The organism is Sphingomonas telluris, assembly GCF_022568775.1.
Lineage (GTDB): Bacteria > Pseudomonadota > Alphaproteobacteria > Sphingomonadales > Sphingomonadaceae > Sphingomicrobium > Sphingomicrobium telluris.
In genome coordinates this window covers 1,906,812-2,016,848 of record NZ_JAKZHW010000001.1, presented here as the reverse complement: position 1 = coordinate 2,016,848, position 110,037 = coordinate 1,906,812, and the positions used below count along the sequence as shown (strand labels likewise).

General features: G+C 65.2%; 113 protein-coding genes and 2 tRNA genes (2 of these 115 running past the window's edge). 52 read left to right on the top strand and 63 right to left on the bottom strand.

Annotated features, from left to right (window positions below; genetic code table 11):
• Window positions 1–1,107: the 5' end (the start) of a ligase-associated DNA damage response DEXH box helicase gene (locus tag LZ016_RS10195; protein WP_277622757.1), read on the bottom strand. 1,311 nt of this gene lie to the left of the window's left edge; 1,107 of the gene's 2,418 nt are visible here — the first part of the coding sequence; it begins with the start codon at window positions 1,105–1,107; the stop codon falls past the left edge of the window.
• On the bottom strand, window positions 1,104–1,292 hold the full coding sequence (locus tag LZ016_RS10190; RefSeq protein WP_241447266.1) for a hypothetical protein: 189 nt from the start codon (window positions 1,290–1,292) through the stop codon (window positions 1,104–1,106). The genes LZ016_RS10195 and LZ016_RS10190 overlap by 4 nt, the downstream gene beginning before the upstream one ends.
• A gap of 52 nt (window positions 1,293–1,344) precedes the next feature.
• Here LZ016_RS10190 and LZ016_RS10185 point away from each other — a divergent pair, with 52 nt between their 5' ends.
• On the top strand, window positions 1,345–2,343 hold the full coding sequence (locus LZ016_RS10185; protein WP_241447265.1) for a ligase-associated DNA damage response exonuclease: 999 nt from the start codon (window positions 1,345–1,347) through the stop codon (window positions 2,341–2,343).
• Window positions 2,344–2,346: 3 nt separating this feature from the next.
• Here LZ016_RS10185 and LZ016_RS10180 read toward each other — a convergent pair whose 3' ends face one another.
• Genes LZ016_RS10180 through LZ016_RS10170 form a run of 3 tightly spaced genes read right to left on the bottom strand, consistent with a single transcriptional unit; the run spans window position 2,347 to window position 3,789 of the window.
• Window positions 2,347–2,553, bottom strand: coding sequence for a hypothetical protein (locus LZ016_RS10180; RefSeq protein WP_241447264.1), 207 nt, complete (start codon window positions 2,551–2,553; stop codon window positions 2,347–2,349).
• A complete protein-coding gene (locus LZ016_RS10175) occupies window positions 2,522–3,319 on the bottom strand; it encodes a cation diffusion facilitator family transporter (protein ID WP_241447263.1) in 798 nt (265 codons plus the stop codon). The genes LZ016_RS10180 and LZ016_RS10175 overlap by 32 nt, the downstream gene beginning before the upstream one ends.
• A complete protein-coding gene (locus LZ016_RS10170; RefSeq protein WP_241447262.1) occupies window positions 3,316–3,789 on the bottom strand; it encodes a transporter substrate-binding domain-containing protein in 474 nt (157 codons plus the stop codon). Before LZ016_RS10170 ends, LZ016_RS10175 begins: the two co-directional genes overlap by 4 nt.
• A 109-nt stretch (window positions 3,790–3,898) precedes the next feature.
• On the opposite strand from LZ016_RS10170, the gene LZ016_RS10165 reads away from it, so the two are divergent.
• Window positions 3,899–4,954, top strand: coding sequence for a winged helix-turn-helix domain-containing protein (locus LZ016_RS10165; RefSeq protein ID WP_241447261.1), 1,056 nt, complete (start codon window positions 3,899–3,901; stop codon window positions 4,952–4,954).
• Between the two features lie 7 nt (window positions 4,955–4,961).
• Here LZ016_RS10165 and pgmG read toward each other — a convergent pair whose 3' ends face one another.
• Both pgmG and LZ016_RS10155 read right to left on the bottom strand, forming a co-directional pair.
• On the bottom strand, window positions 4,962–6,344 hold the full coding sequence (gene pgmG, locus LZ016_RS10160; RefSeq protein ID WP_241447260.1) for a phosphoglucomutase/phosphomannomutase PgmG: 1,383 nt from the start codon (window positions 6,342–6,344) through the stop codon (window positions 4,962–4,964).
• 29 nt (window positions 6,345–6,373) lie between these two features.
• Window positions 6,374–7,168 (bottom strand): division plane positioning ATPase MipZ, encoded by a 795-nt coding sequence (locus tag LZ016_RS10155; protein WP_241447259.1) that lies wholly within the window; start codon window positions 7,166–7,168, stop codon window positions 6,374–6,376.
• Window positions 7,169–7,249: 81 nt separating this feature from the next.
• Between LZ016_RS10155 and panC the strand changes: the two genes are divergently transcribed.
• Together panC and LZ016_RS10145 are read left to right on the top strand one after the other, a co-directional pair.
• Complete coding sequence (gene panC / locus LZ016_RS10150) at window positions 7,250–8,092, top strand: pantoate--beta-alanine ligase (RefSeq protein WP_241447258.1); 843 nt, start codon at window positions 7,250–7,252, stop codon at window positions 8,090–8,092.
• An 82-nt stretch (window positions 8,093–8,174) separates the two neighbouring features.
• The gene (locus LZ016_RS10145) at window positions 8,175–8,474 is read left to right on the top strand and encodes an SEL1-like repeat protein (RefSeq protein ID WP_241447257.1); all 300 of its coding nucleotides are present in this window, start codon (window positions 8,175–8,177) and stop codon (window positions 8,472–8,474) included.
• Here LZ016_RS10145 and LZ016_RS10140 read toward each other — a convergent pair.
• From LZ016_RS10140 to LZ016_RS10130, 3 genes are read right to left on the bottom strand one after another with little or no spacing between them, the layout of a single operon-like run.
• Entirely contained in the window at window positions 8,471–9,052 is a 582-nt protein-coding gene (locus LZ016_RS10140; protein ID WP_241447256.1) for an OmpA family protein, read from the bottom strand. The two genes, LZ016_RS10145 and LZ016_RS10140, sit on opposite strands and share 4 nt — an antisense overlap.
• Window positions 9,049–10,350 (bottom strand): Tol-Pal system beta propeller repeat protein TolB, encoded by a 1,302-nt coding sequence (gene tolB / locus LZ016_RS10135; RefSeq protein ID WP_241447255.1) that lies wholly within the window; start codon window positions 10,348–10,350, stop codon window positions 9,049–9,051. The genes LZ016_RS10140 and tolB overlap by 4 nt, the downstream gene beginning before the upstream one ends.
• Window positions 10,350–10,796, bottom strand: coding sequence for a YbgC/FadM family acyl-CoA thioesterase (locus tag LZ016_RS10130; protein ID WP_241447254.1), 447 nt, complete (start codon window positions 10,794–10,796; stop codon window positions 10,350–10,352). The genes tolB and LZ016_RS10130 overlap by 1 nt, the downstream gene beginning before the upstream one ends.
• A 174-nt stretch (window positions 10,797–10,970) precedes the next feature.
• Here LZ016_RS10130 and LZ016_RS10125 point away from each other — a divergent pair, with 174 nt between their 5' ends.
• On the top strand, window positions 10,971–11,360 hold the full coding sequence (locus LZ016_RS10125; protein ID WP_241447253.1) for a hypothetical protein: 390 nt from the start codon (window positions 10,971–10,973) through the stop codon (window positions 11,358–11,360).
• Complete coding sequence (locus tag LZ016_RS10120; protein WP_241447252.1) at window positions 11,353–11,559, top strand: helix-turn-helix transcriptional regulator; 207 nt, start codon at window positions 11,353–11,355, stop codon at window positions 11,557–11,559. The genes LZ016_RS10125 and LZ016_RS10120 overlap by 8 nt, the downstream gene beginning before the upstream one ends.
• Here LZ016_RS10120 and LZ016_RS10115 read toward each other — a convergent pair.
• Window positions 11,519–12,688: a DUF3089 domain-containing protein gene (locus LZ016_RS10115; protein ID WP_241447251.1), complete on the bottom strand. Its 1,170-nt coding sequence runs from the start codon at window positions 12,686–12,688 to the stop codon at window positions 11,519–11,521. The two genes, LZ016_RS10120 and LZ016_RS10115, sit on opposite strands and share 41 nt — an antisense overlap.
• On the bottom strand, window positions 12,685–13,728 hold the full coding sequence (gene ruvB, locus LZ016_RS10110; protein ID WP_241447250.1) for a Holliday junction branch migration DNA helicase RuvB: 1,044 nt from the start codon (window positions 13,726–13,728) through the stop codon (window positions 12,685–12,687). The genes LZ016_RS10115 and ruvB overlap by 4 nt, the downstream gene beginning before the upstream one ends.
• 86 nt (window positions 13,729–13,814) lie before the next feature.
• Between ruvB and LZ016_RS10105 the strand changes: the two genes are divergently transcribed.
• Window positions 13,815–14,936 carry a dipeptidase gene (locus LZ016_RS10105; RefSeq protein WP_241447249.1) on the top strand — a complete coding sequence of 374 codons (1,122 nt, stop codon included), beginning with the start codon at window positions 13,815–13,817 and terminating at the stop codon, window positions 14,934–14,936.
• Window positions 14,937–14,939: 3 nt separating this feature from the next.
• Here LZ016_RS10105 and LZ016_RS10100 read toward each other — a convergent pair whose 3' ends face one another.
• Genes LZ016_RS10100 through LZ016_RS10075 form a run of 6 tightly spaced genes read right to left on the bottom strand, consistent with a single transcriptional unit; the run spans window position 14,940 to window position 17,774 of the window.
• A complete protein-coding gene (locus tag LZ016_RS10100; RefSeq protein WP_241447248.1) occupies window positions 14,940–15,338 on the bottom strand; it encodes a GFA family protein in 399 nt (132 codons plus the stop codon).
• Entirely contained in the window at window positions 15,335–15,928 is a 594-nt protein-coding gene (ruvA, locus tag LZ016_RS10095; RefSeq protein WP_241447247.1) for a Holliday junction branch migration protein RuvA, read from the bottom strand. Before ruvA ends, LZ016_RS10100 begins: the two co-directional genes overlap by 4 nt.
• Before the next feature lie 12 nt (window positions 15,929–15,940).
• Window positions 15,941–16,429, bottom strand: coding sequence for a crossover junction endodeoxyribonuclease RuvC (gene ruvC, locus LZ016_RS10090; protein ID WP_241447246.1), 489 nt, complete (start codon window positions 16,427–16,429; stop codon window positions 15,941–15,943).
• On the bottom strand, window positions 16,426–16,776 hold the full coding sequence (locus tag LZ016_RS10085; protein WP_241447245.1) for a DUF3147 family protein: 351 nt from the start codon (window positions 16,774–16,776) through the stop codon (window positions 16,426–16,428). The genes ruvC and LZ016_RS10085 overlap by 4 nt, the downstream gene beginning before the upstream one ends.
• A 2-nt stretch (window positions 16,777–16,778) precedes the next feature.
• Window positions 16,779–17,522 (bottom strand): YebC/PmpR family DNA-binding transcriptional regulator, encoded by a 744-nt coding sequence (locus LZ016_RS10080; RefSeq protein ID WP_241447244.1) that lies wholly within the window; start codon window positions 17,520–17,522, stop codon window positions 16,779–16,781.
• Between the two features lie 9 nt (window positions 17,523–17,531).
• On the bottom strand, window positions 17,532–17,774 hold the full coding sequence (locus LZ016_RS10075) for a DUF2312 domain-containing protein (protein ID WP_241447243.1): 243 nt from the start codon (window positions 17,772–17,774) through the stop codon (window positions 17,532–17,534).
• Between the two features lie 114 nt (window positions 17,775–17,888).
• Between LZ016_RS10075 and pyk the strand changes: the two genes are divergently transcribed.
• Entirely contained in the window at window positions 17,889–19,358 is a 1,470-nt protein-coding gene (gene pyk, locus LZ016_RS10070; RefSeq protein WP_241447242.1) for a pyruvate kinase, read from the top strand.
• Window position 19,359: 1 nt separating this feature from the next.
• Here the strand turns inward: pyk and LZ016_RS10065 are convergent, their stop codons facing one another.
• Together LZ016_RS10065 and LZ016_RS10060 are read right to left on the bottom strand one after the other, a co-directional pair.
• Window positions 19,360–20,229 (bottom strand): NAD(P)H-hydrate dehydratase, encoded by an 870-nt coding sequence (locus LZ016_RS10065; protein WP_241447241.1) that lies wholly within the window; start codon window positions 20,227–20,229, stop codon window positions 19,360–19,362.
• The gene (locus LZ016_RS10060) at window positions 20,226–20,987 is read right to left on the bottom strand and encodes a histidine phosphatase family protein (RefSeq protein WP_241447240.1); all 762 of its coding nucleotides are present in this window, start codon (window positions 20,985–20,987) and stop codon (window positions 20,226–20,228) included. Before LZ016_RS10060 ends, LZ016_RS10065 begins: the two co-directional genes overlap by 4 nt.
• 105 nt (window positions 20,988–21,092) lie before the next feature.
• Here LZ016_RS10060 and recJ point away from each other — a divergent pair, with 105 nt between their 5' ends.
• Window positions 21,093–22,844 (top strand): single-stranded-DNA-specific exonuclease RecJ, encoded by a 1,752-nt coding sequence (gene recJ / locus LZ016_RS10055; protein WP_241447239.1) that lies wholly within the window; start codon window positions 21,093–21,095, stop codon window positions 22,842–22,844.
• Between the two features lie 44 nt (window positions 22,845–22,888).
• A tRNA-Glu gene (locus LZ016_RS10050) sits at window positions 22,889–22,964 on the top strand.
• Between the two features lie 8 nt (window positions 22,965–22,972).
• Here the strand turns inward: LZ016_RS10050 and LZ016_RS10045 are convergent.
• Genes LZ016_RS10045 through LZ016_RS10035 form a run of 3 tightly spaced genes read right to left on the bottom strand, consistent with a single transcriptional unit; the run spans window position 22,973 to window position 26,313 of the window.
• Complete coding sequence (locus LZ016_RS10045; protein WP_241447238.1) at window positions 22,973–23,470, bottom strand: hypothetical protein; 498 nt, start codon at window positions 23,468–23,470, stop codon at window positions 22,973–22,975.
• On the bottom strand, window positions 23,471–24,640 hold the full coding sequence (locus tag LZ016_RS10040) for an HlyD family secretion protein (protein WP_241447237.1): 1,170 nt from the start codon (window positions 24,638–24,640) through the stop codon (window positions 23,471–23,473).
• Window positions 24,637–26,313 carry an MFS transporter gene (locus LZ016_RS10035; protein ID WP_241447236.1) on the bottom strand — a complete coding sequence of 559 codons (1,677 nt, stop codon included), beginning with the start codon at window positions 26,311–26,313 and terminating at the stop codon, window positions 24,637–24,639. Before LZ016_RS10035 ends, LZ016_RS10040 begins: the two co-directional genes overlap by 4 nt.
• 148 nt (window positions 26,314–26,461) lie before the next feature.
• Here LZ016_RS10035 and LZ016_RS10030 point away from each other — a divergent pair, with 148 nt between their 5' ends.
• Window positions 26,462–28,336, top strand: coding sequence for a hypothetical protein (locus LZ016_RS10030; protein ID WP_241447235.1), 1,875 nt, complete (start codon window positions 26,462–26,464; stop codon window positions 28,334–28,336).
• Between the two features lies 1 nt (window position 28,337).
• Here LZ016_RS10030 and LZ016_RS10025 read toward each other — a convergent pair whose 3' ends face one another.
• Window positions 28,338–29,354: an AraC family transcriptional regulator gene (locus tag LZ016_RS10025; protein ID WP_241447234.1), complete on the bottom strand. Its 1,017-nt coding sequence runs from the start codon at window positions 29,352–29,354 to the stop codon at window positions 28,338–28,340.
• Between the two features lie 107 nt (window positions 29,355–29,461).
• Here LZ016_RS10025 and LZ016_RS10020 point away from each other — a divergent pair, with 107 nt between their 5' ends.
• Genes LZ016_RS10020 through LZ016_RS10000 form a run of 5 tightly spaced genes read left to right on the top strand, consistent with a single transcriptional unit; the run spans window position 29,462 to window position 34,601 of the window.
• Window positions 29,462–30,442, top strand: coding sequence for a quinone oxidoreductase family protein (locus LZ016_RS10020; protein ID WP_241447233.1), 981 nt, complete (start codon window positions 29,462–29,464; stop codon window positions 30,440–30,442).
• Window positions 30,439–31,287, top strand: a complete 849-nt coding sequence (locus LZ016_RS10015; RefSeq protein ID WP_241447232.1) for a TauD/TfdA dioxygenase family protein — start codon at window positions 30,439–30,441, stop codon at window positions 31,285–31,287. The genes LZ016_RS10020 and LZ016_RS10015 overlap by 4 nt, the downstream gene beginning before the upstream one ends.
• Before the next feature lie 14 nt (window positions 31,288–31,301).
• On the top strand, window positions 31,302–32,354 hold the full coding sequence (locus tag LZ016_RS10010) for a beta-keto acid cleavage family enzyme (RefSeq protein ID WP_241447231.1): 1,053 nt from the start codon (window positions 31,302–31,304) through the stop codon (window positions 32,352–32,354).
• Window position 32,355: 1 nt separating this feature from the next.
• Window positions 32,356–33,597: an MFS transporter gene (locus LZ016_RS10005; RefSeq protein ID WP_241447230.1), complete on the top strand. Its 1,242-nt coding sequence runs from the start codon at window positions 32,356–32,358 to the stop codon at window positions 33,595–33,597.
• Window positions 33,594–34,601: a YeiH family protein gene (locus tag LZ016_RS10000; RefSeq protein ID WP_241447229.1), complete on the top strand. Its 1,008-nt coding sequence runs from the start codon at window positions 33,594–33,596 to the stop codon at window positions 34,599–34,601. The genes LZ016_RS10005 and LZ016_RS10000 overlap by 4 nt, the downstream gene beginning before the upstream one ends.
• A 137-nt stretch (window positions 34,602–34,738) precedes the next feature.
• On the opposite strand, the gene LZ016_RS09995 is transcribed toward LZ016_RS10000, so the two are convergent.
• Window positions 34,739–37,264, bottom strand: a complete 2,526-nt coding sequence (locus tag LZ016_RS09995) for a TonB-dependent receptor (RefSeq protein ID WP_241447228.1) — start codon at window positions 37,262–37,264, stop codon at window positions 34,739–34,741.
• A 227-nt stretch (window positions 37,265–37,491) separates the two neighbouring features.
• On the opposite strand from LZ016_RS09995, the gene LZ016_RS09990 reads away from it, so the two are divergent.
• The 6 genes from LZ016_RS09990 to LZ016_RS09965 all read left to right on the top strand — a co-directional run bounded on the left by LZ016_RS09990 (window position 37,492) and on the right by LZ016_RS09965 (window position 41,774).
• Complete coding sequence (locus LZ016_RS09990; RefSeq protein WP_241447227.1) at window positions 37,492–38,058, top strand: glycoside hydrolase family 108 protein; 567 nt, start codon at window positions 37,492–37,494, stop codon at window positions 38,056–38,058.
• Between the two features lie 61 nt (window positions 38,059–38,119).
• Window positions 38,120–38,533: a holin family protein gene (locus LZ016_RS09985; protein ID WP_241447226.1), complete on the top strand. Its 414-nt coding sequence runs from the start codon at window positions 38,120–38,122 to the stop codon at window positions 38,531–38,533.
• Between the two features lie 14 nt (window positions 38,534–38,547).
• On the top strand, window positions 38,548–39,114 hold the full coding sequence (locus LZ016_RS09980) for a TMEM175 family protein (RefSeq protein WP_241447225.1): 567 nt from the start codon (window positions 38,548–38,550) through the stop codon (window positions 39,112–39,114).
• A 35-nt stretch (window positions 39,115–39,149) separates the two neighbouring features.
• Entirely contained in the window at window positions 39,150–39,686 is a 537-nt protein-coding gene (gene hslV, locus LZ016_RS09975; protein ID WP_241447224.1) for an ATP-dependent protease subunit HslV, read from the top strand.
• 92 nt (window positions 39,687–39,778) lie between these two features.
• Window positions 39,779–41,080 carry an ATP-dependent protease ATPase subunit HslU gene (gene hslU, locus LZ016_RS09970; RefSeq protein ID WP_277622753.1) on the top strand — a complete coding sequence of 434 codons (1,302 nt, stop codon included), beginning with the start codon at window positions 39,779–39,781 and terminating at the stop codon, window positions 41,078–41,080.
• A 112-nt stretch (window positions 41,081–41,192) separates the two neighbouring features.
• A complete protein-coding gene (locus tag LZ016_RS09965) occupies window positions 41,193–41,774 on the top strand; it encodes a hypothetical protein (RefSeq protein WP_241447222.1) in 582 nt (193 codons plus the stop codon).
• On the opposite strand, the gene LZ016_RS09960 is transcribed toward LZ016_RS09965, so the two are convergent.
• Complete coding sequence (locus LZ016_RS09960; RefSeq protein ID WP_241447221.1) at window positions 41,771–42,409, bottom strand: TIGR02117 family protein; 639 nt, start codon at window positions 42,407–42,409, stop codon at window positions 41,771–41,773. The two genes, LZ016_RS09965 and LZ016_RS09960, sit on opposite strands and share 4 nt — an antisense overlap.
• 108 nt (window positions 42,410–42,517) lie before the next feature.
• On the opposite strand from LZ016_RS09960, the gene LZ016_RS09955 reads away from it, so the two are divergent.
• From LZ016_RS09955 to ligA, 9 genes are all read left to right on the top strand, one after another.
• A tRNA-Pro gene (locus LZ016_RS09955) sits at window positions 42,518–42,594 on the top strand.
• 81 nt (window positions 42,595–42,675) lie between these two features.
• Window positions 42,676–43,014 (top strand): preprotein translocase subunit YajC, encoded by a 339-nt coding sequence (yajC, locus tag LZ016_RS09950; protein ID WP_241447220.1) that lies wholly within the window; start codon window positions 42,676–42,678, stop codon window positions 43,012–43,014.
• Between the two features lie 12 nt (window positions 43,015–43,026).
• Window positions 43,027–44,619: a protein translocase subunit SecD gene (secD, locus tag LZ016_RS09945; protein WP_241447219.1), complete on the top strand. Its 1,593-nt coding sequence runs from the start codon at window positions 43,027–43,029 to the stop codon at window positions 44,617–44,619.
• A gap of 10 nt (window positions 44,620–44,629) precedes the next feature.
• Window positions 44,630–45,580, top strand: a complete 951-nt coding sequence (gene secF, locus LZ016_RS09940; protein WP_241447218.1) for a protein translocase subunit SecF — start codon at window positions 44,630–44,632, stop codon at window positions 45,578–45,580.
• Window positions 45,581–45,658: 78 nt separating this feature from the next.
• Window positions 45,659–46,453 carry an outer membrane protein assembly factor BamD gene (locus LZ016_RS09935; RefSeq protein ID WP_241447217.1) on the top strand — a complete coding sequence of 265 codons (795 nt, stop codon included), beginning with the start codon at window positions 45,659–45,661 and terminating at the stop codon, window positions 46,451–46,453.
• A gap of 13 nt (window positions 46,454–46,466) precedes the next feature.
• Window positions 46,467–48,119: a DNA repair protein RecN gene (gene recN, locus LZ016_RS09930; RefSeq protein WP_241447216.1), complete on the top strand. Its 1,653-nt coding sequence runs from the start codon at window positions 46,467–46,469 to the stop codon at window positions 48,117–48,119.
• Window positions 48,116–48,628 (top strand): DUF1697 domain-containing protein, encoded by a 513-nt coding sequence (locus LZ016_RS09925; RefSeq protein WP_241447215.1) that lies wholly within the window; start codon window positions 48,116–48,118, stop codon window positions 48,626–48,628. Before recN ends, LZ016_RS09925 begins: the two co-directional genes overlap by 4 nt.
• Window positions 48,625–49,347: a dienelactone hydrolase family protein gene (locus LZ016_RS09920; protein WP_241447214.1), complete on the top strand. Its 723-nt coding sequence runs from the start codon at window positions 48,625–48,627 to the stop codon at window positions 49,345–49,347. Before LZ016_RS09925 ends, LZ016_RS09920 begins: the two co-directional genes overlap by 4 nt.
• On the top strand, window positions 49,340–51,376 hold the full coding sequence (ligA, locus tag LZ016_RS09915; protein WP_241447213.1) for an NAD-dependent DNA ligase LigA: 2,037 nt from the start codon (window positions 49,340–49,342) through the stop codon (window positions 51,374–51,376). Before LZ016_RS09920 ends, ligA begins: the two co-directional genes overlap by 8 nt.
• On the opposite strand, the gene LZ016_RS09910 is transcribed toward ligA, so the two are convergent.
• The 6 genes from LZ016_RS09910 to LZ016_RS09885 form a co-directional block, all read right to left on the bottom strand.
• Window positions 51,373–51,741, bottom strand: coding sequence for a DUF423 domain-containing protein (locus LZ016_RS09910; protein ID WP_241447212.1), 369 nt, complete (start codon window positions 51,739–51,741; stop codon window positions 51,373–51,375). The genes ligA and LZ016_RS09910 overlap by 4 nt on opposite strands.
• 1 nt (window position 51,742) lies before the next feature.
• Window positions 51,743–53,398, bottom strand: a complete 1,656-nt coding sequence (locus LZ016_RS09905) for a S10 family peptidase (RefSeq protein ID WP_241447211.1) — start codon at window positions 53,396–53,398, stop codon at window positions 51,743–51,745.
• Between the two features lie 71 nt (window positions 53,399–53,469).
• Complete coding sequence (locus LZ016_RS09900; RefSeq protein WP_241447210.1) at window positions 53,470–54,357, bottom strand: 50S ribosomal protein L11 methyltransferase; 888 nt, start codon at window positions 54,355–54,357, stop codon at window positions 53,470–53,472.
• Window positions 54,354–55,274: a subclass B3 metallo-beta-lactamase gene (bla, locus tag LZ016_RS09895; protein ID WP_241447209.1), complete on the bottom strand. Its 921-nt coding sequence runs from the start codon at window positions 55,272–55,274 to the stop codon at window positions 54,354–54,356. Before bla ends, LZ016_RS09900 begins: the two co-directional genes overlap by 4 nt.
• On the bottom strand, window positions 55,264–55,965 hold the full coding sequence (locus LZ016_RS09890; RefSeq protein WP_241447208.1) for an SDR family NAD(P)-dependent oxidoreductase: 702 nt from the start codon (window positions 55,963–55,965) through the stop codon (window positions 55,264–55,266). The genes bla and LZ016_RS09890 overlap by 11 nt, the downstream gene beginning before the upstream one ends.
• Before the next feature lie 36 nt (window positions 55,966–56,001).
• Complete coding sequence (locus LZ016_RS09885) at window positions 56,002–57,291, bottom strand: methyl-accepting chemotaxis protein (protein WP_241447207.1); 1,290 nt, start codon at window positions 57,289–57,291, stop codon at window positions 56,002–56,004.
• 154 nt (window positions 57,292–57,445) lie between these two features.
• Here LZ016_RS09885 and sdhC point away from each other — a divergent pair, with 154 nt between their 5' ends.
• The 8 genes from sdhC (at window position 57,446) to LZ016_RS09845 (ending at window position 64,567) form a co-directional block, all read left to right on the top strand.
• Window positions 57,446–57,841: a succinate dehydrogenase, cytochrome b556 subunit gene (sdhC, locus tag LZ016_RS09880; RefSeq protein WP_241447206.1), complete on the top strand. Its 396-nt coding sequence runs from the start codon at window positions 57,446–57,448 to the stop codon at window positions 57,839–57,841.
• Entirely contained in the window at window positions 57,838–58,233 is a 396-nt protein-coding gene (sdhD, locus tag LZ016_RS09875) for a succinate dehydrogenase, hydrophobic membrane anchor protein (protein WP_241447205.1), read from the top strand. Before sdhC ends, sdhD begins: the two co-directional genes overlap by 4 nt.
• Window positions 58,230–60,029, top strand: coding sequence for a succinate dehydrogenase flavoprotein subunit (gene sdhA / locus LZ016_RS09870; protein WP_241447204.1), 1,800 nt, complete (start codon window positions 58,230–58,232; stop codon window positions 60,027–60,029). The genes sdhD and sdhA overlap by 4 nt, the downstream gene beginning before the upstream one ends.
• Before the next feature lie 56 nt (window positions 60,030–60,085).
• The gene (locus LZ016_RS09865; RefSeq protein ID WP_241447203.1) at window positions 60,086–61,003 is read left to right on the top strand and encodes a DUF2269 family protein; all 918 of its coding nucleotides are present in this window, start codon (window positions 60,086–60,088) and stop codon (window positions 61,001–61,003) included.
• Between the two features lie 33 nt (window positions 61,004–61,036).
• Window positions 61,037–61,600 (top strand): hypothetical protein, encoded by a 564-nt coding sequence (locus tag LZ016_RS09860; RefSeq protein ID WP_241447202.1) that lies wholly within the window; start codon window positions 61,037–61,039, stop codon window positions 61,598–61,600.
• Window positions 61,601–61,636: 36 nt separating this feature from the next.
• The gene (locus LZ016_RS09855; RefSeq protein ID WP_241447201.1) at window positions 61,637–62,095 is read left to right on the top strand and encodes a thiol-disulfide oxidoreductase DCC family protein; all 459 of its coding nucleotides are present in this window, start codon (window positions 61,637–61,639) and stop codon (window positions 62,093–62,095) included.
• Between the two features lie 139 nt (window positions 62,096–62,234).
• Window positions 62,235–63,629, top strand: a complete 1,395-nt coding sequence (gene creD / locus LZ016_RS09850) for a cell envelope integrity protein CreD (RefSeq protein WP_241447200.1) — start codon at window positions 62,235–62,237, stop codon at window positions 63,627–63,629.
• Window positions 63,630–63,670: 41 nt separating this feature from the next.
• Window positions 63,671–64,567, top strand: a complete 897-nt coding sequence (locus LZ016_RS09845; RefSeq protein WP_241447199.1) for an LOG family protein — start codon at window positions 63,671–63,673, stop codon at window positions 64,565–64,567.
• Between the two features lie 9 nt (window positions 64,568–64,576).
• Here LZ016_RS09845 and LZ016_RS09840 read toward each other — a convergent pair whose 3' ends face one another.
• The 3 genes from LZ016_RS09840 to LZ016_RS09830 form a co-directional block, all read right to left on the bottom strand.
• Window positions 64,577–65,260, bottom strand: coding sequence for a c-type cytochrome (locus LZ016_RS09840; protein ID WP_241447198.1), 684 nt, complete (start codon window positions 65,258–65,260; stop codon window positions 64,577–64,579).
• A gap of 76 nt (window positions 65,261–65,336) precedes the next feature.
• Window positions 65,337–66,182: an NAD(+) diphosphatase gene (nudC, locus tag LZ016_RS09835; protein ID WP_241447197.1), complete on the bottom strand. Its 846-nt coding sequence runs from the start codon at window positions 66,180–66,182 to the stop codon at window positions 65,337–65,339.
• Entirely contained in the window at window positions 66,172–67,107 is a 936-nt protein-coding gene (locus LZ016_RS09830; RefSeq protein ID WP_241447196.1) for an A/G-specific adenine glycosylase, read from the bottom strand. The genes nudC and LZ016_RS09830 overlap by 11 nt, the downstream gene beginning before the upstream one ends.
• A gap of 91 nt (window positions 67,108–67,198) precedes the next feature.
• On the opposite strand from LZ016_RS09830, the gene LZ016_RS09825 reads away from it, so the two are divergent.
• From LZ016_RS09825 to LZ016_RS09800, 6 genes are all read left to right on the top strand, one after another.
• A complete protein-coding gene (locus LZ016_RS09825; RefSeq protein WP_241447195.1) occupies window positions 67,199–67,762 on the top strand; it encodes a DUF721 domain-containing protein in 564 nt (187 codons plus the stop codon).
• A gap of 4 nt (window positions 67,763–67,766) precedes the next feature.
• Window positions 67,767–68,516 (top strand): thioredoxin domain-containing protein, encoded by a 750-nt coding sequence (locus LZ016_RS09820; protein WP_241447194.1) that lies wholly within the window; start codon window positions 67,767–67,769, stop codon window positions 68,514–68,516.
• A 27-nt stretch (window positions 68,517–68,543) separates the two neighbouring features.
• Window positions 68,544–71,963: a chromosome segregation SMC family protein gene (locus LZ016_RS09815; RefSeq protein ID WP_241447193.1), complete on the top strand. Its 3,420-nt coding sequence runs from the start codon at window positions 68,544–68,546 to the stop codon at window positions 71,961–71,963.
• Window positions 71,964–71,967: 4 nt separating this feature from the next.
• Window positions 71,968–72,660 (top strand): DJ-1/PfpI family protein, encoded by a 693-nt coding sequence (locus LZ016_RS09810; RefSeq protein WP_241447192.1) that lies wholly within the window; start codon window positions 71,968–71,970, stop codon window positions 72,658–72,660.
• Window positions 72,661–72,758: 98 nt separating this feature from the next.
• Window positions 72,759–74,999 carry a TonB-dependent receptor gene (locus LZ016_RS09805; protein WP_241447191.1) on the top strand — a complete coding sequence of 747 codons (2,241 nt, stop codon included), beginning with the start codon at window positions 72,759–72,761 and terminating at the stop codon, window positions 74,997–74,999.
• Window positions 75,000–75,008: 9 nt separating this feature from the next.
• Window positions 75,009–75,698, top strand: a complete 690-nt coding sequence (locus LZ016_RS09800; RefSeq protein ID WP_241447190.1) for a Fe2+-dependent dioxygenase — start codon at window positions 75,009–75,011, stop codon at window positions 75,696–75,698.
• Here LZ016_RS09800 and LZ016_RS09795 read toward each other — a convergent pair.
• Together LZ016_RS09795 and LZ016_RS09790 are read right to left on the bottom strand one after the other, a co-directional pair.
• On the bottom strand, window positions 75,695–77,140 hold the full coding sequence (locus tag LZ016_RS09795; RefSeq protein ID WP_241447189.1) for a UdgX family uracil-DNA binding protein: 1,446 nt from the start codon (window positions 77,138–77,140) through the stop codon (window positions 75,695–75,697). The genes LZ016_RS09800 and LZ016_RS09795 overlap by 4 nt on opposite strands.
• 2 nt (window positions 77,141–77,142) lie before the next feature.
• Window positions 77,143–78,387 carry a putative DNA modification/repair radical SAM protein gene (locus LZ016_RS09790; RefSeq protein WP_241447188.1) on the bottom strand — a complete coding sequence of 415 codons (1,245 nt, stop codon included), beginning with the start codon at window positions 78,385–78,387 and terminating at the stop codon, window positions 77,143–77,145.
• Window positions 78,388–78,478: 91 nt separating this feature from the next.
• Here LZ016_RS09790 and LZ016_RS09785 point away from each other — a divergent pair, with 91 nt between their 5' ends.
• Window positions 78,479–80,389: a CocE/NonD family hydrolase gene (locus LZ016_RS09785; protein WP_241447508.1), complete on the top strand. Its 1,911-nt coding sequence runs from the start codon at window positions 78,479–78,481 to the stop codon at window positions 80,387–80,389.
• Here the strand turns inward: LZ016_RS09785 and LZ016_RS09780 are convergent.
• The 11 genes from LZ016_RS09780 to LZ016_RS09730 all read right to left on the bottom strand — a co-directional run bounded on the left by LZ016_RS09780 (window position 80,386) and on the right by LZ016_RS09730 (window position 89,273).
• Window positions 80,386–81,213: a DUF1206 domain-containing protein gene (locus LZ016_RS09780; protein WP_241447187.1), complete on the bottom strand. Its 828-nt coding sequence runs from the start codon at window positions 81,211–81,213 to the stop codon at window positions 80,386–80,388. The genes LZ016_RS09785 and LZ016_RS09780 overlap by 4 nt on opposite strands.
• Window positions 81,210–82,748 carry a peptide MFS transporter gene (locus tag LZ016_RS09775; RefSeq protein ID WP_241447186.1) on the bottom strand — a complete coding sequence of 513 codons (1,539 nt, stop codon included), beginning with the start codon at window positions 82,746–82,748 and terminating at the stop codon, window positions 81,210–81,212. The genes LZ016_RS09780 and LZ016_RS09775 overlap by 4 nt, the downstream gene beginning before the upstream one ends.
• 95 nt (window positions 82,749–82,843) lie before the next feature.
• The gene (locus LZ016_RS09770) at window positions 82,844–83,272 is read right to left on the bottom strand and encodes a hypothetical protein (protein ID WP_241447185.1); all 429 of its coding nucleotides are present in this window, start codon (window positions 83,270–83,272) and stop codon (window positions 82,844–82,846) included.
• A 49-nt stretch (window positions 83,273–83,321) separates the two neighbouring features.
• Window positions 83,322–83,813 carry a demethoxyubiquinone hydroxylase family protein gene (locus tag LZ016_RS09765; RefSeq protein ID WP_241447507.1) on the bottom strand — a complete coding sequence of 164 codons (492 nt, stop codon included), beginning with the start codon at window positions 83,811–83,813 and terminating at the stop codon, window positions 83,322–83,324.
• A 41-nt stretch (window positions 83,814–83,854) separates the two neighbouring features.
• On the bottom strand, window positions 83,855–84,364 hold the full coding sequence (locus LZ016_RS09760; RefSeq protein WP_241447184.1) for a disulfide bond formation protein B: 510 nt from the start codon (window positions 84,362–84,364) through the stop codon (window positions 83,855–83,857).
• Between the two features lies 1 nt (window position 84,365).
• Window positions 84,366–85,712, bottom strand: a complete 1,347-nt coding sequence (locus LZ016_RS09755) for a S41 family peptidase (protein ID WP_241447506.1) — start codon at window positions 85,710–85,712, stop codon at window positions 84,366–84,368.
• Window positions 85,713–85,744: 32 nt separating this feature from the next.
• Window positions 85,745–86,920, bottom strand: a complete 1,176-nt coding sequence (locus LZ016_RS09750; protein WP_241447183.1) for a murein hydrolase activator EnvC family protein — start codon at window positions 86,918–86,920, stop codon at window positions 85,745–85,747.
• A 4-nt stretch (window positions 86,921–86,924) separates the two neighbouring features.
• Window positions 86,925–87,344, bottom strand: a complete 420-nt coding sequence (locus LZ016_RS09745; protein ID WP_241447182.1) for a 23S rRNA (pseudouridine(1915)-N(3))-methyltransferase RlmH — start codon at window positions 87,342–87,344, stop codon at window positions 86,925–86,927.
• 8 nt (window positions 87,345–87,352) lie between these two features.
• Entirely contained in the window at window positions 87,353–88,222 is an 870-nt protein-coding gene (locus LZ016_RS09740) for a serine hydrolase (protein ID WP_241447181.1), read from the bottom strand.
• Between the two features lie 6 nt (window positions 88,223–88,228).
• Window positions 88,229–88,630, bottom strand: a complete 402-nt coding sequence (gene rsfS, locus LZ016_RS09735; protein WP_241447180.1) for a ribosome silencing factor — start codon at window positions 88,628–88,630, stop codon at window positions 88,229–88,231.
• Window positions 88,611–89,273, bottom strand: a complete 663-nt coding sequence (locus LZ016_RS09730) for a nicotinate-nucleotide adenylyltransferase (RefSeq protein WP_241447179.1) — start codon at window positions 89,271–89,273, stop codon at window positions 88,611–88,613. The genes rsfS and LZ016_RS09730 overlap by 20 nt, the downstream gene beginning before the upstream one ends.
• 58 nt (window positions 89,274–89,331) lie before the next feature.
• Here LZ016_RS09730 and LZ016_RS09725 point away from each other — a divergent pair, with 58 nt between their 5' ends.
• Complete coding sequence (locus LZ016_RS09725) at window positions 89,332–90,360, top strand: DUF3667 domain-containing protein (RefSeq protein ID WP_241447178.1); 1,029 nt, start codon at window positions 89,332–89,334, stop codon at window positions 90,358–90,360.
• Here LZ016_RS09725 and LZ016_RS09720 read toward each other — a convergent pair.
• The 3 genes from LZ016_RS09720 to LZ016_RS09710 form a co-directional block, all read right to left on the bottom strand.
• Window positions 90,357–90,734 carry a hypothetical protein gene (locus LZ016_RS09720; protein WP_241447177.1) on the bottom strand — a complete coding sequence of 126 codons (378 nt, stop codon included), beginning with the start codon at window positions 90,732–90,734 and terminating at the stop codon, window positions 90,357–90,359. The genes LZ016_RS09725 and LZ016_RS09720 overlap by 4 nt on opposite strands.
• On the bottom strand, window positions 90,731–92,677 hold the full coding sequence (gene ftsH / locus LZ016_RS09715) for an ATP-dependent zinc metalloprotease FtsH (RefSeq protein ID WP_241447176.1): 1,947 nt from the start codon (window positions 92,675–92,677) through the stop codon (window positions 90,731–90,733). The genes LZ016_RS09720 and ftsH overlap by 4 nt, the downstream gene beginning before the upstream one ends.
• Before the next feature lie 142 nt (window positions 92,678–92,819).
• Entirely contained in the window at window positions 92,820–93,347 is a 528-nt protein-coding gene (locus LZ016_RS09710; protein ID WP_241447175.1) for a hypothetical protein, read from the bottom strand.
• 275 nt (window positions 93,348–93,622) lie between these two features.
• Between LZ016_RS09710 and LZ016_RS09705 the strand changes: the two genes are divergently transcribed.
• Window positions 93,623–93,934, top strand: coding sequence for a YMGG-like glycine zipper-containing protein (locus tag LZ016_RS09705; RefSeq protein WP_241447174.1), 312 nt, complete (start codon window positions 93,623–93,625; stop codon window positions 93,932–93,934).
• 21 nt (window positions 93,935–93,955) lie between these two features.
• On the opposite strand, the gene tilS is transcribed toward LZ016_RS09705, so the two are convergent.
• The 4 genes from tilS to ptsP form a co-directional block, all read right to left on the bottom strand.
• Complete coding sequence (gene tilS / locus LZ016_RS09700) at window positions 93,956–94,924, bottom strand: tRNA lysidine(34) synthetase TilS (RefSeq protein ID WP_241447173.1); 969 nt, start codon at window positions 94,922–94,924, stop codon at window positions 93,956–93,958.
• A 19-nt stretch (window positions 94,925–94,943) separates the two neighbouring features.
• Window positions 94,944–95,765, bottom strand: a complete 822-nt coding sequence (locus tag LZ016_RS09695; RefSeq protein WP_241447172.1) for a tol-pal system YbgF family protein — start codon at window positions 95,763–95,765, stop codon at window positions 94,944–94,946.
• A gap of 69 nt (window positions 95,766–95,834) precedes the next feature.
• Window positions 95,835–96,686, bottom strand: a complete 852-nt coding sequence (locus LZ016_RS09690) for a helix-turn-helix domain-containing protein (RefSeq protein WP_241447171.1) — start codon at window positions 96,684–96,686, stop codon at window positions 95,835–95,837.
• 73 nt (window positions 96,687–96,759) lie between these two features.
• Entirely contained in the window at window positions 96,760–99,027 is a 2,268-nt protein-coding gene (ptsP, locus tag LZ016_RS09685) for a phosphoenolpyruvate--protein phosphotransferase (RefSeq protein WP_241447170.1), read from the bottom strand.
• 92 nt (window positions 99,028–99,119) lie between these two features.
• Between ptsP and glpD the strand changes: the two genes are divergently transcribed.
• Complete coding sequence (glpD, locus tag LZ016_RS09680; RefSeq protein WP_241447169.1) at window positions 99,120–100,595, top strand: glycerol-3-phosphate dehydrogenase; 1,476 nt, start codon at window positions 99,120–99,122, stop codon at window positions 100,593–100,595.
• A gap of 3 nt (window positions 100,596–100,598) precedes the next feature.
• Here the strand turns inward: glpD and LZ016_RS09675 are convergent, their stop codons facing one another.
• Together LZ016_RS09675 and LZ016_RS09670 are read right to left on the bottom strand one after the other, a co-directional pair.
• On the bottom strand, window positions 100,599–101,657 hold the full coding sequence (locus tag LZ016_RS09675) for an NAD(P)H-dependent flavin oxidoreductase (RefSeq protein WP_241447168.1): 1,059 nt from the start codon (window positions 101,655–101,657) through the stop codon (window positions 100,599–100,601).
• Entirely contained in the window at window positions 101,654–102,922 is a 1,269-nt protein-coding gene (locus tag LZ016_RS09670; RefSeq protein ID WP_241447167.1) for an aspartate kinase, read from the bottom strand. The genes LZ016_RS09675 and LZ016_RS09670 overlap by 4 nt, the downstream gene beginning before the upstream one ends.
• A gap of 43 nt (window positions 102,923–102,965) precedes the next feature.
• Here LZ016_RS09670 and ubiG point away from each other — a divergent pair, with 43 nt between their 5' ends.
• Entirely contained in the window at window positions 102,966–103,715 is a 750-nt protein-coding gene (gene ubiG, locus LZ016_RS09665) for a bifunctional 2-polyprenyl-6-hydroxyphenol methylase/3-demethylubiquinol 3-O-methyltransferase UbiG (protein ID WP_241447166.1), read from the top strand.
• Here ubiG and LZ016_RS09660 read toward each other — a convergent pair.
• The 6 genes from LZ016_RS09660 to LZ016_RS09635 all read right to left on the bottom strand — a co-directional run bounded on the left by LZ016_RS09660 (window position 103,669) and on the right by LZ016_RS09635 (window position 109,409).
• Window positions 103,669–105,030 carry a M20/M25/M40 family metallo-hydrolase gene (locus tag LZ016_RS09660; RefSeq protein ID WP_241447165.1) on the bottom strand — a complete coding sequence of 454 codons (1,362 nt, stop codon included), beginning with the start codon at window positions 105,028–105,030 and terminating at the stop codon, window positions 103,669–103,671. The genes ubiG and LZ016_RS09660 overlap by 47 nt on opposite strands.
• Window positions 105,031–105,146: 116 nt before the next feature.
• On the bottom strand, window positions 105,147–105,818 hold the full coding sequence (locus tag LZ016_RS09655) for a glutathione S-transferase family protein (protein WP_241447164.1): 672 nt from the start codon (window positions 105,816–105,818) through the stop codon (window positions 105,147–105,149).
• 47 nt (window positions 105,819–105,865) lie between these two features.
• Window positions 105,866–106,303, bottom strand: a complete 438-nt coding sequence (locus LZ016_RS09650; RefSeq protein ID WP_241447163.1) for a hypothetical protein — start codon at window positions 106,301–106,303, stop codon at window positions 105,866–105,868.
• Window positions 106,304–106,378: 75 nt separating this feature from the next.
• Window positions 106,379–107,191: an undecaprenyl-diphosphate phosphatase gene (locus LZ016_RS09645; protein ID WP_241447162.1), complete on the bottom strand. Its 813-nt coding sequence runs from the start codon at window positions 107,189–107,191 to the stop codon at window positions 106,379–106,381.
• 3 nt (window positions 107,192–107,194) lie between these two features.
• Complete coding sequence (locus LZ016_RS09640) at window positions 107,195–108,145, bottom strand: complex I NDUFA9 subunit family protein (protein ID WP_241447161.1); 951 nt, start codon at window positions 108,143–108,145, stop codon at window positions 107,195–107,197.
• Between the two features lie 70 nt (window positions 108,146–108,215).
• On the bottom strand, window positions 108,216–109,409 hold the full coding sequence (locus LZ016_RS09635; protein ID WP_241447160.1) for an aspartyl protease family protein: 1,194 nt from the start codon (window positions 109,407–109,409) through the stop codon (window positions 108,216–108,218).
• 67 nt (window positions 109,410–109,476) lie between these two features.
• On the opposite strand from LZ016_RS09635, the gene LZ016_RS09630 reads away from it, so the two are divergent.
• A complete protein-coding gene (locus tag LZ016_RS09630; RefSeq protein WP_241447159.1) occupies window positions 109,477–109,974 on the top strand; it encodes a DUF2975 domain-containing protein in 498 nt (165 codons plus the stop codon).
• On the top strand, window positions 109,974–110,037 hold the start of the coding sequence (locus tag LZ016_RS09625; RefSeq protein ID WP_241447158.1) for a helix-turn-helix domain-containing protein. 149 nt of this gene lie beyond the right edge of the window; the window shows 64 of its 213 coding nt (coding positions 1–64); it begins with the start codon at window positions 109,974–109,976; the stop codon falls past the right edge of the window. Before LZ016_RS09630 ends, LZ016_RS09625 begins: the two co-directional genes overlap by 1 nt.

Sequence of the window (110,037 nt, the reverse complement as noted above, 5' to 3'; positions counted from 1 at the left end):
CGCTTCAAGATATTCGAAGCGGTTGCCGGGCACGATCGTGCCTTCGCTCGGCTCGTCGAGCCGATGGTTGGCGCGCCCGATTCGCTGGAGCAGGCGTGAGCTGCCCTTCGGCGCGCCCATCTGGACAACGAGGTCGACGTCGCCCCAGTCGATGCCCAGATCAAGGCTCGCCGTCGCGACGAGACCGCGGAGCTTGCCCGCCGCCATCGCCGCCTCGACCTTGCGCCGCGCTTCCTGCGCAAGGCTGCCGTGATGAATGCCGATCGGCAGCGCCTTGTCGTTCACAGCCCACAGGTCCTGGAAGATCAGCTCGGCGAGGCTGCGCGTGTTGCAGAAGACGAGCGTGGTCTTGTGCCGCTCTATGAGGTCCATGACCTCGCGCGCTGCGTGGCGGCCTGAGTGGCCGCCCCAGGGAATGCGGCCCTCCGGGATCAGGATCGACAGGTCGGGCTCTGCGCCGGGGTCGCCGATGACCAGCTCGACCTCGTCCATGTCCGCGTCCGGAGCGAGCCAGCTGCGGTAGGCCTCGGGATCGCTGATCGTTGCAGACAGTCCGACCCGCCGCAGGTCCGGCGCAATCTTCTGGAGCCGCGCCATAGACAGCGACAACAGGTCCCCCCGTTTCTCCTTCGCGAATCCATGAAGCTCGTCGACTACGATGGTCCGCAGGTTCTCGAACAAGGTGAAGCTGTCGGGATAACTGAGCAGGAGACTGAGCGACTCCGGTGTGGTCAGCAGCACCTGCGGCGGTCTGATCCGCTGCCGCGCCTTGCGGTCCGACGGCGTGTCGCCCGTCCGCGTTTCGACGCGGATCGGCAGACCCATCTCCTCGATCGGGCCGAGCAGGTTGCGTTGAACGTCGACGGCCAAAGCCTTGAGCGGCGAGATGTAGAGGGTGTGCAGCCCTTCGCTCGGGTTCTCGGCAAGCTCGCAGATGGTCGGCAGGAAACCCGCGAGCGTCTTGCCCGACCCGGTCGCAGCGACCAGCAGCGCGTTCTTCCCTGCGCGCGCGGCTTCCAGCATTTCGAGCTGATGGCGACGCGGAGCCCATCCGCGTTCGGCGAACCAGCTGTTTACGACATCAGGGAGATCGCGGCCTTCGCTCAGCGGTCGTCAAGTCCCTCGCGCCGCAGCTCTTCCTCTGCCCGGTAGGCGTCGCGCGTCGCCTGCTCGGTGACGCTCTGCGGCGGTTCGTCACGGCGCCTGCGGCTCCGCACGACGACCCAGACTAACAGCACCAGCAGGATCAGCGGGCCGACAATTTCCATTAGTCCCACCAACGTCTCGTCCATGAAGCTTTCCTCCTCGCGGGAACTCTACGGTTTCTCGCCTATATAGCTCCCGATGGCGCGCCTCGGTTCCTGGATAGAGCCTTTTCCGGAGGGCATCTACGTTCGCCCGGCGGACGCGTGGATCGATCCTTCGCAGCGCAAGGAGCGCGCGCTCGTCACTCACGGACATGCGGATCACGCGCGCGGCGGACACTCGCGCGTCTGGGCGACGCCGGAGACCTTGGCGATCATGGGCGTGCGCTATGGCGACCAGAACGGCGTGCCGATGGCCTATGGCGAAAGCGTGCGCATCGGCGAGGTCGACGTGACCTTCGTTCCGGCCGGTCACGTGCTCGGGTCTGCGCAGATCGTGCTCGACCATGCGGGGGAGCGGATCGTCGTATCAGGCGACTACAAGCGCCGCGAGGACCCGACCTGCGCGCCGTTCGAGCCGGTGCCGTGCGACATCTTCATCACCGAGGCGACCTTCGGGCTGCCGGTGTTCCGCCACCCAGACACCGGCAGCGAGATCGACAGGCTCCTTCACCGCCTGCATTCCGATCCATCGCGGTCGGTGCTGGTCGGAGCCTATGCGCTCGGAAAGGCGCAGCGGGTCATCACCGAGCTTCGGCGGCGTGGGCACGAGCAGCCGATCTATTATCACGGCGCCGTCGAGCGCCTGTGCCGGCTCTATGAGGAACTGGGCGTGTCGCTGGGCGAGATGCGCCATTGCGCGGGCGTTCCGAAGCAAGAGATGGCGGGCCACATCGTCATCGCTCCGCCGTCCGCCCTCAACGACCGCTGGTCGCGGCGCCTGCCGGACCCCGTGACGGCGATGGCATCCGGCTGGATGCGCATCCGCCAGCGTGCTCGGCAGTCGAACATCGAGCTGCCCCTCGTGATCTCTGACCATGCCGACTGGGACGAGCTGACCTGCACCATCCGAGAGCTCCAGCCGCGCGAGGTGTGGATCACGCACGGTCGCGAGGAAGCGCTGAAGCACTGGTGCATGCTCCACCAGATCAAGGCGCGGGAGCTGAACCTCGTCGGCTACGAAGACGAGGACGATTGACCGCTACGCCGGTGCCCGCCGCCGCGCTTTCTCGATGTCCTTGGGGAATTCCTGCACCGGTGCGATGGTGAGTTCCGCAAGCCGCGGATCGATTCCCCTCGGATTTGCGCTCGCCTCCCTGATGTGGTCGAGCAGTCCGTCTTCGCCAACAGGAATGACATGCGCCTCCGCGGTGAATTCACGGCCACGTTCGCGAACTCGGACGACCACGTCTTTCACCCATTTCCGCCGGCGCAGCGATTGCGCGAGCATGTCGGGCAGGGGTTCTTCGTCCTTCGACAGTTAGGGCGAGAGGCCTGCGGTCGGCGATGTCGCCGAGCGACGTCCTCAATTCGGACCAGCCGCTGCGGATGATCTCGAGCGAAATCAGCACGGCTGCGACGGAGTCCGTCCACCAATAGCCCAGACCGACACCGGTGATCCCGATCATGGCCGCGGTGGCGCTCTGCCAGTCTGCAGTGTTGATCTCGGCGTCCGCAGCGAGGGTCTTGTCGTGGAGTGTCTCGGCTGCCCGCCGCTTGGCCCGGCCTAGGAAGAACGCGGGGATCGCGCTCCATAGGAGGACTCCGTAGGCGAGCCAACCGGTCCAAATGACGTGGCCGAATATAGGGAAGCCTCCGATGGTTGGATGCTCCTGCATCACCAGCTTCATCGCGCCGTCCACGAGCAGGTATGCCCCGACGCCGAGCAAAGCGACAGCCGAGCCCACGTAGCCTGCACTGACGGCGCGCTCGTATCCGAAGGGATATCGCTCGTTGGGCTCGCGGCGGCTGATCCTGTCGCCGACGAGAAAAAGCACCGGCGGAATGAAGCTGAGCAGCTCCCCGGTTAGCTCCGTCTTGAGGGCTTGCGAGCCGCCCATCACCACGAAGAGCATCGCAATGGCTGTGCAATTGTAGAGTAGCGTCAGCCAGGCGAGGCGGTGCGCCTTTTTCAGCTCCGCTTCCGCTTCGGGATGGGCCGGAAGGCTTTTCAAGACGCGCCTCCCGAATCGCGCTGGCGCTCGGTCAGGAAGCGATCGAGATTGAGGATGAAGCCGTTCTCTCCAGGCGCCGCGAGGAAGACATGTTTCTTCCCATCGGCGTCCTTCGCAAAAGGTTGCGTGATCCCGGCCTGCGAGCTCCATTGGGTTCGCTTCTCGAAGCCGCCGATCACCACATCGAGCTCATGCCGCTTCAAAGCCTCTACGAGCACGCTCTCGCTGCCGGTGGTCCACAGAACATCGGCATGGACGCTCTTGGCAAACTTTCGCACGAGCTCCGCCTCGATCCCGCCAGGTTCACCGTGAGTGGCGCTGACCCACGGCGGATTGTCCGTGACGCCGACGCGAAGCTCATGAGTCGAGGCGATGCGCTCGCTCGTGCCTTCAGGGTCCTTCGGGATGCTGCACGCCGCCGACACGAAAGAGAGCAGCGCGGTCGCAATTGTACGCTCGTCCAGGAACATCCGGAGCTAACTCGGGCGTTGGCGCGACGTTCCTACGGTTGATCACGCATCGCCGAAGGGACAGCATTCCCTTGCCTCCGCGCGTGGATGCGGCTTCACATGCGGCACGATGAGTTCCGGCAGTTTCCGCTTCGAAGCCTTCTCGCTCGACCCGCAGGATCGCCAGCTCAGGCGCGGTAGCGAGACGGTCGAGCTGAACGGTCGCTACCTGGATGCCCTCGCATTGCTGGTGAGCGAGCAGGGCAGGCTGGTGCCGAAGACGCGCTTCATGGACGAGATCTGGCGCGGCGTGCCGGTGACGGACGAGGCGCTGACCCAGTGCATCCGGACTCTGCGCAAGCAGCTTGGCGACGACGCGGGCAATCCGCGCTTCATCGAAACGGTGCCGAAGCATGGGTACAGGTTCATCGCGCCCGTGGAGCGCGTTGAGGGTCAGGGCAGCCGTCCAATTGCAGTCGCTGATGCATCGTCGGAAGAGTTCGTCCGGTTGGGACTGGCTGGCACGACGGGCGGCCTAATCGCCGGAGCGGTCGGCGGTCTGTTTTACGGCTTGGCGGGCAATTCCGAGGGCATGGGCACGCTATCCGTACTGCTGGTGCTCCTGACGATTACGACCACAGTCGCGACAATTGGAGCGACGGGCGTCTCATTCGGGATCGCCGCCGCGCGCCGGGTGACGCGTCGGCCATGGCAGTGGGCGATCATTGGCGGCGCCTTCGGCGGCCTTGTCGTCGGCGGCATCGTGAAGCTGCTGGGCAGCGACGCATCCAATCTCTTCCTTGGCCAAGCGCCCGGCGACATCACCGGACCGGCGGAAGGCGGGGTGCTCGGCGCCGCTGTCGGTCTCGCGGCCTGGCTGACGATCTGGAGAGCGGGAAGGCCGCGGCTGCGCAGGGGCGCGGGCATCGGTGCCGTCACAGGCGGCTTCGCCGGCCTCGTCATCGCGCTCCTCGGGCGGCCGATGATGGGCGGAAGCCTGGAGCGGCTCGCTCAAAGTTTTCCGCACTCGCGACTCCGCATCGATCAGGTCGGCCACCTGTTCGGCGAAAGCGGCTTCGGCCCAGTCACTCAGACGGTGACCAGCATGCTCGAAGGCGCGCTGTTCGGCGCCTGCGTGGTCGGGGCGATGATCGTGGCTGAACGGGGCTCGAAGAGAGCTCGCTAGCTGCGGCCTAGTGGCCGACGCTCGCGGTGCGCTCCACGCCCGACTGGGCGAGCTGGTCGTCGATCTGCTTCATCAGGCGCTCGAGACCCGCTTCGTCACGCGCCTCGGCACGAGCGACTAGCACGTCCTGCGTGTTCGAAGCGCGCAGCAGCCACCAGCCGTCGTCGGTCATCACGCGGGCGCCGTCGGTGGCGTCGACGCGCGCGCCGTTGCCTGACAAGCGCTCCAGCACCTCCCCGATGACGTCGAATTTGCGGCTCTCGTCGACCGGGAAACGCATTTCAGGCGTCGCGGTGGATTTCGGCATCTCGTCCATGATCTCGGTCAGCGACTTGCCCGACTGGTCGACCGCTTCGATCAGGCGGACGCCCGCGTAGAGCGCGTCGTCGAAGCCGTACCAGCGGTGCTTGAAGAAGATGTGGCCGCTCATCTCGCCCGCGAGCGGAGCGTTGGTGTCCTTCATCTTCGACTTGATGAGGCTGTGGCCGGTCTTCCACATCAGGGGCGTCCCGCCGAGCTCGGCAATCCGGTCGAACAGGATCTGGCTGGCCTTCACGTCGGCGATGATGGTCGCGCCCGGTCTTTCCTTCAGGACCGGCTCGGCAAGGATCATCACCAGCTGGTCGCCCCAGACCACGCGGCCCTTGGCGTCTACCGCGCCGATGCGGTCCGCGTCGCCGTCGAAGGCGATGCCGAAGTCGAGGTTCTTTTCGGCCACGAGCGCCTTCAGATCGGCGAGGTTCGCTTCGACCGTCGGGTCGGGATGGTGGTTCGGGAAGGTGCCGTCCACCTCGGTGTGGATGGCAAAATGCTCGCCCGGCAGCTTCTTAATCAGCTTCTCGACGGCCGGTCCGGCGGCGCCGTTCCCGACGTCCCAGCCGACGCGATACGTGCCGCCCTGAAAGTCCTCGACCAGCCGGTCGACGTAGGCGTCGACGATGTCGGTCTCTTCGACCTTGCCTTCGCCCGTCGACCATTCGCCGGCGGAAGCGGCGCGGCCGAGCCGCTGGATTTCCTCGCCGAACACCGAGCGGCCGTTCAGCAGCATCTTGAAGCCGTTATATTCGGGAGGATTGTGGCTTCCGGTGACCTGGATGCCGCCCTGCACGTCGAGCGTGGCGACCGCGAAATAGAGCATTGGGCTCGGGCCGACGCCGGTGCGGATCACGTCGATGCCGCCCTCGGTCAGGCCACGGACGAGGGCGGCCTCCAGCTGGGGCGAGTGGGTGCGGCCGTCGCGGCCCACGGCCAGCTTCTTCGCGCCTTCGCCCTTGGCGAGCGCGGCGAAGCTGCGGCCGAGCGCATACGCGTCGCTCTCGTTCAGCGTTTTTCCGACAACTCCGCGGACGTCATACTCGCGGAGGATGGTTCGATCGAATGTATGCGACATGGCGCCGCCGATAGCGGCGGGCTTTGGCTTTAGCCAGTGGCCGCGAGCTTATGTTCCTCTTCTGCCCCGGGAATTCCGAGACCCGCGATCATCTCGCGCAATTCCTGCCGCGCCGTGATGTGGCCGAGGCCCACGTCGCCGATCTGCTTCATGTCGAGCAGGGTCAGACCCTTGGGGAACAGCTCACGGTAGATCACGCGTTCGCCAAGGCCCGGGATGACGCGGAAGCCGACGCGGCGGGCGAGCTCGTCGAGCGCGGCGCCGACGCGCTTCAAATTGTGGCTCTCGATATGCTGCAGGCGGTTCCGCAGCACGACCCAGTCGACGCTCTTGCCGGTGTTCTTCGCGCGCTGGGTGCGGCTGTTCCAGATCAGCTCGGCATAGAAGCTCGGCCGCGTGATCTTGTAATTCTCCGGGTGGACCTGCCCGATCAGGTCGAGGTCGACGAAGCTGTCGTTCATCGGCGTGACGAGCGTGTCGGCCTTGAGGATCGCAGCGCGGGCGAGCGGATCGTCGCGGCCGGGCGTGTCGATGACGATAACGTCGACCTCTTCGCTGAGCTCGGTGAGCGCGAGCTCCAACCCCTCAAGGCTGTCGCCTTCGAACACGCGATACTTCGCCTGGGGCAGGCGGTCGTTCAGCCGCCGCATGGTCGCATCGCGGTTCTCGAGATAGCGCGTCATGGTCCGCTGGCGGCTGTCGAGATCGAGCGCTCCGACGCGGTGGCCGGTAGCGGCGAGGGCGATGGCGGTGTGGACGGCAGTCGTCGACTTGCCGGTTCCGCCCTTCTCATTGGCGAAGACGATGAAATGTGGCTGGGACATATCCCCACCCCCCTTGCACTTTTCCCACGCGGCTCCAAGAACCGCGCCCCGGGTTAACGGTTTACCGAAGGGGTTGAATCCTTGCAATCAATCCGTGAGGCCGATCAGCTTCCCGCCGCACTTATCGCGTTGCGCGCAGGGGGAAAAAGCCTGGCGCTGGTCCCGACCATGGGGGCACTTCACCCCGGCCACATGGCATTGATCGAAGAGGCGAAGCGGCGAGCTGATCGGGTTGCTGCGACGATCTTCGTCAATCCCCTTCAGTTTGGCGCAAACGAGGACCTCGACCGCTATCCGCGGCAGGAGGAGCAGGACGCGCGCATGCTGGAGGAGGCAGGGTGCGACCTTCTGTGGTTGCCACGAGGCGAGGACATCTATCCCCCGGGCTTCGCGACGACCGTCAGCGTGAAGGGGCTCAGCGACCGCTGGGAGGGCGAAGCAAGGCCCGGACATTTCGATGGTGTCGCGACGGTCGTGGCGAAGCTGCTGTGCGCCGTCCGGCCCGACATCGCACTGTTCGGCGAAAAGGATTTTCAGCAGCTCGCGGTGATCCGGCGGATGACGCAGGACCTTCAGCTCGGCGTGGAGATCCTCGGGGTGCCGACAGTGCGGGATGCTGCCGGCCTCGCGCTCTCGTCCCGAAATGCCTACCTCTCGGCGGATGAGCGCGAGCGCGCCCTTGCCCTGCCCAGGGCGCTAAACGAGGCGGCGACACATATCCGCGAAGGCGTTCCGGTTGCCGATGCGCTCAGTTCCGCCAAGGACAGTCTCGGCGCTGCCGGCTTCTCGACCATCGATTACGTCGCGCTCGTCAACGCGCTGACTCTCGAACCGCTGGAAGCGCCGGTAGGCCCGATGCGGCTGATCGCCGCTGCAAAAATCGGCACCACGCGGCTCATCGACAATATCGCCGTCGAGGTGTGATCTTGGCGTCACGACGCCGTTAACCATTTATTTGCCATCCGCCGACGATGTTCGTCCCGTGACCAGGGGGGAGTAAGTTCAAGTGGGTGCAATCAGTCAGAAAAGCGCGGAGTTCTTTCTTCGCAGCCGCCTCGCCGATGCCGAGGCCGGCGATGTCGATGCTTTGTTCGAGCTCGGCGTGACCTATTCGACCGGACGCAGCGGCGTGACGGTCGATCTCATCGAAGCGCACAAGTGGTTCAATCTCGCCGCTCTCAATGGCTGCACGCGTGGACAGCAGTGCCGTGCCGAGATCGCGATCGAGATGACCGCCCGCGAGATTGCCGAAGCGCAGCGCCAGGCTCGGTCCTGGCTCGGTTCGCACCAGCGCTACGCCGCTTAACGATAGATCGGTGGCTGCTGCTGCGGTTGCTGCGGCGGCCACTGCTGACCGGGCTGCTGCGGTGACCAGAACTGCGGCATCGGCGGCTGCTTCAAGACGGTGACCGCGCGGCTGTTCTGCAGCCAGGTCGCATCGTGCGCGGCAGCAACCGCCGGCCGCTCCTTGCCCCAGCTGACGATTTCGATTTGCTGCGGCATCACGCCTGAGGCGATCAGGAAATTGCGAACTGCGGCTGCGCGCCGCTCGCCGAGCGCCAGCGCATAGTCGCGCGTCTGGCGGCCGTCGGCATGACCTTCGATCGTCACGCTCACGTAGGGATTGGCGAGCAGCCATTGCGCCTGGGCCGTCAGCACCGTTTGCGACTGCGGCGTCAGCACATAGGAATCCCGCCCGAAGCGCACCGTGTCCGACCCCGCCTTGGCAACGAAGTCCGCCTTGAGAGCGGGCAGGGACAGCATCGGCGGCAAGCCCGGATACGGCCCTTGCTGCTGCGGATAAGGCGGCTGCGGATAAGGCATTGGCTGCGCCGACAGCGGAGCCGCTACGAACATGGCGATAAGAAGCAAAGCGCGGTTCATTCGGAAGCTCCCGACCAGTCGGGGTCGGAACCCGGTTGCGGGATGGCGAGGTGCGTCGGCGGGCTACCGACCAGGTCGACCGTGTAGACGCCGGCCGTGCCGCTGCCCTGCTGCGAGCGCTCGAAGACCAGGAACTCGCCGTCGGGCGCCCAACTCGGCCCCTCGTCCTGCCAGCCGTCTGTGACCAGTTTCTCGCCGCTGCCGTTGACGTTCATGACGCCGATCCGCAGCGCCGAGCCTGTCCACTTGGAGAAGGCAATCAGGTCGCCGCGCGGGCTCCACGTCGGTGAGCCGTATCCGCCGCTGCCGAAGCTTAGCCGACGCTGGCCCGAACCGTCGGCGTCCATGATGTACAGCTGCTGCGCGCCGCCGCGATCGCTTTCGAAGACGATCTGCTTGCCGTCGGGCGAGAAGCTAGGGGCCGTGTCGATACCGGGCGTCGTGGTAAGGCGCTGTGGCCGACCGCCGTTTGAGTTCACGACATAGATGTCGGTATTGCCGTCCGCCGCGAGCGAGAAGGCAATGCGTCCGCCGTCCGGCGAGAAGGCCGGTGCGAAGCTCATCGCGCCCTGCTGAAGCAGCGGACGGTCGTTGCCGCCGTCGAGATCCATGATGCGGATATGCGGCGTGCCGTCCTTGAAGCTGATGTAGGTGATGCGCTGACCGTCCGGGGACAGGCGCGGACTCAGCACGGTGACCTCGCCTTGGGTCAGGTAATTATGGTTCGTTCCGTCCCAGTTGATGATCGCCAGCCGCTTCACCGGGGAGGTCCGGCTGCCAGTCTCCGCGACATAGACAATGCGGCTGTCGAAATGGCCCGGCAGGCCGGTGATGCTCTTGTGGAAGGCATCGGCGCAGCGATGGGCGGCGCGGCGCCAGTCTTCGGCTGCGACCGCGAAGCCCTTGCGCGCCATCTCGCGGCGCTGCTTCAGGTCGTAGAGGTAACAGGCGACCGTGATGCGGCCGTCGTCGCGGGCCTGGACGTAGCCCTGGACCAGCGCGCCTGCGCCGGCGCTCATCCAGTTCTGATAGATCGGAGCACCCGCTTCGGTCGGCGTGTAGACGCGAAGCTCGTCCGGATTGATCGCGACGATGTTGCCGCTTGCGCGCAGGTCGGACGCAATCTGCTGTGCGATCTGGATGCCGAGGACGCCAGTTTCGCCGCCGTCGGTCTTTACATTCTTCGGCGTCGGCAGCGACGGTACGGCGACCACGAGCTGCGGCGACTGCGCTTGTGCCGCCGCAGCCAGCATGAAGGCCGACGCTGCAATCATCGATCTGGCGGAAAAGAAACGCATTACACTCCGGTCGCTATTGCCTTGAAACGCTCGACCCATTCCTTCGGCTGGCGTTGAGGCCGTCCGTAATCGTCAAGGAATGCCGCGGTCACCCTCGCATCGGTGAGTTGTTCTTCGCCTCGCATGACTCGCTGATGAATTACGACCGAAACGCCGCGAACCGCCTCGACGGTGCTGATCACCTGCAGGTCGTCGCCGAGCCGCGCGGGCCGCAGATAGCGGATGTTCACGTCGGCCACATAATAAGCGCCGCCCCCGCCGTTCATCACCTCGCGCTGGTCGATGCCGACCACCCGCAGCATGTCGGAACGGGCGCGCTCCATGAAGCGCAGATAATTGGCGTAATAGACGACCCCGGCGGTGTCGGTATCCTCGAAGTAGACCGTCAGCGCAAAGTGGTGCTCGCGCCCGACGAAGCCGCCGCGATAGGGAGTGCCGAGGTCCATTGGACTGGCTTACCTTCCGCGGAGCGCGGCGCAAGTTCGCCCCGTTGACTCTGTAACCTACACGTTACATGTAACCTATGCGTTACAAGTGCGGAGTCACGGGTATGAAGTTATCGTGAGAAGTCGGATTTCGATCGGCCAACGGCTGAAAGCGTCGAGGAACAGCGGCGGACGATGATCTGGGTCATTCCTCTGGTGGTCATGCAGCAGGGGATGGCGATCTTTCGTCACGATGCCGACAAGTCCAGCCAGCTGATCTCGACGGTCGCCTGGGCCGCCGTCACGCTCGCCATTCTGTGGCTGCTGCTGGGATTACCGCTGCGTTGGCTGTCCGAAAGGGATCGCGCGATCCTCAACGACGAGTGGGCTCGGGAAGTCAGCGGGGATGCCGCGCGCTGGGGCATCGCCGCGCTGGCCGTCATCGGCTGCGGGCTGATGATCGCTCGGGTCTGGTGGACTCTTGATGCAGGCATTTCCGTCTACGGACTGGTGAACGGCGCGCTGCTAGTCGCCGTGCTCCGATACGCCTGGCTCAACCGCGCCGAGCCCGCCGAGGATGAATGATCGCCTAGCTAACCGGCTGAAGGATCGAAGGACCGAGCTTGGGCTGACCCAGGGTCAGCTGGCGGATCTTTGCCTGGTGTCGCGCAAGACCATCAACACGGTCGAGAACGGCGTCTTCGTCCCCTCGACCCTGCTCGCATTGAAGCTGGCGGAAGCGCTCAGCGTGCCTGTCGAACAGTTGTTCTGGATCGAGCGCTGATCCCCTCGACCTGGCGGATCATGTCGCCCTGCGCCTCGGCCACGTCGGCAAGGTGCATGCCCCAGCCGGGGATAAACATGCCGAGCATTCCGACTTCGCCGTAGACGCGATCCGTGCGCTTGTCGTTCGGCACCCGGTTGGTGCGGATCGAGAGGTAGCCGCGCTGGCCGTCGCTGACGCAGCGAGCGGAGACCAGTCCCTCCGTGCGGATGAACGGGGTCGAGGGCGCGCCTTCGGTCGACCATTGGATCGGCCCGCCCGGCACGGGCAGCGACCAGCGTGCGTTCCAGTAGCTGTCGAGCGGCTCCCATGCGGTCGAACCCGGACGAGCGGGGTTCGTGCAGGCGACGGTCATGCCGGGCGTGGGGGCAATGCCGAACATCGCGCCAGTGGGGGGCACGTTCTTCTCGCGGAAGCTGACCCAGGTCATCACGCAGCCCGTCTCGTTCGGAGAGCCGCACACCGGCGTGAACTTGAACGTCCCGCCGACGCGCTTCCCCTGCGGCACGTAGGTGTTGAAGCCCGGCAGGATGGCGAGCCGCATTTGCCGCGCGATCATCTTGCCCTCGATCTCATTCTTGATGAGTTCCTGGAGCATCAGGGAGCCCTGACTGTGCCCGATGAGGACGAACGGGCGGCCCTGATTGTATTTCGCAAGGTAGGTCCGCCACGCGTTTGCAACGTCCCTGTAGGCGAGGGTCGCCGGCCCCTTGATGTCCGCACCCGTGGCTGCGGCCGCGACTGCGCCCAGCGTCATCTGGCGATAGACCGGCGCATAGGTTCGGCACACGCTCGCGAACCGCGCGAACTGGACCAGAGCCGCGCCACGCTCGGCATTGTCGACGTTGAGGTCGCTATTGATGCCCTGGTCGCTCGAGACTGTCGGGTAGACGTAGAAGCAATCGAGCGGCGGGTCCTTCGCAAGGACGCTCTGCCCCACCGAGCCGTAGCCGTTGGGATTGAGCGCCGTCGTTCCCAGCGGCGTCGAACAGGTGTCCGACCGGCCTGGCAGGCAGAGCCAGTTGGTACCCTTCGAGTAATCGACAGGCGCGGGACGGGCAGGCGCCTGGGCCGAAGCCGGCGCGGCCGCGGCGAGCGCGGCGAAGGTCAGCAATGTCGTGCGGATCACTTGGATGCGGCTCCTGAATCGAACAGGCCAGCCTGGGCGCCGGCGGGTGGAGTGAGGCCAAGATGGGTCCAGCCGCGGCCGTTCAGGCAGCGTCCTCGTGCCGTGCGGGCGATGAGGCCAAGCTGAATGAGGTAGGGCTCGATCACGTCCTCGATCGTGTCGCGCGGTTCGCTGAGTCCGGCCGCGAGCGTCTCCACGCCGACGGGTCCGCCGCCGTACAGATCGGCGATCATGTTGAGATAGCGCCGGTCCATCGCGTCGAGGCCGAGATTATCGATCTCCAGCCGGGACAGCGCCTTGTCCGCCGCCGCCGCATCGATGGGATCGGCGCCGACGGCATGGGCGAAGTCGCGCACGCGGCGGAGGAGACGGCCCGCAATGCGCGGCGTGCCTCGGGAGCGGCGAGCGATCTCGGCCGTGCCGTCGTCCGTGATCTGAAGGCCAAGCAGCCGCGCCGCACGGCCGACCACCAACTGCAGTTCCTGCACCGTGTAGAAGTTGAGCCGGACCGGAATTCCGAAGCGGTCGCGCAGCGGCGTCGTCAGCAGGCCCTGCCGGGTGGTCGCTCCGACCAAGGTAAAGCGGGGAAGGTCGATGCGCACCGAGCGCGCCGACGGACCTTCGCCAATCATCAGGTCGAGCGCTCGGTCTTCCATTGCCGGATAGAGCACCTCCTCGACCGCAGGATTGAGCCGGTGGATCTCGTCGATGAACAGGACGTCGCCGTCCTCCAGGTTCGTCAGCAGCGCGGCGAGGTCGCCGGACTTGGCAATCACCGGGCCGGACGTTGCCCGGAATCCCACGCCCATTTCGCGGGCGAGGATCCCGGCGAGCGTCGTCTTTCCCAGACCAGGCGGCCCGTGGAACAGCACATGGTCGAGCGCCTCGCCGCGGCTCTTCGCGGCATTGACGAAGATGCGCAGGTTCTCGCGCGCCGCCTGCTGCCCGACGAACTCGTCCAGGCTCTTCGGGCGAAGCGCCGCGTCGGCATCTTCGGTCGTGCGCTCGGGCGTCGTGATTCGGGCGGGATCGGTGGCCATCGCTTCGGTTTGATTCGCAGATGCCACGGCTGGCGACAAGGGCGGGCGGCTGTTAGCGTCAGCGCTGTTTGCAAAGGGGGCCCAGCATGCAAGTCGATCGGCGTACGATGATGGCGGGCGCTGCTGCCGCGATGGTGGCGGGACCGGCGCTGGCGCAGAAGCGCGCAGGCATGGGCTGGTACGACCGGGCGATCATCATCGACGGGCTCGGCGGCATTGGCGACCCCTACTCGCCGGAAGAGCAGCTTCGCATCGGCGACCGCGCCTGGAAGGAAATGGTCGAGACGGGCGTCACGGTCGTGCGCGACACGGTCATGCCGGTGGGCAACCTCGCCGACACGTGGGGCGAGTATCAGAAGGACATCGCCAACAAGCAGAACATCCTCAACGCCAACCCCGATCACCTGCTGCTGATCCGCAGCGCTGCCGATATCCTGAAGGCGAAACGCGAGAAGAAGTTTGGAGTCCTCGTTGGCACGCAGGATACGTCGATGATCGGGCCGGAGCTCGATCGCCTCGCGCAGATGAAGAAGGACGGCGTGATGACCGTCCAGCTCACCTACAACAACCGCAACCTGTCGGGTGATGGCTCGCTGGAGCCGGCAAATGCCGGGCTGTCGAAGCTCGGCAAGGCGACGATCGAGCGGATCGAGGCGGAAAAGCTACTGCTCGACCTTAGCCACGGCGGCGCGAAGACGATGGCCGAGGCCGCGGCCTATGCGAAGCGGCCGCTGGTCATCAGCCATACCGGTGCGCGTGCGCTCGCCGACCATCCCCGCAACACTGCGGACGAGACCATCAAGGCGGTCGCCGACAAAGGCGGCGTCGTCGGCGTCTATTTCATGCCGTTCCTGACGCTCGATAGCCATCCAAAGGGCGAGGACCTGCTGCGCCATGTCGAACATATCGCCAACATCGCGGGCGAGGATCATGTCGGCGTCGGCACCGACAACGGCCCGCTGCCGCAGCGTCTCGATGCGGAGGCGAAGGAGAAGCTCAGGAAGTGGGCGCTTGATCGGATCAAGGCCGGCATTGCTGCGCCGGGCGAGGGCGTAGACGTCTATCCGATGGTCGAAGATTACAACTCGGTCGACCGTTATCGCCGGTTCGCCGCCGACCTGCAAAAGCGCGGCTGGAGCGAGGCCCGCCTCGAAAAGCTGATGGGCGGAAATTTCCTGCGCGTCTATCGCGACGCCTGGGGCGCCTGACCCTCAGTCGTGCTCGATGTCGTCGCCGATGATCTCGAGCCAGTCGTGCTTGCGCGGTTCCCACACGGAGAATCGCGGGGAGGCGAAGTAGGGGTCGTCGAACGCTCCGAGCGGGATTGCGACCTGTCCGTCGAACTTGCCGTTGATCTCGTAATAGACGTCTGACCCGCACTCAGGACAGAAATGGAAGGTCGCGCGGTTGCCGCTATCCGATACGAGCACGTGCGTCTTCGAGGTTCCCTCGATCGTCACGTTCTCGTCCGGCCAGCGCGCCTGCACGGCAAAGGCGCTGCCGGAGCGCTTCTTGCAGTTGAGGCAGTGACACACAGAGACGCGGACGGGTTCCCCGGTAACGCTCGCCTTGAGCTGGCCGCAGCGGCAGGAGGCGGTGCGGGTGGTCATTTCCCAGCCTTTCGAAGTGCGAGCCGAACGAGGGCATCGAGCCCGGCATCGGCGCCCAGTTCATCCTGAGCGGCATTGACTGCGGCGCTCGCTTCGGCCGGCTTGAAGCCGAGGTTGGCGAGGGCTGACAGAGCATCCGCAGCGGCTCCAGCGCGCGGCGCGGGAGCGAGCGATGCGCCCAAGCCGGCGACACCCAGCTTGCCCTGAAGCTCGTTGGCGATGCGCGCGGCGAGCTTTGGTCCGACCCCGTTGGCGCGTCCAATCATGGCCTTGTCGCCCTGGCTGACGGCGCGGGCGAGTTCGTCCGGGGACAGGACGGAAAGGATCGCCAGCGCCAGGCGGCCGCCGACGCCCTGGACGCTTGTCAGGGAGCGGAAGGCGTCGCGCTCCGCGGGCGAGCCGAAGCCGAACAGGGTCCAGGCGTCCTCGCGAACCTGGAGCTCGGTCAGGATCTGCACTTCGCCGCCGATCGGGCCGAGCGCTTCCAGCGTCCGTCCGCTCGCGTGCACCAGGTAGCCGACGCCACCGACATCGACGATCGCGGTGTCGGCGCTGGTTTCGGCGAGGATTCCGGAGAGGCGGGCGATCATGTCCGCTTAGGCTTAAGCGATGCGGCGGGCGCTCGCCAAGTGATGCGCGTGCGTGATGGCCACCGCCAGCGCATCGGCGGCGTCCGGACCGGCGATCTTCGCGCCAGGAAGAAGGCGCGAGACCATAGCGTGGACCTGCGCCTTTTCCGCTCCGCCGGTGCCGACGACCGCCTTCTTCACCAAGGTCGGCGCATATTCGCCGACACCCATACCGGCGCGCGCTGCGCACATCAGCGCGACGCCGCGCGCATGGCTTAGCTTGAGCGTCGACTGGGGGTTCTTGTTGACGAATACTTCCTCGACAGCCGCCGCTTCTGGCCGGTGCTTGGCAATCAACGCCTCGAGCTGGCTGCACAGGTCGGCGAGCCGCTCGGGCAGAGGCGCGGCCGCGTTGGTCTTCAACTGCCCGTTGGCGATGTGGGAGAGGCGGTTGCCGTCGGCCTCGATCAAGCCCCAGCCGGTCGTCCCAAGCCCGGGATCGAGGCCGAGGACGCGGCTCAAAGCCGGATGCCGAGTCGCGGGGCGAGGGCGATCATCCCCAGGTACAAAGCGATCGTCAGCAGGCAGCCGAGCGCAAGCGCGACGTAGAAGTTGACGCCGGCCCGAAGCATCGCGGGAATGGCCAGAAACATCGGCAGCGACGGAAGCACGAACCAGAACGTCCCTTCAGCATGCGCCGCCATGTTCGCTGCGTCCGGCTTGTCCTTCCACAGCCACAGCATGCCGAGGACCGACACGAGCGGCAGTGAAGCAATGAGGCCGCCGAAGCCTGGGTAGCGTTTCGAGATTTCTGAGACCGCGGCCACGATAATGCCGGAGATCAGCGCCTTGATCGCCAGCCACACCATGGTCAGGCCAGCTTCTCCAGCTCCTCGTCCGGGACGTCGTAATTGCCCCAGACGTTCTGGACGTCGTCGTCCTCCTCAAGCGCGTCGATCAGCTTCATCAGCGATCCCGCGTCGTCGCCGCGAACCTCGACTTCCGTGCCGGGCTTCCAGCCGAGCTTCACCGAGTCAGCTTCGCCGAGCGAGGCCTCGAGCGCCTTCGCGACCTCGTGGAGGGTATCCACGGACGTCCAGATCTCGTGACCCTCTTCGTCCGACTGGACGTCCTCCGCGCCGGCCTCGATTGCCGCTTCCAGCACCTTATCGGCATCGCCGGCGCTCGCGCCATATTCGATCAGGCCCATGCGCTCGAAGCCATGGCTGACCGAGCCCGACGCGCCAAGGTTGCCGCCGTTCTTCGAGAAGGCGGTGCGGACGTTGGTCGCCGTCCGGTTGCGGTTGTCGCTGAGCGCCTCGACGATGATCGCGACGCCGCCTGGGCCGAAGCCCTCGTAGCGGATTTCCTCGTAATTCTCGTCATCGCCCTTCGACGCCTTGTCGATCGACCGCTGGATATTATCCTTCGGCATCGACTGCGCCTTGGCCGCGAGGACGGCGGCGCGCAGGCGCGGGTTCATGTCAGGGTCGGGCAGGCCCATCTTCGCCGCGACGGTGATTTCGCGGCTCAGCTTCGAGAACATCGCGGAGCGCTTTTTGTCCTGCGCGCCCTTGCGATGCATGATGTTCTTGAATTTGGAATGGCCTGCCATTGCTGTTCCTTACGCGAGGCCGAGCGCGTTGCGATAGGTCTCCAGCAAAGCGTCCGCTTCCTGGCGGGCGTGCGACTCCATTCTGCGCAGGCGAACGATCGCGCGCATCGTCTTGGTGTCGTATCCGTTTGACTTCGCCTCGGCGTAGACGTCCTTCACGTCGTCCGCGATGCCCTTCTTCTCTTCCTCAAGCCGTTCAATTCGCTCGATGAATAGCCGCAGCTGATCGGCCGCGACGTTACCTTCCGCCATCTGTCACAAACTCCATGCAGGGATTCGGCGGCGGCTGTAAGCGAGCGAAAGCGCACGCTCAAGCCGGTTGAACGCAGGGCGCAACGCGTTATTGCGCCTTCGCGACATGAGAGGATGCAAGTGACCGAACCGCTGAGACCGCGTTCCAGAAAAGTGAAGATCCTGGCGACGCTGGGGCCGGCGTCGAGCAAGCCGGAGATGATCCGGAAGCTGATGTTCGCGGGTGCGGACGCGTTCCGGATCAACATGAGTCACGGCGACCAGAAGTCGAAGGCGAAGCTCGTCGAGGCCATCCGCGCGCTCGAGAAGGAGCTGAAGCGGCCGACGACCATCGTGTTCGATCTTCAGGGTCCGAAGCTCCGCGTCGGCAGCTTCGAAGGCGGGTCCGCGCAACTTGAAAAGGGCCGGAAGGTCATCCTCGACCAGGAAGATGCGCCCGGCAATGCACACCGGATGGAACTTCCGCACCCCGAGCTGTTCGCGGCCATCGGCCCGGGCGACCGCCTGCTGATCGACGATGGCAAGGTGCGCCTCAAGGTGCTGGAATCCGGCGAGACCAGCATCAAGGCCGAAGTCATGGTGGGCGGCACGGTTTCGAACAGCAAGGGCGTCAACGTTCCGGACGTCGTCGTGCCGATCCCCGCGCTGACGGAGAAGGACCGCTCCGACCTGGAATTCGCGCTGGAGCAGGGCGCGGACTGGATCGCACTGTCGTTCGTGCAGCGTCCGGAGGACGTCGCCGAGGCGCGCTCGCTGATCGGCGAGAAGGCGGCGCTGATGGCGAAAATCGAGAAGCCTGCGGCTATCGATCGCCTCAACGACATTATCGCTCTCGCGGACGGCGTCATGGTCGCTCGAGGCGACCTGGGCGTTGAGCTTCCGCCCGAAGACGTGCCGCCGCTGCAGAACCGCATCGTCGCCTGCGCGCGCCAGTTCGGTAAGCCGGTCGTCGTTGCGACGCAGATGCTGGAATCGATGATTACGTCGCCGACGCCGACGCGCGCCGAGGTCAGCGATGTCGCCACCGCCATTTACGACGGCGCCGACGCGGTCATGCTCTCGGCGGAAAGCGCCGCGGGCAAGTATCCGATCGAAGCGGTCTCGATGATGGACAGCATCGCCAACAGCGTCGAGCGCGATCCGGTCTATTCGTCCCGCATCCACTTCACCGAGACGCGGCTTGAGCCGACGATCGCGGACGCCCTTTCAGGTTCGTCGCGTCAGATCGCCAACACCGTGAACGCCAAGGCGATGGTCGTGTTCAGCAAGTCCGGATCGACCGCGCGCCGTATCGCCCGCGAGCGTCCGCCGGTGCCGATCCTTGCGATGAGCCCCTCGCAGACCACGTCGCGTCGCATGGGCCTCTATTGGGGCGTCCACTCCGTGCACTCGAGGGACGTGTCCGCGTTCGAGGAAATGGTCGGCAAGGCCAAGCGCATGGTGCTGCGCCATCACCTCGCGGCCGGCGGCGATCGCATCGTGATCATGGCCGGCATTCCGTTCGGCACAGCAGGATCGACCAACGTGCTCCACGTCGTCCGCCTTGTCGGCGACGAGCTCGAACGGCACACGACGCCGGAATAATTCAGCGCGGCAGCAGCGCCCGAATCTCGTCCGGGATCTCGCGGGCGAGGAAGCCGATCGGTCCGACCTTCTTTGCGAGCGCCTCGCCCGCTTCGCCGTGCAGCAGGACGGCCCACAGCAGCGCCGTGAGCGAGTCCGCTCCGCGCGCCAGCAATCCCCCGACGATACCGGCTAGCGTGTCTCCGCTGCCGGACACGCCGAGGCCCGGCGCGCCGCCGCGGTAAGTCCAGACGCGGCCGTCCGGCGTGACGACATGGCTGATCACGCCTTTGACCAGCACGTTGGCGCCATAGCGCTCCGCTGCGCGAAGTCCGCAGCCGATGGGATCGCTGTCGATCTCGCGTTCGTCGCAGTCGAGCAGGGATGCCAACTCACCCGCATGGGGCAGCAGGATGGGCGGCTGGTCGCTGCCGCGCTTGCCCGGATTGAGCGGCTTTAGGCTGTGCAGCAGCGCTGCGTCGAGAACGATCGCGGCCGGGCTCTGCAGCAGGGCTTCGGCCAAGGGTGCGCATGTCTGCGCCTCCGCCATGCCCGGACCTGCCACGACGACGTCGACGTGCTCCGCTTGCTCGCGCAGGTCGCGGACGGCGCCGCGCGTGAAGCCGCCGTCCTTGGCTTCCTCCAGCCCGAGCACCATCGCTTCGGGCATCGCGAGAGCCGTCGCCACGGCAACGCTCTCCACCGCCGCCATGCGCAACTTTCCAGCGCCAGCACGCATCGCGGCGGTGGCCGTTAGCAACGCCGCACCGGCGACCTGCCGGCTTCCCGCAACGATGAGGATGCGGCCTTTCGTCTCCTTGTCGCCGTCGACGACCGGCGGCAGCGGAAAGCTCTTCAGCGCAGCCCTCGTGAGCGCCTTTGCAGCCTTCATCGGGCCCCGGTCATCATGTCCGGCTCGGTGGTCTTGGGTGCGCCTTCGGCCTCCATCGGCGCGCCATGGTTCCAGACTTCCAGCTTCGGAATGCAGAGGCCGTCCGCGTCCTCCTCGAAATCGTAGCGGACAATCCCGCAGTTCAGGATCTCCGCCTGCTTGTCGATCTTGAGGATGTCCGGCTCCGTCAGCTCCTCCAGGATGTAGCGCATGCAGAGGACCACGACCTGGTGGCAGACGATCAGCACGCGCCGGTCGCAATAGTGGAGGTTGATCGTGTTCAGCGCCGACCGCAGCCGCAGGATGACGTCGGCCCAGCTCTCGCCGCCCGGCGGGCGATGGTAGAACTTCCCGAGCATCGCGCGGTGCGCGGCCTCCTCCGGATATTTGTTGCGGATGCCGACCGTCGTCAGCCGGTCGAAGATTCCGAACTCGCGTTCGCGAAGGCGCTCGTCGATGACCAGCTTCACCGGTCCCGACATGCCGCCGGCCTTGCAAATGGCCTCTGCCGTCTGCCGCGCGCGGAGGTACGGCGACGACAGGATGACCTCCGGCCGCTCGCCTTCGGGCAAGGCTGCAAACCAGCGTCCGGTCGCCTCGGCCTGCTCGTGGCCAAGCTCCGAGAGCGGCACGTCGACGTCGCGGACCTTGATGTCGATCTCATTGAGCCCGGCCTCGTCAGCGGCGTCGCGCGCGACATTGCCCTGGCTCTGTCCATGCCGCACCAGCCACAGCTTCTCCGGCCAGTTCTGCCGCATCCGCGCCTCCTTCCCTGCAACAAGCATGGAGCGCCCATCCGGTTCCTGCGACGAACAGTGCAGAAAGGCCGCGCGAGGCTCGATCCAAGCTGCTATCCATAGCGCATGACGTTCGCGCTGGGGGTGGAGCGATCGGCTGGCGGCCAGCCGTGGAGGTGGCGCCGGTCGGGAGAACCCGGATTATCGATGGATGCGCTGGTGGACGAGCTGCTGCTCGCCCGCGGGGTCGTGCGCGACGATCTTGAGCGGCACCGCAAGCCCACCATCCGCGACTTCCTCCCGGATCCCTCCTGCTTCCAGGATATGGACAAAGGCGCGAAGCGGCTCGCCAATGCGGTTGAGGCCGGCGAGACGATCGCGATCTTCGGCGACTATGACGTGGACGGCGCGACCAGCGCGGCGCTTCTGGTGCTGTTGCTCCGGCGGCTGGGCATCGAGCCAATGGTCTACATCCCCGACCGCCTGATGGAGGGCTACGGCCCCTCGGGCGCTGCGCTGGTCGAACTGAAGAAGCGCGGAGCTTCGCTGGCCGTCACAGTGGATTGCGGAGCGCAGGCATTCGAGGCGCTTCAGGAAGCGAAGGACGCTGAGCTCGACGTCATTGTCGTCGACCACCATCAGTGCGCGACTTTGCTTCCAGTTGCCTTCGCGCTGATCAATCCGAACCGTCTCGATGAGGGCCAACTTGGCGCAGCGCACGGTCACCTTGCGGCAGTGGGCATGGCCTTTCTGCTCGGCGTGGCGCTGGTGCGCGAACTGCGCGGACGTGGCATCTTCTCGGACCGGGAAGAGCCAAAGCTCATTGACCTGGTCGATCTCGTCGCATTGGGAACGGTGGCCGATGTCGCCCGGCTGCACACCCTCAATCGCGCCTTCGTGACGCAGGGCCTCAAGGTCATGGCCGGGCGTCAGAACCTCGGCATGACGACGCTTGCCGAGGCCGCGCGGCTCGTGAAGCCGCCGAGCTGCCGCGACCTCGGCTTCGCTCTCGGGCCGCGCATCAATGCAGGCGGGCGCGTCGGCAAGTCCGACCTCGGCGTGCGGCTCCTGACCAGCACCGATCCCGAGGAGGCGCGGACTATCGCCGCCGAGCTCGACCGCCTCAACGAGGAACGCCGCGCCATCGAGATGCAGGTGTGCGAGCAGGCGATGGAGCAGGCGGACAAGCTCAACGGAGCGCCCGTCCTGACCGTCATGGGGCATGGCTGGCACCCGGGCGTCATCGGCATCGTCGCGGGCCGCGTGAAGGAGCGCTTCGGCCGCCCGGCAATCGTCATCGCCGAGACCGAAGACGGCACGGGGAAGGGCTCGGGCCGCTCGATTGGCGGCGTCGATCTCGGTGCGGCAGTGCTCGCCGCGAAGGAGAGCGGACTCCTTGTTGCAGGCGGCGGTCACGCCATGGCTGCCGGCCTGACCATGGCGCCCGGCGGCCTGGATGCCTTCCGCGACTTCATTGCCGAGCGCCTGGCCGCGGACGTGGAGCGCGCCCTCGACGGCCGATCGCTCCTGCTCGATGCGCTGCTCGCGCCAGGCGGGATCGTCGGCGACCTCTGCGACGCGCTCGAGGCGGCGGGGCCCTATGGCGCGGGCTGGCCCGCACCCCGCGTTGCGGCCGGGCCGGCGCGATTGCTTCGCACTGGCATCGTCGGCGACGGCCACGTCCGCGGGCTCGCTTGCGGGGATGATGGCAAGAGCTTCAAGTGGATCGCCTTCCGCAGCGCTCAGACGGAATTGGGCCAGGCGCTCCTGACCTCACCGGGCGACCGCCGCTGGTGGCTGGCCGGAACGATCAAGCGCGACGAGTGGAACGGCGGCAACTACGCCGAGATGCACCTCGAAGACGCTTCGGTTGCTTGACCAGCCGCGACACCTCCCCTAACGGGCAGTCCGCTTCTCGAAGCGGCCCCATCGTCTAGCGGTCTAGGACGTCGCCCTTTCACGGCGAAAACACGGGTTCGAGTCCCGTTGGGGTCACCATCCCGCAATCAGCGGGCAGTTGCCTCATCGCTGGGGTGGACATGCCGCCATTTCGACAGCTCGATCCGACGCGCACCGCGCACTTGCAGCAGGTTCAGCTCCGTGCGGCAGGCGTCTCCGAATTCGGTAAAGAGATCGATTGAATCGCTGCACAGCAGGTCCCGAATTTCCTCTGCGGTACGGTTGGTGTCTCCATAAGCGCCGAGAATCTTGTGGGCGATCCGATAGGCCTCATGGATTACTGCGTCCGACGAGTAGAGCCGCATCCGACCAATTTCAGCGTAGAGCACGGACAAGGTGGCCGCATCGGGCTGATTTTCCTGGAGAGCCCGTGAAAAGCAGCGCGCGGCCGCTTCCACAAAATCACTGTAAAGCTTCTGCCTCCGCTGGATTTCCTGGGATAGCCATTGCGCCTTCGCCTGCACTCGCTGTGCGAGCCAGGAGGCGAGCACGGACAGCAACCCGCCGATGACGGCGCCGAGCAGCGCGGCAAGGGTCGCGTCCAATTACTGATCCGTCCGAATGCGGGCGACCACCGACATTCCCGGCCGAAGCCGTTCGGCAAGCTGCTGCCCGGGGTCGATCTTGATGCGGACCGCGATGCGCTGGGCGACCTTGACGAAGTTGCCCGTCGCATTGTCGGGCCGAAGGACCGCGAATTCAGACCCCGCGGCGGGGGCGAGGCTGTCGACACGCCCCTTCAGGCGCGCGCTGCCGAGCGCATCGACTGTGAAGGTTGCGGGCTGGCCGACACGCATCTTGTGCGTCTGCGCTTCCTTGAAGTTCGCCGTCACCCAGAGCGTCTTGGGCACCAGGTACATGAGCTGCGTTCCGGCGGTGACATACTGGCCTTGCCGCACCGACACTTCGCTGAGTTGGCCAGCCTGAGGCGCGCGAATGACCGTATGATCGAGGTCGACCTCGGCAAGCCGCACCTGCGCCTTCGCCGCCTCGACATTCGCGTTGAGACCGTGACGGCCTACGATGACCGTCCGCACGTCTTCCGTTCCGATCTCCCGGGCAGCGCGGGCCTGCCGCAGCTGCGTCTCGGCGGAGCGCACGGCGGCGACCTGCTGATCCCGGACAGCGGCGGTCGTCCAGCCGTTCGCAATCAGCGCGTTCGTTCGGCGAAGGTCGGCTTGCACCTTCGCGAGCTGCGCCTGCGCATTCGCGATGGCCGCGTCCTGCGCGAGCGTGTTCACTTCCTTCGATCGCTGCGCCTGCGTCGAATTGTCGAGATTGGCCTGCTGCGTCAGCACATTCGCCTGCGCTTGGGCGACCTTGGCGCTGTAGATGCTGTCCTCGATCCGAACGAGCACATCCCCGGCCCGGACGTTCTGATAATCGTTGACCGGCACCTGCGCGACGTAGCCGGAGACTTGCGGGCTGATGACGGTTGTTTGGCCCTTCACATAAGCGTCGTCGGTCTGCTCGTAGCGGCCGGCGAAGGGCGGCAACCGCCACGCGTAGAGGATCGTGACGATCGCCACGATGAGAAGCAGCACGACCCACGCCGTCAAGAACTTGGACTTGGTGGGCGGATCCCAGCGCGAAGGCGCCGCCGCAGAAGGACCTGCGACTTCCGGCTCGGGAGTAGGGGCGGGCCGTGCCGCGGGAGCGGGCGTCGCCGCTTCCGTGCTCGCCATGGCAACCTCGGGAGTGTCATCCGACTTCATGACTGCTCTTCCTTCTGAGCCGCTGCCATCTTCGCCATCATCATTTGGGCGAAGCGCACAATCGGGGAAATTTCCCCTCTCCGCCGCATCTTGAGCTCGATCGCGATGCCCCACAGCAGCAGAAGCAGGGCGCAAGAGCCGATGACCATGAACACGTCGTTGTAGGCCAGCACGTTCGCCTCGCGCGTGACCTGCCGGCTGAGGAGCGCGGCGCCCTGCGCGGATCGAAGCGCGGGATCGCTGACTACGCCGCTCAACTGCTGCGCGCTGGCCGCCAGCCGAGCCGCGTCGGTCGGGTTGTTGAGCATCACGCTCTCGACCAGGCTGTGCGAGTGGAACTTCTCGCGGATGGTCTGCAGCGTGCCCCACAGTGCTGTCCCGACGAGGCCGCCGAGGTTCTGGCTCGCCAGGAAGACGACCAGCCAGCTGATGAAGAAGCGTGGGCCGCACAGCAGCGCCCGCGACAGGCCGATCACCATCGCGGGACCGATGAAGAGGAGGGCTGCGAATCCGACGAGTGCCGAACTGAGATAGAGGTTGGCTGGTCGTGTCAGGTTCGTCGCGCTGGCATCGAGGAATGCGGCGATTGCGATCAGCAGGCAGGCCACTTGGAGAGGCCGCGCCGGGGACTCCGGCCGGAAGGTGGTAAGCGCCACGACAAGCCCCGCGATCGAAGCCAGCGTGACGATGATGAAGAGCGTCCGAAGCTGATCGACGCCTAGCCCAAGCGACGACATCAGGCCGACCGTCCCGAACGCCTGCTCGCCAATGATGACGCGGATGCAGAAGGCCACAGCGCAGATCCGCAGGATCGGCTTCTGCCCGATAAATCGCGTCATCAGCAGCGGGTTCGACCGCCGATGCTCGACGAAGATGCCCGCCGCGATGAGGACGATCGACCCGATCAGCGCCCAGCCGAGCCAGGCGGATTCCATCCACCAGACCGTCCGGCCGAGCGCGAGCACTGCACAGAGCAGACCGACGCCCGGGAACAGCAGCGCCATCGTCACGAAGTCCGTCCGCTCGAACGCCTTCTCGCGCTCGCTGGGCGGAAGCGGGAGCATCAGCACCGCTGCCAGCGTGAGTACCGCCAACCCTAGCTCGAACATATAGGCCATGCGCCAGTCGCCCCATTCGAGCAGTGACGGCGCGATTACGCGCGCCAGCGGCGTCGCCAACTGAGGCACGCTGACGCCGATCATGACGCCGTGCAGGCGCTTCGGCGGCGGCATCGCCTGCAAGAAAGTCAGCACGCCCAGGGTCGTAAGGCCCGCGGCCGCGATTCCGCTGACGGCCCGCACCAGCACTGCCGACCAGAATCCGTGCACGAACAGGTGCATCAGTGTCGCAAGGATATAGCCGCCCAAGACCAAGCGCAGGAATAGCTGGAGTCCGAACTCCTGCCGGAACTTCACGAGAACCAGGTTCGCGCAGACGTTCGTCGCGACATAGGCCGCGGGGATCCACGCCGCTTCCTCAGCGCTCAGCCCGAGCGTTCCCTGAAAATAGGAGAGGTTGGCGGTGACCAGCGCGTTACCCAAGCCGCCCGTAAGGCCGGCGAGAACTCCGATCGCGCCATAAGCCACCATCCGCTCGATCGGATGATCCGGGTTGAACGGGGAGCCCGGTATGATCGGCCGTTCGTGGGGCTTGAACTGGTACGTGTCAGCCATGGTCCCGTCGAGTGCAGGGGCAAGACTCGGGAGACGCCAACAGGCCCGCGCCGCTCTTCGCACCTCGGCTGCCCAGCATCAATGCGGGTGCTTGCTCCGCCCGTGGTGCTGCTTAATGATAGCGCTAACAGATTGAGGGGGAGCAGTTATGCGTTGGCAGTATCTCGCCGCTTTGCTCGCGGCCGTCGCCGTACCGACGGTCGCGTTTCCGTCCGAAGCCGCGGCCCAATCTCGCCCGCCAGCCTACAAGAACTTCCGCGCCGCGATCTACATCACCGTCGCCGATACGAAGCGGCTGGCCGGCCCTGCGACATTCCAGCGCCAGTTCGCCCGCGCCTCCTCCCAACTGCATTTCGACAAGGTCTACATCGAGGCCTACCGCGACCGCGTCTTCGCGACTGACGCCGAGCTAGCGGCCGTCAAGCGTCAGTTCCACGCCAAAGGGATCGAGACCTCCGGCGGGATCACGCTGGCTGCCGGCGGATCGGGGGGTCAGTTCGGCACATTCGACTATGAGCTGCCCGCGGACCGTGCCGAGGCCGAGCAAGCGGTGCGGCGCATCGCCCGGCACTTCGACGAGATCATCCTCGACGACTTCTTCTTCTACACCTCCAAGAGCGACGCCGACATCGCGGCGAAGGGCAACCGCAGCTGGACCGATTACCGCGTCGACACGATGCGCAAAGCGAGCCGCAACCTGGTGCTCGGCCCCGCCAAGCAGGAGAACCCGCGCGTCCGCGTGATCATCAAATACCCGAACTGGTACGAGCACTTCCACGGGCTCGGCTACGACCTCGCCGAGCAGGCCAAGATGTTCGACGCCATCTACACCGGCACCGAAACGCGCGATCCCGTGATCACCGACCAGCTTCTGCAGCAGTACGAGAGCTACGAAGTCTATCGCTACCTGAGCAACGTCCGCCCCGGCGCGAACCTCGGCGGGTGGGTCGACACGTTCGATACGCGCAGCATCGACCGCTACGCCGAGCAGTTGTGGGATACGATGTTCGCCAAGGCGCCGGAGATCATGCTGTTCAACTGGCATCCGATGGCGGAGGACGCACCTGCCACGGCCGGCGATCGTGCGTGGGCGAACGACGCGACCAGCTTCGACTGGGACACGATCGCGCGCGAGCATCCGAACGCGGGCTGGGCGACTGCGGCGAACGCGGCTCTCCACGCCGCCGACGCCGTCGTCGAACAGCTGGGCAATCCTGTCGGCGTCGCGAGCTACCGTCCGCCACACGCCACCGGCGAGGACTTCCTCCACAATTACATCGGCAATCTGGGTGTGCCGGTGGAGCTGTCGCCGCAATATCCGGTGGACGCGCAAACGATCCTGCTGACGCGTGCGGCGGCGACAGACCCTGCGATCATCGCCAAGGCGAAGGCCAGCCTCCAAGGCGGCGCCCGCGTGATCGTTACGTCGGGCTTCGTCGAAGCGACGCAGGGCAAGGGATTTGAAGACCTCGCCGAGTGGCAGGTCACCGGCCACCCGATCGCGATCAACCAATATTTCGACGGGTTTGGAGCGGGCAGGGGCAAGGAGCTCAAGGAAACCGGGAAGGCCAAGCCCGTGCTCTTTCCGGAAGTACGCTTCTACACCAACGACAGCTGGGGAATCATCCGCGGCGTCGCCTCGGCAAAGGGCTTCCCCATCGTCCTCATGAACCAATATTCGAAGGGCACTCTGTTCCTGTGGACCGTGCCGGAGAACTTTGGGGACCTCTACGAGCTGCCGCGCCCGATGGTGACGCGCATCAAGGAATATCTCTTCCCTGACGCTGCGGTGCGACTCGACGCGCCCGATCATGTCGCGCTGTTCACCTACGACAATGGCGCCTTCATCGTGGAGAACTACCGGGACGAGCCGGCCGAGGTGACGATATCGCTCTCGGGTTCGCCGAGCGTGTCCGCGATCACTCAGAACGCGAACATCGCGACAGTGAGCGAAAAGGGCAGGAGCAGGTTCTCGGTCGCCATCCCGGCCCACAGCTTCCGGGTCTTCAAGTCCGGCCAATAAGTCAGTGGTGGCGTGACGCCGGCCGAAGCCTCGCCTTCGACGGCGTCTCGTGGAAACGGCTGCGGTGCCAGGCGCTGAACGACGCCAGCGTCGAATAGCCCAGCAGTTGCGCGATGTCCGTCAGCCGCAGCCGCCGGTTGGCAAAATGCTGGCTGACCTGCTGGACGCGGACGCGGTCGAGCAGTTCGCTGAAGCTGGTGTCTTCCCGGTCCAGTCGCCGCTGCAGGGTCCGAACGTTGGTGCCCAGGGCATCGGCAACGCCGCCGATCGTTGCTCGGCCAGCGGGCATGAGCAGGCGGATCGATTGCTCGACTTCCTCGGCAATGCTGCGCTCGCCGGGATCGATCATCGCGTGAACGAGGTCGCGCGCGTGCCGCGCCAGTGCCGGTTCCGACCGCGGATTGGGTCGGGCCATGTCCGACGCACGAATGACGATGCCGTCGAAGTCGGAGCCAAATTGCAGCGAACAGTCGAAGACGCGTTCGTAGAGCGCGCGGTCCGCCGGGGCAGCCGGCCGCTCGTAGCTCAGGCAGACGCATTGCGGGCGCCAGCTGTCACCCATGAGCGTTCGGCACATCTTGTAGAGTACGCCCAAGGTGAGATCGTTGACCTGCCGAGACGCCATTGGCGGATCGAGCGCGAAATGCTCGCGCAGGAAAACCGAATCCTCATGGTCTTCGATCTGCAGGGTCAGGTTCGAATTGATGCGGTTGCGGAATTCGCCCAGCACATCCAACGCCTCGCCTAGGGTCGGCTGGTGGATGATAAGCAGGCTGACCATCCCGAGGTCGGAAATCTGCCTGTGCTCGACCATTCGCAGACCGTACGTGATGCAGCCCGATGCCTCCGCACTGGCCTCCAGTAGACGGAGGGCCGACCGTGCCGGGATCATCTGCTCGGGATTGCTCAGCATCGGCCTGGAGATATGCGCCTTGCGGAGCAGCGGCATGACCTCGAGCCGAAGCTCCTCCGCCACCGCGAAATAGCCGCTTAGCGACGCTGCCCGAACCAGCTCCATCGCATTCCCCGCATGTCACGACGTCAGCAGCATGTGTCGTGATTCCTGTAATTCCGCTCTCTACCTGCTGATAGGCCGCCGGGGAATATCAAACCGGAAGATTCCCCTTGGCGAAAGCAGTTCGTTTTTACGAGACGGGCGGGCCGGAAGTGCTCCGCGTCGAAGACGTGGCGGTCGGTGACCCCGGCGCCGGCGAGGTGCGGGTGCGTCACGCCGCGGTCGGCCTGAACTTCGCCGACACCTATTTCCGTCAGGGCTATTATCCGGTGCCGCTCCCGAACGGCATGGGCGTCGAGGCCGCGGGCGTCATCGAGGCCGTCGGTCCCGACACGAACGGCTACAAGGTCGGCGACCGGGTCACCTACACCGGAAGCCCGCTTGGCGCTTACTCGACCGAGCGTGTCATGCCGACCGGATCGCTGTTCAAGCTGCCCGACGGCATCGAGCTCGAGACCGCGGCCGCATCGACGATGCGCGGCCTGAGCGCTGCCTATTGGCTGTTGAAGACCAATCCGTGGATGAAGGCTGGCGACACCATCCTGCTGCATGCCGCGGCGGGCGGCGTTGGCCTGATCGCATCCCAGTGGGCGAAGCTGCTCGGCCTGCGCGTCATCGGTACGGTTTCGACCGAAGCCAAGGCGGAGCTCGCCAGGGCGCACGGTTGCGACGAGATCATCTACTATCGGCGCGAGGATGTTCCGGCGCGCGTGAAAGAGCTGACCGGCGGCGAGGGCGTCACGACCGTCTTCGATACGGTCGGCAAGGATACGTTCGTAGGCTCGCTGAAGTCGCTCAAGCGGCGCGGCGTGCTCGTCGGCTGCGGCACTGCGTCGGGGCCGTTCCCGCCGATCGACGCGCTGCAGATGGCGATCCAGGGATCGGTCTATTTCACCCGGCCGGCGCTCGCCGACTATATCGCGAACCCGGCCGAACGCGCCGAGCTGTCCAACGCTTTGTTCGATCATGTGGCGAACGGCCACATCAAGATCGAGATCAACCAGCGCTACGAGCTCGATGACGCCGTCCAGGCGCACCGCGACCTCGAGGCAGGAAAGACGACGGGCTCGTCGATCTTCGTCACCGCATGAAGGTCGAGAAGCTCACCACACACATCGGTGCGGAACTGCATGGCGTGAACCTCGCCGAGGCGGTCGCGAACGACGACCTGTTCGGCGCGATCCGAGAAGCGCTTCTGGCACACAAGGTGCTGTTCCTTCGCGATCAGGAGATCAGCAAGGCGGAGCACGTCGCCTTTGCATCGCGGTTCGGTGAACTCGAGGATCATCCGGTTGCCGGAAGCGATCCCAATCATCCGGGGCTGGTCTGCATCTACAAGGACCTCGATTCACCGCCAGATCACTACGAGAATGCCTGGCACTGCGACGCGACGTGGCGCGACAAGCCGCCGCTCGGCGCAGTCCTGCGCTGCCTCGAATGCCCGCCCGTCGGTGGCGACACGGTGTGGGCAAACATGGGCCGCGCCTATGAAGATCTGAGCGACCATGTGAAGGACCAGATCGACGGGCTCTACGCACGCCACTCCATCGAATCCTCATTCGGCGCACGCATGCCGATCGAGAAGCGTCACGCGCTGAAGGCGCAGTTCCCGGACGCCGAGCACCCCGTCGTGCGGCAGCATCCAGAGACGGGCGAGCGCGTGCTCTTCGTGAACAGCTTCGCCACCCATTTCACGAACTTCCACACGTCGGAAAACGTGCGGTACGGTCAGGATTATTCTCCGGGCGGTTCGAACCTTCTCAACTATCTGATCGCCCGTGCGGCGATCCCCGAATACCAGGTCCGGTGGCGCTGGCGCCCGAATAGCGTCGCGATCTGGGATAACCGCTGCACCCAGCATTACGCGGTCATGGATTACTGGCCCGCGGTCCGGAAAATGGAGCGCGCAGGCATCATCGGCGACAAGCCTTACTAACGGAGAGAACGACCATGCAGTTCATGGACGATAGCCTGCTGCCCGAAAACCAGGACCCGCTGGTCATCCAGGTCGCGCCCTACGCGCCGAGCTTCTTCCCGCGGGATTCGGACGACATTCCGCTGACCATGGCGGAGCAGGTCCAGAAGGCCGTCGACTGCTACAATGCGGGCGCCACGCTTCTGCACGTCCACGTCCGCGAGCCGGATACGGGCAAGGGCTCGAAGCGCCTCGAGATGTTCAACGAGATGCTCGATCGCCTCCGGACTGCCGTGCCGGGCATGATCCTACAGGTCGGCGGCTCGATCAGCTTCGCGCCGAAGGACGAAGGCGAAGCGGCCAAGTGGCTGAGCGACGACACCCGCCACATGCTGGCCGAGCTCAATCCGAAGCCGGACCAGGTCACCATCGCGATCAACACCAACCAGATGAACGTGATGGAGCTCATCACCGACGAGGACGCCGCCGGCACCTCGATGGGTGAGCCCGACTACAGGCACGCCTACACCGAGATGTACTACGAGAGCGGCCCGGGCTTCGTGAAGGAGCACCTGAAGCGCCTCGTCGGTGCCGGCATCCAGCCGCACTTCATGATCGGGTCGATCAAGGACCTGGAGACGGTGGAGCGCATCGTCCGCCAGGGCCAGTACATGGGTCCCTACGTATTGAATTGGGTCTCCATCGGTGGTGGCCACGATGGACCGAACCCGCGCAACCTGATGGAATTCATCAACCGCGTTCCGCAGAATGCGGTGCTGACCGTCGAGGGCCTCATGCGCCACGTCTACCCGCTCTGCACCATGGGCATTGCGATGGGCCTTCACGTGCGCGTCGGCCAGGAGGACAATCTCTACGGCCGCCGCGGGGAGCGCGCGACCTCGGTCCAGCAGATCGAGAAGATGGTGAAGATCTCCAACGAACTGTGGCGTCCAGTTGCGACGGCCGAGCAGGCACGCGAGATCTACAAGATCGGCACCTTCTACTCGAGCATCGACGAGACGCTTGAGAAGAACGGCTGGCTTCCCAACCGCAAGTCTGCGGCGGCGGCGCAACGCCAGGCGGCCTGACGTGACGCGCACTAGCAAGGAGAAGGTGCAAGCCTACGCCTGGCTGGTGTTCGCGCTTACCTTCGGACTGCTCATCTCCGACTACATGGCGCGGCAGGTTCTCAATGCCGTGTTCCCGCTGCTGAAGGCGGAATGGAGCCTGACCGACGGCCAGCTCGGCTTCCTCTCGGGAGTCGTCGCGCTGATGGTCGGGCTTCTGACCTTCCCGATTTCCCTGCTGGCCGACCGACTCGGGCGGGTGAAGAGCATCGCCTTCATGGCCGTGCTATGGAGCATTGCCACGCTGCTGTGCGGCTTCGCGCAGGACTATCAGCAGATGCTCGCCGCGCGCGTGCTCGTCGGTGTCGGCGAGGCGGCCTACGGAAGCGTCGGCATCGCCGTGATCCTCAGCGTGTTCCCGCAGCGTTTGCGCGCGACTCTGACCGGAGCCTTCATGGCGGGCGGCCTCGCCGGGCAGGTCCTGGGCGTAGGCATCGGCGGGGTCGTCGCCGCGGCGCACGGCTGGCGCATGGCGTTCGTCGCCATTGGCATCGGCGGCCTGCTGCTCGCGCTCGTCTATCCGCTTCTCGTCCGCGAAACTCGCCTCAATGGCGGTGAAAACCCCGCGCGTGGGCAAGTGACCTGGGCCAGCCTTGGCGCTTTGTTTGCGGGGCGGCAGCTGAAGTGCGCCTATATCGGCAGCGGCCTGTCGCTGCTGACGGCCGCAGCACTCCCTGCCTGGCTGCCGACCTATTTCGTTCGCTACTACGATCTGCCGCTGGAGAAGGCGGCGCCTCTCGCAGCGATTTTCCTCGCCATCGGTGGCGCCGGAATGGTCATCTGCGGAGCGATCAGCGACAAGTTCGTCCGCACGTCCAACCATCGCTCGCTGCTGTCGGTGGCCTACTGCCTCGGCTGCGCATTCCTGATCACGCTGGCCATGAGCCTTGAGCCTGGATCGGCGCAGCTCGTGCTGCTTGGCGCGGGCATGTTCCTTGCCGCCGCTTCGGCCGGACCGGCGGGCGCGATGGTCGCCAACCTGACGCCGGCCGCCCTGCACGGCACGGCGTTCGCCATTCTGACGCTTGCGAATAACGCCTTTGGGCTCGCCCCCGGTCCGATCCTGACCGGCTGGCTTGCCGACCGGATCGGCCTGTTGGGAGCGATGCAGTGGCTGCCTTTCGCGAGCCTCGCCGCCGCCGGGATCTTCCTGATCGGCGCACGCAATACATCGGCCGAAATCGGAGCTGCCGAACCCGCATGAAGACAATCACCGTGAAAAGCTGGGCGGCGCTTCGCGGCGTCGGCCCAGGCCTCGTCGCATCCCTCGTGATCGCAGCCGCCGCTGGCCTTGCCGCCAGTGCGAGCGGCGGACCGATCATGCTGTTCGCGCTGCTCATCGGGCTGGCGATGAACTTCCTTGGCGACGTCGATCGCTGCGACCCGGGCATCGCCTTCACGTCCAAAACCGTGCTTCGCCTGGGTGTCGCCCTTCTCGGCCTGAAGATCACGCTGGGCGAGGTGATGTCGCTTGGCTGGAGCCCGCTCTTGCTCGTGGTGACGGCAGTTGCCCTCACCATCGGACTCTCGACCTTGGCGGCCCGGTGGATGGGGTTCGATCCCCGCTTCGGAGTCCTGTCGGGCGGCGCGACCGCGATCTGCGGCGCCTCCGCTGCGATGGCCATTTCCGCTGCTCTGCCGAGCCACCCACGCAAGGAATATGCGACCCTCTTCACGGTCGTCGGCGTCTCGATCCTGTCGACGGTCGCAATGCTCGCCTACCCGACCATTGCCAGGCTGGCGGGCCTAGACAATCTGCATGCAGGCATCTTCATCGGCGCGACCGTGCACGACGTCGCCCAGGTGATCGGGGCGGGCTACGCCATTTCGCCCGAGGCGGGAGACACGGCGACCATCGTAAAGCTGGCACGCGTTGCCATGCTGCTGCCGGTCATCCTCGCGGTCGGCGCTGCATCGCGCAGCCTCGACACCGAAGCTCAGGACCGGCCGCCCCTCCTTCCATGGTTCGCGACCGCTTTCGCCGTTCTCGTCGTGCTCAACAGTATCCTGCCCGTTCCAACCTGGCTCCGAGAGGGCGGCAGCGCCCTGTCCCGCTTCTGCCTCGTCGCCGCGATCGCCGCGCTGGGCGTCAAGACGCGCTTCAAGGACATTGCATCAGCCGGCTGGAAGCCCGCCATCCTGATGGTCCTCGAGACCATCTTCATCGCCGGCATCGCGCTTACCGCAATCCGGATCGGCTGGGTCTGATCGTCCCTTAAGCAGCTTCCACGAGCACACCCAAGCCGTGTGTTTGCAAACCGCCTCATCGCCAAAAGAATAGGGCCCCGGCGGATGACCGCCGGAGCCCTAACCCCCCAAGTTCCTAAGTTCCCCTCGATAGGAACCTAGAAGCGGATCGTTCCCGAGATGCCGTAGGTCCGCGGGTCGGCGTGCAGCCGGCGGGTCGCCATGCTGCCCGGGTACACGCCATTGCCCAGGCCAAGGCTGCCGCCAAGGAACTGGTAGAGGTTCCCGGCCTCATACTGCTTATCGAGCAGGTTGTTGCCGAACAGCGCGACCGACCAGCGGTTGCCTGGGCCGTTCAGCGTCGCGCGCGCACCGAGCAGCGCATAGCCGTCGATGATCGTCTGCGGGTTGGCGTCGTTCTGAAGGCCGCCGTACTGCTTCGAGACGAACGTCAGGTTGGACGTCAGATCCCAGCCCCAGCCGCTTGATCCGAAATCGCCGTACCAGTCGAAGCCAAGGCGGCCGCTCCACTTGGGAGCGAACGTCGCGGGCTTGCCCTTGAGGTCCTGGATCGGACCCAAACCGGCCGCCACGCAAGCCGCCGGGACCCCCAAAGCGGTGGGCGCGCAGCCGGGAAGGCCCGGCGCATTCGGATAGTCGGTGAACTCGGAATCGAGGTAGGCGACGCTCGCGAAGAGCGACAGGTTGCGCACCGGCTTCGCGACACCGTCGAACTCAAAGCCCTGGTGGCGCAGGTTGCCGGCGTTGCGAACCGTGAAGCTCGTGCCGTCGAACGCACGATCCTGGAAGCCCTTGATGTTCATCCGGTAGAACGTGAGGTTCAAGGTGAGCTTCCGATCGAGCCAGCTCGTCTTGGCGCCCAGCTCCCAGTTCTCGGTCGTCTCACGATCGAAGACGCGCCGCTGCGGCGTCACCAAGACCGGCGGATTGCCCACGGTCGTCAGCGACGGCGAGCCGGCGCCGCTGTTGTAGCCTGCCGACTTGTAGCCGGTGGAATAGGTGCCGAAGAACAGCAGGTCCTGGGTCGGCTCGTAATTGAGGCCGAGGCGATAGGTGAACCGGCTGTCGTCGATGTCCGGGAGATCGAGCACCTCCAAGGCTCGGACGGTCGCCAGCAGCGGATTGGTCTGCTGGTTGTATGAACCGTCCTTCTTGTCCTTGCTGAACCGTCCGCCGGCCGTCGCGAAGAACTGGTCGGTGAAGTGGAAGTTCGCCTGCGCATAGGCGGCATAGCTGTCCGTGGTCTGGTGGACGTCCTGGACCGTGGCGTTCTCAATCGTCCCGCCGTTTGCTGCCAGCATCCCGTTGCAGAAGCTTTTCTGCGTTGTTCCCGGTGGGAACGGCGGTGACGGCAGCGGTGTGGGCGGTATGATCTTGCAGAACTGCGAGTTCATGTGCAGCCGCTCGCCCTGCTCGTACTTCTCGTGGAAGTAATAGAGGCCGGCGACCAGATCGAGACGGCCATCCAGCCACTGACCCGTCGGCGAGATGAACTGAAGCTCGTGGTTCTGGCTCTTCGAATCGTACGGCGCCGTACGCGACAGGATCTGGCTCGGAGTGAAGATCACGTCGCCGTCGAGCTGCGTGTTCTTCCAGTCGCGGTAATTGTCGATCAGGCGAACCGTCGAACCGCCGCCGACGTCGAAGGACAGGGTGCTGTTCAGGCCCCACTGCTTATCCTTGACGTTGGCCGTCAGGTACTGGTTCATCTTGTCGTCGTTGAGGTTCGTGTCGGGCGCACCCAAGAACGCGCTGAAGAAGTTCCACTGCGCGTCGGAAACGCTGCTGCGATCGAAGTCGATGTTCGTCGCTGCGTCGCCCGTCACCTTGGCGTAGTCGGCGCGGAACACCCAATCGAACGGCCCAACCTCGGTGCGGAAGCTGCCGCGCAGGATGGTGTCATCCGTGCCGCCGACCTGCTTGCCGTCGAGTTCATTGTGCCAATAGCCCTTGAACCACTGCTGCGACCCGGCGAAGCGGAACGCGGAGTGATCGCCGACCGGCACGTTGAGGTAGCCGTAAGCGCGGTAGCGATTGCCGTTGCCGATCTCGCCCGTCAGTTCGCCTGACAGGTCGCCGAACTTCGGCTGTGCGGTGTGGAAAGACACTGCGCCGACGCTGGCGTTACGGCCGAAGAGCGTGCCCTGCGGTCCGCGAAGGACTTCGACGCTTTCCATGTCGAGCATCGAGCTGACGACCGCGCCCACGCGCGGGACGTAAGCGCCGTCCAGGAAGACGGCGACGCTGGGCTCGACGGTCGTGTTGCTCGCGGCGCCGATGCCGCGGATGGCAAGGCGGACGTAGGACGTCTGCGCGCCCTTGGCGACGCTGAGGTTCGGCGTGATCTTCGCCAGGCCCTCGACGTTGACGACATTGTTCCGCTCCAGCGTGCTGCCGGAATAGGCTGCGATCGAAATCGGAACGTCCTGGACGTTCTCCGCACGCTTCTGCGCGGTCACGACGATCTCGCCGGTGTCGTCATTAGCGGCAGGCGCCGGCGCTGCCTGATCGGCAGTGGTCGTAGCCGCGGCTGCTTCGTCAGCGGCCGGCGCTGCTTGCGTTTGATCCTGAGTCTGATCCTGCGCGTACGCAGGGGACGCACAAAGCCCGAAGGCCAAAGACGATGCGCTCGCGAATGCGAGCAACTGCTTACGATGATTCACGTGGCTCCCCTCCCGGAATTTGGGACGGGACAGTTAGGCAGCTTGTCGGCGCGACCTTTCTTCCGTCGCGTCAGCAACTTTCGCAATTGCGTCACATCCGTAACGACCCTGACGTGGCCCCGAGGGGTACGTCAGGGCCATATACCTCAAGGACAAACTGGCTTTCCTACACATAACCAAACAGGTTAGCACTTGCTCGACTCGGTGGTACGTTCGGGGAGTGTAGGGTGGAAGAAGATGAGTTCGGCGTCGACGAATTGATCGACGCGCTGATCGATCGTGAGGGCGGGTATGTGAATCATCCCGCCGACAAGGGAGGGTCGACCTGCTTCGGCATCACTGAGGCGGTTGCACGCGCCCATGGATACGCCGGTGCAATGGCGGATCTTCCCCGCGAAGAAGCTGCCGCAATCTATCGCCGCCTCTACTGGCTGCGGCCTCGTTTCGACCAAGTCGCCACGCTTTCCGCCAGGATCGCAGCGGAGCTGTTCGACACGGGCGTAAACATGAGGCCGGCCGTCGCGACGACCTTCCTTCAACGGGCGCTGACAGCACTGAACCGCAACGCGAAGGATTACGCGGACCTGACACCGGACGGACGCATCGGTTCGGTGACGCTGCACGCTCTCGAAGCCTTCTTGGCTACGCGCGGGAAGAAGGGCGGCGAGACTGTCCTGATGCGTGCGCTCGAGGCTCTGCAAGGCGAGCGATATCTCCGCCTCGCCGAGCGTCGGCCAGCCAACGAGGCGTTCCTCTACGGATGGCTCGCGAACCGCGTTGGCACAATCAGTTGATAAAGGCGAACCTCACGCACGCGCGTAGATGGAGCGAACTTAGTGAACTTTGGAGAAGCATATGGGTGTTTTCGAAGCCATCGTTGGGCCGGTTGCCAGCCTGCTCGACAAGATCATCCCGGACCCGCAGGCGCGCGACAAGGCCAAGCTGGAGCTGCTGAAGCTCCAGGGCGATCAGGAACTCGCAACCATCGGCGCCCAGATGCAGGCGATCGTCGCCGAAGCGCAGTCGACCGATCCCTGGACCAGCCGCGCCAGGCCGAGCTTTCTGTACATGATGTACGCGCTCATCCTGTGGGCCATCCCGATGGGTTTGATCGCGGCCGTCCGCCCGGAAATGGCCAAGGGCATCGCCGACGGTATGACAGCCTATTTGCGGGGCATACCGGAGGAACTCTATGCGCTCTTCGGCACCGGCTACCTCGGCTACACGGCGGCGCGGACCTGGGGTAAGGTCAAGGGAGCGGAACGGTAACCGGGGGGGCGGGGATGCGGCCGGAGCGGCTGAATGCACTGACGGACGGCGTCGTCGCCATTGTGATGACGATCATGGTGTTGGAGCTGAAGTTCCCTGAAGAACCGACGCTGGACGCGCTGATGGCAGTGCTTCCGTTGCTCGCGGCCTACCTCCTCGCCTTCATTTACGTGGCCATCTATTGGAACAACCATCATCACATGATGCAGTCCGCCCGGAAGGTGACCGGCACCGTCCTGTGGGCCAACCACGCTTTGCTCTTCTGCCTGACTTTGTTCCCGTTGATGATCCGGTGGATCGACGAGGCCGGCCCCACGCCTTGGCCCGTCGCATCGTTCGGTCTGGTGTTGGTCGGTGCTTCGATCTGTTACGTTTTGCTCGAGCGAGCACTCGTCGCAGCCGAAGGTGACGGCTCCAGCGTCAAGAAGGCGGTCGGGCGAGGCACGAAGGAGTGGGTTAGCTTCATTGGCTATGTCGTCGCGGTGCCACTCGCCTTCGTCTCAACCCACATCTCGATCGCGATCTACGTTGGCGTGGCGTTCCTGTGGCTCATCCCGGACCGCCGCTTCGTCAGCGCCTAGTTGCAGCTGTTCCGGAGCCTTCCCACATCCGGCCCATGGAAAAATATCACGGAACTACGATCCTCGGCGTGAAGAAGGACGGCAAGACCGTCGTCGCCGGGGATGGGCAAGTCAGCCTGGGCAATACGGTCATCAAGCCGAACGCGAAGAAGGTGCGGCGGATCGGCGACGGCGGCAAAGTGATCGGCGGCTTCGCCGGCGCGACCGCGGATGCCTTCACTTTGTTCGAACGGCTGGAGCGCAAGCTCGAACAGTACAACGGCCAGCTCATGCGCGCCGCCGTCGAGCTCGCCAAGGACTGGCGGACCGACAAGTATCTTCGGAACCTCGAAGCGATGATGATCGTCGCCGACAAGGAATCGCTTCTGATCCTGACTGGCAACGGCGACGTGCTCGAGCCTGAAGGCGGCATCGCCGCGATTGGGTCGGGCGGCAATTACGCGCTCGCCGCCGCGCGTGCGCTGACCGATTACGAACAGGATCCGGAGAAGCTGGCCCGGCGTGCGATGCAGATCGCTGCGGAGGTCTGCGTCTTCACCAACGACCAGCTGACTGTCGAAACGGTCGAATAGGGCCCGCTTGAAGCGGGGGCTCGCCTTTCCAATCTAGGTTTCACATGAACTATCACACATCCATTCCCCAGAGCGGCGGGGCCCCCGAAATGCTGAAGGACAAGCTCACTCCCAAGGCGATCGTTGCCGCTCTCAACGAGCATATTGTCGGCCAGAACGATGCGAAGAAGGCGGTCGCCGTCGCTCTTCGCAACCGCTGGCGGCGTCAGCAGCTGTCGACTGAACTGCGCGATGAGGTCACGCCGAAGAACATCCTGATGATCGGGCCGACCGGCTGCGGAAAGACGGAGATCAGCCGCCGTCTCGCCAAGCTGGCCGATGCGCCGTTCGTGAAGGTCGAGGCGACCAAGTTCACCGAAGTCGGCTACGTCGGCCGCGACGTCGAGCAGATCGCCCGCGACCTGGTCGAAGAGGCGGTTCGCCTCGAGCGTGAACGCCGACGGGAGGCGGTCCGCACCGGCGCCGAAGAGGCCGCGATGGAGCGGCTGCTCGATGCGCTGACCGGCAAGGGCTCCAGCGCGGCGACCCGCGAAAGCTTCCGCCAGCGCTACCGCGACGGGAGCCTCAACAGCGCCGAGGTCGAGATCGAGGTGCAGGAAGCGCCGTCGACACCTTTCGAAATCCCCGGAATGGGCGGCCAGGTCGGCATGATCAACCTCAGCGACATGATGGGGAAGGCGTTCGGCAGCCAGCCCGGCAAGAAGCGCAAGCTGAAGGTGCCGGACGCGTTCCAGCGCCTGACCGAGGAAGAGGCCGACAAGCGCGTCGACCCGGACGACATCAACCGCGTCGCTCTGGCGGATGCAGAGGCGAACGGCATCGTCTTCCTGGACGAGATCGACAAGATTGCGGTCAGCGACGTGCGCGGCGGTTCGGTCAGCCGGGAGGGGGTCCAGCGCGACCTGCTTCCGCTGATCGAGGGCACGACCGTCGCGACCAAGTACGGGCCGCTGAAGACGGATCACATCCTCTTCATCGCCTCAGGCGCGTTCCACATCGCCAAGCCGGCGGACCTGCTTCCGGAGCTTCAGGGCCGTCTGCCGATCCGGGTCGAACTCAACGCCCTGACGCAGGAGGACTTCGTGCGCATCCTGTCGCAGACGCGGGCAAGCCTGACGCAGCAGTATCAGGCTCTGCTCGGCACCGAGGGCGTGACGGTCACCTTTGCCGACGACGGCATCGAGGCCCTCGCCCGCATCGCCGCCGAAGTGAACGAGGCGGTCGAGAACATCGGTGCGCGCCGCCTCCAGACGGTGATGGAAAAGCTGCTGGAGGACGTCAGCTTCGAGGCCGAGGATCGCTCGGGTGAGACGCTCGTCGTCGACCGCGCCTTCGTCGAACAGCAGCTGTCAGGCATTGCGCAGAACGCCGATCTCAGCCGCTACGTGCTCTAAACGCGGGAAATCGAGCCGCCTGTCGGGAACCGTGAACGGCCTGCCGACAGGCGTGCACCCACATGTGTTAGTCGTCGTTGGTCTCCGGCGTTCATTCAATGGGAGACCATCCATGCGATCCAAGCTTACACTTCTGACTGCAGCGACGTTCGTCACCTTCTCGGCCGCGGCTTTCGCTCAGACAGCGACGACCACGACCCAGACCGAGCCGGGTTCGACGACGCAAACCACGACGACCCAGACGCCGCCCGTGACATCGACCACGACTGAGCCGGCAACGACGACGCAAACCACGACGACCCAGACGGCGCCGACCACGACCGATCCGGCGGCGACTACTCAGACCACGACCACACAAACGCAGCCCTCGACGACGGATCCTGCCACGACGGCCACAACGCAGACCACGACCACGGATGCCGCGGGCGCCGTGACCGCGGCCACCGAAGCCGACATCGCGAAAGGCGCATCGGTCTACGACCAGAAGGGCGAACTCGTCGGCAAGGTCGATTCCGTGAAGGCCGACGGCGCGGTCGTGAGCACCGGCAAGGCCCGCGCGGAAATTCCGCTCACCAGCTTCGGCAAGAACGACAAGGGCCTGGTGGTCAGCGTGACTAAGGCCGACCTGGACGCGCAGGCGAAGACTACGACGACGACAACGAAGACGAAAACGAAGACCAAGACGAAGGGTTAGTCTGAACTGACCTTGCGATAACGCCAGGTCAGGCCCTGCACGAACGGCGACCAGAGGCTCGTCTTCACACCGGCGATCCTAAGCTTGTCGCCCGTCCAGCTGTTGCAGGTCCTGACTGCGTTCGCCTTCCCGGTTGCCCAATAGAAAGCGTCGGATCGGCCATAGCCGGAGTGGTTCACCCGCTCCGGCTTGCCGTTTTCTCCAAGCTGGAAATCGGCGCGGATCGCCGCCCAAAGGCGACGGTACTCCTCTGGCCGAAGGCGGATTGCACGATCCATGTAATCGGGGTTCGAGACCCACTCGACGTGCATGACACGCCGGCCTCCGGCGAGCGCCGACCAAATCGTCCGGAGCTTGATGTCCCGCCAGCGAGGGGTGTCGAGATAGACGCGCTCCTCGCCAGCCCCGAAGGCGACCCAGCGCGCTTCCGGACTGGGCGCAGCGAAGTCGCTCTTCGGAACGATCGGCGTCCAGTCGAGGCCCAGCGCCTTCGCCGGCATGACGATGTCGGAATGCACGCCGTTGTCGGCGATATAGACGGTGACGCCGTCCTCAGGCTCGGTCCAGCCGCGATTGATCGGAATCAGCGATCCCGCGAGCGCCAAGAGCAGATAGAGGCCGGGAATTGCGAGCAAAGCCAGCGCGATGCGCCTTTTCCACGGCTTCCTTCGACGGCGGGCTCGGCGACGCGGTGACACTCGCTTGTGTTATGGCGGACTGGTGCCTAGATGCCAGCCCTCGGTCGGGGCGTAGCGCAGCCTGGTAGCGCATCACACTGGGGGTGTGGGGGTCGCTGGTTCGAATCCAGTCGCCCCGACCATCGAGCGGAGCAATTGTTGCACCACTCGTAATTGCCGTGATAGTCGCCGCCGACTTCCGATTAGGAATTTTTCCCTCTCAGATGAGCAACTCCCTCCTGACCATCGCTGCAGCCGCAGCCGCGAATCCGAATGGTGCTTCGGCGATCCTGATCGGCATTGCGCCCTGGCTGCTGATCTTCGTGATCTTCTACGTCCTCATGATCCGTCCGCAGCAGCAGCGGGTCAAAGAGCATCAGCGGGCCATAACCGCGATCCAGAAGGGCGATGAGGTCATTACGGGCGGCGGAATCCGCGGCCGCGTGACCAAGGTCGCCGACGATGAGGTGGAGCTCGAGATCGCGCAGGGCGTGCGCGTCCGCGTCGTCAAGGGAACGCTTAGCCAGGTGCTCACCAAGAGCACGAAGCCGGCAAACGACTAGGGCGTCCCAGCAATGCTCGAATTCCCGCGCTGGAAGGTCTGGCTCGTCACGCTGGTCGTCGCTCTCGGCGTCTTCTTTTCGATCCCCAGCCTGATCATCGGCACGCCGCTTGAGAACAAGTGGCCGAGCTGGTTCCCGCACTACAAGATCAGCCTCGGGCTCGACCTCGCGGGCGGCAGCCACCTGCTGCTCGAAGCGGACGCCAAGGACGCGCAGCGCCAGCGCCTGCAGTCCATGGAAGAGTCCGTCAGCACCGAGCTTCGCCGCGGGGCCAAAATCGACATTGGCGACATTTCGACTGCCGGCGGAAGGCTCTCCTTCCTCGTCCGCGATCCGACCCAGGTCGATGCCGCCGTCGAGCGCCTTCGCAAGCTGACCCAGCCGGTCGCGCTGACCGGCAACCGCGATTGGGATGTCCAGGTGGTCGATTCGACGCGTATCGTCCTGACCCCGACCGCTAGTGGAACCGCGCAAGCGCTCAAGGACGCGATGGGCGTTGCCCGTGACGTCGTCCGCCGCCGTATTGATCCGGGCGGAACCAAGGAAATCACCGTCATCACCGAGGGCGGCAACCGCATCCTCGTGCAGGTGCCGGGCGTCGAAGATCCCGAAGCGCTGAAGAATCTCATCGGCCAAACGGCTCGCCTCGAGTTCAAGCTCGTCGATCTCACCGCCGACCCGGCGCAGGTTCAGCAGGGCCGTGCGCCCGCCGGAAGCCAGGTCTTGCCGATGGCGGAGGGGGGCGGCTTCATCGCGGTCAAGCGCCGCGTGATGGTCTCCGGCGACCAGTTGACCGATGCCCGGCAGAGCTTCGACCAGGACGGCCGCGCGGTCGTCTCCATCAAGTTCAATACCGCGGGCGCGCGCCGTTTCGGCCGTGTCACGCAGGAGAACGTGAACAAGCCGTTCGCGATCATCCTCGACGACAAGGTCCTGTCGGCTCCGAACATCAACGAACCGATCCTGGGTGGCCAGGCGCAGATCAGCGGCAACTTTACCGTTGAAACTGCCAATCAGCTCGCCGTCTCACTCGCCTCGGGCAAGCTGCCGGTGAAGCTCAACGTCATCGAAGAGCGCTCGGTCGGTCCGGACCTCGGCAAGGACTCTATCCACAAGGGCGTGATCGCCAGCGCCATCGGCATGGTCGGCATCATGATCTTCATGCTGGTGACCTACGGGCGCTTTGGCGTCTACGCGAACATCGCGCTGATCGTGAACGCCTTCCTGATCCTGGCGATCATGGCGATCTTCAACGCGACGCTGACCCTGCCGGGTATCGCCGGCTTCATCCTGACCATCGGCGCCGCCGTTGACGCGAACGTGCTGATCAACGAGCGAATTCGCGAAGAGATGCGGCGCGGGCGCAAGCTGATCGATGCCGTGGAGACCGGCTACCACGAAGCCTTCCGCGCCATCTTCGACGCCAACGTCACGCACGTCGTCTCTGCTGCGATCATGGCCTATTTCGGCTCGGGCCCGGTCCGCGGCTTTGCGGTCGTCCTGCTGATCGGCGTCGTCACGTCCGTGTTCACCGCCGTTTACTTCACCCGCATGCTGGTTGCGCTGTGGATTCGCCGCGCACGCCCGCGGGCGCTGCACATCTGAGGCTCACGTCATGAAGCTCCTGAAGCTCGTTCCCGACCATACCAACATCGACTTCATGCGCTGGCGCAACCTGGCGGTGATCCTGTCGACGCTGGCAACGGTCGCCTCCCTCGCATTCACCGCCTATCGCGGGCTGAACCTTGGCGTCGACTTCGTCGGCGGACAGCTGGTTCGCGTCACTTTCGCCCAGCCGATCGAAGTCGAGAAGTTGCGCGGAGAGGTGCTGAGCTTGCACCTTGGCGAGGCAAGCATTCAGGAGTTCGGGGGCCCGAAGACCTATCAGATCCGGCTTCCCAAGCCCGAGGGCGGGGACGCCGCGGCTAATGTCGCGGCCACGAGGGTGAAAGACCTGATCACCCGGGATTATCCCGGTGCGCGTATCGACTCCGTCGACACTGTCTCCGGAAAGGTGAGCGGGGAGCTCGCGAAGGACAGCGCCAAGGCCATCATTTTCGCGATGATCGGCATTGCGCTCTACATCTGGTTCCGCTTCGAGTGGCAGTTCGGTGTCGGGGCCCTACTGACGCTTGCTCACGATGTCGCGATGACCTTGGGCTTCTTTGCTTTCACGCGATTGCAAGTCGACTTGAACGTTGTCGCCGCGTTCCTGACCATCGTCGGCTATTCGCTCAACGATACCGTCGTCATCTACGACCGGATCCGCGAGAATCTGAAGAAGTACCGCAAGATGGCGATCATCCCCCTGCTGAACCTGTCACTCAACGAGACTCTGGCGCGGACCGTGGTCACCTCCCTGACCGTGCTGATCGCCATGGGTGTGATGATGCTGGTGGGTCCGGAAGTGATCTTCGGCCTGTCCCTGGCCATCTTCCTCGGGGTTGTCATCGGTACCTATTCGTCGGTCTATGTTTCGACCCCGGTGCTCGTCTGGCTCGGTGTGAAACCGGACAGCTTCCTCAAGAGCGACGAGGAAAAAGTGCCCGGCCCGGCGGCAGTCTGAAACCGTTCATCTGGCGCCAAGCTGATGGCGTCCATCTCCCGCTTGGCCTGCCCATGGCCGCACGCTAATGAGGTCTTCATGCCGCCAAAGCCGACCCGTATCGCCGTTCTTCTCGTCGCCTGCGCGCTGATTGCTCCTGCCGCGGGATGTGCCCGCAACAAGACGAAGACCGACACCGCCTACGTCGCCCGCGACGTCAACACGCTCTACGCGCTTGCGAAGCAGACGCTGGACCAGAGGCGCTATGAGGATGCGGCGAAGCTGTTCGACGAGGTCGAGCGCCAGCACCCCTATTCGGTGTGGGCCCGCCGCGCGCAGATGATGAGCGCCTTCAGCTATTATCTCGCAGAGAAGTATCCGGAGGCGATCAGCTCTGCCCAGCGCTTCCTGACCATCCACCCGGGCAACAAGGACGCGGCCTACGCGCACTATCTGGTGGCGATGAGCTATTACCAGCAGATCGCCGACGTGACGCGCGACCAGGGCACGACGCTTCAGGCATCGCAGGCCTTCGGTGAGCTGATCCGCCGCTTCCCGGAAAGTCGCTACGCGGCTGATGCGCGCCTGAAGCAGGACCTCATCAACGACCATCTGGCCGGCAAGGAGATGGAGATCGGCCGCTTCTACCAGCGTTCGGGCAAATGGCTTGCGGCGACCACCCGCTTCCGGACCGTGGTCGAGAAGTACCAGACGACCAACCACACGCCGGAAGCTCTGGAGCGGCTCGTCGAATGCTACCTGCAGCTCGGTATCCCGCAGGAAGCGCAGAAGGCCGCCGCCGTGCTCGGCCGGAATTATCCGGGGAGCGAGTGGTACCACCGGGCCTATGCGCTGATCTCCAAGCATATGCCGCGAGCCGCGGCCCAGTCCTGATGCGTCAGCGGGCATGCTGAGGCAGCTCGCAATCCGTAATGTCGTGCTGGTCGACCAGCTCGAACTCGAGTTCGATGCCGGGCTCGGCGTCCTCACGGGCGAGACCGGCGCGGGCAAGTCGATCCTGCTCGATTCGCTGGGGCTCGCACTTGGAGCGCGCGCGGATGCCGGCCTGGTGCGGAGCGGCGAGGATGCCGCGTCCGTTTCGGCGGAGATCGAGCTTTCCTCCGATCATCCGGCGCAAGTGCTGCTCAGCGAACAGGGCATCGAAGTCGACAGCGGTGAGCCGTTGATCATTCGGCGCACGCTCAAGGCGGATGGCGGGAGCCGCGCTTTCATCGGCGCTGCCGCGGTCTCGGCTGGCCTGCTCCGCGACATCGGCGCGCTCGCGGTCGAAATCCACGGCCAGCATGACGATCGCGGCCTGCTCAACCCCCGCGGGCATCGGGCGCTTCTGGACGTCTTCGGACGCCTCGATGTCGCTGCCGTTGCAGCGGCCTGGGAAGAGGTCACTCGCATCGAGGGAGAGCTGGCGACCGCCCGCGCCGAGCTGGCCGCAGCGGAGCGCGACCGCGACTATCTCGCGCATTCGCTTTCAGAGATCGACGCACTCGCGCCTGAGGCGGGTGAGGAGACGAAGCTTGCAGAGGAGCGGGCGGCGATGCAGGCAGGGCTCAAGGCCGGCGAGGCTCTGACAGGCCTCGACGAGCTGCTCGGCGGTTCCGACGGTGCGCTGGCGCAGCTTCGGCTTGCGGCCCGGAGGATCGAGCGCGGAGCGGCCGACCATCCACTGCTCGCAGAAGCTTTGGCCGCCCTCGACCGCGCGCTGATCGAAGCGAGCGATGCGGAAGACAAGATCGCCCGAGCCGCAGACGCACTGACGTTCGACCCTGCACGGCTAGAAGCGTCGGAGGCGCGCCTGTTCGACATTCGCGGCCTTGCGCGCAAGCACCGCGTCGAACCGGATGCCTTGGCTGAGCTGGCGGATCGGATGCGCGCACAGCTGTCGGATATCGAAGCAGGCGGCGAGCAGATCGCGTTGCTGGATCGCGAGCTGGAGCAGGCGCGGCTGCGCTATTCGGAGCTTGCAACGGACCTTGGCGCCAGGCGCCGCGCCGCCGCCGCGCGACTGGATGCAGCGGTCGCAACAGAGCTTCATCCGTTGAAGCTCGATGCGGCGCGCTTCCGTACGGCGATCGTGGAAGCGGAACCAGGCCCGGCGGGCACGGACCGCGTCGAGTTCGAAGTCTCGACCAATCCGGGCGCGCCGTTCGGACCGCTGACGCGCATTGCCAGCGGCGGCGAGACGTCGCGCTTCATCCTCGCTTTGAAAGTCGCGCTGGCCGAGGCGGGGAGCGCGGGAACGATGATCTTCGACGAGATCGACCGAGGAGTTGGCGGCGCCGTCGCCAGCGCCATCGGCGAGCGCCTGGCCCGGCTCGCCAAGCAGTCGCAGGTGCTGGTCGTTACCCACTCGCCGCAGGTCGCGGCCCGCGCGGCGCACCACTTTCGCATCGAGAAGGTGCACGGCCCGCACGGCACGCGTACCACCGTGCGGCGGCTCACTGCGGACGAGCGGCGCGAGGAAATTGCGCGCATGTTGTCTGGCGCAGCGGTCACTGACGAGGCCCGGGCGCAGGCGGCGAGACTGCTGGAAGCGGCATGACCGCCTACGTCGCGTTGTTGCGAGCCGTGAACGTGGGGGGCCGGAAACTGGTGATGTCCGACCTCAAGGCGATTGCCGAAAAGGCCGGGCTGAACAAGGCAAAAACCTTCATCGCCAGCGGGAATCTCATCTTCGCGAGCGACCTGAGCGAGAGCGCCGTCACCAAATTGTTGGAGCAGTGCTTGGGCGAGCACATGAGCGCGGAGGTTCCCGTGCTGGTCCGCACTGCCGCCGAGATGGCCGCTGTTGCCCGCGCGAACCCCTTCGCGGATCAGAAGGCGTCGACGGTCGCGGCAATTTTTCTCGACAAGGCGCCGCCGAAGGATGCGATCGAAAATGCGCGCGGAATCGACGACGAACGCATGGCGCTCGGCGCTCGCGAGATTTATGTGCACTACCCAAGCGGCATGGCCCGGTCGAAGCTGCGGATTCCCGCTGCCGCCGGCGGTACCGCACGTAACATGAATACGGTCGCCAAACTCGCGGAGATGGCAAAGGAGGTCGAGTGAGCAAGCAGACACCAATCCCGCTGGAGTTCGAAGGCGAGGAGCTGGAGGCCGTTTTCGTCGGCCGCCGGGATGGCCAAACCCGGCCCACGGTCATTCTCATCCCGACCGTCATGGGCGTTTCAGAGCTTGAGATCGGCTTCGGCAAGCAGCTGGTCGAACTCGGCTACAATGCCTTCGTGGCCGATCTGTTCGGCAAGAAATTCCACGGCGCTCCGCGCGATACGATGTTCGGCGAGATGACGCGGCTGCGCGGCGATCGCGCCGCTCTCCGCCGCCGACTGCTCGCCGTGCTGAAGCAGGTCCGCGGCCTCAAGGAAGTCGAGACCAACGCGATCGTGGTCGCCGGCTATTGCTTCGGCGGCCAGTGCGCGCTCGATGTCGCCCGCAGCGGCGCGGATATCGCGGCTGCGGTCAGCTTCCACGGCCTGTTCGACCCGCCGGGCCTTCCGCCCGAGAAGATCAAGGCCAAGGTTTGCGCCTTCCACGGCTGGGACGATCCGATGGTGCCACCCGAAGCGGTCGTCGCTCTCGGCAAGGAACTGACCGAGGCAGGTTCCGACTGGCAGATCCACGCCTACGGCCACGTCGGCCACGGCTTCACCAATCCGAACGCCGACCAGCTCGGCATCGAGGGTGTCCGCTACAACGCGCTCGCCGCCGAGAGGTCGTGGACGAGCTTCATCAACCTGCTCGAGGAATTGTTCGCCGAGCATGGCTGATACGATCGGCGAGGCGGAAGCCGCCAACCGGCTGATGCGGCTCGCGAAGGAGATCGCGCGCCACGACCGTCTCTATCACGACCAGGACGCGCCGGAGATTTCCGACGCCGACTATGATGCCTTGGTCCACGAGAATCGCGAGCTGGAGGAACGCTTCCCGCAGCTCGTCCGTGCGGACTCTCCGTCCAGGCGCTTGGGTGCGGCACCGACGACGGGCCTCGCCAAGGTCGCGCATGCGCGGCCGATGCTCAGCCTCGACAACGCCTTCTCGGAAGAGGAGGTCGCGGAGTTCGTCGGGCGCATCAAGCGCTTCCTCAACCTGCCCGTGGACGCGTTCGTCGCCATGACGGCGGAGCCCAAGATCGACGGATTGAGTTGCTCTCTGCGGTACGAGGGCGGCCAGCTGGTGCTGGCGGCGACCCGCGGCGACGGCGCGGTCGGCGAGGACGTAACCGCGAACGTCCGGACCATTGGCGACATTCCGCAGCAGATCGCTGAAGCGCCTGCCGTGCTAGAAGTGCGCGGCGAGGTCTACATGTCCAAGGCAGACTTCGAGGCCTTGAACGACCGGCAGGAAGCGGCCGGGGGCAAGATTTTCGCCAACCCGCGGAACGCCGCCGCCGGCTCGCTCAGGCAGAAGGACCCCAGCATCACAGCCGCACGCCCGCTACGGTTCCTCGCCCACGGCTGGGGCGAAATCTCCGAGCCGCTCGCGGACAGCCAGTTCGAGGCGATGAAGCGGATCGAGGGCTTCGGTATTCCAGTCAGCGAGCTGCTCGTCCGCTGCGACGACTTGTCGGCCATGATCGCTCATTACCGCGCCATCGAGCATGCGCGGGCCGACCTGCCGTTCGACATCGACGGCGTCGTTTACAAGGTCGACCGACTCGACCTGCAGGAGCGGCTCGGCTTCGTCGCGCGCGCACCGCGCTGGGGACTCGCCCACAAGTTCCCGGCGGAGAAGGCCGAGACCACGCTCGAAGCGATCGACATCCAGGTTGGCCGCACCGGCAAGCTGACGCCCGTAGGACGCCTGAAGCCCGTAGGGGTGGGCGGCGTCATTGTAGCCAACGTCACGCTCCACAATCGGGACGAGATCGAGCGGCTTGGCCTGCGCGTTGGGGACCGTGTGCGCATCCAGCGCGCCGGAGACGTGATCCCGCAGGTCGTCGAGAACCTGACGCGCGACGAACCACGGCCCCCCTACGAATTCCCCGACCACTGCCCGATGTGCAATTCGGAAGCCGTCGCGGAAGAGGGCGAGGTCGACGTGCGCTGCACCGGCGGCCTCATCTGTCCGGCGCAGCGCTTCGAACGGTTGCGGCACTTCGTCTCGCGTGGCGCACTCGACATCGAGGGCCTGGGCGAGAAGTCGATCGCGGAGTTCATCGAGCTCGACTGGCTGCATTCGCCGGCGGACATCTTCCGGCTTCGGAATCACCGTGAACAGCTGATCGGCCGCGAGGGGTGGAAGGATAAGTCGGTCGACAATCTGCTCGCGTCGATCGAGGCCAAGCGCGAGCCGGATGGACCGCGGTTCCTGTTCGGCCTCGGCATTCGGCACGTCGGCATCGTTACAGCGCGCGACCTGCTCAAATGCTTCGGCACCATCGAGGAACTCCGTCGCGCGGCGATGTCCGAAGGCGGCGAGAGCGAGCTGTCATCGGTTCAGGGCGTGGGCCCGGTAGTCGCCGAAGCGCTCGTCGATTTCTTCCATGAGGAGCACAACCGGGAGGTCCTGGACGACCTGCTATCGGAGGTTCGTCCGAAGCCGTTCGTCAGCGACGCAAAGCAGACCGAGTGGACCGGAAAGACGATCGTTTTCACCGGCAGCCTGGAGACCATGAGCCGCGATGAGGCGAAGGCTCAGGCCGAACGGCTGGGCGCGCGGGCGGCAGGCTCCGTGAGCGCGAAGACGGACCTTGTCGTGGCGGGTCCCGGCGCTGGCTCCAAACTCAAGAAGGCCGAAGAGCTCGGCATCCGCGTGGTCAACGAAGCGGAATGGGCGCAGATCGTCGCTGACGCCTAGTCGCGGTGTGCGAGGGCTCGCCACGCGAGCAGAACCCATCCGGCGATCAACGACAGTCCGCCCAAGGGCGTGACCGCTCCGAGCCAGCGCGGCCCGCCCAGTGCCATGGCGTAGAGCGTTCCGGCGAAGATCAGTGCGCCGAAGGTGAACATCCACGCCGGTAGTCTTGCCCAGCGTGCTCCGGAAAGGCCAAGCGCCGTGATGATGAGGGCGTGCCACATCTGGTACTGCACGCCCGTCTGCCACCAGCCGAGCTCCTCGGGGCCGAGCCGCGACTTCAGCGCATGAACGCCGAACGCGCCCAGCATGATCGCCACGCCGCCTAGGACCGCGCCCGCCGCGACGAGAGCCCGGCCATCTCTCATACTACCGAGCACCCGACGTCCGCCGAATGAAGTCCGCGACATTGTCGTGGATCGCAACCAGCGACGGCTGGTGTGCATAAACCATGTGGCCGGACTCGTAGTAATGATACTCGACGTTGCTCAGGATGTTCGCCGGGACCGGCAGGTGCCGCATCTCGAACTTGCCGGCGAAGTAGGGCGTCGAAACGTCGTAGTAGCCGCCGTTGACCATGACCTTCAGGTCCGGATTGGTCTTCATCGCCACCGCCAGGTCGGGAAGCACGTTCGGCAGAGCGATCAGCGGCTTGTCGGCGGTCGGCGGCTGATGCTTGTAGTCCCACTTCGAATAGATCGGGATGCCGGACTTGAACTCCGTTCCCTCGCCGTAGCGCAGCGTGCCGCGCGCATAATCGTTGAACGCGGCGACATAGGCCGCACTGATTGCCGCGCTTTGCGGATCGTAGCTTGCAACCTTGCTCAACGGATCGAGCGTCACGCCGACGAAGCGCGTGTCGAGCGTCCCGACGGTCGTATCCTGCTCAGTCATCAGTTCCTTCTGGAACGCGCCATATTCGATACGCAGGTTCGTCTTAAGCAGATAGGCGACCGGCAGGCCCGTATAGGTCGCCAGCTTGGCGGCGACGCGCTGGCGCTCGTCGGCGCCCAGGTCGTTCCCCTTGATCAAGGCCTGGGCATATTCGCCGGTCGCGAAGGCCTCAACTTCCGCGAGGAAGGTCTGCAGGTCGGCCGGGCGGTTCCCGACGCGGTTATGGTACCAGGCCGTTGCGGCGTAAGTCGGCAGCGCGACTACGTACGGCAGGTCGATGCCGGGATTGATCTGCGGATCGTCGGGTAGAAGGTCCCAGTTGAGGATGTCCGACAGCAGGATGAGGCCGTTGAGGTCGACGTCCTTGTTCTGCAGCGCCAGCGCGAGGCCCGCTCCGCGCATGGTGCCGTAGCTCTCTCCGAACACATATTTGGGCGAGTTCCAGCGGCCGTATTTCGACAGGAATTGCGTGATGAACTGGGTGAAGGCGTCGATATCCTGATCGACGCCGTAGAACGACTTTTCCTTGTCCTTGCCGGCGACACGGCTGAAGCCGGTTCCCGGCGCATCGATGAAGACGAGGTCGCTCGCGTCCAGAAGGCTCTGGTCGTTGTTGACGACGGTGTAGGGCGCCGCCGGCGTGTGCCGCTGCTCGGCGGTGACAACCCGCCGCGGGCCGAAAGCGCCCATGTGCAGCCACACCGTCGATGAACCCGGGCCGCCGTTGAACAGGAAGGTAATCGGCCGGTTCGCGGCGGGAGCACCGTTCTTGAAATAGGCCGTATAGAACATGGACGCTTCGGCCTTGGGCTTGTCGTCCTCGTCGTCCTTCTTCTTGTCCGGTGTGGCTGCGTCTTCCAGCGCTTCGGTGTCGTCCCAGTCCTTCGCGTGGACGACCAGGGTTCCTGCCATCGCCTGATAGGCGATGCGCCGTCCGCCGACCGTGGCCGAGCCGGTGGATTTCACCTCGTTCGGCGTGAAGATCGGCTTTGTCGGTTCCTTCGGTTCGGACTTCGCCTTGGCCGCGCTTGCTGCCGCAGGTGTCTGAGCTTCGGCCTTGGGCGGCTCGGCGGCGGCTGGAGTTGCGGCAACAGCCTGCGTCGCGAGGAAAGCTGCGATCGTGATCAGCATGGATGGAAGGTCTCGGCCGGGAACGGGGCCGAACTGATTGCAGCGGCTGTTTTGGGTGGCAAGCGAAAACCCTAGGCGGCGGCCTCCAGAACCAGCACGGGCCATTCGCCATGGCCGCGTTCGCGCAGTGTCAGGCCGCGCGCTTCGTAGGCTTGGGCGACAGCATCGGCCTGCGTGTTGAGCAGGCCGGCGAGAATGATGGTGCCATCCGGCGTCAGCGCCTTCGTGAAATCCGCCGCCAGCTCGATCAGTGGGCCCGCGAGGATGTTTGCGATGAGCAGGTCGAACGGCGCTCGCGCGGTCAGCATCGGCGAGCCCATTCCGTCCGCGACCGCGAGCAACAGCTCTCCCTTGCCATGGCCAAGCTTCACGCCGTTGATCGCGGCATTGTCGCGGGCGACGTCGACGGCGATCGGGTCGATGTCGGTCGCAATGCTGCGCGCGTCCGGCCAAAGCGCCATCGCCGCGAACGCGAGCAAGCCCGTGCCGGTGCCGATGTCAGCGACGTTGGCGAACCGCGCACCTCTGCGTTCCAGCTTGTCGAGCGCTTCCAGGCAGCCGGAGGTAGTCGCGTGCTGGCCGGTTCCGAACGCCAGGCCGGCGTCGATCTCGAAGTTGATCGTGGTTTCAGGCCGGTCCGAATAATGCATCGGCGTGTGGACGAAGAAGCGGCCGGCACGGAGAGGCGAAAGGCCTTGCTGGCTCTTCGTCACCCAGTCCGTTTCGGGAAGCTCCTCGACCTGCGGATCGCCCCACCCGAGCTCACGGAGCCGCGCGACTTCGGCCTCCGACGGCGCGTGGTCGAAATAAGCGTGAAGCACCCAATCGTCCGGCTTGTCGGGGTCCGGCTCGTCGGCGACCACAACCGGCGAGTTGTCGGCCTCCGGCAATAGGTCCTCAGTCTGTGCAATCGCTTCGCCCTGGGCGCGCGTGCAGGGGACGGTGACGCGCCAGCTCACTTCTTCGCCGCTTCCTTGGCGAGCCGCTCGTCCAGCGCCTTGCTCATCTTGTCGGCATAGTCGCGGCACGCATTCTCGTCTTCCAGCGGGGCAAGCCCGACGAAGCGGTCGCGCATGTTGCTGGCGGACGGATGCGGCGTCAGCAGGATCTCGCAATCCTCCTTGCGAACCTTGGCCAGCGACGCGCGGTACGCGGCAACATAGGCCGGATGTTCCGAGAAGCGATAGTCGTCCCGGCTGACCGGCGTCAGACTGTCGGCATAGACGATCGTTCGGCACACGCCGCCGTCGCAGGCGACCCAGTGCCAGCTGAGCGCGCCGGACGTATGCCCGGGCGTCGTCATCGGCGTCAGGTAGAGATTGCCCAGGCGCACGGGCTGGCCGTCGTGGATGATGCGATCGACGTGCGCCGTGGGAAACGGCTTGTGCATGCCCGCCTGCGGATCGCCGATGCCGGCCGTGCCGGTCTCGAAGACTTTCGCCGCTTCGGGTGAAGCGTAGAGCTGCGCGCCGCTCAGCTGCTGGAGCCGCGCAATGCCGCCGACATGGTCGAAATGCTCGTGGCTGTGCAGGATGATCCGCACGTCCGATAGCTTGAAGCCGAGGTTCTGGATGTTGTTGGCGATGATGTCCGCATCGGCTTCGGTCCCCCCGTCGATCAGGATGTCGCCGTCCGTTCCGGTGATCAGGATCGACGTGATCCCGCAGGTCCCGACCATGTAGGTGTTCGCGTGGATTCGGACGGGCGGCGCGGGCCGTTCCCAATCGTCGGAGTCCTTGCAGGCCAGCGCCCAAGCAGGTCCGGCGGTCTGCATCGGCGCTCTCGGCGCCTCAACATGCGGCGGAGTCTTGCCGAGGGGAATCGTGATCGGCTGGCCCGAACCGGCCAGCGCCAGCGCAAGCAGGCTAGCGAACATAGCTCGCGCCGTTCACGTCCACCGTGGTGCCCGTCGAGGATGCGGGGGCTTCCGTCGCCAGCCAGCGGATGACCTCGGCGACTTCATCCGTCGAAGCGACACGGCCGAGCGGGATGTCGGCCACGACCTGCGCGCCTCCGCGGCCCTGCAGATATTCCTCAGTCATTTCGGACACGGTGAATCCGGGAGCCACGGCGAAGGCGAGCACGCCGTCGGCCGCATAGGCGCGCGCGATCGACTTGGTCATGCCGATCATGCCCGACTTGGACGCGGCATAGTGCCAGTGCAGCGGGCTGTCCCCGCGCCACGACGCACGGCTAGCGACATTGACGATTCGCCCGCCGCCTGAGTGGCGAAAGTGGTTCACGGCATGGCGGCACAGGTCGGCCGGAGCATGCAGGTTGATTTGCATCGTGCGACGCCAGCTCGCTTGCCACTCTTCCTCGGTGCCGGCGATGTCGGCGGCTTCGAAGATGCCGGCATTGTTCACCAACGCGTCGATGCGGCCGTCGAGCCGTACCAGGGCCTCTTCCCAGATCGCGGAAGGCGCGCCGGGATCCATCAGGTCGCCCGCGATAAGGCCGTTGCCGCCCTTGGTGGAGTGGCCGACAACATTATGCCCGCGTGACCTGAGCAGGTCGAAGGTTGCCGCGCCGATGCCGCGGCTCGCGCCGGTAAGGAGGATGTTCATGGCTCTCGACTAGCCCCGCCCGAACGGCGGGGGAAGTCAGGCCGCGACGCTGGAGACGAAGTCCTTCGTCTTGGACGCGAACTCGCCGATCTGTTCGGCGAAGCGGCCGAAGCCCTGTTCGACCTGGTCAATGTCCTTGGCGACGTTCTCGGTGTCGCTGCGGATCGCGGCGATGGTCGAGCTCATCGAGTCGGCGGCCAGCGCGGTTTCGTCCACGGCGGCGGTGATCATCGTCACCGTCTGCGCTTGAAGCTCCATCGCCTGGCGGATGCGGTCGGCGGAGGACTGAACCTCCTCGACGGTCGTCTGGATCGAGCCGTTGGCGTCCACGGTCTGCTTGGTCGCCTGCTGGATGGCCGTGATCTTGGCGGTAATGTCGTCGGTCGCTCGCGCAGTCTGCGAAGCGAGGCTCTTCACCTCCTGCGCGACGACCGCGAAGCCGCGGCCGGCGTCGCCAGCGCGCGCCGCCTCGATCGTGGCGTTGAGTGCGAGCAGGTTTGTCTGGCCAGCGATGTCGCGGATGAGGCTGAGGATCGATTCGATCGCTTCGACGTGGCTCGACAGGGCCTGGCTGACCTTCACGGCCTGGCTCGCCTGGTCCCCGGCGCGGGTGGCGACGTCGGCAGCGACCTCGACCTCCGAGCGGGCGTCCTCGATGGCGCGGATCAGGCCGGCAGCCGTTTGGGCGGCTTCACGCATGGCGACGGCCGATTGCTCGGCGGCGGCCGCAACTTCGCTGGTCTTCCCCAGCATGCCGCGGGTCGACGAAGCGGTCGCACGGGTGCGGTCGGTCAGCGTCTTGGACTGATCGGTGCTGGCGCGGACCAGCTCGCCGACGCGGCGCTCGAACTGCTCGCTCTGCCGGCCCCTCGCATCGGCGGCAGCATTCGCTTCCAGCACGGAAATCTGGGCGAGGATGATGTCCTCGGCATAGGCCAGGGCGCGGTTGAAGTTGTCGATCGCCGACAGCTTCTCCTCGGTGCGACCCTCGAATCGGCTTTCGAACTGGCGGATGACGTCGCGGGCCATGTTGCAGTGCGCGGCGATGAATTCCGGAACGCTGAGCTTGCCCGAATACATGATCACGCCCTGCTCGGCGGTCGCGCGGACCCAGCTATCGTTCACGGGCTTGGTGAAGTGGTCGCGGTTGAGCTTGGCGACGCGCTCCCCGAAATGCTTCTGAACGGTCTCTTCGATGATGTCGCCGGCCTGGTCCCAGAGCCAACGCATGCTCTCCTGCAGGCGGCCACCGTCCGAATATGCCTTCAAGCGGATCGACACCTGCTCGTCCGACAGGCGCTGCAGATGTCCGTTGTCGCCGTTCATGCCCAATAGTCTCCGAATTCCCGAGATCGACTGTTGAGGCCGACATGCGCCGACAATGGTTAAGGGCGAGTTAGGCGGCCGCCGGACTTCGCAAATCTTGCGTTCGGGGCGAACCGGCGCTTAAGCGGGCAGCGCAATCGAAAAGGGATGCCGCATGGCCGAACAACGCGCGCGACCGCTGTCGCCGCACCTCAGTGTCTGGCGCTGGGGACCGGGGATGACAGTTTCCATCCTCCACCGCATTACCGGCGGCGCACTGGCCGTTGCCGGTCTCGCTGTCCTGACCTGGTGGCTGCTGGCGCTCGCCGGCGACCGCGAAGGCTATGCCACCTTCAACAGTGCAGCGACGCACTGGCTCGGGTTGGTCGTCCTGATCGGGCTCACTTGGGCGTTTTTCCAGCATCTGCTTTCGGGCATCCGCCACCTGTTCATGGACACGGGTGAGGCGTTCGAGCTTGGCGTGAACAGAACGTCGGCAATCGCAACGATCGTGGGATCGGTCATTCTAACCGCGGCGCTCTGGTTCTACCTTCTGGGAGGCGTGAAATGAGCGTCGGTAACAGCTCGACGGAGCTGAAGCGCGTCCGCGGCCTCGGCTCCGCGCGCGAAGGCGGCGAGCACTGGATCGGCGAGCGGGTCAGCAGCGTCGCGCTGCTTTTCCTCGGTGTGTGGCTGATCGCGTCGCTGCTGTTCCTGCCGACGCTGGACTCTGCAACGGTCCGCGAGTGGCTGCAGACGCCGTGGGGCGCCGTGCCGATGGCGCTGTTCGTGGTCACGTCCTTCTACCATGGCCTCGATGGGCTGAAGGTAGTCGTCGACGATTACGTCCATGAGCCCGGCAACAATTTCGCGTTGAATACGCTGCTGCTGTTCCTTGCGGTCGGCGGCGCGGCGCTGGCGCTGTTCGCGCTCGGCAAGATCGCATTCGGAGGCGCAGCTTGAGCGCCTACAAGATTATCGACCACACCTATGACGTCGTCGTCGTGGGCGCCGGCGGTGCGGGTCTCCGGACGACCATGGGCGCGGCGAACCAGGGGCTGAAGACCGCCTGCATCACGAAAGTTTTCCCGACGCGCAGCCATACGGTCGCGGCGCAGGGCGGGATCGCTGCGAGCCTCGGCAACATGGGCCCGGACCACTGGACCTGGCACATGTACGACACCGTGAAGGGGTCGGACTGGCTCGGCGACCAGGACGCGATCGAATACCTTTGTCGCGAAGCGCCTGCTGCAGTGATTGAGCTCGAACATGCCGGCATGCCGTTCAGCCGCACCAAGGAAGGCAAGATCTACCAGCGCGCCTTCGGCGGCATGACGCAGAACATGGGTGAGGGCCCGGCGGCGCAGCGCACCTGCGCGGCCGCGGACCGCACCGGACACGCCATGCTTCACACGCTCTACCAACAGAGCCTGAAGTACGACGCCGACTTCTTCGTGGAATATTTTGCGCTCGACCTGATCATGGAAGACGGCGCCTGCCGCGGCGTCGTCGCACTGTGCATGGACGATGGTTCGATCCACCGTTTCCGCGCGCAGTCGGTCGTGCTTGCGACGGGCGGATACGGCCGTGCGTACTTCTCCGCGACGTCGGCGCACACCTGCACCGGTGACGGCAATGCGATGGTGCTGCGCGCCGGCCTTCCGCTGCAGGACATGGAGTTCGTGCAGTTCCACCCGACGGGCATCTACGGCGCGGGCGTGCTGATCACCGAGGGCGCGCGGGGTGAGGGCGGCTACCTCACCAACTCCGAAGGCGAGCGCTTCATGGAGCGCTACGCGCCACACGCGAAGGATCTTGCCAGCCGCGACGTCGTCTCGCGCTCGATGGCGATGGAAATCCGCGAGGGCCGGGGCGTCGGCGAGAACAAGGACCACATCTTCCTGCACCTCGATCACCTCGATCCGAACGTGCTGGCGGAGCGGCTTCCAGGCATCACGGAGACTGCCAAGACCTTCGCGGGGGTCGACCTCACGCGCCAGCCGGTGCCGGTGGTCCCGACCGTCCACTACAACATGGGCGGCATCCCGACGAACTTCCACGGCGAGGTGGTGACGCTTCGCGACGGCAATCCGGATGCGGTCGTGCCCGGCCTGTTCGCGGTCGGCGAAGCGGCATGCGTGTCGGTGCACGGCGCCAACCGGCTGGGCTCCAACAGCCTGATCGACCTTGTGGTGTTCGGCCGTGCAGCGGGCCTGCGCCTCGGCGAAATCCTCAAGGCTAACGCACCGCAGAAGGAACTGCCGAAGGATTCCGCCGATCTGGCGCTCGCTCGGCTAGATCACTTCCGCAACGCGCAGGGCAACACGCCCACGGCCGAGATCCGGCTGGAAATGCAGCGCACGATGCAGGCAGATTGCGCCGTGTTCCGCACCAACCGCACGCTCGCCGAAGGGCAAGCGAAGATCGACGCCGTCTACAAGAAGATGGAGGACATCCGCGTCGGCGACCGCAGCCTCATCTGGAACAGCGACCTCGTGGAGACGCTGGAACTCGACAACCTCGTCTCGCAGGCCGTCGTCACCATGCACTGCGCGGCGAACCGCAAGGAAAGCCGCGGCGCGCACATGCAGGAAGACTACCCCGATCGCGACGACAAGAACTGGATGAAGCACACCGCTTCATGGTTCGAAGGCTGGGGCGGCAAGGGTGGCGCCGTGAGGATCGACTACCGGCCGGTCCACGACTTCACGCTCACCGATGAGATCTCGTACATCAAGCCCAAGGCGCGCGTGTATTGAGCGAGGCCGCCGGAGGCTCGGCGCTCATCCGTCAGAGCTAGAGGGGCACGCCAGGCGTGGGCATCTATGCCCTCGTGAAAGCGCTGCACTTGTTCGGGACGGGCATTGGCACGGCATTCTTCTTCTGGTCGTCGTGTAACGCGGATGACGCCGCGCGCCTGTTTGCGGCGAGGACGACAGTCCGGGCGGACTATTTCTTCACGCTGCCCGCGGTGGTGCTGCAACCACTGACCGGCGCATGGATGATCGCGCGGGCGGGGTTCGAATGGTCGGATCGCTGGCTGCTTCTCAGCTACGCGCTGTACCTGCTCGCCGGCCTGTGCTGGCTGCCCGTCGTCTGGCTGCAGATCCGTATGTGCCGGATGCTGGAGGCGAAGGTCGCCGGTGACGCGTTCTATGAAGCGCGTTTCGAGAGTCTCCGGCGGCGCTGGTTCGCGCTTGGCTGGCCGGCGTTCGGCGGACTTTTATTTCGTCTTTTACCTGATGGTCGCCAAGCCGGGCTGGTGAAGCGGGTTCTCATCATCGGCGGCTACGGGAATTTCGGGGGATACATCGCCCGTGCGCTTGCCCAAGATGAGAACATCGCGCTTCTTATCGGCGGGCGATCCCAATCACGCGCCGATGAATTCGCGGCCTCTCTAAATGCCGTGAATCCCGCGAGCGGATGCGCGCTAGACATTGATGGCGATATCGCCGGACGGCTGCGTGAGATCGGTCCGGACTTCGTGATCCATACGACCGGACCCTTTCAATCACAGGACTATCGGGTCGCCGGCGCCGCGATCGAAGCCGGCGCGCACTATTGCGATCTCGCGGACGCCCGGCAGTTCGTCGCGAACATCGGGGAGCTTGATGCGGACGCTCGTGCGGCCGGCGTCGCAGTCATTGCGGGCGCCAGTTCCGTGCCCTGCCTGACCGCCGCTTGCATCGACCATTACAAGCCGCACTTCGCGACACTCGAGAGCGCGGTCTAGGGCATCGCTGCCGCGCAAGCCACGAACCGAGGTTTGGGAACCGCTGCCGCGATCCTGAGCTACGTGGGCAAGCCGTTTACCATTCTCGCAGAGGGAAAACGCGAGCGGGTCTTCGGCTGGCAGGGCCTTCACGGGGTCCATTATCCCGAGCTTGGCCTGCGCGTGTTCGGCTATTGCGACATTCCCGACCTCGACCTTTTTCCCGAGCGCTATCCCGAGCTTCGCGACTTGCGCTTCGTGGCGGGTCACGAAGTGAAGCTCCTCCACTTCGGTACCTGGCTGCTCAGCTGGGGCGTGCGGCTGGGCCTCGCGAAGTCGCTCTCGCCCTACGCGGACCGGCTGCTCAAGCTGTCGTTCCTTTTCGATCCCCTCGGTTCAGACAAGAGCGGTTTCCACATGGTCCTGGAGGGCAAGGGAACAGATGGCCGCGCGAAAACCGTGCGCATCTTCATGACGCGCGGCAGGTGCATGGGCCGAATATCCCCTGCATTCCCGCAATCCTCCTTGCCCGGCGCATTGCCGCGGGCGAGCAGATTGCTGCCGGAGCACGGGCCTGCCTCGACCTCATCGACTTGCCGGAATATCTCGATGCACTGAAGGGACTGGACATCTCCGTCGTAGTGGAAGGCGCCGATGCCGCTGCTTGAGGGCACTGCATACGATTACCGCTCCGATCCGGACGTTCCGGATTTCGACGATGGCCGGGCGCTCTTCCTGTTTGACGGTGTGTGCGTCCTGTGCTCGAGCGGCTCATCCTTCCTGATGCGGCACGACAACAAGGCGCGGATCGCATTCGCCTCGGCGCAGTCGGCAGTGGGCCGGGCGCTGTATGCGCATTACGGCATGCCGATCGACGAGAGCTATCTGTTGATCGTCGACGGCCGCGGTTGGACCAAGAGCGACGGATATTTCCGCCTGTTCCACGAGCTCGGCGGGCCGTGGCGGCTGCTCAATGGCTTCAGGGTCATGCCGCGCGGATTGCGTGACTGGGTGTACGACTTGGTCGCCCGGAACCGTTATCGATGGTTCGGCAAGTCGGAGTATTGCGAGCTGCTGACGCCGGAACAGCGCAAGCAATTGCTGGATTCCTGAAGTCCGTTCGTCGGGCTCTGCGCGGGCTTGACCGCCGCACTGCAGTTTGGCCTTTTCAGCGAAAGGTCAGAAGTCGCTCATGCCGCTCACCCCCGTTTGGGCCACACTGCTCCCTCTAAAGGAAAACAGGGAGAATCTCGTGTTTCGATCTGAAGGCACACGTACGCCGGGGTTCAAATTCCTCTTGGCGATCCTGGTGGGCGCCGCGCTCGTCATCCCGCTTTTTTCGGTGTGGCTCCTCGTCTACGACCGTCAGACGCAATCGCAGGAAGCGACCGCCTCCATCACGGAAGGGTGGGGCGGACCGCAGGCGATCTCCGGCCCAGTCATCGTGATTCCGTACAAGGCGACGTCGACCGAGACCGTGGTCGAAAACGGGCAAAGCGTAACGCGCACTCGCCAGGTGGTGCGGGAGCTCAGCCTTTCGCCGGAGGTCTCGACGGTCATTACGTCCGTCGCTCCGGAACGGCGGAAGCGGTCGATCTACGAGGCGGTTGTGTACGATGCGAAGCTCGAGGGAGCAGCGCGTTTCGCCTTTCCGCCCGACCTCGCGCGGCATGGCGTCGAGCCCGGATCGATGGACCTGACTCGAGCAGAGCTCCGCTTCGGGGTGAGCGATGCGCGGGGCCTCGGCGCGAACCCGAGCGTCGTCGTCAACAGCGCGCCGCTCAGGCTTCAGCCGGGCGGCGGTAGCGGCGGAGGTCGCGGCTTCTTTGCGTTCGTTGACGCTACCCAGCTTGCCAGCCGGCCGATCACCGTGCGCTACGATTTTGGCCTGCGGGGCAATTCCTCGCTGACGCTGGCCCCGCAAGCCGGCGAAACGGTTTGGACCGTCCGTTCCGCCTGGCCCCACCCGAGCTTCGGCGGCGACTTCCTTCCCGAGAAGCGAACGGTCGCCGCGAACGGCTTCAAGGCCGAATACCGCATCGGCAACCTCGCGCTAGGCAAGTCGCTGGTTGCGACTGCAGACGCAGGGCAAAGCAACGTCATCGACAAGGTGCCTCCGGCATCGACGACGGCTTATGACGGTCCACGCGATGCGGGCGTGCCGCAGGTCGCCAGCATCAGTCTCATCCAGCCGGTCGACCTCTATTCGCAGGTCAACCGTGCCACGAAGTACGGTTTCCTATTCATCGGCTTCACGTTCCTGGCGCTGCTGATGTTCGACGTCATCGGCGGCGTTCGCGTTTCGGCGGTCGAGTACTTGCTGATGGGCGCGGCGATCGTGCTGTTCTTCGTCCTGCTGCTGGCTTTCGCAGAAGTCATCGGCTTCACGCCCGCCTACATCGTCGCGTCGGCTGCGATAGCCGCATTGAACACGGCCTATTCGGCTGCCGTCCTCGGAAGCTGGAAGCGCGCCTGGTTCATCGGCGGCCTGCTCGTCGCGCTTTATGCAGTGCTCTACATCCTGCTCAGCCTCGAGGCTTACTCGCTGCTGATCGGCTCGCTGCTGCTCTTCGCGGCACTCGCCGGTGTGATGTACGGGACACGCCGGATCGACTGGGGCGCACCGCGTCAGCAGGAACTGGCGTAACGCTTGGGGTTGCCGACGGGCTCAGCTAAGGCCCGTCGGCAATGACCGAGCCCGTACCGCCCAAGCGTATTTTCCCGGAAGCCAAAGTCGACGCGAAAGCGGCTCGGCACGTCCCTTCCAGCCCGCAAACCGAGAGCGGAGCCTACAAGCTCGCCTTCCAGGACAATGAGTTCCTGCTCCGCGAGGATCTCCGCCCCGTCCGCTTCCAGCTCGAGCTGCTGAAGCCCGAGCTGCTGATGAACGAGGCCGGCATCGGATCGACCTTCGTCTTCTACGGCTCGGCGCGCATTCCGGAGCCGTCGATGGCCGACGCGCTGGTGGCCGGTGCGACCGACGATCGCCAGCGGGCGGTGGCCGAACGCCTCAAGGCCAAGTCGCATTATTATGAGGTCGCCCGCGAGCTCGCGGTGCTCGCCAGCAATTGCGGCTGCGACGAAGAAGGGCTGCGCCACTTCGTCGTCTGCTCGGGCGGCGGACCGTCGATCATGGAAGCCGCGAACCGCGGCGCCATCGAGGCGGGAGCGGAGACGATCGGCCTCAACATCGTGCTTCCGCACGAGCAGCTGCCGAACCGCTACGTCACGCCCGACCTCAGCTTCCAGTTCCACTATTTCGCGCTGAGGAAGATGCACTTCCTTCTCCGCGCGCGAGCGGTCGCGGTGTTCCCCGGCGGGTTCGGGACGTTCGACGAATTCTTCGAGCTTCTGACGCTCATCCAGACCGGCAAGGTCAGGCCGCTGCCCGTGCTTTTATTCGGCCGCGAGTTCTGGACGCGCGTGGTCGATTTCGAGGCTTTGGTCGACGAAGGCGTGATTGCGCCGCACGACCTCGAAATCTTCCATTGGTGCGAGGATGCGCAGTCCGCGTGGGACTTCGTGCAGCGCTTCTACGAAGAGCATCCCGCTCCGGCACCGGAGCAGAACGGACCGGCGAAGTAAGCCCGGCGCTTAGTGCGCCGGCGCCGTCGCCTCGGGGTTACCGCCGCTGGTCTTCTCATTCAGCTTGGGCGGCAGCGGCTCCTTCTCGGACGCCTTCTGCGGACCGTCGTTGGTGCCGGTGCCCGGCTTGCCAGCGGCTTCGGCGGGCTTGGCGTCTTCCGCTGGAGCGGCCGGAAGCGGCTGCTGGTGATCGCTGTGCGCGTTCAGGAAAGCGATCACGTTGGCGCGGTCCTGCGGATTGCTGAGCCCCGCAAAGGTCATCTTCGTGCCCGGAGCGAACTTCTTCGGGCTCGTCAGCCAGTGGTTCAAGCTCTCGAAGTCCCAGGCTCCGCCGACGCCCGACAACGCGGGCGAGAACGGGAAGCCATTGGCGCCCTTGCCGATCGGCTCACCGAGAACGCCCCACAGGTTCGGGCCGAGCGCGTTGGCGCCGCCCTTGTCGGCGTTGTGGCAGGCGGTGCACTTCTTGAAGACCTGCTCGCCCGCGGCCGGATCGGCGCTCGCAAGGTAGAAAGCGATCGGCTTCTCGGCCTCCGCGGTTCCGGCGCCTTCCTCGACCACGCCCTCGATCGGATAGCCCATGTGCTCCGGGCGCTCGCCGTGGAAAGTCTCGCCCGTGACGATCGAAGCCCCAAGGGCAACGATTCCGGCGAACAGCACCCAACCTGCGATGGTATTGAAACGGTCGTCCATGGGTCTCCGATCGGCGACTGCCGAGGCTGCTAGGATAGAATTTGCGCCGATCCTTTAGGGGTGCCCAAGCCGTTCATCAAGCCGTCAGCCAATGGTCCAGCAGAGTACGCGCAATTGCGAAGCGCGGGGGTGGCAGGAAGGCCGCATCGGCCTCCCCGGCGAGGGCTGCCGCGATCTCTTCGCGAGTGAACCAACGGGCATCGTCGAGCTCGGTCCGATCGATGGTCAGATCAGCGTCGAGCGCGCGCGCATGACATCCGATCATGAGCGATGACGGGAACGGCCACGGCTGGCTGGCGACATAGGTCACGTCCGCGACTTCGATGCCTGCCTCCTCGTGCAACTCGCGAGCGACGGCCGCTTCGATCGACTCGCCCGGTTCCAGAAAGCCCGCGAGCGCCGAGTAGCGGCCGGCCGGATATTGCGGCTGGCGGCCGAGCAGCAGGCGGCCGTCATGCTCGGCAAGCATGATGACGACCGGATCGACGCGCGGGAAATGCTGGGCTCCGCAGACGGGGCAGCTCCGCGACCAGCCGCCGCGCTCCAGCTCGGTCGGGTGACCGCTGTTCGCGCAGAAGCGATGTCGCGAGTGCCACCAGGCGAGGCTGAGCGCGGCAGCGAACAAGGGCGCTTCGTCGGGCGCGAGAGTGCCGATTGTGTCGAAAGCAGCGCGGGCGTTGCCATGCGGCTGCTCGATCGCCGAGAAACGCGCGAGCCCGTCCTGAAGACCGAGAAAGAGGTCGGGCGAGGTGAGTCCCTGCCACTCGAGGCGGCCGTCCGGGCCGACTGCCGGAAGGCCTTCGCGCCAGACCAGCTGACGGGCGTCACGGCTGCCGGTCAGTTCGGAAACACGCGCAGGATCGACCCGGACCTGGTCCGCGCGATCGATCCCGGTGCCGGAGAAAAATGGCTCAGGCCGCAAGCTTGGTCCTCGATTCCAGAACTGCGTCGATGGCGCGGCGGTAGAGGGTCGGAAGCCCGGCGTCGCTGATCTGTGAAAGTGCCTGCCACCAGCCTTCGCGCTCAGGCTCTGATGCAGCGACGATGTCTAACTCCAGGCGGAAATGGGTGAACACGTGGGTCACGCGAGCAAGCGCCGGACCTTCGTTTGCTGTGTCGGCGGTCCATTCCGGGCCCGGCAACGCAGCCATTCCGCCGAGCATGCCCTTGGCGGGCCTCCGGATGAGCCAGATGCAGCCGTCGCGCTCGATCCATTGAGCGATGCCGTGCTTCGTCGGCCGCACCAGCTTGCGCTTCGGCGCGGGGAACCGCTCTGGCTCGCCCGATGCGAAAGCTTTGCAGTCCGGTGAAAGAGGGCACTTAGTGCACTCTGGCGCCCGCGGTCGGCAAATGGTCGCGCCGAGGTCCATCATCGCTTGGGCGAAGTCGCCGGCGCCGACCTGCGGAGTCAGCGCGTCCGCCAGCTCCCGGATTCGATCCTTGGCCTCCGCGATGGGCACGTCGATCCCATGCAGCCGCGCGACAACCCGCTCCACATTGGTGTCGATCACCACCGCGCGCCTGCCGAAGGCGATCGCGGCAATCGCAGCGGCAGTGTAGCCGCCGATGCCCGGAAGCTTGCGAAGCTCTTCCTCGGTGTCCGGAAATCCTCCGCGGCCGGCGACCTCTCGCGCGCAAGCGATGAGGTTGCGGGCACGGGCATAATATCCGAGCCCGGCCCACTCGGAGAGCACATCCTCGTCGGCCGCTGCGGCCAGCGCTTCGACCGTCGGCCAGCGCGCCAGGAACCGCTCGAATCGCGGTGTCACGGCTGCGACGGTGGTCTGCTGAAGCATCACCTCGCTCAGCCAAACGCGATAGGGATCTGACGTTTCCTCACCGGGCATCGCGCGCCATGGAAGGCGGCGGGCGTTATCCACATAATGTTGGAGCAACCGGTTGGCGGGCACGCGCCCCCTATGGCATGACCTCCGTCAAATGGCGAAGCCCAAGTCACCGAATACGAAGAAGAATGAGGACGCGCCGAGGAGCGGCCGTCCGCGTGCCGCCGGAGAGCTCGTCGGCGAAATTGGCGGCGTTGCCTTCCGCCGCTTCGGTTTCGTCCAGAGCGCGATCGTCAGCCGCTGGCCGGAACTCGTTGGCGAGCGGTACGCCAAGGTTTCGTCCCCGGAATCCATCCGTTTTCCGACGGGCAAGAAGTCCGGCGGCGTCCTGACCCTGCTCGTCGAAGGCGCGCATTCACCTCTGCTTCAGCATCTCAGCCCTCTGATCATCGAGCGCGTGAACCGCTTCTTTGGATATGAGGCCGTGAACCGGGTGGTGTTCAGGCAGGGCAAGCCTCTTCCCCGCGAGCCCGAGCCGGCGCGTCCCCAGCTTCGGCCCGTTCCGAAGGAACTCGGTGAGGGACTTCGGCAGATCGCCGATCCGGAGCTTCGCGCCTGCCTCGAATCGCTTGCGGGCAGGATCGCTGCTAGCACCGGGGCTCCCACCGTGGATTCGCCTGTGGAAAACCCGATTCCATTACCTTTCCGGAGTGAATGAACCGATGAAGCCAGCCTATGTCCTGCTTGCCGCCGTCGCGGTGCTGTCCAGCGGCGCCTGCGATGCCAAGAAAGGCGATGAAGCCAACACGACCGCTGCGGCGCCGATCAAGGCCGTCGCTCCGCCGAAGGGCGGCGACTGGACCAAGATGGTCTCGCGCACTGAAGCCGGCGGCTACGTAATGGGCAATCCCGAGGCCGACGTGAAGCTGATCGAGTTCGGCTCCATGACCTGCCCGCACTGCGCCGAGTTCGACGAGAAGGGCGGCGAGGCGCTCATCAACAAGTACGTGAAGACCGGCCGCGTCAGCTACGAGTTCCGCAACTTCGTCCGCGATCCGTACGACCTGACGGCTGCTTTGATCGCGCGCTGTGCGGGGCCGGAGCGCTTCTTCCCGCTGACGCACGAGCTCTACGCGGATCAGAAGAACTGGATCGCGAAGCTGCAGGCCATTCCGGCGGAGCAGACGCAGAGCCTCCAGACAATGGGTCCGGAACAGCAGTTCACGAAGATCGCCGAATGGGCGGGGCTTCAGCAGTGGGGCGCGCAGCATGGCGTCCCCTCGTCGAAGAGCGCGCAGTGCCTGACCAATCAGGCGGAGATCAACCAGCTGGTGCAGATGAACGGCGATGCGACAACGCAATTCCCCGAATTCGCGGGAACGCCGACTTTCGTGATCAACGGCAAGATGCTCGAGCAGACCGCCACCTGGGACAAGCTCGAACCGCAGCTGCGTGACGCACTCGGCGGCTAAGGCAAGCTGAGGGTGGGGGCAGAATAAATGCGCATCCGACGGCTCAAGCTCAGCGGCTTCAAGAGCTTCGTCGAGCCGTCGGAGCTGCGCATCGAACCCGGCCTCACGGGCGTCGTCGGACCTAACGGCTGCGGCAAGTCCAATCTGTTGGAAGCCATCCGCTGGGTGATGGGCGAAGGCAGTCCCAAGTCGCTTCGCGGCGGCGGGATGGACGACGTGATCTTCGCCGGCACCGCGACCCGCCCGCCGCGCGACTTCGCCGAAGTCTCGATCCTCATCGAGCGTAATCGCACGGACGACGGAGGACTTTCGGGCGAATCCGAAGTTACGCGGCGTATCGAGCGCGGTGCCGGTTCGGCCTACCGGCTCGACGGCCGCGATGTCCGCGCCAAGGACGTGTCGCTGCTGTTCGCGGACGCCGCGACGGGCGCCCATTCGCCGGCGCTAGTCAGCCAGGGCAAGGTCGGGTCGATCATCGCCGCCAAGCCGACCGAGCGGCGGCTCCTCCTGGAAGAGGCCGCCGGCATTTCAGGCCTGCACGCGCGGCGCAAGGACGCCGAACAGAAGCTGCGGGCGACCGAAACCAACCTTACGCGCCTTGCCGAGCTTCTCTCGGATCAGGAGCAGCGGGCGGCGGCGCTAAGGCGTCAGGCGCGCGCGGCCGAGCGCTATCGCCAGCTTTCCGACAAGATTCGGGCAGCCGAGGCTCGGCTTGTCCACGCCCGCTGGGTCGAGGCTGATCAGGCAGCGACTGCAGCGACGGCCGAAGCCAAGGCCGCAGAGGGCGAGGTCGCGACGCTTCAGCGGACCTTGGTCGAGGTCCAGCAGGCGCAGGACCAGGCGGCGGCTCTCCTGACGCAGCGCCGCAACGAGCTGTCGCAGGCGCGCGAACGGGCGACCGAGCTCGCGCACGAGCTGGCTACGACGCGCGCACGCCGCGACACGGTGGTTCGACGGCTGGCGGAACTCGACAGGCTCGACGCTGCGCTGGCGGCTGACATGGAGCGCGAGGAAGCGCTTCGGGGCGATGCCGAGACGCGGATCGCAGAGCTCGATGCCGAGCGGGCAGCGATCGATGCACGCCTTGCCGATGACGAGACCCAGGCGGCTCGCATCGGCCGCGAGCTGGCGGAACTGGAAACGGCATCGCGCGAAGCGGAAGCGGCATTGGCCGACCTGCTCGCGCGGCAGGCTGCGATGCGGGCCGAGCGCCGGGTCGCGGAGGCGGCTCTGGATGCGGCCAGGGCGCAGGTCGACCGGACCGAGCAGGAGCGCCAGAAGCTTGCGGGCCAGATTGAAGCGCTTGGCTCGGGGTCTGAGCAGGAGACCGCCCGCCAGGAAGCGTTGAAGCGCGCTGAGGCCGCAAAGGCCGCGCAAGCGGCCGCCGAAACCAAGCTGGAGGCCGCGGAGGCCCAGCGCGCCGAAGCTGCCGAACGCCGGGACGGGGCGGAGAGCGCCGTGGCAGCCGCGCGTGCGGCCCTGTCGGCGGTGAAGGCCGAGGCGCAGGCGCTGGAGCGGGCCCTGCTACACGGCGGCGGCTCGGCGATCGAGAGCCTGACTGCGGAAGCCGGATACGAACGCGCTCTTGCCGCTGCGCTCGGTGAAGACGCGGATGCGTCGATCGGCGGCGGCGGCGTCCGCCGGTGGATGGGCAGCGTGACGCAGGCAGGCGATCCGCCGCTGGCGCCCGGCCTGACGCCCCTCATCGATCACGTTCGCGCCCCTTCCCAATTGCTGAGGCGCCTGAAGCAGATCGGCGTCGCCGATGAGGACAGCGGCCAGCCGCTCGCGGTCGGCCAGAGGCTGGTGACGCGCGACGGCAAGCTTCGGCGCTGGGACGGCTTCGTCTCGACCGGCTCGGGTGCGGCGGCGGCGGAACGCCTGATCCGCGCTAACCGTCTCGCCGAATTGAACCGGCAGTTGCCGGAGCTTGAAGGCGCCGTTGCAGCGGCCGCCTCCGCGCGCGACGAGGCTGCGCGCGACGTCGAGCGCTGGCGCTCCGAAGGCGACGAGCAGCGCAAGGCGGGCTCCGCCGCCGAACGCGAGTCTCGCGATGCAGAGCGCGCCGCTGACGCTGCTGCCGTCGCGATCGACCGTCTCAACGCGCAGCGCGAAGCGATTTCGCAGCGGCTCGACGACCTCAAGCCCGTCGCCGAGGCCGCCGCCGAGTCACTTCAGGCGGCCGAGACTGTCCTCGCTGGCTTGCCCGATCCGGCCGCGCTCGAAGCAGATGTCGAAGCGGCTAGGGCCCTTGCCTCTGCTGCTGGAACCGCCGTTGCCGACAAGCGTGCAGAAGCGGCGACGCGAGCTCGTGAAACCGCTGCTGCGCGCGAACGTCATGGCGCTGCCGGGCGCGAACAGGACGAATGGCGCAAGCGCCACGCGGACGCGAAGCGTAGGCTCGCGCTGGCCGTCGAGCGCCAGGGGCAACAGGCCGCCGAGCGAGCGGAGCTAACGGATGAGCCGCAGCGGCTCGATGCCGCCATCAGCGAACAGGAAGGCCGCTCGCGCGAGCTGGAGCGCGCGACCTCTGCGGCTGCAGAAGCGGAGCGCGCCGCTGAGGCTGGCGTGTTGAAGGCCGCGTCGGATCTGGCGGCTTCCAATGAAACCCTTTCCTCCGCCCGCGAGCGCCGCGCTGCCGCCGCCGCTCGCGCCGAGGGCCAAGAGGCCCGCCGCGCCGAATATGCGCGCGTATGCTTGGAGCGTTTCGAGTGCGTGCCGCAGCGGCTGCCGGAACGGCTTGGCTTCGATGCCGGCGAACAGGTCGATGCCGAGGCTCAGTCCGCGCTCCTCGAACGCCTCACCGCCGAGCGCGAGCGCATCGGGCCGGTGAACCTCGTCGCCGAGCAGGAGCTGGCCGAGCTTGAAGATGCCCGGGTCAAGGGCGCCGAGGAAGCGGAGGAGTTGACGCAGGCCATCCATCGCCTGCGCGGCTCGATCGGCAATCTCAACCGCGAAGGCCGGGTTAGGCTCATCGATGCCTTTCAGAAGGTCGACGCGCACTTCCGGGACCTGTTCACGACACTGTTCAACGGCGGCCAGGCTCACCTTGAACTGGTCGAGAGCGACGATCCCCTCGAGGCCGGGCTGGAGATCCTGGCGCAGCCGCCGGGCAAGCGCCTTTCGACGCTGACTTTGCTGTCCGGCGGCGAGCAGGCCCTGACCGCGGTCGCGCTCATCTTCGCATTGTTCCTAACGAACCCCGCGCCGATCTGCGTGCTCGACGAGGTCGACGCGCCGCTTGACGATGCGAACGTTGAGCGCTTCTGCGACCTGCTCGACCGCATGACGAGCGAAACCGACACGCGCTACCTCATCGTCACGCACAACGCGGTGACGATGAGCCGCATGCACCGCCTCTACGGCGTAACGATGATCGAAAAGGGCATCAGCCGCCTGGTCTCCGTCGATCTGGGTGGAGCGACGACGCTTCTCGCTGCAGAATAAGGCGATGGGCCCCCTTCGCGTCGTCTTTCTCGTCTATCCCAACGTCACGCAGCTCGACCTCACCGGTCCGGCGCAGGTCCTGTCGCGGCTCGGCGATGCGAAGGTCGACCTCGTGTGGAAAGCGCGCGAGCCCGTCCCGACCGACAGCGGGTTCGCGCTCCTCCCGACCGCGACACTGGAAGAAGTGGCCGCGGCAGACATCCTCTGCGTGCCGGGCGGGTTCGGCTGCATGGACGTCATGGAAGACGAAGAGGTGCTGGACTGGCTTCGAGGCGTCGCGGACAATGCGCGGTGGGTGACGAGCGTCTGCACCGGCTCGCTCATTCTCGGCGCCGCGGGCCTGCTCGCAGGGTATCGCGCAACATCGCACTGGGCCTGGCGCGACTATCTCAGCCTCTTCGGAGCGGAACCCGTCGCCGAGCGCGTCGTCTTCGATCGCAACCGGGTCACGGGCGGCGGAGTCACTGCAGGCATCGACTTCGCTTTCGCGCTGATGGCCGAGATCCGGGGCGAGGAATATGCCCGCGGCGTGCAGCTCGGGCTGGAATACGATCCGCACCCGCCATTCGAATCAGGATCGCCCGAAAAGGCTGGCGAGAGGCTCATTGCCGCCGTTCATGATCGGTCCAACCGCTTCGCGCCGGATCGCGAAAGACGCGTAAGAGCGGCGGCAAATCGCCTGAACTCAACGGTTTAAGCGCTCTAATCAAGCTATTCCACGCCTGCTATTGCGAATGACTATCAATAACGATAGTCCGCCCCTAACTCTTCAATCGAGGCAAAGGGGCTTTTCACGTGTCGCGATTCAGCAGTAGCGCCGGTATCCGTTCGTACAGGAAGGCGGCATCGGTGCTGGTGGGCTCCACGCTGCTGTTCAGCACGGAAGCCTACGCGAACGACGTCGCGGCATCCGGAACGGCCACTGCGGCGACGACCTCGGACGCTGCCGAAAACAGCGAGGGCGCCGACCCCATCATCGTCACCGGGGCGAAGTATCGCATCAACACGCTGAACAGCCGCCTGCCCGACGTGCGCGATGCGCCGCAATCGATCAGCATCGTCCCCCGCGAGATCATCGAACAGCAGGCGGCAACGACGCTCAACGACGTGCTTCGCAACGTCTCCGGCATCAGCATGGCTGCCGGCGAGGGCGGCGGCGGACCGGCGGGCGACAATCTGACGCTACGCGGCTTCGGTGCACGCAACGACATCTTCGTCGACGGCATTCGCGACTTTGCCAGCTACACGCGCGACACGTTCAACGTGGAACAGGTCGAGGTAGTGAAGGGTCCCGCGTCGGCCCAGACCGGACGCGGGTCGACCGGCGGCTACATCAACATGTTCTCGAAGCAGCCGAAGCTGGGGACCTTCGTAAGCGGCACGGTCGGCGTGGGCTTGCCCGGCTACGTGCGGGGAACTGCCGACGTGAACGTGGGCGGGGATCGGCTCGGCCTGGGCGGCGGCACGGCGCTTCGGGTCAATCTGCTCTATCATGAGGCCGACACGCCCGGGCGCGACCATGTCGAAACCAAGCGCTGGGGCATCGCGCCGTCCATTGCCGCCGGCCTCGGCACGTCGACGCGAGCCATCCTGTCCTATTTCCGCCTAGAGGGGGACAATCAGCCGGATTACGGAATCCCGTTCGTTCCCGACACTAACACGGCGCTTCCGGAATATCACAACAAGCCCGCGCCGGTGGATTACGACAATTACTACGGGCTGACGGAGCGAGATTACGAGGACACGGTCACCAACATCGCGACGTTCGCGCTGGAGCACGACATCACGTCGGACATCCGCATCGCGAACACGACCCGATACGGCTACGCGACGCGAGACTCGATCTATTCCTCGCCGCGATTTGCAGTCATTCCTAGCGACCCACCGACGACTAACACCGGGCTGCTAGTGAACCCGCAAACGCAGTCGCGCGACACGGTCGATAAGGTTCTGCTCAATCAGTCGAACCTTTTCGCGAAGTTCCAGACCGGCAGCGTCCGCCATGACGCGATCGCGGGTTTCGAGATTTCGAGCGAGAAGAGCCGCAACCAGCTTCGCCTGATTACCGATGGTACCCCAACGAACATCTTCGATCCGGATCCAGAGCGCCCCTGGGATGGGACGGTTGTCCATCTTCCGGGCGAGGTCGTCCACGCAAAGGCGGACACGGTCGCGGCATACGTCTTCGATACCGCCTATCTCACCGACCAGATCCTCATCACGGGCGGATTGCGCTGGGAGCACAACAAGAGCGAGTTCGATCCTGCGCCGTCGCAACTCTCGGCAACGGTCGGCCCGATCGACCGCAGCGATTCGTACCTGACCTGGCGCGCGGGCATCACATACAAGCCGATCCGGACGCTTAGCCTCTACGCCGGCGCCGGAACGTCGGTGAACCCGTCGATCGAGAACCTGACGCAGACGACTCCGACAGAGGCTCAGGGCGCGCTGAAGCCCGAGCACAGCCGCACCTTCGAGGTCGGTTCGAAGTGGGACGGCTTCGGCGGCAAGCTACTTGTGACGACCGCTCTGTTCCGCACGGAGAAGACCAACGCCCGCACGCCCGGCCTTCCCGGCGAGCCTGCCATGGTCCTCGAGGGCGAGCAGCGCGTGGACGGTTTCGAGTTCGGCGCGACGGGGCGCATCACCGAACGCTGGCAGCTGGTCGCGAGCTACACCTATCTCGACAGCGAGGTGATCGATTCCAACACGATCACCGATATCGGCAATCGCCTCGGTAACGTGCCGAAGAACAGCGGCTCGCTCTGGACCCTCTACACCTTCCCGCAGGGCATCGAGATCGGCGGCGGCGTTCGCTACGTCGGGGCACGCTACACGAACACGACGAACACGCGAAAGGTCGACGATTATTGGGTCGCTGACGCCACCTTCGGCTACGACATCAGCAAGAAGGTCACGCTCCGCCTCAACGCCTTTAACCTTTTCGACAAGCGCTACGCCGACTCTCTCGGCGGCGGCCACTTCGTGCCGGGTGCGGGTCGCAGCGCAGTCGCCACCCTGGCGTTCGGCCTGTAAGGACGGGCGATGCTCGTCGCGGTCCCCGCTGCGCTTTCAGGCAATGAGCTCGCCGAAGTCCGGCGGCTCGTGCTCAGCGGCGCGTGGGAGGACGGGCGAGCAACCGCCGGCAAGCAGTCGGAACTTGCCAAGCGCAACCTGCAGTTGAAGGCCGAATGTCCGGACGCCCAGGCGGCCGGCGAGATCATCCTCGCCGCGCTGGCGAACAACGGTCTGTTCATGTCGGCGGCGCTCCCGAAGCGTGTCTTCCCGCCCTTCTTCAACCGCTACGATGCGGACTCCGGGCATGGTTTCGACAATCATGTCGACAACGCGATCCGCTACTTGCCAGATCGCTCGGACCGCATTCGAACGGATCTGTCGGCGACGCTCTTCCTCTCCGATCCGGACAGCTACGATGGAGGGGAGCTCGTGATCGAGGACACGTACGGCGAGCATGCTGTGAAGCTCTCCGCGGGTGACCTCGTCCTCTACCCGTCGGCCTCGTTGCACCGGGTTGAGCCCGTGACGCGCGGATCGCGAGTGGCATCCTTCTTCTGGATTCAATCGATGGTCCGCGACGACGGCCAGCGCACGCTGCTCCTTGAAATGGACGCCGCCATCCGCACCCTCGCTACAAACCTCGGCGACAAGGACCCCGCGATCGTCTCGCTGACGGGCACCTATCACAACCTGCTCCGCCGCTGGGCGGACTGCTAGGCCGTCAGTTTCTCCGCGCGGTCGCGGATGCGTTTGAGGTCGTCGACGAACTTCTGGCGTTCTTCCACGCGGCGCTCGGGTTCGGGAATGCGCAGAAGAAAGCTTGGGTGGACGGTCACCCAGCATTCGCCGCCTTCGGCCAGCGGGATCGGCGATCCGCGCACCTTGCTGATGGTCACGACCTTGTCGAGCACGGAACGCGCCGCAGTCGCGCCTAGCGCTACCGTCACGGGCGGGCGGATGAGCGACCGTTCCTGGTCGATCCACCAGCGGCAGGCCTCGATCTCGCCCGCGTTCGGCTTGCTGTGGACGCGCTTCTTGCCCTTCTGCTCGAACTTGAAGTGCTTCACGGCATTCGTGACGTAGACCTGTGAGCGCGGGATGCCGGCCTTCTCCAGCGCTTCATCGAACACTTGCCCCGCGGGCCCGACGAACGGACGGCCAGCGAGGTCCTCTTGGTCGCCCGGCTGCTCGCCGACGAACATGATCGACGCGTCGAGTGGGCCTTCACCGAACACCGTTTGCGTCGCGTGCTTGTAGAGGTCGCATCGCGTGCAGCCGCGCGCTTCCTTGAACAGCGCCTCCCACGACGCGCGCAGGTTTCCACCCGGCTCGATGCTTCGCTCGGCCTCCAGCGCATGCTTCAAACCCGTCTTGGCGGCGGCTCGGTCGATCATCTCCAACTCCCGCGTGCGGGCGTTCGCAATCAGGGGCTGAACGAGCGAAGTCTCCGGCATGTTGCGCCAGTACTTCTTCGGCATCTCCTTGAGCATCGCCCCGACCTTCAGCCGCGCCGGATTGAAGATGGACGCGTAGTAGGTCTTCCACATGGCTTCGAGCGGATCGCCGCCAGGCGCCTCCGCCCGCGCTGCGCCGGGGCCCTCGGTCAGTGCCTCGCCGTCCCAGTAGATTGAGAGCTCCGGCGTCAGGATCGACCAGCGCATGTTGGTGAAGCGGCGGACGAAAAAGCCCGCAGTGTGCCGGACGATGTGATGGTCCGGTTCGAAGAAGGCGACGAAGCGGTCGTTGATCTCGCGGAAGCGGACGAAGGCGTGCATCTTGTGCACGTCACGGCGGACTTCCTTAGCCAGTCGTTCCAAACGGTCGACAAGCGGGTCCGCCCGGTCCTCGAATGCATTGCGGTTGGTCCGCAGCTTCCACAGCATGGCGTAGAGCAGCGCGAACCGTTCCGGATCCGAGTGGCAGACAACGCTTTTCGCAAGATCGATGAAGGCGCGCGGGACGGCAAAGCTCGCGCCCTTCGGTTGCGTGGCGTCGGTCGCGAACAGGTCGTCGGGACCACCGTCGACGCGCCAGATGATGGCGGATGGCGGCACCCCGGCTTCGGCAAGATCGCGCGCGGCATCGCGCCAGCCCTCGAAATCGTCCTGGGCGGCAAGCGTGACGCGGTGCGCGTCGATCATCGGGCCTTCGCGGAGCATGACTATGCCGCGAACAACTCCAGCTGCTGCTCTCTAGGGGCAAGGAGGGTGCGAAGATCCGCGCGGTCCGTAAGCAAAGTCGGACGCCAGTCGATCGTGGCGATGAACGGCCGCACCTTCGAGATCGACACTGTGAGGCGCGCGACATCGTCCAGCCGAAGCTTGCGCCAGCGCCGAGATGCCAGGATGCGGTCGACGGCCTTCGTGCCCAGTCCCGGGACGCGCAGCAGCTGCTCCTTCGGCGCGCGGTTCACGTCGACCGGAAACGATTCCCGAAACTTGAGGGCCCATGCAAGCTTCGGGTCGATGTCGAGCGGGAGCATGCCGTCATCGCCCGCCGCGTTGACGACCTCGGCCGGCTTGAAGCCGTAGAAGCGCATCAGCCAGTCGGACTGGTACAGCCGGTGCTCACGCAGCAGCGGCGGCCGCTTGAGCGGAAGAACGGCGCTCGCATCCGGGATGGGGGAGAACGCCGAGTAATAGACGCGGCGAAGCCGGAAGCGGTCGTACAGTCCGCTCGCGCGCGTGATGATGTCGCCATCGCTTGCCGCGTCCGCTCCGACGATCATCTGCGTCGACTGGCCGGCTGGCGCGTAACCGGGCGCCGACTTGTATTTCTTCTTCGCTTCCTCGCCCTCATCGATCGCGGCCCGCGTGTCGCTCATAGCGCTCTCGATCTGCCCGCCGTCCTTTTCCGGTGCGAGGCGCCGCAGCCCATCCTCCGTCGGCAGCTCCACGTTGATCGATACTCGGTCCGCGTAGAGACCGGCCTGTCGTACCAGCTCGGGATCGGCGTCGGGGATCGTCTTCAGGTGAATGTATCCGCGAAAGTCGTGGTCCTCGCGCAGGCTGCGTGCGACCTCGACGATTTGCTCCATCGTGTAATTCGACGAGCGGATGATCCCGGACGAGAGGAACAGGCCCTCAATGTAGTTGCGCTTGTAGAATTCGAGGGTGAGGCGGACGACCTCCTCAGCCGTGAAGCGCGCGCGGCGCACGTTCGAGCTCTTGCGGTTGATGCAGTAGGCGCAGTCGAAGATGCAGCTGTTGGTCAGTAGGATCTTCAGGAGCGAGATACAGCGGCCGTCGGGGGCGTAGGCATGGCAGATGCCCATGCCCTCCGTGGAGCCGAGCCCCTTGCCGCCGCGGCTGTCGCGCTTCGATGTGCCCGAGGATGCGCAGGACGCGTCATACTTCGCCGCGTCGGCGAGAATCGCGAGCTTCGACTGAAGGTCCAGCTGGGCCATGTGTTCTTAATATGTTCCAGAACTTCTCGTGTCCATACAGACGTTTAGCGGTACGCTTGCTGCTCAGCCGGAGCGCCCCTACGGTCCGGTGATGATCCGCACAGCCTTCCGCTCCGCCGCGTCGCTTCTGGCGCTGTCCACCCTCGTCGCCGCTGCGCCGCCGCAGCCCGTGACGCCGATGACTCCGGACGTGGTCGCGAACTACGAGCAGGTCCGGCCGGAAGCGGATTTCGTGAAGCGGGTCATCATGATCCCCATGCGCGACGGCACCAAGCTCTACACCGTGATCATGATGAAGAAGGGGACGGCGAACGCGCCGATCCTCCTGTCGCGCACGCCTTATGACGCGAAGGGCAGCGTCACTCGCACGGCCAGCCAGTCGCTCGTCGACGTGCTTCCGATCATGGACAAGGAGTTCGTCAACGACGGCTACATCCGCGTCTACCAGGACATCCGCGGCATCCACAATTCGGAGGGAAAGTGGGTGATGAACCGGCCATTCGTCGGGCCGCTCAACAATACCAAGATCGATGAATCCACCGACGCCTACGACACGATCGACTGGCTGGTGAAGCATGTCGCCGAAAGCAACGGCAATGTCGGGATCATCGGTTCGTCCTACCTCGGCTTCACCACGCTCGCGGCGGAAGTGAACCCGCATCCGGCGCTGAAGGCGGCGGTGCCCGAAAGCCCGATGGTCGACGGCTGGCGCGGCGACGACTGGTTCCACAACGGCGCCTTCCGCACCAACAGCCTCGACTATGCCGTGGCGATGAGCACCAAGAAGGCCGAAGGGAATGGTTTCGCGGTCGGTCCGGGCGACGATTACACCCGCTATCTCGAGGCGGGCTCGATGGGCGATTACGCGCGCAAGCTCGGCATCGAGAACTACCCGTTCGTGCAGAAGCTGTTCCAGAACCCCGCCTACACGGATTTCTGGTCGCTCCAGGCCGTCGACAAGATCCTCGCCGCTCGTGAACTGACGGTGCCGACGCTCATCGAGGTCGGGCAGTGGGACCAGGAGGACAGCTACGGCGGTCCGGCGGTATACAAGGCGCTTGCGGCGAAGTATGAAGGTTCGGGCCTGCTGCATCTCGCCATCGGTCCGTGGCGGCATTCGGGCGCCAACCATTACGGCTACGATCTCGGCGACCTGACCTTCACCGGCGACACCGCCGCCGAATGGCGGACGCGCTACGTGAAGCCTTTCTTCGATCATTATCTGAAGGCTGGGGCCGATCCCCACACCCCGCCGGTGCTGACCTACTCGACCGGCGTGAACCGCTGGAACGAGAGCCCACGTTGGCCGATGGGCACGCCGACGCCCCTGTTCCTCGACGCAAGCAATGGCGCGAGCTTCGCGCAGCCCGCCTTGGCGGGACATGACGACTACGTCTCTGATCCGGCAAAGCCGGTCCCCTTCATCCCGCGTCCGATCGAGATGGGCGACGACGAGCAGTGGAAGCCGTGGCTCGTGCGCGACCAGCGATTTGTATCCGACCGCACCGACGTTCTGTCCTACACGACGGCGCCTCTGACTAAGTCGGTGCACATCATGGGCCCCCCAGAGGCACGGCTGTTCGCATCGACCAGCGGCACCGACAGCGACTGGGTCGTGAAGCTGATCGACGTCTATCCCAATGAAGCGCCGGAAGGGGCGTCACAGGGGTCCAAGCAGGACATGTCCGGCTTCGAGCTTCCGATCGGGATCGAGATCTTCCGTGGACGCTACGTCCACAGCCTGTCGGCGCCCGAGGCGCTGACGCCCGGCAAGGTCGAGGAATATCGGTTCAATCTTCCGAACGTCGACCACGTGTTCCTGCCGGGGCACCGCATCATGGTGCAGGTCCAGTCGAGCCTCTTCCCGCTTTACGACCGCAATCCGCAGACCTTCGTGCCGAACATCTTTTATGCCAAGGCGGACGACTATCGGAAAGCGACGCAGAGCGTCTTCTACGGGGGTTCGACGGCAAGCTCGGTGATGCTGCCAGTGGTTCCCTAGCGCTCGAGCTTTTCCGCAACCATGTCGGCGACCTCTTCGACCGGAGGCGGACGGTGGATGCGGCGATAGCGAGCCTCGACGAGGCTCAGGACGCCGAACAGCGCGAGGCCGGCTGCGACCCAGCCGCGCGTATCGCGGGAAAAGAAATCGAGCGCCTGCTCCAGGCCGCCGGCCTCGGCGGCGTTATGGTGAAGGGCCGATTGCGCCAGCAGCCACGCAACCACCAGAAAGATGACGCCGCGCGCGGAATAGCCCGCACGGCCGAGCCACTTGATCCAGCGCTTCTGATGTTCGGTGCAGTCGAGTGGGTCGAGGAAGTTGCAGCGCGCGACCTTGAAGAACTGGCCGATCGCAGTGCCGAACAGGATCGCCGCGGCGATCAGGACGAACAATTCGCCGCCTTGCAGTTGCAGGGCATCGGCCGTGCGGGACTGCGTTTCGTTGCCGCCAAAGCGACCGGCGAAGACGATCCACACGGTCTTGTAGGCAAGGTAGAGATAGATCGCGCCGCTGCCCGCGGAGATGATCCGCTTGCGCCATGCCTTCCAGTGATGACGGCCGCTTTCGATGCCGAACAGGGCGTCGGTGAGGTGCCAGAGGCCGTAGACCGCCATCCCTGCGCCGAGCACGGTGATAAGCAGCTTGCCGATGCCATGCCCCACATATTCCAGCGCGCCCGTGAGATCCTCGGTGCGGCCGGCAAGAATCACCAGCGCGGCGATCAGGATGTAGAGCAAGCCCCGGGCAGCGAAGCCTAGCCGGGTGAGGAGCTGGAAGCGGCTCTCGCCGGCCAGGTCGTCGGGAAGCGCCTCGCTCGGCTTCACGCTGCGGCTGGAATGGGCGCTTGGCCCGCGAACCGCCGTCCGATCACCAGCTTGAAGACGATGAAGGCGACGAGTCCCACCACTGCGCTGGCGACGTGCAGAAGCCAGAACGTCGTCGTCGGGACCTCCGAGTACAGGCCGCCGACATAGCCCACGATCTTGTTCGCCGCGAAGAACGCCAGATAGTAGAGGCCGATCACGGTTGCGCCGATCTGCCTGGGCGCCATCTTCGAGAACAGGGCAAGGCTGACCGGCATCAGATGCGCAAAGCCCGTGCTGTTCATCAGCTCGAAGATCATCGGCCAGAAGAGGCTAATCTTTCCGCCGGCCGGCTGGGTGAGCGCGGCCATGAAAAGGCAAAGTCCGCCCGCGACGATGAAGACGCTGCCGATGATCATCTTGCTGATCTCATCGGGCTCGCGATGTTTGAGTCCCCACCATTTCCAAAAGCCGGCGACGGCGACCAGCATGGTGAAACTGACGCCGGCATCGATCGAGATGAGCCAGCTGCTGGGGATGGTGAAGCTCATGAAGCGCAAGTTGAAGTGCTGGTCGCCCCAGACGAGGTAGGCATTGAAGATCTCCTGGTTCGTCAGGAGCGATACCGCGATGATTGGGATCAGTGCGACGAGCGCTAGCGTGCGCAGCTTGTCCTCTTGGCCCAGATTGCGAGTAAGGGCGAAGTAAAGAGCGCTAACCAGCACGATCGCCGAGATCGAACCGACGATCCAGGACGAGAACAGGTAGCCGGAAACCAGCAGCCAGGGCATGACCAGCGCAACGATACCGAGCGCGCCTGCAATCACGCGGCTGACCAATTTGCCGGGTTCGGCACGGCCGGCCTCGATTTCCTCCGGCAGGTATTTCTGGCCAGACAAGTAGATGGCGAGGCCGATCACCATAACCACGCCGGCGCAGCCGAAGCCGTAATGCCAGCCGACCTCTTGACCGAGCGTGCCCGCAATCAGTGGTGCGATGATCACGCTGACGTTGATGAAAATGTAGAAGATCTGGAACGCCATCGCGCGGCGTACGTCGCTCTCCGAATAGAGGTCACCGACCTGCGTCGCGATGTTTCCCTTGAACAGCCCGACGCCGATGATCAGCGAGAGCAGAGCGAACAGGAACGCCCCTTCGAAGGCCATCAGGAAATGACCGAGGGCCATCACCAGCCCTCCGGCGATCATTGCGACCTTCCGGCCGGTGAACCTGTCGGCGATGATCCCGCCGAGGATCGGCGTCAGATATACGAGGGAGGCATAGTCGCCGAAGATTGCCGAGGAGAGCGGCTGCCCTTCGAGACCCGGATAGTGCCAGCTGCGCAGCCAATCGAGCCCGACCACGGTCTCGATCTTGCCCGGCACGAGCAGATACTTGACCATGTAGAGCACGAGCAGGGTCTGCATGGAGTAATAGGAGAAGCGCTCGCACGCCTCCGTGAAGCCGAGATAGCCGAGACCCTTCGGATGACCGAGGAACGCGCGGTCGGAGCGTTCGATATGCTCCAGATCCGGCGTGACTTCGGCTACGGTCATCGGCACTCTCCCTTGCGGTATAACGCAGTGGCTAGAGCGCCGATGCGCGGGGCACAATGATGCGGGGTACGTGGATCAGCCGGCAGCAGAGAGCGTTACTGCGGCGGCCGGCTTCCCTGCGCCGCTTCGCGTGACTCTTCCTTGGCCTCGTTGATCATCTGGTTGAGGCAGCCCGTGTAGCCGGCAGGGCCGACCGGCGAGCAGCTCTGGATGCCCGTGCGCCCCATGCGCTCGATGCTCCGTGCCTTGTTCGCCCACGCCTGGCCCTGCTGATAGGTGCCGCTCGGCCGGTAGGATTCAGGCATCCGATAGCGGTAGGATTCCGGAACGCGCGAGCAGACCACGACCTCGTCGTCGGTGGAGCGCGGACAGGGATCGTTGCCGAAGACGACGATCTCGGCGATGCGCTGCCCGGTCGTTTGCGTCGTCCCTGAGGAACTTTGCTCATCCTGCGCCAGCACCGGCGAAGGCACCGCAAAGCCAGAAACAACGGCAAGGGCTGCCAGAGGGGCTGCGAGCTTCATCTTATGTCCTTTCAACAGCTTAAAGCGGGCGAGCCCCACCTGTAGTTCCTCAGACACGTTTCGACAGTCCGATGGCTATCCTGCAAGCGCCACGGATAGCCGCAGTCAATACGGGGTAAGCCGGAGCGCGCGCTGCGCCGGCCTCACGGGCGACGTCCCGATGCTCGAGCTCTTCGGCCCGGAATTCCTCGATGTCCTTGGCGAGAACGGGGTCGTCTTCCCCAAGTTCGCGGAGCTGGTCGCCGTAGTGGCGGTCGATTTCCGTCTCCACCGCCTCGGTGCACGCCATCGCGGCTTCTTCGGAGATCAAAGCCGTGACCGCACCAAGCATGAAGCCCGCGCCATGCCAGACCGGCTGCAGCGCGGTCGGGCGCACGCCGCGCTCGCTCATCAGCGCGTTGAAGCGCTTCAGGTGGCGCTGCTCCTGTTCAGCCATGCGCGACACGAGCTTTGCAGCGGAGGAATTGCGGCGCAGGACCGCGAGCTGGCCGGCATAGATGCGGGTCGCGCCATATTCGCCGGCCTGGTCGACGCGTAGCATCGAGGCCGTGTCCGGCCTGCGCTGACCTGGCCGCCAGGGGCTCACGCGCGGCCGCCCTTCGCGAGCAGGAACATGATCAGCGAGGCTCCGCACAGCGAAAGGAGGGCGTTCCAGCCCGCCATGGAGATGCCGAGGAACGACCATTGCACCTGATCGCAGCGGACCAGCGGAACCTTCAGGATGTCCTCGAGTGAGCGCGCGCCCGTCGTCGTGCAGGTGGTCATACCCTCGAAGATCTTGAGCTCGACCCCGGCATGATAGACGCCGATGATGCCCGAGACGGCGATGGCGATCGCGGCGAGCAGCGTGAAGTTGCGTGTGCGCGAGGACTCCGCGGGATTGGTGAAAGCGAGCAGGGCGAGCAGGATCGCCGCGCCGTGCGGCCAGCGCTGCCAGTAGCACATCTCGCAGGGGTGGAGCCCGCCGATGTACTGCGAGCCGAGCGCGCCTCCGAGCAGTCCTAGCGGAAGCAGCAGGGAGATCAGCCGCGCAAGTTGTGCGTTGCCCGATCCGAATACCCCGCCTGTCTGCGGAAGCGCCGCTTCGTTCACCTTAAGACCGTGAAGACGTGCCCGCGGACGCGACCGTCGTGCTGCGCGGCGACAGCCGCTTCAGCGTCTTGATCGCATAGTCGAGCTGGAAGTCCTTCACGCCCTTCTTCTCCAGCTCGGCCGGAGTAAAGGCGAAGCGCGGATCCTTCGAGAAGTCGTCCTCCTCGAGCAGCTTGTCGTCGACATTGGCCTGGCCCAGCAGGTGCCGGCGAAGGTCTGCCTCGCGCACGACCTTGCGGTCCTTGTAGTCGGCGTCCGTCAGCTGCGGCACGGTGATATCCGGATCGATGCCGCCGGCCTGAACCGAGCGTCCCGATGGCGTGTAGTAGCGCGCCGTGGTCAGCCGGAGGGCCGCCTTCGGACCCATGATCTGGACCGTCTGGACCGAGCCCTTGCCGAAGCTGCGCTCGCCCATAAGCAGCGCGCGATGGTGATCCTGCAGAGCACCGGCGACGATTTCGGCCGCCGAAGCGCTGCCCGCGTCGATCAGGACAACGACCGGAAGGCCGTGCGCCATGTCGCCGGGCGTCGCATAGTAGCGCTCGATGTCGTCCTTCTGGCGTCCACGCTGAGAGACGATCTCGCCGCGTTCAAGGAAGGCGTCGCTGACGTCGATTGCCTGGTCGAGCAGGCCGCCCGGGTTCGAGCGAAGGTCGACGACATAGCCGAGAGGCTTGCCGCCGGTCGCCTTGTCGATTGCCAGAAGCGCCGCCTTGGTGGCGTCGCCCGTGTTGCCGGCGAACGAGTTGATGTTGATGTAGCCGATGCCGTCCTTGATCTCCCACTTCACCGGGCGGAGCTCAATCCGCTCACGGTTCATGGAGACGTCGAACGGCTTGTCGCGGCCCGGACGGACGATCGTGAGCTTCACATTCGTGCCCGGCGAGCCCTTCATCTTTTCGACGGCCTCGTCGAGTGACAGGCCGTAGAGCAGCTCACCGTTGATGTGGGTGATGTAGTCGCCCGACTTGAGGCCGGCGCGCCATGCAGGCGTGTCTTCCATCGGAGACACGATCTTCACAGCGCCATCCTCGACGGAGACGGTGATGCCTAGGCCGCCGTAATTGCCGTCCGTCGTCGCCTTCAGCGTGTCGAAATCGCTGGCCTCCACATAGGAGGAATGGGGGTCGAGCGAAGCCAGCATGCCGTCGATCGCACCCTTCATCAGCGTGTGATCGTCGACCTGGTCGACATATTGCGCCTTCACCCGCTCGTAGACGCTCATGAACGTCTCGAGCTCCTGGTAATTGGCGACATCGGCAGCGGCGAGCGAACTCGTCGTCACCGGCACCAGAGCGAGCGCGCCGACAAGGGCGAGCGGCGGAAGCAATTTGTGCGCGAGCTTCATGGCATTCGTATCCCGGGTCTCAGGCAACTTCCCTAACCCTCTTTGCGGCCCTTTGACAGGCTCTGAGATGAACCTGCGATGAGAGCAGGTGACACATGTTGCCCGTTTCGGGACAATTCCACCCCTATTCGACCAAGCGCACGCCCAAGTGGTTCGCCGGCGGTCACTTTGTCACCCGCCTTCTTCTCGGACGCGACGTTGAGAAGCAGGCTCATCCAGCCGCCTTGATGCTCGATAATGACCACCGAGTCGTATCTCCGGAAAGGACCAGAGAAGCGAACGATGCCGGAGGCCGGGACGACGATTGGCGCGCCGCGACCCGTGTTCAGCGTGAGGCCCCGCGAACGCACCCCGTTCGAAGCGATGGAGCCCAGGCCCTCGACGACCGACGCGCTGGCCGGCAGTTGGTAGGCCAGCGGCGTCTGCGCTTCCTCCCCCGATGCGCCTGGCCGCGCGGGTGCCGCAGGCATGCGCGAAAGGTCGGATGCGATCCCCGCTGCGGCGCGGCGGCGCTCCGCCTCGGACGCGATCTGCTGCACGTCTTCGCCGCGAGCCAGCGCCAGGTCGCCCGCGCCGAGGGCCTCGCCGCCGCGCTGCGCGGCCAGTTGCAGGGCTTGGGTCTCCAGCTCCGCGAACTCGAGCTTTCGCTGTGCCAGCGTGTCGCGGCTCTTCACCAGGTCCTGGCGGGCAAGCTCGGCGTCACGCTCGAGCGCCTTGCCTCGCTCCAGCTCGGCCCGAAGGGCGGCCGTTCGGTTGCGGATGGCCGGAAGGGTCGCGTCGAGCAAAAGCCGCACGCGGACGAATTCTTGCGTCGAGCCTTGGTCCAGAATCGCCAATAGAGGTGGGCGCTCGGACATGACCGCCAAAGCGCCGAGCAGTGCTGATGCCGGCGCTTGCTCCTGCGTCAGCCGTTCCCGCCGCGCCGCAACCATCGCGGAGATGATGCGGGCGTTGGCATCCGCAGCGCTGATGCGGGCTTCGGCGGCCTCGATGCCTTGGGCGGCGGCGGCTTGCCGGACACGCAGCTTTTGCGCTTCGTCCTTGGCGTCGTCGGCGGCCTTCTGGAGTTTCGCGGCTTCGGCCTCGGCGGCCTGCGCTTCCGCCTGTGCGCGCGCGGCGGTCACGTCGAGAGGCTCGCCCTCCGTCTGCACGGGACCGCTCGCTGCAATCAGCAGGCAGGAAGCCAAAGCGACGCCGAGGGTGCGCATGGCCTCAACCTTCCCGATGATAGGGGTGGTTCGCAAGGATTGATGTCGCCCGGAACAATTGCTCGGCGAGCATCGGGCGGACCAGCAGGTGCGGCCAGGTCGCCGGGCCGAAGGAGATGAGGAGGTCTGCGCCGGCGCGTTCCTCCGCCGAATGGCCGTCCGCCGCTCCGATGACGAAGCGAGCTTCGCGCGTTCCCCGATCGCGCCATTGCTCGAGCGTCTTCGCCAGTTCCATAGAGGACAGCGCCTTGCCCTTCTCGTCGAGAAGCACCGTAACAGATGATGGCGGGGCAGGGGGAAGCGCGGCGCGCTCGCTCAGCTCCGTGAGCTTCGTCGGCCAACTGATGCGCTTCAGGTAGCGCACGACGAGTTCCGCTTCAGGCGATCGCCCGATCTTCCCGCGAGCGACGATGTGGAGAAGCAATCAGCCTCTCACTGACCGCCCGTCGACGGAGCCAGCGTGCCGAAGCTCGGTGCAAGCGCCGGCCAAGTGAACAGCCGCGTGAAGCCGTCGTAGATCGCGCGGGCGGCCGTTGCGATGGTCTGCGGGCGATCAGCGCCGCCCCGCGCAAACATGGCGACCGCGATCCGGTGACCGTTGTTCAGCGTGATGAACCCGATGTCGCTGGTGTAGCCGTTCAGAGTACCCGTCTTGTGCTCGACCCGCGTTCCCCACGGCAGCATGCCGCGGATGCGGTTCCTGCCGGTGGCGCAGCGGCCCATAAGGTCGAGCAAATACGACCGGCTCTGCGGCTTCAGAATGTTCCCCTTATCGAGCTTCTGAAGCATCTCGACCATCGCCATCGGCGTACTCGAATCGCGGATGTCCCAAAGGTCACGAGGATCGGCGAGAAGGCGCGCAATGGTGCGATCGACGCGGATCGTATTGAAACCCTGGAAGCGCAGCCAATCCTGGACGGCATGCGGCCCGCCGAGGTCGCGAATGAGGATGTCTGTAGCCTGATTGTCGCTGTGAATGAGCATGCGCTGCATCAGGCTGGAGGCCGTCTGGCCGGAAATCTTGTCATCGAGCGAGCGATTGCCGTGGTCGACCTGATTCAGATAGGCCGCCGCAACCGCGACTTTTACCGTGCTCGCCATCGGAAAGCGGACGTCGCCGTTGATGCTGACGGTCTCACCCGTGGTGAGGTCTAGCGCGGCGACACCCACATTGCTGGAGGCAGACCCGACCACAGCCCTGAGTTGCTGCTCAAGGCTGGCCAGGTTCGGCGACGAAGTCGCCGCGGTTGCAGGCTGCAACGCAAACGCGAACAGCCAGAGAAATATAGCAACAAACCGCATGTGCCCTCACCCGCGAGCGGCTGTACTCTTATCGGCATCATCGCCGAAAGCCCACATACGTTCCAAATTGTAAAAACTTCTCACTTCGGGACGGAAAAGATGCACAATTACGTCATCTGCGTCGATCAGGACCCAGTCGGCTGCGGGTAAACCCTCAATCCGCGCGATCCTGCCGTACTTCTCCTTGATCCGGTCGGCGAGCTTGTGCGCCATCGACGCCACCTGCCGCGTAGAGCGGCCCGAGGCGATGACCATGTGATCTGCGATGCTGGACTTGCCCGCCAATGGAATGGAAACGACCTCGACGGCCTGGTCGTCGTCTAGCGACTGAAGCACGAGGCGATGGAGGTCTTCGACGTCGATCTCAGGACGGCCTTTGACGGCGGTCTCAGTGGGACGGTCGGGCAAGTGCTCTCCTAGGTAAAGTTGGCATAACGAAACGTTTGGAACCCGCTGCCGGGTCCATGAACCGCAAATGCCAGTTGGGGTCGTGCGCGCGTAAGCCGGTAGCGGATGTCGGGTCGGGCGGCAGGCGAAGCAGCAAGATCGCCGGTGCACTCCAATCCGTCCATTCCCTGGCCTGGCCGGAAGGATGGACGAACCTTCGAAGCCAGCCCATCGCGCGAGCCGCGTGGGCAGACGAATCATAACCGGGCCGGGAGATGACCGCAATTGGCAGTGATTCCGCCAACTTGCGCCAACGCCTCCACTGATGGAATTGTGCAACAGTATCGGCGCCCATCAGCCAGATGAAGCGGATGTTCGGGTGGCGTTTCTTCAGCTTCGCCACAGTGTCGACGGTGTAGCGAGTGCCCTGGCGGGCTTCGAAATCGCTGACCTTGATGCGGGATCGCCGCGCCATTGTCTTTGCGGAGGCGAAGCGCGCGCCGAAGGACGCCATGTCCTTCGCGCCCTCCTTCAGCGGATTGCCGGGCGAGACCAGCCACCAGACTTCGTCAAGGCCAAGTGCCGTCATGGCGGCAAGGCTGATGTGCCGGTGTCCCCGGTGCGCCGGGTTGAACGAGCCGCCGAGGAGACCAACGCGCTTCACGCGTCGACCGCTAGCATGAGCCGTGAAGGCCGCATAATGTCGCCGCAGGGGGAAATGGATGCCGGACCTGGAAGCTATCGGTGACGCAGCGACCGGCGCAGTTCTCGCCGGGGCAGTCGAGCGCGCAGGGCGCAAGGGCGACGGCCATACCCACGAGAGCGCCTGCCTCAACTGCGGGACGCAGCTTTCAGGCGAGTTCTGCTACGTCTGCGGCCAGAGGGCGCACGTCCACCGTTCGCTCTCGGCGTTCTTCCATGACCTGCTGCACGGCGTGTTCCATTTCGAAGGGAAGATCTGGACGACGCTTCCCATGCTCATCTGGAAGCCGGGGCAGCTGACCCGCGGCTATATCGACGGACAGAGAGCGCGCTACGTGTCGCCGATCGCACTCTTCCTGTTCTGCGTCTTCCTGATGTTCGCGGTGGTCAGTGCGACCGGGCTCGGTGAGATCCCCGAGCAGGTGAAGGCCGATGTTGCCACGCAGGTTAAGGATCACGAGGCGACTCTCACCCGTCAGCAGGCTGAGCGTGCGCAGAGGGAGAAGGCCGACCGCTCCACCGTGGGTATCGATGCCGAGATTGCGCAAACTCGAAGGGAGTTGGATGGCCTGAAGCGGTTGCAGGCAAGGGGGATTGAAGGAAGCGCCGTGCAGGTCTCCGACGACATGCCGGGCTGGTTCCGGTCCGCCGTCGAACACGCCCTGAAAAACCCGGAACTGGTGCTCTACAAGCTCAAATCGAACGCCTACAAATTCAGCTGGGCGCTGATCCCTCTGTCCGTACCTTTCGTCTGGCTGCTTTTCCCGTTCAGCAGGCGCTTTCGGCTCTACGACCACACGGTCTTCGTGACGTATTCGCTCTGCTTCATGCTGCTGCTGCTGATGGTCGGCACATTGCTGGACTTCGTCGCGCCGTCGATCGCCAGCCTGCTCTGGTTTGTTCCGCCCATCCACATGTATCGGCAGCTGCGCGGGACTTACGAGCTGAGCCGGTGGGGGGCGATCTGGCGCGCCACGCTCCTTACCTTGTTCGCGTTCGTCGCAGCGATGCTCTTTCTGATCGTTCTGGTAGCAATGGGGCTGTTCTAGGATTTGCAGGGGTATTTGCGCTCGAGGACGGTCTTGAGAACGTCCTTGGTCGTGGTCGTCTTGCGCTGATCTTCAGGGACCGCGTTCAGCGCCGCCAGATATTCCTTCGGATTGACGCGGGGCTTGTCCTTGGCGGGAGGGCAGAACGTGGTCTCGCGCCCTGCGGCCTTCGCCTCGGCATATTCCTTCTTCAGCTCTTCGCCATCGGCTTCAACCAAGGCTTTCAGCCGGTAGAAATCGCGTGAGAAGAAAGCGAACGGGCCGAGCCGTTCGACCGCCTTCACCCTGACGAGGAAGCTCGCGACCTCCTCAGCCAGCGCCGGAGAGGCGCTGGCGAGGACGAAGACTGCAAGGCCGAGCCGGTAGGCTCTCAAGCGCCGGCTGTAGCCGGTCCGCCGATACCCGACGCCGGACGCTTGGCCTTCGGGATCGATGATCCCGCAGCCGGGATCGCCGGACCCTTCGGACCTCCGCGATCGATTGCGCCCCCAGCCATCAGCTGCGTGATCTCGTCGCCGCTCAGCGTCTCATATTCGAGGAGCGCCTTGGCGAGAGTCTCGAGCTGCTCACGATTTTCCTCGAGCAGATGCTTCGCGCGATCGTAGCCCTGCTCCACGATGCGGCGAATTTCCTTGTCGATCGCCTGAGCCGTCTCGTTCGACATGTTCTTCTGGCGATTGACGGAATAGCCGAGGAAGACCTCCTCGTCCGCTTCCGCGTACTGCAGCGGGCCGAGCTCGTCGGACATGCCCCAGCGGGTGACCATGTCGCGCGCGAGGTTGGTCGCGTAGCTGATGTCGGACGACGCGCCCGAGCTCACCTTGTCGTATCCGAAGATCAGCTCTTCGGCGACGCGGCCGCCCATGGAGACGGCGAGGTTCGCGTACATCTTGTCGCGGTGATAGCTGTAATTGTCGCGCTCCGGCAGGCGCATCACCATGCCCAGCGCGCGGCCGCGTGGGATGATCGTTGCCTTGTGGATCGGGTCCGAAGCAGGCTCATGGAGAGCGACGATCGCGTGACCTGCCTCGTGATACGCGGTCATGCGCTTCTCGTCCTCGGTCATGACCATGGACTTGCGCTCGGTGCCCATCAGCACCTTGTCCTTGGCCTCCTCGAACTCCTGAGCCGCGACCAGGCGCTTGCCCTTGCGGGCGGCCAGAAGGGCAGCCTCGTTGACGAGGTTCGCGAGGTCGGCACCGGAGAAGCCCGGAGTGCCGCGCGCAATGACGCGGGCGTCGACATCGGGCGCCAGCGGCACCTTCTTCATGTGCACCTGGAGGATCTGCTCGCGGCCATCGATGTCGGGACGCGGAACGACGACCTGGCGGTCGAAGCGGCCCGGACGCAGGAGCGCCGGGTCGAGCACGTCCGGACGGTTGGTCGCGGCGATGATGATGATGCCTTCGTTCGCTTCGAAGCCGTCCATCTCGACGAGCAGCTGGTTGAGCGTCTGCTCGCGTTCGTCGTTGCCGTTGCCGAGGCCGGCGCCGCGATGGCGGCCGACCGCGTCGATTTCGTCGATGAAGACGATGCACGGGGCGGATTTCTTGGCCTGGTCGAACATGTCGCGGACGCGGCTGGCGCCGACGCCGACGAACATCTCGACGAAGTCCGAGCCGGAGATGGTGAAGAAGGGAACGCCGGCCTCACCCGCGATGGCACGGGCGAGAAGCGTCTTGCCGGTACCCGGCGAGCCGACCAGCAGCGCACCCTTCGGGATCTTGCCGCCGAGACGGGCGAACCGGCCCGGGTCCTTGAGGAACTCGACGATCTCCTGAAGCTCCTCGCGAGCTTCGTCGATGCCGGCGACGTCGGCGAAGGTCACGCGGCCCTGCTTCTCGGTCAGCATACGGGCGCGGCTCTTGCCGAAGCCCATGGCTCCGGAGCCGGCATTCTTCTGCATCTGCCGCATCACGAAGAAGCTGATGCCGAGAATCAGGAGGAACGGCAGCGACTGGTAGAGGAGGATCAGCCAGAAGCTCGACTGCTCGGCTTCCTTGGCCTGCACCTGCACGCCTGCCTTGATCAGGCGGTCGGTAACCTGCGCGTCGGCCGGCGCCGTCGTACGGAACGCCTGGCCGCTGTCGAGCTTGCCGGTGATCAGCTGATTACCGCTGGCGCTCGAAGAGGTCGTGACGGACTGGACATTGCCCTCGTCGACCTGCTTGACGAATTCGGAATAGGCGATGGCCTCGCCCGTAGCGGCCTTCGATCCTCCGCCGATCATCTGCACGAACACAACCAGTCCGAACAGAATGCCGACCCAGATCAGCAGGCTCTTCGCCCATGGATTCGTGGGCTTTTTCTCGTTCATTTCGTCTCTCTCGACGGCCTTGGGGCCAGATCAGAAGCTAAGATAAGCGCTTCCACCTTAATAACAATGATACCGGCGCCCCGCGAATCGTGCCTCGGTCGGACGGTTTCGGAATGGGACGGGATCACTCTGTGGCTGCGGTTCACCCTTTGTTGGTGAGAACGACTTCCAGCCCCTCATCGCTCGCGGTGTTGTGGGTTGCTTCGAAAGTCTCTTCGGCGACGGCGATCTGCTCGCCATGCACACCTTGTCTCAACGCTTCGTCGTGAATGAGACCGGCGCGCAGATGCTCAAGCTTCACCGTCGCCGGATTGCCGTGACGAGCTGAGTAAAGAACGACCGCACTGACCCCCGGATGTGCTTCCAGCATCTGCGCGAACTGGGCCACGTGCTGCCAACCGTCATGGGTCAGAGTTGCCGAATTCGGCGCGAAATTCTCATTTCCGACCTCGAAGCTCTTTTGGCCCTGCACGTCTAGTTCGAGCCAATCGGCGATCCTCCGGCCGCTCGATCCTTCGCGGACGTGCAGGGTAGTTCCGTCGCGAAGGACTATGAGCTGATCGTTTTCGGGATGGATGATCTGTTCGGGTCCGCGCACTTTTTCGATCACATGCCCTGCTGTGAGGTAGACTGGGCCGGCGAGCAGGAGAGCGATCGCAAGGAAAACCACCCGTCGCGTTTTCTTGTCTATCCCCCTCGAATGCACTGCCATGCCGAGCCGCTCCAGCGCGCTGGGATAATCCCTGAGCGCTCAGTCGCTCTTTTCGGTTCAGGATGGGGCCTCGGCCATCGGGGATAGGCCTTAGTCGGACAGGGTCTCAGCATCACCGCGCGGTGCTCGCATCGCGCTCCATCGGTCATTCTCCGGATGCCATTACGGTCCGCAGGGCTCCATTGCGGGTTCGAGTGCCGGGGTCGGGGACTGCGCTGTCCTGGAGGCCAGACATGAAACGCCTGCTACTCTCCGCCGTCGCCGTGAGCAGTCTCGCCATCGGAGGTTGCACGAGCGATCCGTACAGAGACCATGTGGTCGCCAGCGGCGCCACGGGTGCCGTGATCGGTGCGGGAGCAGGTGCGATTGCCGGGTCCGTCATCCCGGGAATCGGGACAGGTGCAGGCGCGGCCGTCGGCGGCGTGCTAGGCGGCATGGTCGGCGCAATTGTCGGCGATCGCCAATATTACCGCGATACCCGCGGCTATTGTTACTACGTCGATCAGCACCACCAGGTGCATTACGACTACCAGGTGAGGTGCTGAGCCGGCCAGGCTCGCCGGCAATCAGGAGGTCCTCGGCGGGGCGGGCGTAAACCGCCACCTCTGTCCGCCTGCGCAGCGGACACCGCGCAAGGTGGTCGTATTACCCGCCTGCAGGTCGGACAGCAGCCGATCGAGTTCACGGCCGCGCAAGTCTCCGGGGCTGCCCTCGGTCCCGAGCTCTTCGATAGCCCGGGCAACGATCCGGCGCAGGATCTCTGCCGGTGCGGCAGCCGGTCGGTAGGTCATCGCTCCCTCTTCGACCTCGGCGAAACGCGTCCATTCCATCGCCGCGGCCCATTCGACCGCGTCGTCGGCGTCCGCGAGGTTGGCGGCGCTACGGGCGAGCGCGGCCTGGTTTAGCCAATCCGCGTCTGCGAGCGCTCGGCGGACGCGAACCCGTTCGAACCGCTCATTCGAATTGCTCGGGTCTTGGATGGGGATCAGATCGGCTTGCTCGCATACGCCTTCCAGCTCGGTACGGCGCCAGCCGAGCAGCGGGCGCAAGAGCTGGAGATTGGGATGGCCGGGAACGGCGGCCAGTGGGCGCATGCCGGAGAGGCCGCGAATTCCGGAGCCGCGGTTGAGGCGCATCAGGAGCGTTTCGGCCTGATCGTCAGCGTGGTGGGCCGTGGCGACGGAGGCGAGAGACTGCTCGCCCAGCCATCCGGCGAGTGCGCCGTATCGAACTTCGCGCGCTTGCTCCTGCAGAGCGGTGCTCGGCGGGACGTCCCATTCGATCGCCAGGATGGCGTGAGGGACGCCGAGCTGCTCGCAAAGGTCCCCGACGGCCTCGGCTTCCGCGCGGCTTTCCGCACGGAGGCCGTGATCCACCGTTGCGGCCTCGATCTCGCCTGGACGGACATCCGCGGCGAGCAGCAGCAGCGCGAGACTGTCGGCACCACCGGAAACGGCAACGCCGAAGCGCGTGCCGGGCGGGATCAGCGCGTCTAGATCAGCGCGGAATCGATTGGCCGTTCCTTCGGGGACCATATCCGGTCCCCTACCACGGTCAGCTGCACTTCGCTTCGGCCTTCGCGTTCGGAAGCAGCTTCTTAAGGTCGGCTCGCATGGTCGCGCCATAAACGGCCTCGAGTTCTCCATAAGCCTTGCAGGCCTGCCCGGCCTGCTTGAGCTTCATCAACGCCTGCCCAAGATAGAACAGGCTGTCCGGCGCGCGCTCGCCCTTCGGATTGGCACGGTAGTTGGCGAGCAGGACCTCCGCGGCCGCACGCGGTTCGCCCTTGTCGAGCAGGGCACGCCCAGTGAGATTGTTCGCCCAGCTCGTGCGGCGATGATTCGGATAGGCCGAGGTGAAAGCGCGGAGTGCCCCGATCGCCTCGTCATACTCGCCGTTCTTCCACAGCTGATAGCCGGCGTCGTAGGCTTCCTCGGCGGGGTCCGTCTCGCTGGTAGCGACCGCGTTGGTCGGCTTGGGCTTGGCGTCGTCGCCGGCGACTGCTGGCTTCGGCTTCGAAGGTTTGGTCACGGGAGCGGCTTCGATTTCCGTCGCAGCCTGCGTCTTCGCGGCCGCAAGCTGGGCTTCGAGCGCAGCGATCCGGCTCGCCGCATCCTCCTGCGACTGTTTCAGCTTGCCTTCGAGCTCGTTGATGCGGTGTCCGTTCTCTTCCTGCGCGCGCAGGAGGTCGGCGATCTGCCGTTCGAGCGCGACGATGCGGCTGTCGAGGTTTACGACAGAGGACTGCGTCGCAAACGGCTGCGCCTGGGGCACGCCGAACTGCGGCTGAGCCTGATACTGGGCGACGGCGGGCGTTGCTGGAACGGCAAGCAGAACAGCGGCCAAAGCGGTGCTGTTGATGCGAACGGACTTCATGGATTCCCCTCCCCGGGAACGAACCGTCTCAGATTAGAAGCGAAAATCAGCTGACGCGAGGATGAATCTTCACTGCGTGTTGGTCTGGACGCCCGGTGGCGCGCTTGCTGCGGGCGTCGCGGGAGTGCCAGCCGATGCGGGTGCCGCAGAGCCTCCCCGCATGAGATCCGCGGAAAGCAGGCTGACTTTTGATGCAACTCGGCCTGGGGGGCCGACCGGCGGCGCAACGGCGCTGCCGACGTTCACGCGCAGGGCCTCGGGCTTGCCGGCCTTCAACAGGGGTGCGGTCGCGGTCTGTGGAACGGTGAAGCGCTGTCCCGGGGCGAGTTCGCCCATGAACAGCGTCTTGCCTTGGTCGGTGACCTGGATCCAGGCCGGCTCCATTGCAGTCAGGACGACCGGGCCGGAAGTGGCTGCTGGCTGCGGTTGCGGAGCCTGTGCGGGTGCGGTTGCTGCCTGGTTGCCCGGATCGGCCGGCGCGGTGGCGGCGGCTTCCGGCGGCGCAACTTCATCCGGCTCTAGCGAGCGATTGTTAAGCCAGGTGAGGGCGATGACCACGAGGACGATGGCGCCGAGAGCGGCAAGAACGAGCCATTTCGGCATGGTCCTGGCGGGATCGACCGGTTCGAACACCTCTGCGCTGCTATAGTCCGGGCGCTGGCCGCCCATCTCTGCGCGCAAGTCCTCTGCGATCTCGTTGCGGTCCAGGCCAACGGCGCTGGCATAGCTCTTTGCGAAGCCGATCGTGTAGGTCGGCGCTGGCAGCTTCGACCAATCGCTCTCTTCCAGGCTCTGCAAATGCCTGAGCGGGATCCGCGTCTGGTTCGCTACCTCTTCAAGCGACACCTTCTTCGCCTCGCGAGCAGCACGAAGGCGCTCACCGGCGGAAATTGTCTGATGGATCTCTTCGCTTTCCGTCATCGCTCCGGCCCGAGCCCCCGACCACGCTTCTCCAAGTCGGACCGCGGCCTGTCAACCGCCGTTTATGCCTGAATCAGTCGACCGCCAGGCGGTGGCGTTTCGCCCAATCGCCGAGTGTCTTGCGCATGTTCACCGGCGGGCGGTCCAACAGCTGCTCCATGCGCGCCCGTACTTTCGAGACGTCAAGGGATCTTACCATCGCCTTGATCGGTCCGACGGCAGCAGGAGTGATCGAGAAATCTTGGATTCCGATGCCGATCAGCGCCATGGCTTCGAGTGGACGGCCACCCATTTCGCCGCACACGCGAACCGGCACGCCCGCCTCGCACGCCTGCTTCGCGATGCGCCTCAGAAAGCGTAGGATCGCGGGGCTCAGCCAGTCATAGCGTTCTGCAAGCCGTGGGTCCGCCCGGTCGGCAGCGAACAGGAATTGCGTAAGGTCGTTGGTCCCGATCGAGAGGAAATCGATCCGCGGCAGCAGCTGGTCGAGCGTTTCGGCCAGCGCAGGAACTTCGAGCATGGCGCCGAACTCGATCCGTGTCGGCAGCTTGCGGTGGCCCTTCCGCGCCCAGTCGACCTGCTCTTCGAAGAGCTTCCGCGCTTCCTCATATTCCCAGGGCTCTGAAATCATCGGGAACATCACCCGAAGCACCTTGCCGGCCGCCGCCTCGATCAAGGCGCGGGCCTGCGCCTTCATGAGTGTCGAGCGTTCGAGCGACAGTCGCAACGCGCGCCACCCCATCGCGGGGTTCTCGGACTCGTCGCGAATGTCGGTGAGATAGGGGAGGGCCTTGTCGCCCCCGATGTCGACGGTGCGGAAGACCACCGGGCGGTCGCCCGCGGCCTCCAGCACCTTGGTGTAGAGGCGCTGCTGCCGGTCGCGGCCGGGGAGGGTGGCCGACACGAGGAACTGAAATTCGGTGCGGAACAGGCCAATGCCGTCTGCGCCAATCAGTTCGAGGCCCTCGGCGTCCTCGGCGAGGCCGGCGTTGACCATCACGCCGATCGGGACTCCGTCCTGCGAGACGGCGGGCAGGTTGCGCACTGCCTCGAACTCGGCGCGGCGCTGCTGGCGCAAGGTCAGGCGATGCTCGAACCCAGCGCCGAGCACCCGCGTCGGCCGAACGATCACGCTGCCGTTGTCGCCGTCGACGAGAATGGTTTCGCCCTCCTCGACGCTGTGCCGGATGTCGGTCAATCGCCCGACCACTGGCACGCCCATCGCGCGCGCCACAATTGTCATGTGAGAGGTGAGCGAGCCTTCCTCGAGAAGCACGGCCTTCAGCCGTCGCCGGTCGTATTCGAGGAGCTCCGCCGGCCCGAGGTTGCGGGCGATCAGCACGGTGTCACGGGCCAAGCCGGTCTGTGCGGCCGTTCCGAAGCGGCCCGACACGATCCTCAGCAGCCTGTTCGACAGATCTTCGAGGTCGTGCATTCGGTCCTGGAGCAGCGGATCGTCGATATCCCGCATCCGCGAACGCATCCGTTGCTGAACCCGCTCGATCGCCGCCTCAGCGGTGAGGCCGCTGTCGATCGCCTCGTTGATGCGCCGCGACCAACCCTCGTCGTAGGCGAACATCTTGTAGGTCTCGAGGATCTCCTGATGCTCGCCCGCGGTGCCGAACTCGGCCTCCTTGGTCATCGCATCGATCTGCTCGCGCATCTTGCGGAAGGCGCCGTAGACGCGCTCGCGCTCCGCCTCGGTGTCCTCGGCGACGGTGTGCTCAACCACCACCCGCGGCTGGTGGAAGACCGCCTGCCCCTTAGCCATTCCCGCGACCAGCTTGAGCCCCGCCAGCCGCAAGGGACCCGCGCTGCGCAGCCGGCTGCGGCGCGCGCCGTCGACCAGGCGGGCGCCGGCGATCATCTCGGAAAGAACCATTGCGACGGTCTGCAGGGCTTCGATCTCGACGTCCTCGTAGCGGCGAGGATCGGCATGCTGAACGGCAAGAACGCCGACCGGACTTTCCAGTCGGACGATCGGAACGCCGGCGAAGCTGTGGAAGCGTTCTTCTCCCGTTTCGGGGCGGTAAGCAAAGGCGGGATGCTCGGCAGCTTCGGCAAGATTCAGAATTCGATTTTCGGCAGCGATCGTGCCGACGAGGCCCTGTCCAAGGCTGAGGCGCGTGACGTGGACGGCTTCCTTGCGCAGACCGTGAGTGGCGAACAACTCCAGCTTGTTGTCGCGCAGGAGGTAGATCGAGCAGACCTCGCTCTCCAGCGCTTCGGCGATGAGGTCCACGACCTTGTCGAGCTTGGATTGTGCAGTTCCGCGCCCGGCCATCACGTCGTGAAGGCCCGTCAGAATTTCTCGGGCGGAAGCTGCGGCGCTCAGCGGCATGCCCATGCGCTATCAGAGCCGGTGCGCCGCGCCAATCCGCACGCGACGCGAACCGCAAATCGGTTATCCTTGCATCCGGAGGGCGTCCCCTTGTGACCGAAGCGAACGTCGATTTGCTGATCGTCGGAGGCGGCATCAACGGTGCCGGCATTGCCCGCGAGGCCGCCTGGAGAGGGCTGTCGGTCGTTCTCGTGGAGAAGGATGACCTCGGGGCTCACACTTCGTCGGCCAGCAGCAAGCTTGTTCACGGCGGGCTTCGCTATCTGGAGCAATGCGAATTCAGGCTCGTGCGTGAATCTCTCACCGAGCGGGAGCGGCTGCTGCGTTCGGCGCCGCACATCGTCGAGCCGCTGCAGTTCGTCCTTCCGCTCGACAAGTCCTCGCGACCCGCGTGGATCATCCGCGCGGGGCTGTTTCTTTATGATCGCCTGAGCCGGCGGGACTTCTTGCCAGGCAGCCGGTCTGTTCGCCTGGAGGGTCCGCTAGGCGCCGGGCTGAGGCCGGGGGCAGGACGGGGTTTCACCTATTGGGACTGCCGGGTGCAGGACAGCCGCCTGGTCGTCCTGACGGCCATGAGCGCGGCAGAGCGTGGAGCGCGCATTCTCACCCGGACCGAACTGGTCGAGGCGCGGCGCGAGAGCGACTATTGGGTCGCCTCCTATCGTGGATCCTCAAGCGGGCGGACGATCCGCGCACGCGCCGTCGTTAATGCCGCAGGGCCGTGGGTGGGCGACCTGTTCGACAGGATCACTGGCTTCCGTCAGCGGCCGCGGGTCAGGCTGGTAAAGGGCAGCCACATCGTCGTGCCGCGCCTTTTCCCCGGCGATCACGCTTTCATCTTGCAGGGGGACGACGGCCGCGTCGTTTTCGCCATCCCGTTCGAACGAGTGTTCACGCTGGTAGGCACGACGGATGTGGACTGGAGCGGCGACGCGAGCACTCCGGCGATCACCGAGGGGGAGATCGATTATTTGCTGGCGATTGTGGGACGCACGTTTACATCAACCGTCTCGCGCAGCGATATCGTCTGGACCTATTCTGGAGTGAGGTCGCTGATCGACGATGGCAAGAGCGCATCCAAGGTCACCCGCGACTATGCGCTCGAACTCGACGACAATGGTCCACCGCTTCTGAGCGTCATTGGCGGCAAGCTTACGACCTATCGCAGGCTGGCCGAGCGTGCGTTGGATCGGCTTGCGCCGTTCTTTCCGGGAGAGTCGGCGCAGTCACACGACGATTTCCTCCCCGGAGGAGATTTGCCCGATGGCGACGTGGCAGCCTACTCGGAGGCTCTCGCGTCACGTTTCCCGGAGTTGCCCGCGGCGATGGTGGATCGGCTCGCGCGAACCTATGGCACCCGTGCCGAGGCAATTCTGAAGGGCGCCCGAACTCTCGCGGACCTTGGCGAAGACTTCGGCGCCGGGCTGACGAGCCGTGAAATCGAATATCTGGTCGCCCACGAATGGGCCGGAACGGCTGAAGATGTCGTCTTCAGACGCACGAAGTTAGGACTGCGCCTGTCGAAGCAAGACGTCTCTCGCGTGGCCGCTTACCTAGCCGCCCGCTAGTGCTCAACCGCGGCTTTCAAGGGCGGCAGCCGCTTCGTCGACGAGCTCCCGGATGATTTCCGCGACAGGCTCCTCGCGGGTGACCATCCCCACTGACTGGCCGGCCATCACCGAGCCGGTTTCCACATCGCCCTCGATCACCGCCCGGCGAAGCGCGCCGGCCCAGTAATGCTCGATCTGGAGCTGCGCCTCGGCCATCTCGATCTGGCCACTGTCGAGCAGATCGGCAACCTCGCGCTGCTTGGCCGAGAACTTCTCCATCTCGCGGTTCTTGAGAGCGCGAACGGGAATGACAGGCAGGCGCGGGTCGATCTGAACCGACGGAATGGCGTCGCGTGCGGATGCCCGAAGGAAAGCCTTCTTGAAGTTCGCATGGGCGATGCACTCGGTCGAGCAGACGAAGCGCGTTCCAAGCTGTACGCCGACCGCACCCATCTCCAGATATGCTGCAACCGCTTCGCCGCGACCAATGCCGCCAGCAATGAAGACCGGAATGTCGTGGCTGACGTGCGGCAGGATCTCCTGCGCCAGCACGGTGGTCGACACCGGGCCGATGTGGCCGCCGGCCTCCATGCCTTCGATGACGATGGCGTCGGCGCTGGAGCGCATGAGCTTCTTCGCCAGCGCTAATGCTGGAGCGAAGGCCATGAGCTTGGCGCCGCTCGCCTTGATCTTTTCGATCGCCCAGCCCGGCGGAAGTCCGCCCGCGAGCACGACGTGGCCGACCCCATGGCGCGTGCAGACGTCGACCAGGTCGCTGAGCTGCGGGTGCATGGTGATGAGATTGACGCCGAACGGCCGCTGCGTGCGCACCTTCGTCTCGGCGATTTCCGTGTCGAGCAGCTCAGGCGTCATCGCGCCGCACGCGATCACGCCGAACCCGCCGGCATTAGAGATCGCGGAGACGAGGTGACGCTCGCTGATCCAGCTCATCGCGCCGCCCATGATCGCAACCTCGCAGCCGAGGAACTCGGTGCCGCGGTGCATCAGCTCCTTGAGACGGGCGTGCCCGACCGACTGGTGAACGGCGCGCGGTTCGGCGATCAGCCCTTCGCCGCTCATGCCGCCGCTCCCGCGTTGGCTTCCTTGTCGTCGAGGCCGAAGGCAGTGTGAAGCACGCGCACGGCCAGCTCCGTATATTCCTCCGCGACCAGCACCGAGACCTTGATCTCGGAAGTCGAGATGGCGCGGATATTGATGCCGCGCTCGGCGAGCGTGTGGAACATCTGTGCCGCGATTCCGGCGTTCGACCGCATACCGACGCCCACAGCGCTGACCTTCACGACATTGGTGCCGGTTGTCATGGACTCGAAACCGCCGTTGTCCTTCAGCTTGTCCAGCTCGGCCACGGCCTGAGCCAGCGAGCCCTTCGGGACGGTAAACGTCAGCTCGCTCTTCTCGCCCTCGCGGGGCGCAGCCTGGATGATCATGTCGACGTTGATGTTCGCCGCGGCGAGCGGGCCAAAGATCGCCGCGACCGTTCCCGGCTTGTCGGGCAGGCCGGTGAGGGTCACGAGCGCCTCGTTCTTGTCGTGAGCGATGCCGGTGACGAGCACGCGTTCCATGTTGAATTCCTCGATTTTGTCGTCGCCGACGATCAAAGTGCCGGGCTTGTCCTCGAAGGATGAGAGCACCTGCAGCGGCATGTTGTAGCGCATGGCCAGGCCCACGGAGCGGGTTTGCAGAACCTTCGCGCCGACCGATGCCAGTTCCAGCATTTCCTCATAGGTGACGGCCTCGAGCTTACGCGCCCTCGGCACGATCCGAGGGTCGGTGGTAAAGACGCCCTCGACGTCGGTGTAGATGTCGCAGCGGTCCGCCTTTGCCGCTACTGCGAGCGCCACCGCTGACGTGTCCGACCCGCCGCGCCCGAGCGTAGCGACGTCGCCCGCCTCGGTGACTCCCTGGAAGCCGGGGATCACCGCAATCCCGCCCTGCGCGAAGACGCCTTCGAGAACTTCCGCATCGATATGATCGATCAGGCCGGCGCTATGGCCGCTGGCTCGGATGGGAAGCTGCCAACCCATGTAGGACCGTGCGTTCACGCCCATCCCCTGCAGGGTCATCGCCAGCAGGCCCGAAGTGACCTGCTCGCCGCTCGCGACCACCACGTCATATTCGCGCGGGTCGTAGAGTGCCGCCGCCTCCTTGCAGAGCTGCACCAGCCGGTCGGTCTCGCCGGCCATGGCGGAGACGACGACCGCGACCTGGTTGCCCGCGTTCGCCTCGGCCCGCACGCGCTCGGCGACGTGGCGAATGCGTTCGATGCCCGCCATCGACGTGCCGCCGAATTTCATAACGATGCGCTTTTCGCTGGCGGAGGGCATTGGGCTCCTTGGGTGAACGGGCGCGTCCTGTTACGGGTGGCTCATGGTTGAGACAAGCATGAGTGAGGGCTCGACCCGAGCGACGACCAGCGTCGTTCAGGAAGAGATCGCGCAGTTCGGGAAGCTCGCCGGCGACTGGTGGGACCCGAACGGCGCCTCGGCAATGCTGCACAAGCTCAATCCCGTGCGCCTCTCCTACATCCGCGACCAGATCGACCAGCACTGGTCGCTCGACGAGCGCAGCCGCCGGCCGCTTGAAGGGAAGAAGGCGCTCGACGTCGGTTGTGGCGCTGGCTTGCTGGCCGAACCGCTGGCGCGTCTGGGAGCAGAGGTCACCGCGATCGATCCCGCTGCCGAATTGATAGCAGCCGCGCGTGAACATGCGTCGGGGCACGGACTGTCGATCGACTATCGCGTGTCCGCGATTGAGGAACTCGAGGGCCAGTTCGACCTGATCACGGCGATGGAGGTCATCGAGCACACGGCCGATCCGCAGGCCTTTCTGCAGTCGCTATCGCAGCGCCTGGCGCCCGGCGGTCTGCTGCTTTTCTCGACTCCCAACGCCACCGCCTGGTCGAAGCTCATCACCATCACCCTGGCCGAAGGCTTCGGCGCAATCCCGAAGGGAACGCACCACTTCGACAAGTTCATCGCGCCGGAGCGGATGAAGCTTCTGCTGGCGGGTGCCGGGCTCAAGTGCCTGGACGTGGGGGGCATCGCGTGGGGTCCCACGCGCGGCCTTCACCTCAGCGAGGACGTGAGCCTGAACTACCTGATAGCGGCGGCGCGCTGATCAGCTTTTCGTAAAAGGCGATCGCCCGCATGTAGTCGGCAATGGCGATACGCTCGTCATTGCCGTGGAAGCGCGTGAGGTCGCCCTTGCGCATGGTGATCGGCACGAAGCGGAGCACGGCGCGGGCTACGCGTTGGTAGTGGCGGCCGTCTGTCGCTCCGACAACGAGGCCCGGCGAGACGGCGGCTTCGGGGAAGCTGCTCCGTACCAGCGCTTTGAATTGTTGGAATTCGACGCTCTCCGGCGACACCGGTTTGCCGGGTTCCTGTTGGAAGGAGGCGGGGCGGACCTGCACCTTGGGATCGTCGATCACCTTCCGGTCGTGCTCCAGCACGCTTTCGATGCTGCCGCCTGGCAGGATGCGGTGATTGACGACCGCATGAGCCACCTGCGGGATGACATTGTCCTTGGTGCCGGCGTTGAGGATCGTCGGCGCGGTCGTGGTCCTGATCGCGGCGGCGGTGCTCGGCACGGCGAGAAGCTGGCGTTCGACGAGCGGCCCAGTGAGCCAGCGGTTCGCGAGTGCGGCGCGCATCGTGAAGCTCCCGTACGGGGCGATCCCGTCGAGCATCGCGCCGGACGCGCCATCGATCCGTGCGGGCATCTGGTGCTCGAAGAGCCGATCGACCGCCCGCGCGATCCGAACCGCTGAATTGTCGTTCGCCGGCATGGAGCTGTGCCCGCCCGATCCGGTGGCGGTGAGCTCGACCGAGACATAGCCCTTTTCGCCGATGCCGATCATCGCGACCGGCACGTTCACGCCGCCGATGACGCCATCGAGCACGGCATAGCCTTCGTCGAGGCCGAGACCGATGTTGGCGCCGCGCTGTTTAAGCAGGGCCGCCATTGCCTGGGCGCCGGTTCCGCCGCGCTCCTCGTCATGTCCGAACGCCAGATAGATCGTCTGCCGCGGCTGGTGTCCGCGTTGGAGTGATCGCTCGACCGCTTCGAAGATCGCCATCAGCGACCCTTTGTCGTCGATCGCGCCGCGGCCGATCACGAAGCCGTTGGCGATTGCGCCGCTGAAGGGCGGGGCGCTCCACTTGCCGTCGCTTCCCGCCTCGACCGGTACGACATCCTGATGGGCCATGAGCAGCAAGGCCGGAGCGGAGGGGTCCAACCCCTGCCAGGTGTAGAGCAGGCTTCCGCCGACATCCTCGCGCTTCAGCTGCGCGTGCATGAGCGGGAAGCTGCGTTCGAGAAAAGTGTGAAAGGCCGCGAGGACTTCGGGCGACGGCGGACCCGCCTCGGTCGATACGGTCTGGACCTGCAGGCCCTGCGACAGCCGCTGGACCGCCGCGGCATCGACCGGCAAAGGCGGCGGTGCTTTGCCCAGGGCTTCCGGCTTCAGACGGAGCGTGTTGAAGACGACGACCGCGACGAGGACCAGCAGCAGGACTGCTGCTACCAGCCCGATCCTCCGGGCCGTCTTCAGAAGTCGACCTTATCGTAGTGGGCGGGCGGGACGATCACTTCCATACGTTCGCCGAGCAGCGGCCGGAACGAGGGCCGAGACTTCATGACGGCGTACCAGTCCTTCGTCTGCTTGTGCCCGCGCCAGTCGAGCGCGCCGAGATAATCGATGACGCTTAAGTGCGCCGCCGCCGCGAAGTCCGCGAGGCTGAGGCCGGGGCCGGCTAGCCAGCGGCGGTGGTCGAGCAGGTAGTCGACATAATCCAGATGACCGTTGGCGACGCGCATGGCTTCCCGCAAAATGCGCGTGTCCGGGCTCTCGCGGTTGACGAGGCGCTTGCGCATGCGCTCGTTCATCAGTGGCTCGACGACCTCGCGATAGAGCTTCTCGTCGAACCATTCGGTGAGGCGGCGTATCTCGGCGCGAAGCACCGCATTGCCGTGGATCATCGGCATGCGGTCCACGGTCTCGTCGAAATATTCGACGATCGGCTGCGACCCGATGAGCGTGATCCCCTGGTCGGCATCGACGAGGACGGGTGTCTCGCCCGCCGGATTCAGGTCGATGAACTCGTCGCGGCGTTCCCACGGGTTTTCACGGACCAGTTCGGCGGCAATCCCTTTCTCGGCCATGACGAGCCGGACCTTGCGGGAAAAGGGGCACAACGGAAACTGGAAGAGCTGCCACATCGCGAGGCAGCTTTAGCGAGGGACGCGCCCGCGTCCAGCGCTCTGCGTCAGCGCTTCGGATAATCGGGACGAGGCATGTTCGCCGCCGCCCGGTCGAACTCTTTCTCGGCGTCCTTCAGGCCCTTCATCATCGCCGGGAGAGCGGCCATCAGCGCGCGCTGGCTGGCGATCATCATCGGCCGGCTCTCGTCGATCTTCTGCTTGAGTTCGCGCTCGCTCATCCCGCTCTCAGTTGCGACGGTGCGGCGCTTGTCGCCCGCGGTCGCCGGCCGGCCCTGCAGCGCAGCCTCGGCTTCTCCAACGGGCAAGTTGAGGAATGCCTTCGACAGCGCCTGCATCGTATCGACCAAACGGTTGGCAAGGGCAGGATCGCTGAGCTCCCGCGGAATTCGCAGGTCGTCCGATGGGGACGGAGCCGGCGCGGCCTGCGCGAGTGCTGGTGCTGCAGCCAGTGCGAACGGAAGAGCCAGCAGGTGGAAACGCATCGCCTGAGTCCTCGAACGTGAGGCAAATATCTTGGCGATCAACAGCTTAGCCGCGGATGAACGGCAGATGAATTCCTAGCGCAGGGTAAGCCACGCGAGAGCGGCCGCTCCGACCACGATGCGGTACCAGGCGAAAGGCGCGAAGCCGTGCCGCGAGATGTAGTGGATGAAGGCTTTTACCACGACGATCGCGACGACGAAGCTGACGATGAAGCCGACCGCGACCGTACCGAAGCCGACGCCGCTGGCTCCGGAAAGCAAGGTGTCGTGATGCTTCACGAGCTCCAGTGTAGTTGCGCCCACCATGGTCGGGATGGCGAGAAAGAAGCTGAACTCCGCAGCCGTCCGCCGCTCGACGCCGAGTGACAGGCCGCCGAGGATGGTCGCGCCGGAACGGCTGACGCCTGGGATCATCGCGAGACACTGGATGAAGCCGATACCGAGCACGCGGCCGATCGGCATCTCCGCGACGCCGACGATCTCGCCGGGCTTCGCGAACTTCTCGATCAGCAGGATCGCGATACCGCCCACGATCAGCGCCCAGGCAACCACTTCGGCATTGCCGAGGAGCGCCTCGATCTTGTTGATCAGCACGAAACCGATGATCGCCGAGGGCAGGAAGCCGATTAGGACGTTGCGGATGAATCGCCACGACATAGGGTTGTTGCGAAGCAGGCCTTCGAGCACGGCCCAGAACGTCCGCCAGTAAAGGACGACGATCGCCAGGATCGCGCCCAACTGGATGATGACGTTGAAGGCGGCCCACTTCTCGGCATCGAATCCGAGCAACTCGGTCGCAAGGATTAGGTGCCCGGTCGAGGACACGGGCAGGAACTCGGTGACCCCCTCGACGATGCCGAGGATGATGGCGATCAGAAGGATCGGCACTGGCTAGTTGATCGCCGTGATGTTGACGCGCCGGCGGGCAAAGCGGTTGCCGCCGTACATCTCCAGCCAGTCAGGAGCGATCGCAGCGAAGGGCGTCGGGTGGACGCCGAAGGCCTCGAGGCCCGTACTGCCGGCTTCCGCAACATTGTCGCGCTGAAGCATCATCCACTGGTCGCGGGTGAGCGGCGCACCGGGAAGGAAGCCGAGCCAGGAGATGGCAGAGGCGAGGGGGCCCGGCACGTCGACGAGCTCGGTGTCGCGGCCGGCGGCCTTCAGGATCTCGGCGGTCAGCTCGCGCATGGTGAAGACCTGCGGACCGCCGATCTCGAATGTCTTGCCTGCGTAAGCAGCCGGTTCGACGGCGGCTTTGGCAATCGCTTTTGCCAGATCCTCTACATACACCGGCTGGAAACGGCAGTTCGGCGCAACGACCGGAAGCACCGGAAGCTTCGCCATGCTTGCGAGCCGATTGGTCAGCTCGTCCTCAGGCCCGAAGACGATCGACGGGCGGATGATGCTGGCGCCCGGGAAGGCAGCGCGAACGGCGGCCTCGCCTTCGCCCTTCGTGCGAGAGTAAACGGAGTCGCTCTTCGGGTCCGCACCCATCGCGGAGATATGCACCAGAGCCTGAACACCGGCGTCGCGGGCGGCTTCCGCGATGTGCCGTGCGCCATCCACGTGGGCGGCCTTCATGTTCTTGAAGGACCCGACGAGGTTCACGACAGTATGGGCTCCCTCGACCGCATGGCGGACGCTGTCGCGGTTGGCGACATCGGCTTGCACGAAACCGAATTGCCCGACCTGGGCCAGCGGCTGGATGAAGTAAGCGGAGCGCGGATTGCGGCTAGCGACCCGCAGGCGAGCCCCGGAGTCGAACAACTGTTCGCACACATATCGGCCGATGAATCCGCCGCCGCCGAACACAGTGGCGAGCTTGTTTTTTCCGTCCAGCATCGCGCCGCTCACTAGCGGCTCGCGCGCGTCGTTGACAAGGCGGACCGAGCCCGAAAGCGCGGCCCTTTCATCAATAATAGTCGGCGAGCGTGAGCTTGACCGTCTCGCCATCCGCCTTGGTGATTACCGCCTCCGTCCCGGCCGCGTCCTTCGACCAATCGCCATGTTCGGAGGAGTAGAAGCCGGGGCCGACCCGCTCTCCGTCGATCGAGACGATCTTGTCGCCCTTCTTCAGGCCCGCCTTGTCGGCCGGGCTTCCCGGCGAGACGTGGAGCACATTGAAGTGGTCATCCTCCAGCAGCATGAACATGCCCGCGCGGTCCTTGGGGAAGTCGACGGGCGTGTCCGTCCGCTGGAGCCAGAGACGGTCATGGCCGAGGTCCAGCGTAAGGTGAAATGGCTTGAACAGCTGGATGCCGGCATTGGCACGGCCCGCGTAGGGTCCCTTGGCAACCGAGCGAAAATCCGCGGGCACTCCGGAAAGGGGGAAGCCGCCGACCGTCACGGTCGGGATCGTCGCTCGCCGATCCTCGTGAAGGCCGCCAACACCTCCGCCGAGGCCGACGGCGTACCGGAGCGAGGCCAGGCGCGGATTGGCGTCGAAATACTCCTTCGAAACGCTGAGCGCACCTCCGTTGCCCAGGTCCAGTGCGGCCTCGACCGGCGGAAGACCGTCGATCGCGATTGGGAGGTAGTGCAGCGTGCCTTCGCGCCGGAGCTTCACTTCAGTGGCGCCGGCGGGCGCCGAAAAGTTCGCTGCGGGCGAAAGCGTCAGAAGCTTCTTGTCGAAATCCAGCCCCATGACGCTGTTCACGAAGACCTCGCGGCCGAGAACGGCGGGGAGGGGACGTCCGATCACCTTTCCGATGCGATCGAGGTCGAGCACGAGCACCGTCACGCCGCTGAGCTTCAGGTTGCCGGCCTGGATCGTCACGTTCTGGACGAGCTCGCCCTGCTCGTTCCCGCCCGTGCCTTGGGCGGTGATCTTCATGCCGGGCTCGAGCCCAATCTTCCTGGCGAAGTCGTCGTCGAGCGTCGTCACTCCGGCGCCGCTGTCGAGCATCATCGGCGTTTCGACGCCGTTGACGCTGCCGTTGAGGACGATGCGGTTCCCGCGAAACAGCTCGAACGGAATGTCCGCCGACGCGCCGGGGACCGCGCTGACCGTCGGCGTCGCGATCTGGGCGGCGGCGAAGCAGGGATAGAGAGCCGCGGCGGCGACTGCAGCAGCCAGTCCCAAGCCGATTCGCGTCTGGCGTTTCATGTTGTTTCCCTTTATCTCCGTATCGAGAGACGCAAATCAATTATTGTAAAACGATAATGAGGTCAAGATGGCTCACGCGAGCATCGCGAGGACGGCTTTCCGTTTGAAGCTTGGAGTGTGGATCGTCTGGGCCTGTATCCTGCTCGTCTACGTCGCCGGCCGCTTCGGACTGGGCGTCGGGCTCCTTCGTGTGCAGTCCCATGCGACCGCGGGCGACACCCCTTCCATCATGGCGGTGGCGGACGTCACGATGGTTCTTCTTACCATAGCGCTCTGGCAGCTCAGCCGCATGCTCGGCGCAATTGCGGCGGGCGACCTATTCTCCGCGCGCGTCGTCGGCGCCTTCCGCTCCTTCGCCTTGTGGCTGCTGATCGTCGCGCTCGTATGGATCGCCATTCCCATCGCCCTGACGCTGCTCGCCGGACCGGGATCGGAGCATCATCTGGAGTTCAAGCTCCAGCTGCGCGACCTGATGACCATCGGCATTACCCTCATCCTTTTCCTCGTCGCGCGCCTGCTGGAGCGCGCGCGGACGATCGACGAGGAAATGCGGGAGATCGTCTGATGCCGATCGTCGTCCGGCTCGACGTGATGCTGGCCCTGAGGAAGATGCGCTCGAAGGACCTAG

Excerpts from the sequence above, each read along its gene's own strand:
- LZ016_RS10065 (WP_241447241.1), bottom strand. The coding sequence starts at position 20,229 with ATGAAGGCTGCAAAGGCGCTCACGAGGGCTGCGCTGAAGAGCTTTCCG.
- LZ016_RS09775 (WP_241447186.1), bottom strand. The coding sequence starts at position 82,748 with ATGACCGTAGCCGAAGTCACGCCGGATCTGGAGCATATCGAACGCTCC.
- LZ016_RS10170 (WP_241447262.1), bottom strand. The coding sequence starts at position 3,789 with ATGTTCCTGGACGAGCGTACAATTGCGACCGCGCTGCTCTCTTTCGTG.
- pyk (WP_241447242.1), top strand. The coding sequence starts at position 17,889 with ATGCAAGTGACCGAACCGCTGAGACCGCGTTCCAGAAAAGTGAAGATC.
- LZ016_RS09695 (WP_241447172.1), bottom strand. The coding sequence starts at position 95,765 with ATGAAGTCCGTTCGCATCAACAGCACCGCTTTGGCCGCTGTTCTGCTT.
- LZ016_RS09965 (WP_241447222.1), top strand. The coding sequence starts at position 41,193 with ATGCGATCCAAGCTTACACTTCTGACTGCAGCGACGTTCGTCACCTTC.
- LZ016_RS10060 (WP_241447240.1), bottom strand. The coding sequence starts at position 20,987 with ATGCGGCAGAACTGGCCGGAGAAGCTGTGGCTGGTGCGGCATGGACAG.
- LZ016_RS09925 (WP_241447215.1), top strand. The coding sequence starts at position 48,116 with ATGACCGCCTACGTCGCGTTGTTGCGAGCCGTGAACGTGGGGGGCCGG.
- hslV (WP_241447224.1), top strand. The coding sequence starts at position 39,150 with ATGGAAAAATATCACGGAACTACGATCCTCGGCGTGAAGAAGGACGGC.
- LZ016_RS10000 (WP_241447229.1), top strand. The coding sequence starts at position 33,594 with ATGAAGACAATCACCGTGAAAAGCTGGGCGGCGCTTCGCGGCGTCGGC.
- LZ016_RS10015 (WP_241447232.1), top strand. The coding sequence starts at position 30,439 with ATGAAGGTCGAGAAGCTCACCACACACATCGGTGCGGAACTGCATGGC.
- LZ016_RS09985 (WP_241447226.1), top strand. The coding sequence starts at position 38,120 with ATGGGTGTTTTCGAAGCCATCGTTGGGCCGGTTGCCAGCCTGCTCGAC.
- LZ016_RS10105 (WP_241447249.1), top strand. The coding sequence starts at position 13,815 with ATGCAAGTCGATCGGCGTACGATGATGGCGGGCGCTGCTGCCGCGATG.
- LZ016_RS09785 (WP_241447508.1), top strand. The coding sequence starts at position 78,479 with ATGATCCGCACAGCCTTCCGCTCCGCCGCGTCGCTTCTGGCGCTGTCC.
- LZ016_RS10010 (WP_241447231.1), top strand. The coding sequence starts at position 31,302 with ATGCAGTTCATGGACGATAGCCTGCTGCCCGAAAACCAGGACCCGCTG.
- LZ016_RS09840 (WP_241447198.1), bottom strand. The coding sequence starts at position 65,260 with ATGGACGACCGTTTCAATACCATCGCAGGTTGGGTGCTGTTCGCCGGA.
- LZ016_RS10125 (WP_241447253.1), top strand. The coding sequence starts at position 10,971 with ATGATCTGGGTCATTCCTCTGGTGGTCATGCAGCAGGGGATGGCGATC.
- LZ016_RS09640 (WP_241447161.1), bottom strand. The coding sequence starts at position 108,145 with ATGCTGGACGGAAAAAACAAGCTCGCCACTGTGTTCGGCGGCGGCGGA.
- LZ016_RS09765 (WP_241447507.1), bottom strand. The coding sequence starts at position 83,813 with ATGCTACGCGTCGACCAGGCCGGCGAATATGGCGCGACCCGCATCTAT.
- LZ016_RS09740 (WP_241447181.1), bottom strand. The coding sequence starts at position 88,222 with ATGCGGTTTGTTGCTATATTTCTCTGGCTGTTCGCGTTTGCGTTGCAG.
- secD (WP_241447219.1), top strand. The coding sequence starts at position 43,027 with ATGCTCGAATTCCCGCGCTGGAAGGTCTGGCTCGTCACGCTGGTCGTC.
- recJ (WP_241447239.1), top strand. The coding sequence starts at position 21,093 with ATGACGTTCGCGCTGGGGGTGGAGCGATCGGCTGGCGGCCAGCCGTGG.
- tilS (WP_241447173.1), bottom strand. The coding sequence starts at position 94,924 with ATGGTCCCCGAAGGAACGGCCAATCGATTCCGCGCTGATCTAGACGCG.
- LZ016_RS09635 (WP_241447160.1), bottom strand. The coding sequence starts at position 109,409 with ATGAAACGCCAGACGCGAATCGGCTTGGGACTGGCTGCTGCAGTCGCC.
- LZ016_RS10155 (WP_241447259.1), bottom strand. The coding sequence starts at position 7,168 with ATGTCCCAGCCACATTTCATCGTCTTCGCCAATGAGAAGGGCGGAACC.
- LZ016_RS09905 (WP_241447211.1), bottom strand. The coding sequence starts at position 53,398 with ATGCTGATCACGATCGCAGCTTTCCTCGCGACGCAGGCTGTTGCCGCA.
- LZ016_RS10100 (WP_241447248.1), bottom strand. The coding sequence starts at position 15,338 with ATGACCACCCGCACCGCCTCCTGCCGCTGCGGCCAGCTCAAGGCGAGC.
- LZ016_RS09815 (WP_241447193.1), top strand. The coding sequence starts at position 68,544 with ATGCGCATCCGACGGCTCAAGCTCAGCGGCTTCAAGAGCTTCGTCGAG.
- secF (WP_241447218.1), top strand. The coding sequence starts at position 44,630 with ATGAAGCTCCTGAAGCTCGTTCCCGACCATACCAACATCGACTTCATG.
- LZ016_RS09830 (WP_241447196.1), bottom strand. The coding sequence starts at position 67,107 with ATGCCCGGTGAGGAAACGTCAGATCCCTATCGCGTTTGGCTGAGCGAG.
- LZ016_RS10040 (WP_241447237.1), bottom strand. The coding sequence starts at position 24,640 with ATGAAGTCGGATGACACTCCCGAGGTTGCCATGGCGAGCACGGAAGCG.
- LZ016_RS09935 (WP_241447217.1), top strand. The coding sequence starts at position 45,659 with ATGCCGCCAAAGCCGACCCGTATCGCCGTTCTTCTCGTCGCCTGCGCG.
- LZ016_RS10025 (WP_241447234.1), bottom strand. The coding sequence starts at position 29,354 with ATGGAGCTGGTTCGGGCAGCGTCGCTAAGCGGCTATTTCGCGGTGGCG.
- LZ016_RS10080 (WP_241447244.1), bottom strand. The coding sequence starts at position 17,522 with ATGGCAGGCCATTCCAAATTCAAGAACATCATGCATCGCAAGGGCGCG.
- LZ016_RS09800 (WP_241447190.1), top strand. The coding sequence starts at position 75,009 with ATGCTCGTCGCGGTCCCCGCTGCGCTTTCAGGCAATGAGCTCGCCGAA.
- ruvB (WP_241447250.1), bottom strand. The coding sequence starts at position 13,728 with ATGGCCACCGATCCCGCCCGAATCACGACGCCCGAGCGCACGACCGAA.
- LZ016_RS10030 (WP_241447235.1), top strand. The coding sequence starts at position 26,462 with ATGCGTTGGCAGTATCTCGCCGCTTTGCTCGCGGCCGTCGCCGTACCG.
- LZ016_RS10120 (WP_241447252.1), top strand. The coding sequence starts at position 11,353 with ATGAATGATCGCCTAGCTAACCGGCTGAAGGATCGAAGGACCGAGCTT.
- LZ016_RS10075 (WP_241447243.1), bottom strand. The coding sequence starts at position 17,774 with ATGGCGGAAGGTAACGTCGCGGCCGATCAGCTGCGGCTATTCATCGAG.
- pgmG (WP_241447260.1), bottom strand. The coding sequence starts at position 6,344 with ATGTCGCATACATTCGATCGAACCATCCTCCGCGAGTATGACGTCCGC.
- bla (WP_241447209.1), bottom strand. The coding sequence starts at position 55,274 with ATGTTCGCTAGCCTGCTTGCGCTGGCGCTGGCCGGTTCGGGCCAGCCG.
- LZ016_RS09725 (WP_241447178.1), top strand. The coding sequence starts at position 89,332 with ATGCCGGACCTGGAAGCTATCGGTGACGCAGCGACCGGCGCAGTTCTC.
- LZ016_RS09690 (WP_241447171.1), bottom strand. The coding sequence starts at position 96,686 with ATGACGGAAAGCGAAGAGATCCATCAGACAATTTCCGCCGGTGAGCGC.
- LZ016_RS09890 (WP_241447208.1), bottom strand. The coding sequence starts at position 55,965 with ATGAACATCCTCCTTACCGGCGCGAGCCGCGGCATCGGCGCGGCAACC.
- LZ016_RS09630 (WP_241447159.1), top strand. The coding sequence starts at position 109,477 with ATGGCTCACGCGAGCATCGCGAGGACGGCTTTCCGTTTGAAGCTTGGA.
- LZ016_RS09755 (WP_241447506.1), bottom strand. The coding sequence starts at position 85,712 with ATGAAGCTCGCGCACAAATTGCTTCCGCCGCTCGCCCTTGTCGGCGCG.
- ligA (WP_241447213.1), top strand. The coding sequence starts at position 49,340 with ATGGCTGATACGATCGGCGAGGCGGAAGCCGCCAACCGGCTGATGCGG.
- LZ016_RS09845 (WP_241447199.1), top strand. The coding sequence starts at position 63,671 with ATGACCGAGCCCGTACCGCCCAAGCGTATTTTCCCGGAAGCCAAAGTC.
- LZ016_RS09885 (WP_241447207.1), bottom strand. The coding sequence starts at position 57,291 with ATGAACGGCGACAACGGACATCTGCAGCGCCTGTCGGACGAGCAGGTG.
- LZ016_RS09750 (WP_241447183.1), bottom strand. The coding sequence starts at position 86,920 with ATGCGCACCCTCGGCGTCGCTTTGGCTTCCTGCCTGCTGATTGCAGCG.
- LZ016_RS09810 (WP_241447192.1), top strand. The coding sequence starts at position 71,968 with ATGGGCCCCCTTCGCGTCGTCTTTCTCGTCTATCCCAACGTCACGCAG.
- LZ016_RS09675 (WP_241447168.1), bottom strand. The coding sequence starts at position 101,657 with ATGAGCGGCGAAGGGCTGATCGCCGAACCGCGCGCCGTTCACCAGTCG.
- yajC (WP_241447220.1), top strand. The coding sequence starts at position 42,676 with ATGAGCAACTCCCTCCTGACCATCGCTGCAGCCGCAGCCGCGAATCCG.
- sdhC (WP_241447206.1), top strand. The coding sequence starts at position 57,446 with ATGGCCGAACAACGCGCGCGACCGCTGTCGCCGCACCTCAGTGTCTGG.
- LZ016_RS09825 (WP_241447195.1), top strand. The coding sequence starts at position 67,199 with ATGGCGAAGCCCAAGTCACCGAATACGAAGAAGAATGAGGACGCGCCG.
- LZ016_RS10185 (WP_241447265.1), top strand. The coding sequence starts at position 1,345 with ATGGCGCGCCTCGGTTCCTGGATAGAGCCTTTTCCGGAGGGCATCTAC.
- LZ016_RS09910 (WP_241447212.1), bottom strand. The coding sequence starts at position 51,741 with ATGAGAGATGGCCGGGCTCTCGTCGCGGCGGGCGCGGTCCTAGGCGGC.
- LZ016_RS09980 (WP_241447225.1), top strand. The coding sequence starts at position 38,548 with ATGCGGCCGGAGCGGCTGAATGCACTGACGGACGGCGTCGTCGCCATT.
- LZ016_RS09790 (WP_241447188.1), bottom strand. The coding sequence starts at position 78,387 with ATGGCCCAGCTGGACCTTCAGTCGAAGCTCGCGATTCTCGCCGACGCG.
- LZ016_RS09705 (WP_241447174.1), top strand. The coding sequence starts at position 93,623 with ATGAAACGCCTGCTACTCTCCGCCGTCGCCGTGAGCAGTCTCGCCATC.
- LZ016_RS10035 (WP_241447236.1), bottom strand. The coding sequence starts at position 26,313 with ATGGCTGACACGTACCAGTTCAAGCCCCACGAACGGCCGATCATACCG.
- LZ016_RS09795 (WP_241447189.1), bottom strand. The coding sequence starts at position 77,140 with ATGCTCCGCGAAGGCCCGATGATCGACGCGCACCGCGTCACGCTTGCC.
- ptsP (WP_241447170.1), bottom strand. The coding sequence starts at position 99,027 with ATGCCGCTGAGCGCCGCAGCTTCCGCCCGAGAAATTCTGACGGGCCTT.
- LZ016_RS10140 (WP_241447256.1), bottom strand. The coding sequence starts at position 9,052 with ATGAACCGCGCTTTGCTTCTTATCGCCATGTTCGTAGCGGCTCCGCTG.
- ftsH (WP_241447176.1), bottom strand. The coding sequence starts at position 92,677 with ATGAACGAGAAAAAGCCCACGAATCCATGGGCGAAGAGCCTGCTGATC.
- LZ016_RS09650 (WP_241447163.1), bottom strand. The coding sequence starts at position 106,303 with ATGCGTTTCCACCTGCTGGCTCTTCCGTTCGCACTGGCTGCAGCACCA.
- LZ016_RS09855 (WP_241447201.1), top strand. The coding sequence starts at position 61,637 with ATGCCGCTGCTTGAGGGCACTGCATACGATTACCGCTCCGATCCGGAC.
- LZ016_RS09820 (WP_241447194.1), top strand. The coding sequence starts at position 67,767 with ATGAAGCCAGCCTATGTCCTGCTTGCCGCCGTCGCGGTGCTGTCCAGC.
- ruvA (WP_241447247.1), bottom strand. The coding sequence starts at position 15,928 with ATGATCGCCCGCCTCTCCGGAATCCTCGCCGAAACCAGCGCCGACACC.
- LZ016_RS10130 (WP_241447254.1), bottom strand. The coding sequence starts at position 10,796 with ATGGACCTCGGCACTCCCTATCGCGGCGGCTTCGTCGGGCGCGAGCAC.
- LZ016_RS10190 (WP_241447266.1), bottom strand. The coding sequence starts at position 1,292 with ATGGACGAGACGTTGGTGGGACTAATGGAAATTGTCGGCCCGCTGATC.
- LZ016_RS10085 (WP_241447245.1), bottom strand. The coding sequence starts at position 16,776 with ATGGTGTGGCTGGCGATCAAGGCGCTGATCTCCGGCATTATCGTGGCC.
- LZ016_RS09770 (WP_241447185.1), bottom strand. The coding sequence starts at position 83,272 with ATGAAGCTCGCAGCCCCTCTGGCAGCCCTTGCCGTTGTTTCTGGCTTT.
- LZ016_RS10165 (WP_241447261.1), top strand. The coding sequence starts at position 3,899 with ATGAGTTCCGGCAGTTTCCGCTTCGAAGCCTTCTCGCTCGACCCGCAG.
- tolB (WP_241447255.1), bottom strand. The coding sequence starts at position 10,350 with ATGCGTTTCTTTTCCGCCAGATCGATGATTGCAGCGTCGGCCTTCATG.
- recN (WP_241447216.1), top strand. The coding sequence starts at position 46,467 with ATGCTGAGGCAGCTCGCAATCCGTAATGTCGTGCTGGTCGACCAGCTC.
- sdhD (WP_241447205.1), top strand. The coding sequence starts at position 57,838 with ATGAGCGTCGGTAACAGCTCGACGGAGCTGAAGCGCGTCCGCGGCCTC.
- ubiG (WP_241447166.1), top strand. The coding sequence starts at position 102,966 with ATGGTTGAGACAAGCATGAGTGAGGGCTCGACCCGAGCGACGACCAGC.
- LZ016_RS09670 (WP_241447167.1), bottom strand. The coding sequence starts at position 102,922 with ATGCCCTCCGCCAGCGAAAAGCGCATCGTTATGAAATTCGGCGGCACG.
- LZ016_RS09655 (WP_241447164.1), bottom strand. The coding sequence starts at position 105,818 with ATGTGGCAGCTCTTCCAGTTTCCGTTGTGCCCCTTTTCCCGCAAGGTC.